Below are 113,290 nucleotides of genomic sequence, written 5' to 3'. Positions count from 1 at the left end.
TCGGGCAGCAGCAGTGCGCCGGCGAGGAGGGTGGCTATGCCGACGGGCACGTTGATCAGGAAGATCCACCGCCAGTCGAGGGTGACGAGCAGACCACCGACGGGCGGGCCCGCCGAGGCCGCGATCGCGCCCACGCCCGCCCACAGGCCGACCACCAGAGTGTGCTGCCGCTTGGGGAAGCTCGGGTAGAGCAGGCCGAGCGAGGTCGGCACGATCATCGCCGCGCCGACGGCCTGCAGAGCCCGGGCGGCGACCAGTACGCCAAGACTCGGTGCGGCGGCCGCGACGGCGGAGGTGAGGGTGAACAGCGCCACTCCGGACAGCAGCGTCTTCTTGCGCCCCCACTGGTCCGCGATGCGGCCTGCGGGCACGAGCACGGCGGCGAAGACGATCGCGTAGGCCGACAGCACCCACGACACGCTCGCGACGCCGGTGCCCGGGAACGACCGGCCGATCCCGTCGAGGGCGACGTTGACGACGAAGAAGTCGAGCTGCGCCATGAAGGCGACGGCACCCAGCACCGCCATGATGCTCCAGCGGCGCGGGTGACCCGACTCGGTTACGGCCACAGCGGCCGACGCCGGGTCGAGGCGCCGTGTCGTCGCGACGGTCTGCGGTGCCGCCTGTGTGGACATCCCGTCCACCTCCCAGAAAAAGTGGGCTTGCAGGCCCTTTTTGGCTTGCCTCCAGAGAACACCTCTCAAAATGGGTTGTCAAGCCCTTTTTTGCGGTATGATGGTGAGCATGACCACCACCAGCCAAGCGCCGGCCCGGAAGCTGACCGCCAAGGGCCTGGCCACACGCGAACGCATCGTCAAGGCGGCCGCCGAGCTGATCTACGAACACGGCGCGCAGAACACCAACAACGAGCAGATCCGCGCGGCCGCAGGGGTCAGCGGCTCGCAGCTGACGCGCCACTTCCCCACCAAGGAGTCGCTGGTGGGCGCGGTGCTCGCCTGGCAGGCCGACAGCATCGTCGCCCGCCACCAGGCACCCGAGCTGGGCGAGCTGGACAGTTTCGCCGCCCTGCGCCGGTGGGCCGACAGGTACGTCGCCTCGCAGGACATGGTGCACGGCGGCTGCATCTTCGGCTCCCTGGCTGCCGAGGTCGTCAAGAGCGAGCCCGCCCACCGCGCCGCCGTCGCCGACGGCTTCGAGCGATGGCAGGAGCTGTTCGAGCGCGGCCTGGGGAAGATGCGCGAGCGCGGCGAACTGCGGCCGGAGGCCGACCCGGCCGCGCTCGCCCACCTGCTCACCGCCGCCTTCCAAGGCGGAGCACTGCTGGACCAGGCGGCCGGCGAGTCGACCCCCCTGCGTGACGCGCTGTACGGGGCCCTGGCCTACATCGAATCGTTCGCCGTGCAGCGCGGACCGGACACGGTCTTGGCCACTGGCCGATGACTCCTGGCAGGTCCGGGCCGGTCCGCGATGACGCCGTCTCGGGCGGTGCACATCCGCGATGCCTGCTCGTCCCAGGATCCTGAGCGGCCAGACCTGCCCCCGAGAATCGTGTGTCGAGATGGCGGGGCCTGGGTGCCGCAGTCAGTCACAACGACCGGCGAAGAGGCGCGAGTTCGGTGCCGCGCCTGGTCAGTACGGGTACGTTTCCAGCGTGGCGGTCGAAAGGTCGACGCAATGCCTTTCATTCTGAACACCGATGACGTCGAAGAGCGTGATCGTGCCGAGTTCGTCCACGAGGCGCTCGGCGCGACGATGGTGCCGATCGAACTGCACTGGCCCGGGCATCGCCGGTCGGTGGCCGCGCATGGCGTCGTCACGGACCTGGGCGACCTGACCATCTGCTCGGGACGGACCACCGCCCTGCGGGTGGAACGCACCGCCGCCCTGGCCCGTGACTCGATGGAACCGAGCATTTTCATCAACGTGCAGCTCTCCGGGTCGAGCATGGTTGTCCAACACGACCGGGAAGCGGTGCTCGGGCCCGGCGAACTGGTCATGTACGACTCCACATCCCCCTACACACTGCTGAACGACAGCGGCATGACCGGCAACTTCTTCCGTGTGCCGCATTCGGCGCTGGCGATGCCGCACGACATGATCCGCGCGGCGTGCGCGGTCAAGCTGGGTCCGGGGCACCCGGTGGTCTCACTGACCCACGACTATTTGCGCCGACTGGCCGCCGATCCCGCCCTGACTACTGCGGTGAACGCCGACCTCGTCGGTCAGCCGAGCATCGAACTCATCCGCGCCGTGATCGCGATCCATCTGCGGGCCGACGAGTTGGCCGCCGACCCGATGGCCGCCACCTTGCAGATGCGCATCCTTGAATACGCCCGCCGGCACCTCCACGACCCCAGCCTGTCTGCTGAGCAGATCGCAGCCGCGCACCACATCTCGGTGCGCTACCTGTACAAGGTGCTTGCCGGAAGCGGCATCAGTCTCGCCGGCTGGATCCGCACCCGCCGCCTCGAAGCGTGCAGGCAGGCCCTCGCTGACGACGACGCCATAGCCATCGGTGCTGTTGCACGACGTCACGGTTTCTCCGATCTGTCCAGTTTCAGCCGGGCTTTCCGAGCCGCATACGGCATGTCCCCCAGCGAATGGCAAAAGCGCTGAACGGACCGTCAGTGGACCAACGGGCCGTCGTGGGCGACACCTCAAAGGCAGAGCCAGGGCGTCAGATCAGGTTCAGCTTGTCGAGGAAAGCGGCGGCGGCGGAGGTATCGCCGATCACCTCGGTCCCCTCACGCCAGGGGATACGGGTGGTCGACCAGGCGAGGAAATCGAGCGTGGACGACGTCACCTGAGCCGCCGGGGCCGGTGCGGTGGCGGGGTCCTCGACGAGGATCGTGTCCCCGACGCGGTGAAGGACGACATGGGTCGACGCCGGGCCTGTCAGAACCAGTGCCAACGGCGCGAGGAGCGAGCGGTGCAGGTCGGGCTGCATCTTCGGAATGCCGCCCAGCAGCCAGTGGACGGAGGGCTCCATCCGGTCCTCATCCATGGGCGGCACATCGGCGTCCAGCGGCCCGCGGGGACCGAGCAGGTCGAAGCGCAGATGGGTCGCGAAATCGAAACAGAACATGTCCGCAATGGCGTGCAGCTCATATACGCCGAGGTCGAGCAACTGCGCGGTGGACGATGCCAGCGGCTCGTCCTGGAGACTGTCGAACACGGGGAAGGCAAGCTCCGACTGGACTCGAAGGAAGTCGACGGTCGCAGCGGGCGTCTGCTCCCTGGCGGCTCCGACCAGCACCTCGTTGAGCCGCTCGATCCCGAGCGGCGGATCCGGATACCGCAACGTCCCCTGCACGGCAGACACCAGCAGCGAGATGAGCTGTCCAGCGTGCGAGAACACGTCCTTGACTCGCCAGCCCGCGGCACCGCTGGGCTGGTTCCAGCCGACGTCGTCGAGAGTGCCGGCCACGAGAAGCAGATCTTGCGTCGCCAGGCGAAAGCCCTTCATACCCGCAACAGTCATGAGGGTCATCACTCCTTGGTGAGGCCAGAGCGCAGCGCGCACCAGCAGGGAATGTCGATCTGCGGCGGTTCATCGACCTATGGGCTGCCGTCTCGCCTACTCCGCGCGCCTTGCGTGGGCGGCTGCGAGGTCGGCACATCCGGGTGACGGCACAACACCGTGTGCCCGGCCGGGTATTCGAGGCCGACGGTCGCTGTGGTGTCTCATGCAGATCACATGCTAGGTGTCGGCCCGCGCAGCGCACTGTGCGAGAAGTGAACCCTGCTGTGCGTGCCGTGCACAGCAGAGGGCGCCAGCTCCCGCCGCGCCGTACGGGACTGACAAGGTGTTCGAAAGTGCTTGTCACGGTGAACGGCAACGTGGCGAACCGCGCGAGCGCACTCAAAGACCGATCAGATCGACGGCGTCTGTCATGTTGTCATCGCTGCGAACGGACAGGGAGAAGCGAGCATGCCCTCCATCACCACCTCCGACGGCCTCGACATCCACTACAAGGACTGGGGCTCCGGCCGGCCCATCGTGTTCTGCCACGGCTGGCCGCTCTCGTCGGACGACTGGGACCCCCAACTGCTGTTCTTCCTCAACGAGGGCTTTCGGGTGGTCGCCGCCGACCGCCGCGGCCACGGCCGCTCCACCCAGACCGACAGCGGTCACGACATGGACCACTACGCAGACGATCTGGCCGCGGTGGTCGACCATCTCGACCTGCGCGACGCCGTGTTCGTCGGCCACTCCACCGGCGGTGGTGAGGTGGCTCACTACCTCGCCCGACACGGCCAGGACCGGGCTGCCAAGGCCGCGCTGGTCGGAGCAGTTCCTCCGCTGATGGTCCAGACCGACGCCAACCCCGGCGGGTTGCCCAAGTCGGTCTTCGACGACCTGCAAGCGCAGCTCGCGGCGAACCGCTCAGTCTTCTACCGCGCGCTGGCGGCCGGCCCGTTCTACGGGTTCAACCGTCCGGGCCGCGAGCCCGACGAGGCGATCGTCGACAACTGGTGGCGCCAGGGCATGATGGGCAGCGCCAAGGCCCACTACGACGGCATCGTGGCCTTCTCCCAGACGGACTTCACCGACGACCTCACGAAGATCACGGTGCCCGTCCTCGTCATGCACGGCGACGACGACCAGATCGTGCCCATCGATGACTCGGCGCACCTGTCGTCCAAGTTGCTGCCCAACGGGATTCTCAAGGTTTATCCGGGCTTCCCGCACGGCATGCCGACCACCGAGGCACCAACGATCAACGCGGATCTGCTGGAGTTCATCCGCTCCTGACCTCCGCAATGACGTGCCCGCAGTAACGGGAGGGACGGTTCACGGATGCACGCGCTACTGCATGCGCTGTCGATCGCAGGCTCAATGACCTGGGACATCGCCTGGGCCCTGATCCTGGGGTTCGCGCTGTCCGCTGTCGTCCAGGCCGTGGTACGCAAGGGCACCGTCGTCTCCCTGCTCGGCGACGACCAGCCCCGGACTCTCGCCCTCGCCGCGGCCCTGGGCGCGGCGTCCTCGTCCTGTTCGTACGCCGCAGTGGCACTGGCCCGCTCGCTGTTCCGCAAGGGCGCGAACTTCACCGCCGCCATGGCCTTCGAGATCGCATCCACCAACCTCGTCGTCGAACTCGGCGTGATCCTCGCGCTGCTGATGGGCTGGCAGTTCACCGCCGCGGAGTTCATCGGCGGACCCGTCATGATCATCGTTCTGGCCGTCCTCTTCCGGCTGTTCCTCCGCGACCGTCTCCTGCGTCAGGCGCGCGAACAGGCCGAAAGAGGACTCGCCGGATCCATGGAGGGACATGCTGCGATGGACATGTCCATCCAGCGCGAAGGCTCCTTCGCCGGCCGGTTGTTCTCCCGTGAGGGATTCACCTCCACCAGCCACGTCTTCGCCATGGAGTGGGCGGCGATCCTGCGTGACGTGGTCGTCGGCCTGCTCATCGCCGGGGCCATCGCCGCCTGGGTGCCGGACTCCTTCTGGCGCACATTCTTCTTCGACGGGCACCCCCTGGAGGCCAAACTGTGGGGGCCCGTGATCGGGCCCCTCGTGGCAGTCGCCTCGTTCGTGTGCTCCATCGGCAATGTGCCATTGGCAGTGGTGCTGTGGAAGGGAGGCATCAGCTTCGGCGGCGTCGTGGCGTTCATCTTCGCCGACCTGCTGATCCTGCCGATCATCAACATCTACCGTAAGTACTACGGCGCCAGGACGGCCGCATTTATCTTCGCCACCTTCTACTTCGCGATGGTCATCGCCGGTTATGTCGTGGAACTCGTCTTCGGGGGCCTCGGTCTGATCCCCCGTCAGGACGACGCGAAGCTACCCTCGGAAGGCATCAGCTGGAACTACACCACCTGGCTCAACATCGCCTTCCTCCTCCTCGCCGCCGTGCTCCTCGCGCGCTTCTGGCACACCGGTGGACGGACCATGCTCCGTATGATGGGTGGTCCTCCCGAGACCGAAAGTCACAGTGGCGTCCACCATCAGCACGGCACCAAGCCGCGGGGGGCGTCGGAGACCACGACCGAGGCGTAGGTCCGGTACAGGCTGGGACCGCGGCACCCGAAGCGTCGTGGCCTCCAGTCCGTGCCCGCATGGTGCAAGCAGCCATCTTTGATCGGACCAGCATCCGCACTGGCCAAGTCGTCGCGATGGCAGTGCGCTTGCCCGGCGGCGGTGCGCGGACCCCGCGGTCGCCGCGCAGCCACTGCAACCCGTCCGCATTTCGGCGGCCCGGATCATGCTCTGCACCCGCTGCAGGTGTTTGACGAAGCCGGACAAGCAGGCAGCCGGTGCCCGTCCTGACCTCGTTGTCCGCTTGCGTGACCGCCGTTTAAACAGCGAACCAGCAAATCGACCAAGACGTCGCCCTCCGAACTGCCCGATCAAATACACGCTGCAGGAGTTGAACCCATGAGCGCAAAGACCTGGCTGATTACCGGTGCGTCATCCGGATTCGGTCGTCAGCTCGCCGAGACCGTGGCTCATCGCGGCGACCATGTCATTGCCACCGGTCGTCGGAGCGACGCTCTCAACGAGCTGGCTGAACAAAACTCCCGGATCAGCACCGTGACCGCCGACGTGACGACCCCCGAAGGCATCGCAGCAATTGTTACCGCGGTCGAGACCGCTGGAGGCGTCGACGTGCTGGTCAACAATGCCGGCTACGGTGTCTTCGGCGCCGTCGAGCAGATTTCTGAGGACACCGCTCGCGCGGTATTCGAGACGCACGTCTTCGGCCCGCTGGCCATCATCCGCGCTGTCCTGCCCTCCTTGCGATCCCGCCGAGGTCGCATCATCAACCTTTCCTCGGAGCTGGGTGCGTACGCCTGGCCCGGATCGGGACTCTACTCCGCGAGCAAGGGTGCCCTTGAACTTATTTCCGAGGCTCTGTCCCTGGAGCTCGCTCCGACAGGCGTCACGTCTACAGCCATCCAGCCCGGCACCTACGGTACGGGGTTCATCGCCAACGCCGTAGTAGAGACGCCCAGCGAGGTCTACGCTCCCTCCGTCGGCACTCAGTTGGCGAAGATTGGCCAGCTCGGACCGGATGCCGTTGGGGACCCGCAGGATGTCGTGGAGGCCATCCTGTTTGCTGCGGATGCGGCAAATCCGCCCCTACGACTCGCTGTGGGGGTAGAGGCGTTGACGACCATCCGCGAGTCCCTCCAGAAGCAACTGCGGGAGCTCGATGCCGTCACGGGGGCCACGCAACCTTGAAGCCGGTCCTCAGCCAAGAACCTGATCACTCAGGCGCGGCGAGCTCCTCGTGATACGCGGTTCGTGTGGACGCCATGGTCCGTCAGGAGCGGCCGGGCGCCTCAGAGCGCAGGTGGCGAGCCTGTTCCCGCGTTACGCGCGCCAGGCACTGGCCGACGGGCCCGAGCAGCAGTCGGCCAAGAGCTCGGTCCAGCTGCTGCACCGGATCTGCCGGGTCTACTCGGTGGTCGGGATCGCCGTACCGGTCTTCGGTGTGGGCGCCGCCGAGGTGATGGGTGTGATGGGCAGCGCCTGGCTCATCGCCTCCATGGCGCTGACACTCGACCAGGACGCGAAGATGGCCCCGGAGTTGCTGCGGAATTACCGCAACCTGGTCCACTCTCTCGCGGAGAAGCGAGCCCCACAGCGCAAGACTTCGACACGGCCGATCTGTGCTGGTCGACGGTCAAACGCTGTTCTCAACGATCTGGCGGCGAGTAAACCCCAATAGCGACGAGGCGTGAGCGGCACCTCGGCAGACGTACGCCCTGCGTTCGAAAGCCGGTGACATCCGCGGTCAGGACATCGTCCTGACCGCCGAGGTACTCGACCACGTACTGGCGCACGCCGTCCAGGGGCTTGCCGCACGCGGGCCGCCAGGCGCGCGCGGGCTTGGGGGTCCTCGCGGAGCCTGCGGGTCTGCCACGACGTTCGCATCACCGTTCCGGCATCGTGCAGCCGGTTCAGCAGCGTGCCGTAGGGCAGGCCACTGGCGTCCACGAGTTCCTGGACCGTGGCCCCGGCCTCGTATTGCTCACGCAGTGCCTGGACGCTGGGCGGTTCGCCCGCGGGCTCGGTCGGTGGGGGAGGAGGGTTCATGTGGTGGACTCCCATTCGTTGAGGGCTTGGGTGTGGGCTGCGGCCAGTTCGTCGTAGGTGCGCTGGCCGGCGGGGGTGATGAGGATCAGCCGGCCGTCCGTGGCCACCCGCCAGCCGTCAGCCGCCCGGCCGGTCGCCGGATCGAGGACGCGTCCGCCGGCGGTTTGCCAGGCAGCCGGGACCTCGTCCGGCCGCACCGTGGGAACCAGGACCAGGCGGCCGTTACGGACGATCACCACGGCCCGGTTGCGGTGCTCGGAGAGGCGCTCCAACGCCTTCTGGTAGAGGTCCCGTTCGCCTGCGTGCAGCGCCTTGCGTCGAGCGGCGACGCCTCTGGTGCCGTGCCGTTCGGCGACCTTGTCCCAGCCCTGTGCCGGAGCGGCGGTGTGGCCGGTGTCGCCGTCTGGGATTCGGATGCCGAAGCCCTGCAGGGCACGAGGCGTCAGGGCCCAGGTCTCCCCGGTGTGCTGGACGAGGCCGTGGTCGGCGAGGCGTTGCAGGGTGCGGTAGGTGGTGGCGCGGGAGACGGAGGAGCTGGCGATCAGATCAGCGATGGTCTGCGCGGGCCGTGCGTGGAGGGCGCTGAGGATCACGAGGGCGGCGCTGCCGAGGCCATGGTGGGCGAAGGCGTCGTGGCCCATCAGACGGCTGAGGACGGTGGAGTCGATGTCGGCCGCCGTAGCCGTCTCAGGGGTGGTCCACTCCTCAAGCGCCGGGTCGGGGGGGAACTGAGTGGTCCACAAACGAGACGGCAGAGCAGGGACGCGGTGGCTGGGGACGCTGCCTTGGTCGAGGTACCAGGTCGAGCCTTCCCGGCCATGGCCCACCCGCAAGCGGCGCAGCCAGCCGCACGGCTTCAGGACGGTCTCGTAGACCACCCGCAGGGTCGTCCGGGAGATCCCCGCCTCTTCGGCGGTCTGGCGCTCGCTGGCATGGTGCAGAGGGCCGCCCGCGGTCTCTGCGAAGTTCAGGTGTGCTCCCAGTACGCGTAGCGCGGTCCGGCCCCGCTCCCCGCGCCAGGGCGTGGTCTCGATCCGGTCCCGCAGCGCGGCGAGAACCTCGAACGCGTCGTGCCGCGAGCCCAGTGCCAAGGTCATGCTGACGGTGGCCGAGGCGCTGGCCCACACCCGGCGGATGTAGTCCAGGGCGCGTGACTGCCCGGAGCGCAGTGCAATGGTGCGAGCGTGCCGTCCGCCCTCGTGCTCGGGGTGCAGCAGCAGCCGTATCAACTGGTCGAGGCTGCCGCCGGCGCGGGCGACATGGCAGGCGAGGGCCGCGGTGATCCGGTGACCGTGCTCCGCCGCGCCCTGGCGGTATGCGCGGAGGGTCACGGTCCGCCCGTCGGGGGCGAGTCGGCTGTAACTGCCGGTGGCGTAGCGGCCGGTGAGGTCGCCAAGCAGGACCAGGTCGGCGGCGGGCTTAGGGAGGGATGCGAGTCCCTGCAGCGCGGTGTGGCTGCCTGTGACTGCCTCTGGTGGGGAGAAATCCGGACGTGGAGCCGACGGGGAGTAGTGCGGGTGGGCTGTGGGGTGTGGCATTCTGGGGTCGTCCCAAGGACATGGATGCCACCGCGGACCTCTAAATCAGTGGTGGCGTCCGGAACCGACCTCCAATCGGTGCCAGCGAAGCCTCCAGGATTGCCGTCCTGGGGGCTTTCGTGCGCTCTGGCACCGGTCGGAGGCAGGCGTCCCCATCGCGGCTCGACCGGAGACGACCGAGAGGCCTGTCAGAGTCGCCACCCTGGATCCGTACCGGTCAACGCCGGTCGCACAAAAGGCAGTTTGGGAGGCTGATGCCTCTGACTGCCTCCGAGCGACCCGGGTCGAACCGGGGTCGAATCAGAGCGGTTTCCTCTGACTGCCTCCGCTCGCCTCTGCAACCCGTCCTAGCAGGTCACAGCCTCATCGCCCCCACACAAGCGCAGGTCAGAAAGATGCGCTAGCTGTACCACTGGTTCCTGGCGAAGGCGGTGATGTGCGGCATGGCTGCGGCTCCCGTCGTTGGGTGGTGGCGACATCGTCGGGACGGGCCGCGCGGGGGCGCAATACGGCTTCCGTGTCACGGAAGGGTGCTTGGAAACTCCCTGGTGAGGGTGCCGAGGCCAGGCACTGTGCCGCTGCGTGCCGGCATGGGTGACAGCAGCCGTGCCGTCTGCCCGCGGTGACGGGCGTGTTCATCGGCGACTACCTGGTTGAGATATATGTCCGTTTTCTCGCTTCTCCGGCACTTCTTTGGCGGCATACGGCTGGTACAGCAGCAGAATCTGCATAGCTGCAGGTCGGACAGAGCCGGATCAGGCGCCGTCGCAGGCCGTGAGGCCTGCATCGTCCCCGCCGAGCACATGGAGTTCATCCGTCAGGTACTCGATCGCGTCGGCGACAAGTGGAGCCTGCTGATCATCGTCGGCCTGGAGGACGGCCCCCTGCGCTACACCGACCTGCAGCGAAATGTTCCGGGCATCTCACAGCGCATGCTCAGCCTCACCCTGCGCCAGCTCCAGGAGGACGGGCTGGTGACACGTACCGCCTACGCAGAGGTGCCACCGCGCGTGGAGTACGCGCTCACCCCCCTCAGCCGCAGCCTGCACGAGATCGTCAAGCAGCTGTTCGTCTGGGCCGCCGACCACCACGAGGAGATCCGGGCGCACCGCGCCCGTGCCGCCGAGACCGCAGCCGCCTCACGTTGATCCGGGTCCCGTGCGCCCCGGCGAGTCTGCTTTCCTCCGGATGAACACCGCCGTCGGCGTGTGCTCAGGTGTTGCGCGGGTGAGTCCTGGTGGGGCGTCCCGGCTCTTGCTCTCCGGGCCGCCCCACTACGGGTGCGCGTTCCTTCTCGCCCCGCAGGAAGGTGTTCAGGAACTGGCGGACGGCTCGGGTTCGGGGGCCGGGCTGTCCGGCGCGGGAGCCGGGACGGGCTCGTCCGGCGGGTCGACGGAGAGGTGCGGCAGCCTGCGGTCCAGCCAGGCGGGCAGCCACCAGTTGGCGTTGCCGAACAGGTGCATCGCGGCGGGGACCAGGATGGTGCGCAGGATGAACGCGTCCAGGGCGACCGCGGAGGCCAGGCCGATGCCGAACTCGGCGATCGTACGCTGCCCGCCGAAGACGAAGGCGATGAAGACACAGACCATGATGGCAGCGGCGGCCGTGATGACCCGCGCGGTCTCGACCTGGCCGACCCGCACCGCACGGGCGTTGTCCTTGGTGTGCACCCACTCCTCGTGCATCCGGCTGACCAGGAACACCTGGTAGTCCATGGACAGACCGAACAGGATGGCGATCATCATCACGGGAAGGAAGGCCTCCACCGGGCCGGCCCTGCCCAGCCCCAGGGAGTCGGAGCCCCAGCCCCACTGGAACACCGCGACCAGGACGCCGAAGGAGGCTCCGGCAGCCAGCAGGTTCATCACCGCCGCGGTGAGGGGTATCAGCAGGCTGCGGAAGGCGAGCAGGAGCAGCAGCCCGCCGAGGACCACGATCACCGCGATGAACAGCGGCAGTTTGCCGGAGAGCACACTCGCGAAGTCGTCGAAAATCGCGGTCGACCCACCGACGTAGACCTTGAGTGTGGTGCCCTTCTCGGCTGCGGGGACCACGTCGTCACGCAGGTGATGGATCAGGTCGGAGGTCTCCTTGGCCTGGGGCGAGGTGGTGGGGAAGACCTGGACGATGCCCACCGTGGAGCCGGGCTTGATGGGCGCCGCGACGACGCTCGCGACCCCGTGGACGTCCTTCAGCTGGGTGGACAGTTGCGTCAGGGCGGTCTTGTCCGCAGCCGTGGGGGCCTGGGCGACCAGTTGCAGCGGTCCGTTGAAGCCGGGGCCGAAACCGTCGGCCAGCAGGTCGTAGGCCTTGCGGGTGGTGTTGGACGCCGGATCGTTGCCCGAGTCGGAGGAGCCCAGGCGCAGGGAGAGCACGGGAATGGTCAGGACGAGCATCACGGCCAGCGCGATCGCGGACAGCGCGCGGGGGCGTCGTTCCAGCACGGCGGCCCAGCGGGCCCACGGGCCGGACACGGCGTTCTCGGGCAGGGGCTCGCCCGCCGCCAGTCGGCGCCGTGCCCGCCGGCCGAGGACCCGCTTGCCGAACAACGCCAGCAGTGCCGGAAGCAGGGTCACCGCGGCCACCACGGTCACCGCCACCGTCAGCGCCGCGGCGATGGCGACGCCGTTGAGGAACTTGGTCTGCAGCACGAACATGCCGAGCAGGGCGATGCAGACGGTTCCGCCGGCGAACAGCACGGCACGGCCCGAGGTGTTCACGGCCCTGGCCAGGGACTCCTCGACGTCGAGCCCGGCCTGCAGACCCTTGCGGTGCCGGGTGACGATGAACAGGGCGTAGTCGATCCCCACGCCGAGACCGATGAGGGCGGACAGGGTCGGGGCGATCTCACCGATGGTCACCGCATGGCTGAGCAGGCCGGTGGTGAGGATGGCCGTGCCGACGCCGGCGACCGCGGTCAGGATCGGCAGGAGCATGGCGAACAGCGAGCCGAAGGCGAGGAAAAGCACCACGGCGGCGGCCACCACGCCGACGAGTTCACTGGTGGCGGGTGGCGTCTGCTCCGTGCTCTTGATCGCCTGACCGCCCAGTTCGACCTTCAGGCCGTCGGTCCTGGCCGCCTCGGCGGTGTCGATCACCTTCTGGATGTCCGCCTTGTCGAGTTCCTGCTGGACCTTGGCGAAGTTCACCTGGGCGTAGGCGGTGCGGCCGTCCTTGCTGATCTGGGCCGCGCCCTGCGGGCTGTAGGGGCTGGTGACGCCGCTCACCTCGGGCAGCTTGGAGATCTTGTCCAGGGTGCCGGTCATCCGCTCCTTCGTGGCGCTGTCGCGCACGGAACCGGAGTCGACCTGCCACACCACCGTGTCGGTGTCACCGGCCTGTGCCGGGAAGGACGACTTCAGCAGGTTGAGGGCACGGGTGGACTCGGTGTTCGGCAGCGAGAAACTGTTGCTGTAGGCGCTTCCGGCGCTCTGCGACGCGACGACCAGTCCGCCCAGCAGGCCGAGCCAGAGCAGCACGACGACGAGCCGGTGTTGATAGCACCAGCGTGCGAGAGTAGACAATGGGGCTCCACGTTCAGGAGTGGTTCGGTTCGGCAGGTGCCGATACTCGGAAGGGACCGGCTCGTTGTCCGGTGGGGTGCCTTCCCTGCGCAATGCGGGAGGCGGCGGGGGCAGCGGGTGATCTCGGCGACGACGGTGTCGCCGTACCAGGTGATTCGGAACGTCGGCGGCATCTGGCCGACGGGTGTCAGGCGGTCGTTCGCCGTTTTCTCGTGGTACCGCTCCGTGGTCGCTGTGCTTCGATCATGGTCACCCACCGTGTCCGGGGCCCCTGCGGGGCTTCGTGAACAGAAACGCTAGGAGCTCGGGAACCGCGAAACTTGGTACCCAGGGGAGCAATGACGCGGACGCGGTGGTACCGCGGTACTACGGGGAGTGGAACGTCCGCACCGGGCTCGGCTGCCGTCCGATCGCCGCGTGCCGCGGCCGGGGAGCGGCGCAGTGTGCGCGTGTCCGGGTCCCCGTGCGATCCGGACACTGCCGTGCTCGACGGGGAGGGCTGGGCCGGCGACCGGGCGGGGCGCGTGGCGGGCGTTACAGGGTCCCCGTGCCCCGCTCGGGCGGGCGGGGACGGGCGAGCCCCAGGTCGTAGGCGAGGATGACGGCCTGGACGCGGTCGCGGGCTCTCAGTTTGGCCAGGACACGGCCGACGTACGTCTTCACGGTGGACTCCGACAGCACCAGACGTTCGGCGATCTCTCCGTTGGTCCAGCCCTGAGCGATGGCGACGAAGATCTCGCGCTCGCGTTCGGTCAGCGAGCGGACCCTGGGGTCGTCGTCCGGCGGGCGACTGGGGGACGTCTGGGGCAGGTGGTGGGCGTAGGTGTCCAGCAGTCGGCGGGTGAGAGCCGGGGCGATGATGGCGTCGCCCCCGGCCACCGCGCGGATCCCGGCCAGGAGTTCATCGGGTTGGGCGTCCTTGAGAAGGAAGCCGCTGGCGCCCGCACGCAGGGCCGCGTGGGCGTACTCGTCCAGGTCGAAGGTGGTCAGGACAAGGATCCGGGAGCGGCCGCCGGACGCGATGATGCGGCTGGTGGCCTCGATGCCGTCGACGCCGGGCATCCGGACGTCCATGAGGATCACGTCGGGACGGAGTTCGGCGGCCATGCGGACGGCCTCGCCGCCGTGTTCCGCCTCGCCGACGACCTCGGTGCCGGGGGAGCTCTCCAGGAGCATGCGGAAGCCGAAGCGCTGCAGCGGCTGGTCGTCGACGATGAGGACGGTGGTCACTGCGCACCCCCCGCGTGGGCAGGGCGGGGGAGACCGGTGATCGGGGTGAGGTCGAGGACGGCCCGGACCGCCCAGCCTCCGCCGGGAGCGGGTCCGGCGGTGACGGCCCCGTGGTACAGGGCGGCGCGTTCTCTCATACCGGTGAGACCTTGTCCTTGGTCGCGGGGTGGTTCCGCACGCGCGGCTTCCGGACGCGGCCCGGTGTTGTGGACCTCGATGCGCAGTTCCCTGTCCCGGGCGGTCACCGTCAGGTCGATCCGCGTGTCACGACCAGCGTGTTTGAGGGCGTTGGTGAGTGCTTCCTGGACGATGCGGTAGACGGTCAGCTGGACACCACGGTCGAGACCGTCCAGCTCGCCGCCGGTGCGGTAGACGACCTGCGGACCGGCGGCGCGGATACGGGCGCACAGCGTGTTGATGTCCGCGAGGCGGGGCTGCGGGCTGAGCTGGGCGGGGTCGGAGGCGGCGTGGTGGTCGCGCAGGACGCCGAGCACGCGGCGCAGTTCGCCCAGCGCCTGGCGTCCGGTGTCCCCGATCATGAGCAGGGCCTGTTTGCCGCGTTCGGGGGTGATGTCGGCCGCCCGTGAGCCGCCGTCGGCGAGGGTGATGATGACGGAGAGGTTGTGGCCGACGATGTCGTGCATCTCGCGGGCGACGCGGGTGCGTTCGGCGGCGGCGGCCAGTTGGCTGCGCTGGTCGCGTTCGATCTCCAGGCGGGCCGCGCGGTCGTGCAGCGCCGCGAGCTGGGCCCGTCGCACGCGTACGGCGAGACCCAGCGCGACCGCGGCGACGACGGTGGTGCCCAGGAAGAACAGCCCGTCCACGACCGATACGTCGCTCGGCAGCCGCAGGGCGACCAGCCCCAGGTCGACCGCCAACGCGACGCAGGCCACGGGCAGATGGCGCGGCCGCCCGCGCAGCGCAAGATGGTAGAGGGCGATCAGCACGGCCATGCCCGCGCGTAGCCAGACCCCCAGAGCGCACTGGACGAGGAACACGGCTGCGGTCACGGCGAAGGTCGGGGTCGGCTTTCTGCGCCGCCACAGCAGGGGCAGCAGCAGGCCCGCCTGCAGCGCGATCGTCCCGGGCCAGGGCAGGTCGGTGAAGTCGACGTCGAACTCCTCCGGGCGCTGCGGGGATATCAGGTCGGGCACGCACAGCACGGCAGCCAGGACGACGACCAGACCGGCGTCCAGCAGCCACGGACGGCTCCGGTCGAGCTGCCTCAAGCGCTGCCCGACACAGGACGCCCGTCTGACCAGTGGGTGGTCCCACATGCCCTCGATTCCCGCCGGTGACGGCTGGAAGGCCGTTCCCGGCAGGGTCGTGCCGTCGCTGCTCATGGGTGTCCCCTTGTCGATCGTGGCTCACAAAGGCCGGGCGGCGCGGTGACCGGTCAGGTCGGTGCCGCACCGCCCGGGCGGAAGGGCCGCGTCACGCATCGGTGCGCACCAGACGGTACGCGGCGCCCGCCAGTGCGAGCGCGGTCCAGCCGAGCAGGACCAGAAGCCCGGCGCCGGGCGAGAGGCTCGCCGCGTCGTGTGTCAGTGTGTACAGCGATTCGCCCGCGTTGCTGGGCAGGTACCTGCTGACGTCGTCCTCCCACGAGTTGGGCAGCAGCGAGGTCAGACCGGGCACGAGCATCAGTATGCCGACCAGGGCGGAGATGCCGCCCGCGACAGAGCGCAGCAGCGCGCCGAGCGCGGTGCCGATCACGGCGATCAGACCGAGGTAGAGGCCGGCGCCAAGCAGGCTGCGGACCACGCCGGAGTCGGACAGTGAGAGGTGCGCCGCGGTGCCGGACACCATGTGGTTCGCGATCGGGAAAGTGACGAAGGCGCCGATGGTGGCGAGGACGAAGGTGACCAGGCCGAACACCGCCGACTTCGACCACAGCACCGGCAGCCGGCGCGGGACGGCGGCGAGCGTGGAGCGGATCATGCCGGTGGAGTACTCGCCGGCGGTGACCAGCACACCCAGAATGCCGAACGCCATCTGCGCGAGGAAGACACCGAACAGGGAGAGGCTGAGCGCGGTGCTGTCCTTCAGGTCCGGGCCGCCTCCGTCGGAGTTACCGCCGGACTGGTACTGCCAGGCGGCGATGACACCGAACGCGATCAGGGAGGCCAGGCCCACTGCCAGGGTGATCCAGGTGGAACGCAGGGTCCACAGTTTGGCCCACTCCGAGCGCAGCACCCGAAGCCCGGTGACCCGGTAGCGCGGACGTGTCTGCTGTGTGGCCTCGGGCGAGGGCGACGGCGTGGACGGGCTGTGGGTCTCGGCCATCGTGGTCATGCCGCCCTCCCCGGGGTGTCGTTGGTGGAGGCACCGTGGTACTCGACGGCGTCGTGGGTCAGTTCCATGAACGCCTGCTCCAGGGAGACGGTCCGGGAGCTGAGCTCGAACAGGGCGATGTGGTGCTCGGCGGCCCTGAGGCCGATGGCACGCGCGGACAGGCCGACCACGTGCAGCTGCTCGGAGCCGACCTCGCCGGTGATCTCGACACCGGGCCCGGAGAGGACCTCCCGCAGACGGGCGGGCCGCTCGCAGGCCACGGTCACCGCGTCCCCGCCGTACTGGCGCACCAGCTCCCGCACGGTGGTGTCGGCCAGCAGACGTCCGCGTCCGACGATGATCAGGTGATCGGCGACCAGTGCCATCTCGCTCATGAGGTGGGAGGAGACGAAGACGGTACGGCCGTCTTCGGCAAGCTGGGTGAGCAGGTTGCGGATCCACAGCACGCCGTCCGGGTCGAGCCCGTTGACCGGTTCGTCGAGCATCACGGTGGCCGGATCGCCCAGCAGCGCCGCGGCGATGCCCAGCCGCTGGCCCATGCCGAGAGAGAAGGCACCGGCCCGCTTCCTGGCGACGGCCTGCAGTCCGGTCAGCTCGATGACCTCCTCCACCCGGCGGCGCGGAATACCGTGGGTGTGGGCCTGCACCATCAGGTGGTCGAACGCGGACCGGCCCGGGTGGACCGACCTGGCCTCCAACAGCGCGCCGATCTCCTGCAAGGGCGCCGAGTGGCGGGCATAGCGTTTGCCGTTGACCGTGACGCTGCCGCCGGACGGTGCGTCCAGTCCGACGATCATGCGCATGGTGGTGGACTTGCCGGCCCCGTTCGGGCCGAGGAACCCGGTGACGGTACCGGGCCTGACGACGAAGTCCAGACCGTCGACCGCCGTCTTCTCGCCGTACCGCTTCGTCAGTTGCCGTGCCTCGATCATGGTCACTACCTCGCATTTTGGCTACTCGCCCTGGCCGGGCTTCCTCACCAGAAACGCTAGGAGTCCGAGACCCGCGAATCCTGGTACCCAGGACAGCAATGACGTGGACGCCGTGGTACCGCGGTACTACCTGAAGCGGAACCTCGGTACGAGGCCCCGTCAAGCCAAGTGGTGCAGCGTGAGCGGTGACCTCGCGGACGGCCGCTGACGGTCGTGCCCGCCCCGCGACCGCCTCGTGGTGCAGGCGCCCTTGCTCGACGCGTCCCGGTGAACCGCGCGCCGTTCATGCCGCGGGATGCTGCGCCGGCATGGCGCTCGGCCGGCCTGCCATCAGCGCGTTGGACGGCCCCGAGCCGCGGCGATCCGGAATGACCCGCGTGTTCAGGGCAGTTGGCCGCCTACAGCACCTGGCGGCGAACACCGTGACTTTTCCAGGCGGACGCCATCTCGCGGGCAGACGATCACCGGTCCGAACCGGCGGCGCGTCAAGCGACCTCCGCCGTCGGACGGGAGCGCTGTGCGAACTGCGTCGTCACCGTGTTCGCGGCTACCCCGCTCGCGGGGGACATGACCGATGGCGGCCCTCTGCGTCTGTCGGACGGTGTGGTGCCGCCACGGGTCGACACCGGCCTGCGCGCAGCCCTGTCGTCACTCCAGCCCGCGCTTGCCCGGCGCCCAGAACGGCTTGGTGAGGACCGATCGCCGGTCCCAGCCCGGATTGGACGCGAGAGCACGTGAGTTGCCGCGGCCGTCTACTGGCGCGACACGTACATGCCGTCGACACGCTGGGAGCGGCCTGATCCGAGTGTCGCCAGGCCCGCCCCATATTCGCTGTCGTCGTGTATCGACGGTCACTCGGGGATCTCATCGTTGAGTTCCGGGGTGAGCGCCGATCCTGGTGTCCCGTGACCCGGCTCCGGCGTTCGCCTGCGGCGGCTGCCTGCCTTCGTCCTCCCGGGGAAGAGGTCTCCGCCGGCCACGGCGAGAGCGACGCTGACGGGCTGCGCACCTGACCGTTCGGGGGCGGACGTCGACGGCGGCGAGGGCGGGTCTGGCTCGGCCCGCCCCCGCCATGCAGGGCAGGGGGGTGTTGCCCCGCGCTTGTGGCGCCGGCTAGCCGGCGATCTTCTGCTTCAGCTGCGCGACCCCGTCCTTGATCTTCTGCTCGGTCTCGGTGCGCTTGCGGTCGCGTCGCTCCTTCGCCTCGTCCTTCCTGATCCGGTCGGCGGCCTCCTCCATGGCCTTGAGCTCGGTGCGTACCGAGTCGGACGGGCGGCGTTCGAGGACGGCGTCGTAGCTCATGGCCAACACGTCCAGGGCCTGGGGGTCGGATTCCCGGACCTCGGCGAGGATCGCGGTGCCGCCGGCCGGCATGTGCTGGGTGAAGAGGGTGACGGTGCCGTTGGCTTCCTCGGCCCGCTTGTAGTCGTAGCCGCTGCCGATCACGGCGCCGATGCCCCAGCCGGTCAGTACGCCGAGGGGTCCGCCGAGGATGCCGACCAGCGAGCCGACCAGGCCGCCGACGGCGGTGTTGCGTCCGGCCTCCGTCTCCAGGCCTTCGGGGATGCGGACCGTGCCGTCCTCCAGGCGTTCGATCAGGACGGCCCCGCGGACCTCGAGCGTGGCGGACGCGAGGTGCTTGAGGTCGCTGAGGGCCTGGTAGGCGGTGGCGCGGTCGGCGAAGCGGAGGGCGATGGCGTTCTCGTTCATGGGCATGTGCTGCCTCCTTGGGATTCGTGCGCTGCATCTGTGAGACAGTATGTATCAAAGAAATCTTGTGAGTCAAACCGTCTCAGAAATCTATGGGTGGGCTTGCCTCACGGCTGTCGGCGGCGACTGGTGTCGTGTCCCGCACCAGCGCCGACTGCCGCGTCCGGGGGGCGGCCTGAGTGCCCTCGCGCCGGTGCTGTCCGTACGTGCAGGGGTGTTCCTGTCGGTCCGTCATGTGTTCGGCAGCCAGGGAGCCGGCGCGGCGTCCAGATCGCTCGCGACGGCGTCGACGCGGCCGCCGACCTGGTCGGCACCGACGAAGCGGTCGGCTTCTCGTTGGAACTCGTCGCGGACCGGGACCGTACCGCCACCATCGCGGCGTTCCGGCGCGGGGCCCGGGCCGGCATCAAGCTCCTCGGGGGCGGACCAGGCGCGGACCCCGGCACGGACATCCGCGCCGCCGCCCGTCTGCAGCTCACCGAAGCGGCGGGGACCGGGCGACTGAGTGTCCTGGTCGCCGGCAGTCACCCGTTGCGGGAAGCCGCAGCCGCCCATCGCCAGATCATGACGGGCCGCACCACGGGCAGAATCGTCCTCGTGTCGTGAGACAGGTATCGGCAGGTCGGCCAAGGTGCGCGCCTTGGCCGACGTCGTACACCCGCCTGATCCCCTGGGGTTGTGTGCCCATGTCGGCGGTGCCCCTGCCTCCGCTGTTGCTTTCCCCGCCGCGCCTGAGACTCGGCCCACTCCCCTGACGTGGGGACAGTCATGGATGATCCGATGGACCCCGCTGAAGCGGCTCAGTCACTGGGCCAGTTGTAGGGCAGGAACTTTCCGTCGAACGTGATGACGACGTGCTCGGCCCCGTCGTGCGTGGCACGTCCGATGTCCAGCTTGAAGTTGATCGCGCTCATGATTCCGTCGCCGAACTGCTCGTGGATCAGTTCTTTCAGGGCCGGGCCATAGACCTGCAGCGCCTCGTAGAGGCGGTAGATCGTCGGATCGGTCGGTACCGCGGTGGGCAGCCCGCCACGGTAGGGGACGGTGGCGAGCACCGGCACGGCTTCCGCGGGCAGGTCGAGGAGTTCGGCGACCTGACGTGCGCTGTCCTCGGGAAGGGGGTGCTGTCCGAGCAATGCCGCGGTGGTCCACACCAGCGGCCGGCCGATCGCGTCAGCCAGTTGCTGCCATGTGAGGCCCTTGGCCAGCCTGCCGGCAGCGATCGCAGCCGTTACCTCGTCGCGGTTCATGCGTAGTCCTTCCCTGAGGGTCCGGTGGGTGTACGGGGCCGCAGCCGGCCGGGCTGCCGGAGGCGCGGCTTCCTGGCCGGCCGCAGCTCGCGGCTGGTGGGTCAGGCGAGCGCCGGGGCGGGCGCGGGCAGGTACGGGGTGATGTTGCGCCAGGCGCGCTCGATGTATTCCTCCTTCTCGCCGACCGGGGCGACGTAGTGCAACGCGCCTTCGGCGGCGTCCTGGCCGTGGAGGCGGGTGATGATCCAGGCGGCGAGGTAGTGCGAGGCCAGGCAGCCGCCGGCGGTGGCGATGCTGTCCTTGGCGTAGAAGGGCTGGTTGAGGACCTCGACGCCGGCGGCGATGACCCACGGCTTGGTGACGAGGTCGGTGCAGGCGGGGATGCCGCCCAGCAGGCCGAGCCTGGCCAGCACGAGCGCGCCGGAGCACTGCGCCGCGATGAGCTGGCGCGAGGGGTCCAGGCCGCGCAGGATGTTCATGATCGCCGGGTCTTCGGTGACCTCGCGGGTGGCGATGCCGCTGCCGACGATGACGGCGTCGGCGGCGCACGCCTCCTCAAGGGTGGACATCTGCTCGATGACCACCCCGTTCATCGACGTCACCTTGGGGCTGGGGGTGGCGATGGTGACGCGCCAGTCGTCGCTCTTGATGCGGTTGAGCACACCGAGTGCGATCAGGGAGTCGAGTTCGTTGTAGCCCTCGAAGGTGAGGATGGCGATGTGCACGGCGGCTGTCCTTTCCGGATGAGTCGGACTCGACGGTAAGAACCCGAGAGCAGGACAGTCAAAGAATTGTCATGGATACAATCCGGAGCATGGCAGCCTCGCGCTACAAGAAGCTGGTCGACACGCTCGCAGCCGACATCCGGACCGGGCGGCTCGCCCCAGGGGTGCGGCTGCCGACCCACCGCGCTCTCGCCGCCCGCGAGGGCATCGCCGTGGTGACCGCGACCCGGGTGTACGCCGAACTGGAAGTGATGGGCCTGGTGAGCCGGGAACAGGGCCGGGGCACGTTCGTCCGCGACATCGCGGTCTCCGCCGGTCACGGCATCGATCAGCAGGCCGTCGCCACAGACGTGGTCGACCTCAACTTCAACTACCCGTCGCTGCCAGGCCAGGCCGACCTCCTGCGCCAGGCCCTGCGGGAGGTGGCCACCTCCGGTGATCTCGACTCGCTGCTGCGCTACCAACCACACCGGGGGCGCCCCCAGGACAGAGCCTCCGTCGCACGACACCTCACGCGCCGGGGGATCACCGCCGACGCGGATCAGATCCTCATCACCAACGGCGCCCAGCACGGCCTGGCCATCACCGTCATGGCCGCGCTGAGCGCCGGAGACGTCGTCGCGGTCGACGCCCTCACCTACCCGGGTTTCAAGGTGCTCGCGCATGCCTTCCATCTCGACCTGGAGCCCGTCCCCACCACCACCGACGGGCCGGACCTCGATGCCCTGGAGAGGCTGTGCGCGACCCGTCCGGTGCGCGCGATCTACACCATGCCCACCCTGCACAACCCTCTGGGCTGGGTCATGCCGGCAACCGACCGCACCCGCCTGATCGGGATCGCCCGACAGCACGGTCCGCTCATCATCGAAGACGCCTCGTACGCCTACCTGGTCGAAGACCCGCCACCGCCTCTGGCCGCCACCGCACCGGACATCACCGTCTACGTCTCGGGACTGTCCAAGAGCATCGCCACCGGCCTGCGGGTCGGCTTCGTCCTCGCCCCGCCGACCATGGTTCCGTCCCTCGAGCGCGCCATCCGGGCAACCACCTGGAACACCCCCGCCCTCACCACAGCCATCGCCTGCCGCTGGCTCGACGACGGCACCGTGAACCAACTGGAAGCACAGAAACGGGACGACGCCAGGACCCGCCAGGCGCTCGTCAGGCAGGAGCTGGCGGGCCTCCCGCTCATCGGCCACTCCTCGTCCTACTTCACGTGGCTGCCACTGCCCGACGACGCACGCGCCGACCGCCTCACCGCCACCCTCGCGCGCCGGCACATCTCGGTCAGCACGGCGGGGCCGTTCACCACCTCGACACACACACCACAGGCGATCCGCCTCGCCCTGGGCTCGACCGACCTGGACAGCCTCCGATCGACGCTACGCACGGTGCGCCGACTCGCCGTCGAGGACGCCTACGCCTGAACTCCGCCCGTACTCGCTCAATCTCCCCCGCCCACCCGCCCCGACGAGTCGTGTCCAGTCGCTGACCCTGCACGGCACATGCGTCAGGCGAACCGGTACCGCAGGTGGGGCGGGGGCGCGGTGCACGCAACGAGCTGGTCGGCGCCGCGGCCCCTCTCAGGCGTCGCGAACCGTCTTGGTCACCCGGTCGAGCAGTGTCCGTAGCTGCGTGGACTCGTCCCCGCCGAGGGCGTCGGTGATGTGCCGCTCGATGTCGGCGATCACTTCGTCGGCTGCGCGCAGCGCCTCCCGGCCGGCGTCGGTCAGGTGCAGTTCCTGCACATGTCGGTGGCGGGGGTGCTCGCGTCGTTCCAGGAGTCCACGGCCTTCCAGGCGTGCCACCAGTGAGGCGACGGCCTGCGGGGTCACGTCGAGGCGGCGGGTCGGCTCGGCGCCGGCCAGTCCTGGTTCGGCGGGCACGGACATCAGGAGTGTGCAGTGCGCAGCCGCCATACCCAGGGGGCGCAGGCGCTGCTCCTTGAGCCCCTGCACCGCAAGCTCCGCACGGCGCAGCGCCCAGCTCACCCGGTCCAGCGCGTCGTGCCCGACGGGATCCTCGTCATGTGCTGTCACGCGCCTGACCACGACCTCGTCCCGGTGGCGCGTCGTGCCGAGCGGCTCGGGGACCTCGCCGAAGACTTGCGCTGCCGAGGCGCAGCCGCCGAGGTGCTGCCCGGCCGCCTACCGGTCCGGCTGTGCCGCCAGCCACTCGCGGTACGCCGTCACCGCCGTCGGCAGGGTCGGGAAGATGCGGTCGTGGCCGACCCTGTCCGCGAGGCCGTACGCCTCCAGGCTGTCCAGCAGGTCCTGCTTCACCCGGGCGAGCGCGAACACGACACCGCGCGCCGTCAGTTCACGTCGCAGGGCGTCGACCGCGTCGAGGGCGGTGATGTCGACCTCCACGTTGGCCTCGGTGTTGAGGACGAACCAGCGGACGGGCTCGGTCTGTTCGTCGACGGCGGCCAGGGCCCGGCGGTGGAAGTTCTCGGCGTTGGCGAAGAACAGGGGTGAGTCGTAGCGGTAGACCAGGAGACCGGGGATCGTGCGGGCGGTGGGGTAGTCGTCGACGTCGTGCATGCCGGCCACGCCGGGCACCAGGCCCTCGACCGCGTCGTGCGGGCGGGCCACCCGGGTCAGCAGTTCGGCCACCGACAGGCCGACGGCGACCAGCACGCCGTACAGGATGTCCAGGGCGAGGACCCCGGCCAGGCAGCCGAGCGCGAGGAGCAGTTCGCGGCGGCGGAAGGCGGCCAGGCGGCGGAAGCCGGCGAGGTCGGTCATGCGGGTCGCCGCGTAGACGACCAGGGCACCGAGCACCGCGGCGGGCGTCCGGGTCAGGAGGGGGCTGAGGAAGAGCAGGACCGCGAGGACGAGGGCTCCGGCGACCAGGGAGTACGCCTGGCTGCGGGCGCCCGCCGAGGTGGCCAGGGCGGTGCGGCTGGCGCTGCTGCTCACCGGGAAGCCGTGCAGGGCGCTCGCGCCGAGGTTGGCCGCGCCGAGGGCGAGGAACTCCTGGTCGGCGTCGAGCCCGGGACCCTCGTCGGGGCCGCGGCCGGCGAACGCGCGAGCGGTGAGGATGAAGTCCGTGTACGCCACCAGGAGGACACCGAGCGCGGGGAGGACCAGGCGGGGCAGCTCGGTCGGGTCGGGCGCGGCGAGGCCGGGCAGACCCGCCGGGACCGTACCGATGACCCTGATGCCGTAACGGTCGTCGAGGTCGAACGCCACCACGGCCGCCGTGCTCAGGACCACGGCCAGCAGCGGGCCGGGGAGCACCCGGAAGTACCGGGTGACGACGAGGAGGAAGAGCAGCGTCGCCGCCGAGAAGATCACGGTCGCCGGCCGAGCCTCGTCCAGGTGGGTGAAGAACGACCAGAGTTGGGGGAAGAACTCGGTTCCCGTCCCCGGTACTCCGGTGAGTTTGGGCAGCTGGTCCACGACCATGATCAGGGCGACGCCGGCCAGGTAGCCGATGAGGACGGGGCGGGAGAGCAGGTCCGCCAGGAATCCCAGGCGCACGGCCCGGGCGATCAGGCAGAGCAGGCCGACCGCGGCGGCGAGGGTGGCCGCCAGGACGGCGTACCTGCCGGGGGCACCGGCCGCGAGCGGGGCGACCACCGTGGCCGTCATCAGGGCGGTCGTCGACTCCGGGCCGACCGACAGCAGCCGCGAGGAGCCGAACACCGTGTACAGGGCCAGGGCGGGCAGGATCGCCCACAGGCCGGCGACCGGGGGCAGTCCGGCCACCCCGGCGTACGCCATCACCTGCGGCACCAGGTACGCGGCGACGGTCACCCCGGCCAGCAGGTCGCCCTTGAGCCAGGTGCGCCGGTAGCCGAGCAGCGAGACGAGTCCGGGCACGAGCCGGTGCCACCCCGGGTGTCCGCCGCTGCCGTGGGTCATGCGTCGCCTTCCGTCCGGTGCTCCCAGAATCCGTCGGTCCTCGGCGCGCCGCGGGGTACACGCGGGGCGCGTGCCCAACCGGTCTCGCGGACAGGGCCGTTCGGCCCGAACGGCGCCGGCCCTCGGGAAGCCGGCGCCCGGGATCCGGGGCCGGGCGTGAGGCGGAGGCCGAGGGCAGCGGGCCGGGCATGGGCCGGGCGGCCCCGGTCCGGGACCAGTGGCCCCTGCCCTCCGTACCTCCCGAACACGACGCTGGAACCGGATCCGCGGGAGGAGTCCCGCGCGGTCCCCGGCCCAGGAGGTGAAGACGATGCTGCGCACCGCCACCGCGGTGACCGGCTGCCGCTCAGAGGCTCGCCGCGTGGTCGGGGACGTAGGTCTGCAGATCCCTCGGCGGGCGCTCGTAGCCGGTCGACGGCGGCCGCTTCGGGAGTTCCAGCACCGGCGGCGGCACGTCGTGGTACGGCACGGTCGACAGCAGGTGGGCCATCATGTTCAGCCGGGCCCGGCGCTTGTCGTCGCTCTCCACGATGTACCAGGGCGCGTCGGTGACGTCGGTGTGGACCAGCATCTCGTCCTTCGCCCGGGAGTAGGCCTCCCAGTGGGTGATCGACTCCAGGTCCATGGGCGAGAGCTTCCAGCGCCGCACCGGATCGTCGAGGCGCTTGCGGAACCGGTCCTGCTGCTCGGTGTCGCTCACCGAGAACCAGTACTTGCGCAGCAGGATCCCGGACTCCACCAGCATCCGCTCGAAGATCGGGCAGTGCCTCAGGAAGAGCTGGTACTCCTCCTTCGTACAGAAGCCCATCACATGCTCGACGCCGGCCCGGTTGTACCAGGACCGGTCGAACAGCACGATCTCCCCGGCCGCCGGGAGATGCTCCGCGTACCGCTGGAAGTACCACTGGGTGCGCTCGCGCTCGGTGGGCTTCGGCAGCGCCGCGATCCGGGCGATGCGGGGATTGAGGTGCTCGGTCACCCGTTTGATCGTCCCGCCTTTGCCGGCCGCGTCCCGTCCCTCGAAGATCACTACAAGACGTGCACCCGTGGCCCGCACCCACTCCTGCAGTTTCACCAACTCGGTCTGCAACCGCAGCAGTTCCGCCTCGTACACCTTACGCGGCAGCTCCGCCGCCTTCTTGCCGGCCATGCCGCCTCCACCGCCCGATGACCTACCCATGGAGCCATCCGATGTCCAAGGTCGAACACCAGGACGCCACCGTACTGTCCGACGAGGAACTGCGCACCCTGGACGCGCACTGGCGTGCCGCCAACTACCTCGCGGCGGGACAGATCTACCTGATGTCCAACCCGCTGCTCACCGAGCCGCTGCGGCCCGAGCACATCAAGCCCCGGCTGCTCGGCCACTGGGGCACCTCGCCCGGCCTGAACCTCGTGTACACCCATCTCAACCGGGTGATCAGGGCCCGTGGACTGGACGCGCTGTGCGTGTGGGGGCCTGGGCACGGCGGCCCGTCGGTGCTGGCCAACTCCTGGCTGGAGGGCAGCTACAGCGAGACCTACCCGGACGTGTCCCGGGACGCGGCGGGGATGGGGCGGCTGTTCAGGCAGTTCTCCTTCCCAGGCGGGGTGCCCAGCCATGTGGCCCCCGAGACCCCCGGCTCGATCCACGAGGGCGGCGAGCTCGGCTACTCGCTCTCGCATGCCTACGGCGCCGCCCTCGACAACCCGGACCTGCTGGTCGCCTGTGTGATCGGCGACGGCGAGGCGGAGACCGGGCCGCTGGCGGCCTCCTGGCACTCCAACAAGTTCCTCGACCCGGTCCACGACGGCGCCGTCCTGCCGATCCTGCACCTCAACGGCTACAAGATCGCCAACCCGACCGTCCTCTCCCGCCTGCCCGAGTCCGAACTGGACGAACTGCTGCGCGGCTACGGCCATGAGCCGATCCATGTCACGGGCGACGACCCGCACGAGGTCCACCGGGCCATGGCGGCGGCGATGGACGACGCGCTGGACCGCATCGCGATCATGCAGCGCTCGGCGCGCGAGGAGGGGATCACCGAGCGCGTGCACTGGCCGGTGATCGTGTTGCGTACGCCGAAGGGGTGGACCGGTCCGGCCGAGGTGGACGGCGTTCCCGTCGAGGGCACCTGGCGGGCCCACCAGGTGCCGCTGGCCGGCGTCCGGGAGAACCCCGAGCACCTGCGGCAGCTGGAGGCGTGGCTGCGGTCGTACCGGCCCGAGGAGCTCTTCGCACCCGACGGCCGCCCCGTCGCCGACGTACTCGCCTGCGTGCCCGACGGTGCCCGCCGGCTGGGCGCGAGCCCGTACGCCAACGGCGGGCTCCTCGTCCGCGACCTGCCCCTGGCCGACCTCGACGAGTTCGCCGTCCCCGTCGACAAGCCGGGTACGGCCCTGCACGAGCCGACCCGCGTCCTCGGCGACCTCCTGGCCCGGGTCATGAAGGACACCGGGGCGCGCCGGGACTTCCGTGTGGTGGGCCCGGACGAGACCGCCTCCAACCGGCTCCAGGCCGTCTACGGCGCCAGCGGCAAGGCCTGGCAGGCCGGGCGGCTGCCGGTGGACGAGCACCTGGACCGGCACGGCCGGGTGATGGAGATCCTCTCCGAACACACCTGCCAGGGGTGGCTGGAGGGCTACCTCCTCACCGGCCGGCACGGGCTGTTCTCCTGCTACGAGGCGTTCGTGCACATCGTCGACTCCATGGTCAACCAGCACATCAAATGGCTGAAGACGTCCAGGGGACTGCCCTGGCGCGCCCCGATCGCCTCCCTCAACTACCTGCTGACCTCACATGTGTGGCGTCAGGACCACAACGGCTTCTCGCACCAGGACCCCGGTTTCGTCGACCACGTCCTCAACAAGAGTCCCGAGGTCGTCCGCGTCTACCTCCCGCCGGACGCCAACACCCTGCTCTCGGTGGCGGACCACGCGCTGCGCAGCCGCGACTACGTCAACGTCATCGTGGCGGGCAAGCAGCCCTGCTTCGACTGGCTCTCCATGGACCAGGCCCGCGTGCACTGCGCGCGCGGCGCCGGGATCTGGGAGTGGGCGGGTACCGAGAACGGCACCCGCGAGCCCGACGTCGTGCTGGCCTGTGCCGGTGACGTGCCCACCCAGGAGGTGCTCGCCGCCGCCCAGCTGCTGCGCCGGCAGCTGCCGCAGCTGGCCGTGCGGGTGGTGAACGTCGTCGACATGACGAGGCTGCTGCCCAAGGAGGAACACCCGCACGGTATGACCGACTTCGAGTACGACGGCCTGTTCACCACCGACAAGCCGGTGATCTTCGCCTACCACGGCTACCCCTGGCTGATCCACCGCCTCGCCTACCGCCGTACCGGGCACCGGCACCTGCACGTGCGCGGCTACAAGGAGTCGGGGACCACGACCACCCCGTTCGACATGGTCGTCCGCAACGACCTGGACCGCTACCGGCTGGTCATGGACGTGATCGACCGTGTCCCCGGTCTCGCGGTGCGCGCCGCCGGCGTGCGTCAGCAGATGGCCGACGCCCGCACCCGCCACCAGGCCTGGATCCGCGAGCACGGCACCGACCTGCCCGAGGTCGCCGACTGGACCTGGAACGGCTGAACGTCCTCCTCCCGGACGGTGAGGATCGCCGAGGCACCCGGCGGCCGGGGCACGGGAGCGGTCAGACGACCGCTCCCGGTGCGTCCCTGCCGGCGAGGGCCTCGGGGAGGCCGGGATACAGCTCGAAGGCGTCGCCCAGGTCCGTGCGGCGCAACAGCCGGCGGAAACCGTCGTCCGGGGTGACCAGTCGCAGTCTGCCGATGCGGTACCGGACCCGGTTGCGGACCCGGCACAGGAGAGTGAGGCCGGAGCAGTCGATGAACGAGACGGGGCTCAGGTCGAGCACCAGATCGGGCTCCGCACCGGACGTCAGGTCGTCGAGGGCGGCGGAGAGGACCGGAACAGCCAGGAGGTCGACGTCGCCGTGCAGGGTGACGACGGTGGTGCCCCCGGCGGTGACGGTCATGCGGTACGTCGCGGACCTCGTGTGGTTGTCGGCCATGGGGAAAGCGAAGTCCAGTCGGCGGGTCGTGCGGAAGGGCCGTTCGGCCCCCTCGATGCCCTGCCGGCAGGGCCCGAACAGCCCGTTTTGCGGTGTTCCGGCACGGAAGGGACCGTCCGGCGGCCGACGGGGGCCGGACGGCCCAAGCGGAGCCCGCCGAGCCGGGACAGGCTGGGTCTGCGGGGCGACACCCGCGAGGTCCCGGGGCCGGTCGGCCGCTGGTCCCGCAGGTGACCATCGAGGAGCCCGCCGACGCCGTCGTACGCTTGGACGCCGTCGTGAGACAGCTGGGAGACGAGACGGCCGATGTATGCCAACGACGGATTCCGTGAACTCGACCGGCGGGAGTGCCTGCGGCTGCTCGCCGGGGTGCCGGTCGGCCGTATCGTCCACACGCGCGGTGCACTGCCGGCCGTGCTGCCCGTCAACTTCTGCCTGGACCGCGACGGAGCCGTGGTCCTGCGCACGTCCGAGGCCTCCGAGCTGGTGCGGGCCGTCGACGGGACGGTCGTCGCGTTCGAGGCCGACGAGGTCGACGCCGTGGCGCAGGCCGGCTGGAGCGTCGTCGTGACCGGCCGTGCGGCCGTGGTCAGCGACCCCGGCGAACACGCGAGGCTCGTCCGGGACGGCCCCAGGTCCTGGGTGCCGTCCCTGCGGGAGGTCTTCGTCCGCATCGAGCCGGAACTGGTCACCGGACGCGAACTGACCGGCGGCCGCACCCTGTACGGCCTGGACCCCATCTCCTGACCCCCGCCGCACTCCCGTGGCGCAGACGGCGCGGAGCGACACCGCGGGGGACCGGTGCCGCTCCTGAGCCCAGTCTCTCCCCGCCCGCGCTACGCCGCAGGTGCCGAGGGGCACCGCTTCGGGGCCGGTCGGCCCTTACGCCCCGGGCGGCGCACCCTTCGCGGACGCCCGGTTCCGGACGGTGTCGGCCGCGCCGCGGCGGCGCCCGCCCGACTTGCCCGATCCGGATGTCCGACGTGGTCGGCGCCCACTACGGTGGGCTTCGACCGGACCTGCCGGTGTACGAGTCGACGGGATCGGGAGGAGTGCGGTGGAGAGCCATGAGGCGGCCAGGGTGCGGCTGCCGCAGCTCAGGCTGGACGAGCTGCTGGAGGAGCTGCAGGCCCGGCTGGACGCGGCGCGCGGTACCCGGGACCGGGTGCACAGCCTGCTGGAGGCGGTGCTCTCGGTGGGCCGGGAGCTGGACCTGGAGCAGGCGCTGCGCAGCATCGTGGAGGCCGCGGCGGTGCTGGTGGACGCCGAGTACGGGGCCCTGGGCGTGATCGGGCCGGACGGCAGGCGGCTGTCGGCCTTCCACACGGTCGGTGTCACGGAGGAGGAGATCGCCCGCATCGGGCCCTTCCCGGAGGGCCACGGGATCCTCGGTGAGCTGATCCGTCATCCGGAGCCGCTGCGCCTGACCAAGCTCTCGGAGCATCCGGCGTCGTACGGCTTCCCGCCGAACCATCCGCCGATGAACACCTTCCTCGGCGTCCCGATCCGGGTGCGCGACCAGGTCTTCGGCAACCTGTACCTCACCGAGAAGCGGGGCGGTGGCCAGTTCGACGAGGAAGACGTGTCGGTGACGTCGACGCTGGCGGTGGCGGCCGGTGTGGCGATCGACAACGCCCGGCTGTACGAGGAGTCGCGGCTGCGCGAGCGCTGGCTGCGGGCGAGCGCGGAGATCAGCCACAGTCTGATGTCCGGCAGCGCGAGTGCCGAGGCCCTCGGGCTGATCGCCGAGCAGGCCAGGGAGATCACCGGCTCGGCGCTGGCCGCCGTCGCGACCCCGATGGCGGACACCGACTCGCTCACCGTGGAGATCGCCGTCGGCATGGACGCGGACGATCACCGGGGGCTGGTGCTCCCTCTGGACAGGACCCTGATGGGCCTCGCCTTCTCCCAGGGCGCGGCGGTCACCAGTGTGGACGTCAACCAGGACGAGCGGGTGTCGCCCGAGCCGCCGCGCTTTCGCGGGCTCGGCCCGGCGGTGGCGATCCCGATCGGGACGGGCGGGGCGGGAGTGCGGGGTGTGGTGCTGCTGGCGCGTGAGACGGGGCAGCCGCCGTTCACCGCGAAGGAGACCCAGCCTCTGCAGGTCTTCGCGGCGCAGGCCGCCATCGCGATGGAGCTGGCGGAGCGGCGGCGGGACGCCGAGGAGATCGCGGTGCTCAAGGACCGGGACCGGATCGCCCGGGATCTGCACGACCTGGCGATCCAGCGGCTGTTCGCCACCGGGATGACCCTGCAGAGCGCCGGGCGTTTCATCGAGCACTCGGAGGCGTCGGAGCGGGTGCTGCGGGCCGTGGACGACCTGGACGAGACCATCAAGATCATCAGGTCGACCATCTTCGGGCTGCGGACCCGGGAGGGCGGTGCCGGTACCGGGTTGCGGGCCCGTGCCGTGGGGGTGGTGAGCGAGGCGGCCCCGGCGCTCGGGTTCGCGCCGAGCGTCCGGATGGAGGGGCTGATCGACACCGACGTGCCCAAGGAGATCGCCGACCATGCGGTGGCGGTCCTCTCCGAGGCCCTGACCAACGTCGCCCGGCACGCCCGCGCGGACCGTGCGGAGGTCGTGCTGGCGACCGACGGCCGGGAGCTGGTCCTCACCGTCCGGGACAACGGCGTCGGCATCCCGCCCGACGGCCGTCGCAGCGGGCTGCGCAACATGGCGGAGCGGGCGGCGGAACTCGGCGGCCGGCTGGACTGGGACTGCCCCGGGGAGCCCGGGGGCGGGGGTACGACGCTGGTGTGGCGGGTGCCGGTGGGGGAGCCGTAGCGTCGCGTCGCCCGCGCCGGCCGGCCGGCTCCCCCTGCCCGGCCCCGGAACTCGGCGTCTCCGCCCGCGCCGGCCTGCGCGACTCCCTCACCGGCCGGGTCCCGGACGGGCGGTGGTGAGCAGCAGGTACGGCGCCCGGACCGGCCCGGCCGCCGGGTCGGGCCCGGGCACGACGGGGGTGTCGGTGGCGGGCGCGGCGAAACCGGCCCCGGTGAGCAGGGCGGTGTAGGCGGACAGCGAGCGGTAGTGGCAGACCGTCGTGACCGAGCCGCCGTCGAGCCGGCACAGTTCGGTGGGCACGGGCGCCCCCTCGGCATAGGTCGCGCCGGGCTCGCCGTACCGCAGCGTGGCGAACTGCTCTCCGACCGCGCCCGGGTCGAGGTCGGCGAGGACATAGGGGGCGCCGGGCCGGAGCACCCGGTGGATCTCGGCGGTCAGCGCGGCCGGCCGCAGGTCGTCGGGGTCGGTGCAGTAGACCAGGCAGCAGACGGCCGCGTCGACGGTGCCGTCCGGGATCCAGGCCGGCGAACGGCCGTCGAAGAGACGGTAGTCGACGCACGGGTGCGGCCGGTCGGCGCGGGCGATGTCCAGCATGGGCGCCGAGGGGTCGACGCCCTGCACCGGCCAGCCGCCGGCCTGGGCCAGCTCCAGGGCGAGCGCGCCGGTGCCGCAGCCGATGTCTAGGACGGTCCCGCCGGGACCGGGGGAGTGCCGACCCGGTCCGGGACCGCGGGGAAGATCAGCTGCCGGGCCGGCCGCATGTCACGGTCGCGGTAGGCGGCCGCGGCCGCGGGGGTGTCCCGGGCGGGCGCCTGCGGCCGGTCGGAGGAAGCGGTCATGGCCCGAGTCTTGTGGGCCGGCGCCCCGGCCTCACCAGTCCCTCGATCGGGCGATGCAGCCCCTTGACCGGGCGGCGCGGGAGCCGGATCCGCCGTGCTCCGCCGGGGTCACTGCGCGGCGGCGGCCTCCTGGGCGATCTGTTCGAACCGGGCGCCCATCGCCTCGGACAGCGCCTGCGCGGCCGACAGCGGGCGCACCATCACGGTGAACTCGTCGATCTTCCCGTCCTCGTCGAAGTGCAGGAAGTCGCAGCCCTGGAGCCGCTTTCCGGCGACCGTCGCCGTGAACACGAAGGCGTGGTCGCGGCCGTCCGGGTTCGCGATCTCCCGGACGTAGGCGAAGTCCTCGAACACCTGCGACACCGCGCGCAGGATCGCGGCCGTGATCGCCTTGCCCGGATACGGCTTGAAGGCGACCGGGCTGGTGAAGACGACATCGTCGGCCAGCAGGGCGGCCACGGCGTCCATGTCGCCGTTCTCGACGGCCTTGCGGAAGGGGTGCACGGGGTGCATCGGGTCCACCTCACCTATTCAAAAAGTTGAGTAGGTGCATGCTAGCGTGCACCCATGGCTCTGCGGAATGCGGTGATGGCCGCCCTGCTGGAGGGCGAGGCCTCCGGGTACGACCTCGCCAAGGGATTCGACGCGACGGTCGCCAACTTCTGGACGGCGACGCCCCAGCAGCTCTACCGCGAACTCGAGCGCATGGAGGCCGAGGGACTGGTCACCGCCCGCGTCGTCGAGCAGGAACGCCGGCCCAACAAACGGCTGTTCTCCCTCACCCCGGCAGGCCGCGAGTCGGTCCGCGCGTACACCGCCGAACCTCCGGCGCGGCCGGCCGTGGTCCGCGACGAACTGCTGGTCAAGGTGCAGTGCGCGGACGCCGGCGACCTCGACGCGGTCCGCACCGCCGTCGCCGGGCGCATGGAGTGGGCCACCGCCAAACTGGCCCGCTACGAACGGCTCCGGCAGCGCCTGCTCGCCGGCCGCTCGGAGGAGGCGTACTTCGCCGAGGCCGAGCGCATCGGCCCGTACCTCACCCTGCTGCGCGGGATGTCCTTCGAGCGCGAGAACCTCCAGTGGGGGGAGCTGGCCCTGCGCAGACTCGAACAGCGGGCGGCAGCGCATAACCAACAAAGTGAGTAGGTGCACGGACGGGGTGCCCGCCTCGGCGGGCACCCCGTGGCCGGGCTCGGGTCAGCAGGTGGCGACCCCCGGCAGCCAGGCCGGGCCCTTGATGTAGATGTTCGTCATCCACGCGCCGTTGGTCAGCTTGGACCAGGCGTCGTTGGTGTAGCCCTCGGCGGTGACCGTCTGGGCGTGCGCCTGGCAGACCACGTTGACCGTCGTCGGCTGCGGGAAGTAGTCCACGACACCGGCGTTCACGTTCGGCTCGCTGTGCGTGCGCACGCCCGTGCCCCAGGTCTGGAACGCCGTGCTGCCCCCGCTCGGCGGCGGCGGGGTGTCGCCGCCGCAGTCCGGGATGCCGGGCAGCTCGGCCGGGCCCTTGATGTAGATGTTGGTCATCCAGGAGCCGTCGGCCAGCTTGGCCCAGATGTCGTTGGTGTAGCCCTCGGCGCTCACCTCCTCCGCGTGCTCCTGGCACTGGACGGAGACCTGCGTGGGACCGGCGAAGGTGTCGACGACCGAGGCGTGCACGCTCGGCGTGGAGTGCGTGTGCACCCCCGTGCCCCAGGTCTCGAACGTCGAACCGCCGTTCGCCGGCGGGGGCACCGGCGTGCCGGACGGGTTGATGCGGATCGCGCCCGCGTAGTCGCCGCCCGTGCGGACCGGCGTCACCCGGATGTGGGTGCCCGACTCGTACGCCTCGACCATCTGCCCCGCGCCCAGGTACATGGCGACGTGGTGGATGTACCCGCTGCCCCAGAACATCAGGTCACCGGGGACCAGCGGAGCCGTGCCCTGGCCCGCCGGGAACCGGGCCGAGGCCTGCGGGCTGTGGAACTGGTCGTCGGCCGTGCCGTTGAGCAGGTCGCTGCCGGTCGCCCGGTAGTACGCGTACCGCATCAGACCCGAACAGTCGAAACCCTTGCGCTCGTTGTCGTGCAGGCTGTCCGGGTCGGAGCCGTCGTAGTAGCCGTACGTGGCACCCGGCGTGGCGCCGTGGCCGCCGCCCCAGCTGTACCAGACACCGATCTGGGAGCAGGCCGCCTGGACGGCGGCCTGCGCGGTGGCCGAGGCGCCCGAGGCCAGCACCCCGCACGAGGTGTCCTGGGCGGCGGCATGCGCGGTGACGGGCAGCAGCGGAGCCATGGCCAGAGCCGCGACCGCCGCGAGCGTCCTGGCAGGCGTGGTGAGGTTCAAGGTGTACATCCTTCGTCGACGTGGAGCCGGGTGCGGGGGTCGGGACAACGCACCGGCTGCCGCGCCCCACCCCCGTGGGGGCACGGCACCCGGAGTTCAGCCGGCCAGCGCCGCGCGCATCTTCGCCAGCGCCCGCATCCGGTTGCGCTGGACGGTGCCGCGATGGGCGCCGAGCCGTTCCGCGGCCGTGTCGTGGGTGAGCCCCTCCAGGTCGACGAGGATCACCGCGGCCGCCTCCTTCGGCGAGAGCACGCTCAGCAGCGCGAGGGCGGTGGCCGAGGCCTCGTACGTGCCGAGTCCGCCGTCCCAGCCGGCCTCGGGCAGCCGGTCGGTGGTGCGCTCCCGGCGGGAGGGATGCAGCCAGGAGTCGCGCAGCAGGTTCAGCGCGACCGTGCAGGCGTAGGCGTACGGATGCTGCTGGGGCGTCAGGTTCCGGGCGCGGGCCCGCCGGGAGAGCCGCAGATACGTCTCCTGAAGGAGGTCGTCGGCGTCGTGCGGATTGCCGGTCAGGGCGAGCAGCCGTCTGCGCAGTCTGGGCATCTCGGCGGTGAAGGTGGCGTCGAACTCTCCAGGGCTCATGAACTCGAGGACGTCGTCCGCACCGTCGCGCGGGTCCTGCGTACACGTGCCGCCGTGGCCTTCCATGGTCGTCCCCCGGTGGTCGTCGGTGGTGAGAGAGGTGTCCGGTCCGTCGGTCAAGCGGGCCGGACGGGTGCGGCGGCGGGCCCGTAGCGGGCGGCCGGTGCCCCGCTCAGCAGGGCCCAGTACCGGTCGCCGTAGGACCAGTGCCACCACTCCGTGGGGTAGTTGACGAAGCCGGCCGCGGTCAGCGCCCGGTCCATCAGCGCCCGGTTGGCGCGCGCCTCGGCGCCGACGTTCGGTGCCCCGGTGCGGCAGGCGCCCGCGCTCTCCTCCGGGGTGGCGTTGACCTCCGTGCCCATCGGGAGCTCGGTGCCGTCGGCGGCGCACAGGGTCAGGTCCACCGCCCCGCCGCTCACGTGCGGGGCCACCTCCGGCGGGGAGATGTAGGCGCTGGCCAGCTCGCGGATCCGGTGCGGAGCGGCGTCGGGGTGGGCCGCGCGCAGGGCTGCCGCGTACTGCTCGAAGTAGCGGCGCTGCAGGTCGGGCGGCCGGTACCCCTCGACCACCAGGAACCGGATCCCGCCGGGCAGCAGCGACTGCGCTCGGAGCAGCCGGCGCAGCGCCCCGAGGCGCAGGTGCGCGAAGCTGCCGTCGGCGTCGGCCTGGCGGAGGTCGATCCGCAGGTCGGGTGTCTCCCGCAGGTCGACCAGCGGTTCACCGCACTCCTGCTCGGTGACCTCGGCGACCCGGGAGTCGGAGAGCGTGATGATGTCCGTCACGCAGAACAGCGTGCCCGGGCCCTCTGCAATTGCTCTGCAGCTTCCCTGCAAGCGCGTCACCAGGCCTTCTGCAGCGCAGATTTGGCGCCCCCGCGCCCCCGCCCCGCGCGGCCGAGGCGGGGGGCCGCGGCCACGCGCCCGCGCGGCCGGGACCCGGCTACGGCGTCGCGTCCCCCGCCCGCTCCCACGCCTCCCGTGCGCCCACCGACCGGAACACCTCCAGCGCCTCCGCCCGCGCCGCCCGCGCCCGTTCCGCCTCGCCGTCGGCGGACCACACCGCGGCCAGGTCCCACACCGTGCGGGCCCGCCACAGCGGCAGCCCCAACTCCGCCCAGAGGGCCGCCGCCAGCTCCAGCGGCTCCCGGGCCGCGTCGGTGTCCCCGGCCGCCAGCCGCAGCTCCCCGAGCGTGCGCAGCACCAGCGCCTCGCCGAACCGGTCCTGGCGCTCCCGGGCCACGGTCAGGCAGCGCATCAGCCGCCGCCCCGCCTCCGCCGGCCGGCCGGTGCGCAACTCCACCTTGGCCAGCGCCTGTTCGGTGTACATCACGCCGAAGGTGTCGTGCAGGCCGGTGAAGATCCGCAGCGCGTCGAGGAAGAGCCGTTCGGCTTCCGCGTACCGGCCCTCGGCCCGGTCGCACAGGGCCAGCGAGCGCAGGGTGAGCCCCTCGCCGTGCAGGTCGGCCGCGGTCCGGTACAGCGCGAGGGCCCCGGACAGCGCCGCCCGGGCCTGCGGGCCGCGTCCCTGTTCGCGATGCACGTAGCCGATGCCGTACAGCACGCCCGCCCGGGCACCGGCGTCGCCCGTGTCGCCGTACCGCTCCAGTGCGGCCTCCAGCAGCTCCAACGCCTCGGCGTAGCGGGCCTGTTCGCGGCGGGCGGTGCCCATTCCGGCGAGCGCCACGGCGGCCCCGTCCGGCAGCCGCTCCCCGAACAGCCGCAACGCGTCCGCGAAATAGGCGTAGGAGTCCTCGAACCGGTCCTGCTCGTAACGGAGCTGGCCGAGCCCGGCGAGGAGCCAGGCCTCGCCCTCCACGTCCCCGCCGCGCCGCACCGCCGCCATGGCCGCCGTGTGCGCACGGGACCAGGCGTCGAACTGGTTGTACAGCGCGGCGGAGCTCGCGATCAGCGCCCCGGCGAGATCACGGGCGGTGCGGGCCATGCCGTGGTCGGCGCAGTGGGTCACGGCGGCCAGCAGCCCGGCCTGCTCGGCGGCGAACCAGGCCGCGGGCCGGGCGAGGACCGCCTCCTCGATCTGCGGGCCGAGCGGGCGGACGGCGGCCGGTTCGGGGAAGTGGCGGGTCGCGCCGCCGGGGCCCCGGGCGGCGGCCTTCCGGGCGAGGTCCAGCCAGCTCGCCGCCAGCCGCAGCACCGCGGCCGTGCGGTCCTCGGCGCTCTCCTCGACGAGACAGCGCTCGCGGGCGTGTTCGCGGGCGAGGTCGTGGATGCGGTAGCGGGCGAGGCCGGTGCCGTCCACGCCGACCACGTCGATGAAGTGGCAGTCCACCAGCCGCTCGACGGCCTCCTCGGCCTCCTCCGTCGCTATGTCGAGCAGGGGAGCGGCGATCCACGCCGCGAAGTCGGGCAGGTCCAGCAGGGCGAGGCGGCGCAGGGCCCGGCGTTCCTGCGGGTCGAGATCCGAGTAGCCCAGCTCCAGGCTGGCACGCAACTCCAGGTCCCCGGCGCTGAGTTCGTTGAGGCGGCGGCGCTCGTCGCGCAGCCGGCCGACGAGCCGGCCGGGTGCCCAGTGCGGGCGGGCGGCCAGGCGGGCACCGGCGATCCGCACCGCGAGCGGCAGCCGCCCGCACAGCGCGACGATCTCGGCGGCCTGCTCCGGCTCCGCCCAGGTCCGCCCCGCACCGGCCACCCGGCGGAGCAGGTCGAGGGCCTCGGCCTCGTCCGGGACGGCGAGGTCCAGATGGGCGGCGCCCTCCAGCGCCACCAGCCGGCGGCGGCTGGTGATCAGCACCGCGGCACCGGGGCCCGGCGGGAGCAGCGGCCGCAGATGCGCCTCACCGGCCGCGTTGTCCAGGACGATCAGGGTCCGCCGATGCCCGATGTGGGTGCGGTACAGGCCGGTCAGCTCCTCGACGCCGGAGGGCAGCGTCTCGGGGTCGACGCCCATCGCCCGCAGCAGCCGGGCCAGTGCGTCGGCGGGTTCCAGCGGGGTGGTGTCGGCGGCCCGCAGGTCCACGAAGAGACGGCCGTCCGGGAAGAGGTCGGCGGTGCGGTGGCCGACATGCACGGCGAGGGCGGTCTTGCCGATGCCGGAGCGCCCGGAGATCACCCCGATCGGCGGTGCGGTCCGGCCGGGGTCGCCGACGCCGCGCACCAGCTCCGTCGCCCACTTGACCTGCTCCGCCCGGCCCACGAAGTCCGCGATGTCGGGCGGGAGATGGGCGGGCGCGGGGCGGGGCCGCCCGCTTCTGGGAGCGGGCACCGGCCGGGTGGCCCGCCCGGACCCCAGCACGCCGGCGTCATGCGTGAGGACGGCCTGGTGCACCGCCCGCAGCTCCGGTCCCGGGTCGATGCCCAGTTCGTCGCGGAGCACCGACCGGCCCTCCTGGTAGACGCGCAGGGCGTCGGAGACCCGGCCGGTGCGGAACAGGGCGGTCATCAGCTGGCCGCGCGGCCGCTCCCGCAGCGGATGCGCGGCCACATGGGCGAGCAGCGGCGCGATGGCGCCGTCCGCGCGGTCCAGGTCCAGGGCCAGCCCGAAGGACTCCTCCTGGGCCACCAGCCGCAGCTCCGCGAGCCGGGCCGCCTCGATGCGGGCGAACGACTGGCCGAGCCCCTCCAGCGCCTCCCGGCCCCGCCACAGGCCCAGCGCCTCGGCGAGGACGTCCGCGGCCTCCTCCGTGCGCCCCAGGGACCGCCCGGCCGCGAGGAGTTCCTCGAAGCGGCGGGCGTCGACCCGCTCCGGGGCGAGGTCGGCGACATAGCCCGGGGGACGGGTGCGGATCACCTCGGCCGTGCCGACCCTGGCCAGGGCCCGGCGTACGGCGGAGACATGGGTGGCGACCAGGGCGGCCGCGGTGGCCGGCGCCTCCTCGTCCCAGACGAAGTCCACCAGACGCTCGGTGGAGATCACCTCGCCCAGGTGGACGACGAGAGCGGCGAGGACGGCCAGCGGCCGGGAGCCACCGAGCGGGGCCCGCCTGCTCCCCTCCCAGACCTCGACCGGGCCGAGCAGACGTACTTCGAACATCGGTCCCCGATCGCCGCCCAGCGAATGCCGACAACGATATCGGCGGCCTCCGTCGGGGCAGGCCGACAACCGGGCCGTCGTGTCCGGAACCGTTCCGTCCCACCGGCCGGACGGAACCGCCACGACGCCCGGTATGCCGAACGGGGACGGGGCCCGTCGGCGCTGCGGGAGCCGTTCTCCCTCCTGTCGCAGTTGGCTGGTTTCTGTGGGTGGCCATAGCGGCCCCTGTGCGGGAGACGGTTCGCGGCCGGCCCCCGTATGACCGCGTACCCGGATCCGCCGCGAAATCCGTGGCGCCGGAAATCCTCCGCGGCCGCATGTCATACGAACGCCCTGCCGGCGGCGTCAACGGCCCGTAAGCACCGAGCCGTTCGCCGTACGCCCAGGCACTCGCCCGATGAAGCGCACCGCCTTCCGCCGAAGGACCGCGCGGCCGAGCGCCGTCGCCGCCGTGGCCGCGCTCGCCCTCACCGGCTGCTCCCGGGCGTCCGGCGACGGCTCGGCCCCTGCCGCCGCGCACCGGGTCCGCGACCTCACCTACGCGGAGGACCTGCGGGTCTAGGACGCCGAACAGCCGTCTGCTCGCAGGGTGCATGGCCCGCCACGGCTTCCGCTACCGGACGGACCGCCCGCTGAGCCCGGCCGAGAGCAGGCCGCTCGGCTACGTGTCCAGGACGACGTGCGCTGGGCCCGTACCTACGGATACGGCAGCCGGATCACGGCGAAGGAGGACCGAGCCCGGCTGCGCAACCCACGGTCCAGGCCCCGCCGGTCACGGTCGCCCCTCGGCCGTGAGCGCCCAAACCGCTCGCTTACCGATTACCTACCTCACGTACCGCCGAGTTTCACATCCGCGCCACCAGACCCTTCCCTGACGTTCGATGCCCTTGGAACACTCGCACCCGCGCACAATCCGCCCTGTTCCGGCCAACCCGTGCGTCAGGATGAGAGGTCGCTCACCCATGCCCGAAGTCAACCGGCGCCGATTCCTCCAACTCGCAGGCGCTACCACGGCGTTCACCGCGCTGTCCAGCAGCATCCAGCGTGCCGCGGCGCTGCCCGCGAACCACCGCACCGGGTCGATCGAGGACGTCGAGCACATCGTCGTCCTGATGCAGGAGAACCGGTCGTTCGACCACTACTTCGGCACCCTCAGCGGCGTCCGCGGCTTCGGTGACCCCCGTCCGGTCACCCAGAACAACAAGTCCGTGTGGAAGCAGTCGAACGGCACGAAGGACATCCTTCCCTTCCACCCGGACGCCGACGACCTGGGCCTCGCCTTCATCCAGGACCTCCCGCACGGCTGGAACGACACGCACACCGCCGTCGACGCCGGCAAGTACGACAAGTGGGTGCCGGCCAAGGGCACCACGACCATGGCGTACCTGAACCGCGACGACATACCGTTCCACTACGCGCTCGCCGACGCCTTCACGATCTGCGACGCCTACCACTGCTCGTTCATGGGCTCGACCGACCCGAACCGCTACTACATGTGGACGGGGTACACGGGCAACGACGGCCAGGGCGGCGGCCCGGTCCTCGGCAACGACGAGGCCGGCTACAGCTGGACGACGTACCCGGAGCGCCTCGAGAAGGCCGGCGTCTCCTGGAAGATCTACCAGGACGTCGGCGACGGCCTGGACGCGGCCGGTGGCTGGGGCTGGATCCAGGACGCCTACCGCGGCAACTACGGCGACAACTCGCTGCTCTACTTCAAGCAGTACCAGAACGCCCAGCCCGGCGACCCGCTGTACGACAAGGCCCGCACCGGCACCGACGCGACCAAGGGCGAGGGCTTCTTCGACCAGCTGAAGGCCGACGTCAAGGCGGGCAAGCTGCCGCAGATCTCCTGGGTCGTCGCCCCCGAGGCCTTCACCGAGCACCCCAACTGGCCCGCCAACTACGGCGCCTGGTACGTCTCCCAGGTCCTCGACGCGCTCACCGCCGACCCGAAGGTGTGGGCGAAGACGGCCGTGTTCATCACGTACGACGAGAACGACGGCTTCTTCGACCACCTGATCCCCCCGTTCCCGCCGTCCTCCGCGGCGCAGGGCAAGTCCACGGTCGATCCGGCGCTGGACCTCTTCGCGGGCAACGCGAGCCACCCCGCCGGCGCCTACGGCCTCGGCCAGCGGGTCCCGATGCTGGTCGTCTCCCCGTGGAGCAAGGGCGGTTTCGTCTGCTCCGAGACGCTCGACCACACCTCGATCATCCGCTTCATGGAGGCCCGGTTCGGCGTCCACGAGCCCAACATCTCGCCCTGGCGGCGCGCCGTCACCGGCGACCTGACCGCGGCGTTCGACTTCTCCCGCAAGGACACCAAGCCGGTCGCGCTGCCGTCCACGGACGGTTACCGGCCGCCGGACGGCAACCGCCACCCCGACTACGTGCCCACCCCGCCGGCCAACCCGGCGCTGCCGAAGCAGGAGCGCGGCTCGCGCCCCACCCGGCCGCTCAGGTACGCCCCGCTGGTGGACGGTGCGCTGGACGCGGCGGCCGGGAAGTTCACGCTCGCCTTCGCGTCGGGCGCGCAGGCCGGTGCCGCCTTCCTGGTCACCTCCAACAACCGCGCCGACGGTCCCTGGAGCTACACCACCGAGGCCGGCAAGTCCGTCTCCGACACCTGGAACACGGTGTACTCGGGCGGCTCGTACGACCTGACCGTGCACGGCCCGAACGGCTTCCTGCGCGCCTTCCAGGGCCCCGGAAAGGTGGCGGGACCCGAGGTCACCGCCCGGCCGCACGGCGACGACATCGAGCTGACCTTCACCAACAAGGGCAGCGGCACGGTGAAGCTGGCGGTGGCCGACGGGTACGGCGGCCGGGGCCGCACGTTCACGGTGCGCGCCGGAGCGGTCGTGACGCACATCGTGCACCTCAACCACAGCGAGCGGTGGTACGACCTGACGGTCACCTCGGAGGCGGACGCGAGCTATGTGCGGCGGTTCGCCGGGCACGTGGAGAACGGGGAGCCCGGGGTCAGCGACCCGGCGATCATCACGGTGTGAGTGGCGCCCAAGGGGCGCGGGGGACTGTTGTGGGGCGGCTGCGGGTGGTTCGTGGCTGGTCGCGCCCACGCGGCGGCAGCCGCACATCCGATACAGCCCCGCGCCCCTTCGGGGTGCGCTACAGGGCCGTCAGTTTTTTCGGTTCCGTCGGCTGGTGGGGGAGCAGGGTCGGGTCCAGGGCCAGGACTGCTGCCACGGGGTGTTCCTCGTCCAGCTCGACGACCGGCGTGGGCGGTGTCACCCGGGTGAGCAGGACGACACCCCAGGAGGCCAGGCCTGCGCCGGTCAGGGCGAGGAGGATGCCCCAGACTCCGTACTGGAGGCCCTGGCCCAGCAGGGTCAGGCCGATGACCGCCGCGGCCACCGGGTTGGACAGGGTGACGACCGCGAGCGGGGCGCCGAGGCCGCCGCGGTAGGCCGTCTGGGAGAGCAGCAGGCCGCCCACCGCGAACGCGGCGACCAGCAGGGCGACCACGATCACCTCGACGCTCAGGGCCGGGCCCGAGCGGTCGGTCGCCGCCACCGTCACCGTCTGGGTGAGGGCCGAGGCGACGCCCGAGGCGAAGCCGGACGCGGTCGCGTGGCGGAGGCCCGGGCGGGCGCCGGGGCGGGACAGGGCACCGATCAGGGCGGCCGTCGTACCGGCCACCGCGAGGGCCTCGGTGAGGCTCAGCACCTGGTGGGGGGCGGGGCCGGAGGCCGTGATCAGGAGCGCGCCGAGGCCGAGCAGGGTCAGGGCGGTGCCCCGCCACTCGGTGGCGGTGACCCGGCGGCCGGCCACCCGGGCGCCCATCGGCACGGCGGCGACGAGGGTCAGGGCGCCCAGCGGCTGTACGAGGGTGAGCGGGCCGTACTTCAGGGCGACGACGTGCAGCAGTGCGGCGCCGGCGTTCAGGCCCACCGACGCCCACCAGGCACCGGAGCCGAGCAGCCGCAGCAGGCCCGCGCCGGCGGTTTTCGAGGCGAGGCGCTCCTGGGCGACGGCGGCGGCCGCGTAGGCGACGGCCGAGACCAGGGAGAGGACGACGGCGATCAGGGCCGCGGCGCTCATCGGCCCGCCCCCACCAGTGCGGGCTCCTCGGCGACGAGGTGCCGGGTGCCACGCCCGGCCGTGGTGGCCGTGCGGTGCGGCGGGTGGATGAGGGCGAGGGCGGCGCCGAGCATCGCGGTGGCGACGACCGCGTCCAGCCAGTAGTGGTTGGCGGTGCCGACGATCACGAGCAGGGTGATCGCGGGGTGCAGCAGCCACAGCCAGCGCCAGCGGGAGCGGGTGGCGACGATCAGGCCGATGGCGACCATCAGGGCCCAGCCGAAGTGCAGCGAGGGCATCGCCGCGAACTGGTTGGAGAGGTGGTCGCTGCTCGGCGGGCCGTAGACGGAGGGACCGTAGATCCGGGCGGTGTCGATCAGGCCGGTCGCGGCCAGCATGCGGGGCGGGGCCAGCGGGAAGGTGAACGGCAGCACCAGGGCGGCCGCGGTCACCAGGGCGAGGACCCGGCGGGCCCAGACGTAGTGCGCGGGGCGCTTCAGGTAGAGCCAGACCAGAAAGGCCAGCGTGGCCGGGAAATGAACCGTGGCGTAGTAGGTGTTGGCCAGGTGGACGAGGGTGTCGCCGTGCAGCAGTGCGGACTGCACGTCGACCTCCGAGGGCAGGTGCAGCGTCCGTTCCAGGTCCCAGATCCGGTGGGCGTTGTGCAGGGCCTCGGCGGTATGGCCGGTGGCCAGCTGCCGCCCGAATTTGTAGACGAGGAAGAGCCCTGCGACGAGCAGGAACTCACGGACGAGCGGCGGCCGGGCTATTGCGCCCGGCTCCGCTGAAGCAGGCTCGGACTGGGATCTCATCCCAGGCCCCCCTCACTGACGGACGGTGGTGCTGTGCGAGTCCCGGACGGTGGCCCGGACTCTTCGATACGAAAGCGTACCGATACGCCACTGTACCGATACGGTCGAGTACCGGTACAGTGGCGTATCGATAGACGTAGGCCACACTGGTTGTAGGTTTCCGCGTCGGCCGAACGGCGGGCGGGGCGGAAGTGATCCGCACGTGATGAACGAGTGAGGAGCAGGGCACATGACGTCGCAGGCCGCGGACGGACCGGACATGGTCGCCGCCTCGCGCCGCTCCAAGATCACGCCGGAGCGTGAGCGGGAGTTCTTCGACGCCGTGCTCGAGCAGATCCGCGAGTGCGGCTACGACTCCGTCTCCATGGAGGGGGTCGCCGCCAGCACCCGGTGCAGCAAGTCCACGCTCTACCGGCAGTGGAAGACGAAGCCGCAGTTCGTCGCGGCCGCGCTGCGGGCCAACCGCGAGGTGCGCTTCGCCGGCGTCGACACCGGGTCACTCGCCCAGGACCTGCGCGAGGTCGCACGGGCCGCGGGCGACTGGTCCCGCAAGGACACCAAGCTGCTCTCGGCGCTGGGCCACGCGGTCCACTCGGACGCGGAACTGGCGACGGCGCTGCGCGAGGCGCTCGTCGAACCCGAGATCGCCGCGCTCCAGGAGATCCTGCGCCGCGGTGTCGAGCGCGGCGAGGTGCCCGACGGGCATCCCGCGCTGGACTACGTGCCCGCCATGATGTTCGGCGTGCTGCGGGTGCGGCCCGTGCTCACCGGCGAGTACGCCGACGCCGACTATCTCGTCCGCTTCGTGGAGGCCGTCGCGCTGCCCGCACTCGGACTGACCTGAGACCCAGGCCGCCGTCCACGGGATGACTGGACGGCGACCTGCTCGCGCCGCACCGTGGGGACGGGGGCGGCGCGCACCCCCCGGCCGGGTGGGGTGCCCCTTTGAGCGGAGGGGCGCTCCACCCGGCCGACTGCTGTTCCGGGACCCGGAGGGTCAGACGTTCGAACCGCTGCCGCCGCCCGAGGACACCTTGATGCCGCTGGTGATGGTGTCGATGATCGACTCCTTCTGGCCGACGTCGACGCCGAATCGCACCACCACGATCTGCTGGGCGTTCGCGGGCGACGGGAAGGCCAGCGACTCGACGTAGCCGTCGGCGCCCTTGCTGGTGATCGCCTTCCAGCGGACCAGGTACCCCTTCTGGCCGGCCACGGTGATCGCCTTGGAGGCGAGCACCTGGTGCGAGGTGATCGAGCCGTAGGTCTTGCCGCCGTACGACTCCGTGGCGTTGGCCGAGATGTCCGCCTTGGCGACCTCCTCGGCCGTGTCCCCCTTGGTGCCCAGCACCACCGCGGGCGCCGAGTAGGCACCGCCGGCGGTGCAGGTCTGCGAGGTGTCGCCCGGGCACTTGTAGGAGTCGTCGGAGCTGACGTTGGCGCCGTAGTTGATCGCCTGCCCGGTCCAGCCGTCCGGCACCGGGAGGCTGATGGCGTTGATCGAGTCCGACACCGTGCCGCCGCCCTTGACCTTCGGCGCCTCGGACTGGCCCGGCGACGGCGACGCGCCCCCGTCGCTGCCACCGGAACCCGAGCCGCCGCCCGACCCGCCGAACGGGAAGCCCTGGCCGCCGTTCTGCCCGCCGCCCTGACCGCCGTTCTGTCCCTCGGGGCCGCCCTGGCCGAACCCGCCCTGGCCGCCCGAGCCCTGCTGGGAGGCCTGCTGGTCGCCACTGCCGTCGCCGGTGAGCGCCCACGCGGCCACCCCGATCGCGGCGAGGACCGCCACGGCGACGCCGACGGCGATGCCGGTACGCAGCCCGCGCTTGGCGGGGGCCGGCGGCTGCGCCGGGTACCCCGGGTAGGCGGGGTAGGGCCCCTCGGCCGGGTACGCGGGGAAGGCCCCCGCGGCCGGCTCGGACCCGTCGGCCGGCGGCTGCGGCGGGGGACCCCAGTCCGCGGCCGACCCGGCGGGCCGGGTCTGCTCCGTCCAGGCCTTGCCGTCCCACCAGCGTTCGGTGGCCGGACCGTCACTTGTCTGCCCGGGATCGGGATACCACCCGGGGGGAGTCACCTGCGTCATGCTCCTACCGTATGAGGCATCGGTGAAAGTCGGATGAGAGGATCCGGCGATGTTCGGAGGAGGCGGTCCGGCACGCGTGGGATGCCTGAGCCGGCACGGCTCGGACGAGGTGATCCGGCGCGTCCGGACGGCCGGACGCGGTGAGCCGGGTGAGCCCGCACGGCTCATTCGATCCGCAGCCGCACCGGCGGCCCCGGCGCCGGAGGCGGCAGGCGCAGTCCGTTCCGACCCGGGGTCAGTGAGCCCAGGATGCTCGGGTGGCGGGCCCCGGTGGCGGTCGGGGCCGTGCCCGCGAGGCCGTGTGCCGTGAGGAATCCGAGGACCGCGAACGCGTACGCCTCCTTCGCCGCCGCGGGCAGACCGAGCTCGTCGGAGACGCGCACCGGGATCTCCGGGAGCAGGCCGCGCAGCATCCGCATCAGCACCGGGTTGCGGGTTCCGCCGCCCGAAGCGACCACCTCCGTCGCCGCCACGCCCCGCACCGCGTCCGCCACCGTCCGGGCGGTCAGCTGGCTGAGGGTCGCCAGCGCGTCCTCGGCACGGATTCCGGCGGGCGCCCGCCAGTACCCGGCGTGGAACAGCTCCTTGCCGGTCGTCTTCGGCGCGGGCAGCGCGTAGTAAGGCTCCGTCAGCAGCTCTTCGAGCAGCGGTCCGTGCGGTCGGCCGCGCGCCGCCAGTGCCCCGTCCACGTCGTACGTCAGCCGGCCGCCGGTGAACTCCCGGACCGCCGCGTCCAGCAGCGCGCACCCGGGCCCGGTGTCGAAGGCCGTGCCGTCGGGTGCGGTGAGGTTGGCGATCCCGCCGAGGTTCAGCGCCACCGGTGTCCCCGGCCGTCCGCGCAGCCACAGCAGGTCGACCAGGCTGACCAGCGGCGCGCCCTGGCCCCCGGCGGCCACGTCCCGCGGCCGGAAGTCGGCGACCACCGGCAGCCCCGTCGCCTCCGCGATCCAGGCCGGCTGCCCGAGCTGGAGCGTGCCGTGCACCCGGCCGCCGTCCACCCAGTGGTAGACCGTCTGCCCGTGCGAGGCCACCAACCCCGCCCGCCCGCCGCACAGTTCACGGTTGGCCCGGACCGCGGCCGCCGCGAACGCCTGCCCGATCCGGGTGTCCAGCAGACACACCCGCGCCAGCGGCACGGCGGCCGGTGGCAGGGCCCCCGCGAGCGCCTCCCGCAGCTCCTCGTCGTAGGGGGTGCTCACCATTCCCAGCGGCTTCAGCAGCAGCGTGCCGTCCAGCAGCCGCAGCTCGGCCGCCGCCGCGTCCACCGCGTCGTACGACGTCCCGGACATCAGGCCGATCACCAGCACCGTCCCCACCTGCCTCTCAACCCGCCTTCGTCCTCGGCGACCCGAGCAGCGCGAGCACGCTGACCGCGCAGGCCGCCGCCGCGTAGTAGCCGGGAACGTCGAGGTTCCCGGTGCGGTGCACCGCCTCCGTGATGATGAGGCCCGCACAGCCCGAGAACACGGCATTGGACAGGGCGTAGGCGAGTCCGAGGCCCGTGCAGCGGGCCCGCGCCGGGAACATCTCGGCCAGCAGCGCGGGTCCCGGCCCGGCCATCAGCCCCACCACCGCGCCCGCACCGCACAGGGCCGCGCCCTGCACGGCGGCCGGGGTCCCCGGGTCCTGGAGGAGATGGAGCAGCGGCAGCGCCAGCAGCACCACGAGCCCGGCGCCCGCAAGCATCACCGGCCGCCGCCCCACCCGGTCGCTGAGCAGTCCCGCCGGCAGGATCGCCGCCGCGAACCCCAGGTTCGCCACCAGGGTCGCCAGCAGCGCCTCGCGGAAGCCGGTGTGCAGCGCGGCCTGGAGGTACGACGGCAGCACCACCAGGAAGGTGTACCCGGCCGCCGACCAGCCCATCACCCGGGCGGCGGCCCAGGCGATCGCCCGGACCGGCACGCGCACGGCGGGCACGGCGCCCGCGGCCGGCTCCCGGAACTCCGGGGTCTCGTCCAGCCCGATCCGCAGCCACAGCGCGAGCGCACCCAGCGGCAACGCCAGCAGGAACGGCAACCGCCACCCCCAGGACCCGAACTGATCGGCCGTCAGCAACCCGGACAGCCCCACCGCCGCACCCGCCCCGCCGAGCAGCCCCAACGCCACGGTGAACGACTGCCACGCCCCGTACAGCCCCCGCCGCCCCGACGGCGCGAACTCGGTCAGCATCGCCACCGCACCCCCGAACTCCCCGCCCGCCGACAGGCCCTGGACCACCCTCAGAAAGGTCAGCAGCCAGGGCGCGAGCGCACCGGCCTGCGCATACGTCGGGAGCACGCCGATCAGCGCCGTCGCGCCGGTCATCAGCGTCACCACCAGGATCAGCACCGGCCGCCGGCCGAGCCGGTCCGCCAGCCGGCCGAACAGGGCCGCGCCCAGCGGACGGAAGAAGAACGCCAGCCCGAACGAGGCGTAGGTGCGCACCAGCCCCTCGGCCGCGCTCCCGCCCGCCGGGGTGAAGAACCGCTCCGCGACGACGGTCGCGACATAGCCGTAGACACCGAACTCGTACCACTCGATGAAGTTCCCGACCGAGCCCGCCGCCAGCGCCCGAAGGGGCCGGTTCCGCTCCCGTACTGCCCGATCTTCGAAAGTCAGCCTCATGTTCCTGCCCGTTGACGGTCCGTTCGGTGCACAGCGCCAGGTCGGGGCCGCCCCGCGTCGCCCGGGCACACCCACCTTCACCCGTCACGGCAACAGCTGCCCGGACCCGCCTCCGGACAGCCAACAGGACGGCTACGCTCGTGGTCTGTACGTCGTTCGGGCGACTTGGGGAGGTAGCGGAATGACGGAGGAGCAGTCCCCAGGAGGCGCCTCGGCTCCCCTCTGGGAACGCGAGGAGGAGATCGCCGCCGTCACCGAGGCGCTCGACGTCCTGTGCGCCGACCGCTCCACCTCCGGGAACCTGCTGGTGCTGCGCGGCGAGGCCGGGCTCGGCAAGACCGCGCTGCTGGCCGAGACCCGGCGCCTCGCCGAACGCCGGGGCTGCACCGTCTGGTCCACCCGCGGCGTCGAGACCCTGCGCAGCGTGCCCTTCCACGTGGTACGGCAGCTGCTCCAGCCCGCCCTGGTCTCCCTGCTGCCCGAGGAGGCCCGGGAGTACTTCGGCGACTGGTACGAGATCGCCGGCCCCGCCCTCGGCATCACGGACCCCGGAGACCGCCAGGCCGATCCGCAGGGCGTCTGCGACGGCCTGGTCGCCGCCGTCCGCCGGCTCGCCAAACGCGACTGGCCGCTGGTCCTGCTGATCGACGACGCGCACTGGGCCGACCAGGAGACCCTGGCCTGGCTCGCCGCCTTCGTCGAGCGCCTCGACGACCTGTCCGTCCTGGTCCTGGTGGCGCGCCGCCCCGGCGAGGTCAACGGCGACAGCGCCCGCTACCTCGACGCCGTGGCCGCCGCGGCCGGCCGCCCCGTCCGCACCATCAGCGCCCTCACCCCGGACGCCACGGCCGGCCTCACCCGCGCCACCCTCGGCGAGCACGCCGACGCCCCGTTCTGCCGCGAGGTCTGGGCCGTCACCGGGGGCAACCCCTACGAGACCGTCGAACTCCTCGCCAAGGTCCAGGACAGCGAGGTCGAACCCGTCGAGGCCCGGGCAGGCGAACTGCGCGCCCTCAACCGGTCGGCCAGGGGCGGCGGACTCGTCACCCGCCTCGAAGGCCTCGGCGTCGACGCCACCCGGTTCGCCTGGGCCGCCGCCATCCTCGGTACCGGCATCACCGTCGATCTCGTCGCCCAGCTCGCCAGCATGGCCCTGGACGACGCCGAGCGCTGCGCCGAACTCCTGCGCACCGCCCGTATCCTCACCGCGCCCGACCCGGCCGGCTCCCGGACCCACACCGGTGACCTGGAGTTCGTCCACCCGCTGATCGCCACCGCCGTCTACAACTCCATCCCGCCCGCGATGTGCACCGCCATGCACGGCATCGCCGCCCAGATCGTCCTGGACGACGGCCGCGGCATCGCCGAGGCCTCCCGCCATCTGCTGAAGGTGCACCCGGACGACGACGAGGAACTCGTCGAACAGCTGCGGGACGCGGCCAAGGAACACCTCGCCGTCGGCGCCCCGGACGCGGCCCGCCGCTGCCTCGAACGCGCCCTCCGGGAACCGCCCCTCCCCGAGGTCCACGCGCGCGTGCTCTACGAGCTGGGTTGCGCGACCCTCCTCACCAAGCCCGCCGTCACCATCGGCCACCTGCAGAGCGCGCTCGGCATGCCCGGCCTCGCCGGTCCCGAACGCGTCGACGCCGTCTTCCGGCTCTCCCAGGCCCTCCTCCACAACGACCAGCTGGAGGAAGCCGTCCGCACGGTCGAGGCGGAGGCCGCCCGGCACGAGGAGGGACCCGCCCGACTCCGGCTCCAGGCCGTCCAGTTCATGTGGGAGGGCATCGCCGGCGAGGCCGTCTCCCCGCACCGCTCCGAGCGGCTCGCCGCACTCGCCGCCACCTGTACCGGCCGCGACAACTCCGAGCGTGCCCTGCTGATGCTGCGCGGCTTCGACCTGCTGATCCAGGGCGAGAGTGCCGAGGAGGTCGTCGAGCTGTGCGACCGCGCCCTCGTCAACGGGCGGCTCGCGCCCGGCCTCGGCTGGACGGACAGCGAGTGGGGCATCGAACTCCTGCTGATGCTCGCCAACTCCTACGTCTACACCGACCGCCTCGACCGCGCGGAGAGCCTGTACAACGAGGCCCTGCGCGCCTACGAGACCTCCGGCTGGAGCGGCGGCCACCTCGCCCTCGCCCATGCCTACGTCGGCCTCGGCCACCGCAGGCGCGGCCGGCTGCGGGACGCCGAGATCTCCCTGCGGGAGTCCCTGCGGATCGCCGAGCGGGTCGGCCGCCGGCTGCCGCTGTACTGGACCGCCACCTGCAACCTCGTCGACACGCTGCTCGCCCGCGGCCATGTCCAGCAGGCCTGGGAGACCGCCGAACAGTACGGCTTCGCACCGCCGTACCCCTCCACCATCGTCATGCCGGACCCGCGGTCGGTGCGCGGCCGGCTGCTGCTCGCCGTCGGCCGCACGGACGAGGCCGTGAACGAACTGGAGGCGGCGGAGAAGGCGGCCGCCGCGCGCGGCCACTTCAACCCGGTGGTCGTGCCCTGGGCGCTCGACCTCGCCCGGGCCCTCGCGAGCGAGGACCCGGCGCGGGCGGCCCAGCTGGCCGGCGACGCACGGCGGCAGGCCGAGCGGTTCGGCACCGACACGGCGATCGGCGAGGCGCTGAGGTGCGCCGCCGCGCTGGAGACCGGGCAGCGCCAGGTGCGGCTGGCCTCGCAGGCCGTTGCCTACCTGGAAGCGTCGCCCTGCCAGTACGAGCATGCGGCGGCTCGGGTGGAGTACGGGATCGCCGCGCGGTCGGTGGCCGAGCTCAACAGGGGGCTGGCGTTGGCCCGGTCCTGTGGGGCCGACGGGTTGGTTGCGCAGGCTCGGGAGGTGCTGGATACCGGGAGGGGGCTGCGTTGACCGGTGCGTTGCGGGTGTGGGGGCGTCGGGGTTGATCGGGTGTTCCTCCCCCAGCCGAAGGCTGGGGGTACCCCCAGCGCCCCTTACGGGGCCGCTAAAGCGCCAGGAGTTGATCAGTCACCGCTGAGAGGCGTTTCTGTACCTCTTGGGCGTACGTCGCTTCGTGTGCCCTTGCCGGGCGGGTGCCGTCGAAGTAGCCGCCCGTCCCCATGTCCCGTGTCGCCAGGGCCAGTACGCCCGGCGCCCCGTCCGCCACCGTGCTCCAGGGCGCCACTCCGCCCTCTCGCACCATCGCCGTGTCCATGAAGGTCGCGGGGTGCAGGACGTTCACCGCGACGCCTGTGCCCGCCAGCTCCTCCGCCAGGGTGAAGGTGTGGGCCGCCAGCGCGAACTTGGCCCTGCAGTACGCGGCGAAGCCCTGGTAGCGGCGGGTGAATTCGGGGTCGTCGAAGTCCAGGGGCTCCTGGCCGGCCGAGCCGACGTTGACGATGCGGGCCGGGGTGTTCGCGCGCAGCACGGGGAGAAGGGCTCGGGTGAGGGCCACCGGGGCCAGGTAGTTGACGGCCAGGCGCAGTTCGTGGCCGTCCGCGCTCAGCTCGCGGACCGAGCCGGGCGTACCGGCGCCGACGCCCGCGTTGTTGATCAGTACGTCCAGGTCGGGATGCGCCTCGGCGACGTGCGCGCCCAGCTCGCGGACCTGCGCCAGCGAGGCCAGGTCCGCGACGAACGCCTCGGCGTCGCCCTCGGTGCGCAGCTCCTCCACCAGCCGCTCGGTACGGCCGGGGTCGCGGCCGTGCGCGAGGACGACATGTCCCGAGCGGACCAGTTCGAAGGCGACGTATCGGCCGAGCCCGGAGGTGGCACCCGTGATCAGGATGGTCGACATGCCCCCACCGTAGGCACAGCGCCCCCTTCTGTGCCTGTCCCCGGCAGGGTCACCCTTCTTCTTCCGCCAGCACCCGCTGGGCCGTCGCGAACGCCGAGTTCGCCGCGGGGACCCCGCAGTACACGGCGGTCTGCAGCAGCACCGCGCCGATCTCCTCCGGCGTGAGCCCGTTGCGCCGGGCCGCCCGCACATGCATGGCCAGCTCGTCGTGATGGCCGTGGGCGACCAGCGCGGTGAGGGTGATCATGCTGCGTTCGCGGCGGGAGAGCGTGGGGTCGGTCCAGATCTCGCCCCACGCGTAGCGCGAGATGAAGTCCTGGAAGCGGGCCGTGAAAGGAGTCTGCCGGTTCTGGGCACGGTCCACGTGCGCGTCGCCGAGCACCTCGCGGCGTACCGCCATCCCGCGCCTGGCACCCCCGTCCAGATGGGCGCGGAGCGCGGTCAGGACGGCCTCGGGGCACTGCGCGGGCGCCAGATGCGCGGCGCCCGGCAGCTCGACCAGCGTGGACGCGGCCACCGCGTCCGCGATCTCCCGCAGATGCGGCGGCGGAGTCGCGGGATCCCGCCGGCCGGCGATCAGCAGGGTGCGGACGGCGATCTCGCCGAGCCGGTCCCGCAGGTCGAAGGCGGCCAGCGCGTCGCAGCAGGCGGCGTACGCCTCCGGGTCGGCCGTCCGCTGGTCCTCGACCAGCCGCGGCACGGTGAACCCGGGGGTGAACCAGCGGCTGGGGGCGTTCTCCGCCAGCCACTCCACGCCCTCCCGGCGCACCCGCTCGGCCCGCTCCTCCCACGGCTTGGACCCGCCGAAGTGGGCCGAGGAGCAGATCACCGCCAGGTTCTCCAGCCGGTCCGGGTGGTGGACGGCCAGGTGCAGCCCCACGGCACCGCCCAGGGACACCCCCGCGTACGCGAACCGCCCGATGCCGAGCGAGTCGGCGAGCGCGAGCACCAGGTCGGCGAGGTCACCCACGGTCGCCCCCGCCTTGATCAGGTCGGGCGCCGAACCGCCGTGGCCCGGCAGGTTCCAGCGCACCACCCGGTGTGCGATCGACAGTTCGGGTGCCACGGCGTCCCACAGGGCGTACGAGGTGCCGAGCGACGGCCCGAGGAGCAGCGGGGGAGCCGAAGCGGGGCCCTCGACGCGGTGGTTGAGGAGGTTCTCGGTCAACGTCGCTCCAGAGCACGGTCGGTGAGCACACCGGCGGACCCGGTGTAGCGGGCGGGATCGGTCAGGCTGTCGAGATCGACGTCCTTCAGGTCGGGTTCCCCGGCGAGGAGTTCGCGCAGCGTCCGGTGCTCGCTGTGGGTGCGGCGGGCCAGTTCGGTGAGCAGTTCCTTGGCGCGGGCCCGGCCGAGCACGGGGGCCAGCTCGGCGGAGAGCCGTTCCGAGACGATCAGCCCGTTGGTGAGGCCGAGGTTCCGGCGCATCGCCTCCGGGTGCACCCGCAGCCCCTCGGCCACTTCCGCCGCGTCCCGCGCGGCACCCCCCACCGTCCGGAGCAGATCCCGCAACGGCTCCCACTCCGCGTGCCAGGCACCGGCCGGCCGCTCGTCCTCCGCGGCCATCGAGCCGAACAGGACGGCCGCGAGCTGCGGGGCCCGCCGGGCGGCCGCCGCGATCAGCGTCGATCGCACGGGGTTGGCCTTGTGCGGCATCGCCGAGGAACCGCCGCCGCTGCCCTCGGAGATCTCGCCGATCTCGGTACGCGAAAGGGTCAGCACGTCGGCGGCGATCTTCCCCAGCGACCCGGCCGTGAAGGCGAGACATCCCGCCAGGTCGGCGATCGGCGTCCGCAGCGTGTGCCAGGGCAGCAGAGGGGCGGTCAGACCGAGTTCACGGGCGTACGCCGCCGGCAGCGCCTCGGGGTGCGCCGCGCCGTACGCCCCGAAGGCGGCCAGTGTGCCTGCCGCGCCGCCCAGTTGGGCGGGCAGCGACTCCCGGACCAGGGCCGCGCGGTCCCGGGCGTCTAGGACCAGCGAACGCCAGCCGGCCGCCTTCAGCCCGAACGTCGTCGGTACGGCGTGCTGGGTGAGCGTGCGGCCCGGCATCGGCGTGTCGCGGTGCTCGGCGGCGAGCCGGGCCAGGGCCCGTGCGGTGCGGCCGAGGTCGGCGAGCACGAGGTCCAGGGCGCGGGCGGCGACCAGCATGGTCGCCGTGTCCATGATGTCCTGGCTGGTCGCACCCCGGTGGACGTACGGCCCGTACTCCGCGCCGACCGCCTTCGTCAGGTCGGCGACCAGCGGGATGACCGGGTTGCCGCCGCCGCGGGCGCGCTCCGCGAGGGCGCCGGCGTCGTAACGGCCGGGGTCGGCCGCCTCGGTCACGGCCGCCGCGGCCCCGGCCGGGGCCTGCCCCAGGACGGCCAGGGCGCGGGTGAGGGCCGCCTCCGCGTCGAGCAGCGCCCGCAGAAAGGCGCCGTCGCTCGTCGCGGCCGCGGCGGCGGAACCGGACCACCCCGGACCGAGCAGCCCGGCGTCACCGCCGCTGTGATCCACTGTTGTCACTGGAACTCCAGGAAGACCGTCTCGCCCTCGCCCTGAAGGCGGATGTCGAAACGGTAGGTCCCCCGGCCCTCGTCGGCGGCGATCAGTGTGCCGCGTCGCTCGCCCACCCGGGTGAGCAGCGGGTCGGCGGCGAGCGCCGCGTCGTCGCCCGGCAGGTAGATCCGGGTGAAGAGGTGCACCAGCAGCCCGCGCGCGAACACGCACACGCTGAGGTAGGGGGCGCTGTCGCCGCGGGCGCCGGGGCGCAGCGTCCGCGCGTACCAGTGGCCGTTGGTGTCCGTCTGGATCCGGCCCCAGCCGGTGAACTCCACGCCGTTGCGGCCGAGGTAGTCACCGGTCGCCGGGTCGCGGCGGATCGAACCGTCGGTCGTGGACACGTTCCCGTCCGGGTCGGCGCCCCACACCTCCACGAGCGCGTCGGGCAGCGGGGCGCCCGCGCCGTCGAAGACGTACCCGTGGACCGTGATCGTGTCCGGGTGCCCGACGGGCGCGATGTCCTCGCCGCCACGGAACGGCAGCGCGTAGCCGTAGAACGGGCCGACCGTGTGCGACGGGGTGGGCAGCACGTTCTCCGGGCTGCTCGTGTCGATCTTCGTCATGGCAGGTCAGCGTCCTTCTTCGAGCCAGGTGGCGTGCGGTCCGTCCAGCACGATGTCCCAGTGGTAGCCCATCGAGAACTCCGGCACGGACAGGCTGTGGTCGTAGGTCGCGACCAGGCGCTGGCGGGCCGCGTCGTCCGTCACCGACTGGATGATCGGGTCGTACGGGAACAGCGGGTCGCTGGGGAAGTACATCTGCGTCACGAGCCGCTGCGTGAACGCCGTACCGAACATCGAGAAGTGGATGTGGGCCGGGCGCCACGCGTTGAGGTGGTTGCGCCAGGGGTAGGGGCCCGGCTGGATGGTGGTGAAGCGGTAGCCGCCGTCGGCGTCGGTGATCGTACGGCCGACCCCCGTGAAGTTCGGGTCCAGCGGGGCGTCGTGCTGCTCACGCTGGTGCGCGTAGCGGCCCGCCGAGTTGGCCTGCCAGATCTCGATCAGCTGGCCCCGCACCGGCCGCCCGTCCCGGTCCAGGAGCCGCCCGGAGACGGTGATCCGCTCCCCGATGGGCTCACCGTTGTGCTGCCGGGTCAGGTCATTGTCTATCCCGGTGATGTCCCGCTCCCCGAACGCGGGGGAGTGCAGCTCCACCAGCTCCGGGTCCTTGGCCGTGTCGATGGCGACCAGGGGTTGTTTCGGATGCCGGAGGACAGAGGACCGGTAGGGGGCGTAGTCCCGCCGGGGGTGGTGCTCTACGGGGGCGCCTTCCGCGACGCCCTTCTCGTAGGCGGCGTGCTCGGCGGCGATTTCGAGGTCGATGTCGGCCTGGGTGAGTGTCATAAGGGAGTCCTAGGTGGTGAGCGCCCCTTCAGGGGCGCTGGGGGTAGAACTGCGCGACCAGCCACAACGCAACCCGCAGGTGCGCACGGCAGGTCTACCGCTCAAGAACAAGCGCGAGCCCTTCACGCCCGGCACCGACGTGGGCAGGCCGGCGAGCAGGGCGGCCATCCGGCCGACGTCGCGGGCCGGCGCCGTTGGCGTTGCCGATGTAGACGTCCTCGATCCGGGCCGGATCCAGGTCCGGGGTGCGGGCGAGCAGTTCACGGACGGCGTGGGCGGCCAGGTCGTCCGGGCGCACGCCCGCCAGGCCGCCGTTGTAGCGGCCGATCGGCGTGCGGACGGCGTCGACGATGTACACCGTGTTCACAGCGGACCCTCCAGGACGGCGAGCTTCGCGTCGGTCTCGGTCACCCGCGCGATCCGCCCCGCGGCGAGCAGCACGGCCAGCCCGTTGTCCATCGCCCCGCAGTTGTTCGAGACCACCGACAGGCCGCGCACCCCCCGCTCGTACACCGTCCCGATCAACACGTTCGGCACGCCGCTCAGACCGAACCCGCCCACCGCCGAAGAGGCACCCTCGGGCACATCGGCCACCGCCTCCGCGGCCGTGGCGACCACCTTGTCCATCCGTGAAGCCTCATCTCTCAGCGAATTAATCAGGGCACTGAGTATTTCAGCGAGATGTCTGCCACGCTGCCACCGACGCCGCCACCCGTCAAGGCCTCGGATGATGGCAGACGGGTGTACAGACAGGAAGGATGCCTGCGGGTATCGTTCAGTGCACCAACGAATTCGGACCATGGGAGCGCATATGGCCGCGGTGGACCTCACCACCCACCCCGGGCACCTGGCCCGGCGGCTTCAGCAGGCCCACTACCTGCTGTGGAACACGATGGTCTCGGAGGAGATCACCTCGCCGCAGTTCGCCGTACTGAACGCCCTCGTCGCCGAGCCGGGCCTGGACCAGCGCACCGTGGGGGAGCGGGTGGGCCTGGACCGGTCGACCATCGCCGAGGTCATCAGCCGGCTGGGCCGGCGCGGGCTCCTCGACAAGGTGCGCGACCCGCAGGACGGCCGCCGCTTCCTGCTGCGCCTGACCGACGACGGCCTGCGTACCCACCGCAAGCTCACCGTGCGCACCGCCCGGATGAACCAGGTCTTCCTGGCCCCGCTCTCGGCGGAGGAGCAGACCCAGTTCTTCGATCTGATCCGCCGGGTCTCGGACGCTGCGGAGGACCTGCGCAATCCCACGGAGTCGCTCGCCTCCCGGGCTTGAGCGCCACGGTTCGCCAGCGCCCCGGCCGAAGGCTGGGGGAGGAACTGCGCGACCGGCCCCCACCGGCCCGCGGCGGAGGAACGGCCTGACCGGCGAAGCGCTCAGGCCTTCACGAGCAGCACCCACACCGGTCCGTCGGCGAAGTTCACCGGAGCGCCGTCGGCCCCCGTGAACGTCGTGCCGTCCGTGGCCGCAGGCCGGGACCAGGTGGCCTTGAACGATCGTCCGTCCCGCAGCACGTCGGCCTTTCCCGACCCGACCGTCTCCGTGTACGGCGTGTAGTTGCCGAGCACATCGTGAAACCGGGACGTGGTCACCTTGACGTACTGCACCACGACCGTCGGGGCCGCCAGCCGGGTCCCCGCCGTCGTCCGGGCCGGTGTGCCGTCCATCGACACCAGCCAGCGGTTCCGGTCGGCGGACCAGGTGAAGGTGAAGCGGGCCGCCGGGTACCGCACGGTGCGTGCGGCGGTGACCGTGCCGCCGGCCGGGGCCGGGCCGTAGCGGAAGCCGGTGGTGAGCGCCCCCCTGCCGGGTGCCCCGTCCGGCATGACCCTGGCCGGGCGCAGGTACAGGTTGTGCGGGGCCGGTCTGCTGCTGCTCCGGTAGTAGGCGCCGGACGCCTCCGCGGGCGATTCCGGCCGCAGGGGCGCCCGGCCGATCAGGGGGAGCAGTTTCTTCTGGGCGCCGGAGAAGGCGAGCGTCGGCCGGTCGAACTGGCGCAGCAGCTCCAGGTCGGACTCGCGCGCGCTGCGGACCGGGCCGATGGCCTCGGGGAGCTTGGTGGCGTACACCGCCATCAGCCGGCTGAGCCCGCCCTCCACCTGCTCGGCGTACACCACGTCCGCCGAGTCCAGCCCGGTCTGCGGGCGGGCCGCGGCCACGTTGTCGATCTTCACGGCCAGGACGGGTCCGGTGGCCTGCTGCTCGCTCGGTGCCGGGGTGCCGTGCGGTGCCCGGCCGTCGTCCGTCGTGCCGTGCCGGGTGCAGCCCGCCGTGAGGGAGGCCGTCGTCGCTACCGCCGCCAGCGCTGCCGTCAGTACGGTCCGGCGTGTCGGCCCCTCGTGCCGCATGTCCACCGCTGCCCCCCCGTTCGTCCCACCCCTTGCACGCTCTTGCTTGATTGTGTGCTCAACGGGTCATCGGGGGCCATACCTGGTCGAAACCGATCGGGGACGGTCAGGACCCCAGGATCTCCGTGAGGTCGTAGCGCACCGGCTCCTCCAGCTGGGCGTAGGTGCAGCTCTCCGGCGTGCGGTCGGGGCGCCAGCGGCGGAACCGGGCCGTGTGCCGGAAGCGGGCTCCGTTCTCCATGTGGTCGTACGCCACCTCGGCCACCCGCTCCGGTCGCACCGGCACCCAGGACAGGTCCTTCTTGCCCGACCAGCGGCTCGGCGCGCCGGGCAGCCGGGCCGACTCGTGCGCGGCCTCCTCCGCCCAGGCCGCCCACGGGTGCCCGGACACGTCGGCCATGCGCAGCGGCTCCAGCTCCTCGACCAGCTCGGCCCGCCGCTTCATCGGGAACGCGGCCGACACGCCCACGTGCTGGAGGGCGCCCCGTTCGTCGTACAGGCCCAGCAGCAGCGAGCCCACCACCGGGCCGCTCTTGTGGAAGCGGTAGCCCGCCACCACGACGTCGGCCGTCCGCTCGTGCTTGACCTTGAACATGGCACGCTCGTCCTGGCGGTAGCGCAGGGTGAGCGGTTTGGCGATGACCCCGTCGAGGCCGGCCCCCTCGTACTGCTCGAACCACTGCCGGGCCACCTCGACATCGGTCGTGGCCGGCGCCAGGTGCACCGGCGGGGTCACGTCGGCCAGGGCTCTGGTGAGCAGGGCGCGGCGGTCGGTGAGCGGGACGTCGAGGAGGGACTCGTCGTTCAGCGCCAGCAGGTCGAAGGCGACGAACGAGGCGGGCGTCCGCTCCGCCAGCGTGCGCACCCTGGAGTCCGCCGGATGGATCCGCTCGGTCAGCGCGTCGAAGTCCAGCCGGCCCTCCCGCGCGATCACGATCTCCCCGTCCAGCACGCACCGCTCGGGCACCCGCTCCTTCAGGGCCGCCACCAGCTCGGGGAAGTACCTGGTCAACGGCTTCCCGGTCCGGCTGCCCAACTCCACCTCGGCGCCGTCCCGGAACACGATCGTGCGGAAGCCGTCCCACTTCGCCTCGTACTGCATGTCCGGCGGGATCGTCGCCACCGACTTGGCGAGCATGGGCTTCACGGGCGGCATCACCGGCAGATCCATGCCACGACTGTACGAGCGCTCCCCGGTGTCCGCTCGTCACGCGGCACGCTTCGGTACGGACCTGGGAACCGCGTCGAGCCGATATGCGCGGTGGGGGTGGTACGCCTACGGTGGCCGCATGGGCGATGCGGTGCAACTGGAGGTGGCCGGCCGGACCGTACGGCTGTCCAGCCCGGACAAGGTGTTCTTTCCGGAGCGCGGTTTCACCAAGCTGGACGTCGCCCGCTACTACGCGGCCGTCGCCCCCGGCATCCTGCGCGCCCTGCGCGACCGCCCCACCACCCTCCAGCGCTACCCGGACGGCGTCGAGGGCGAGTGGTTCTACCAGAAGCGCGCCCCCAAGGGCATGCCCGACTGGATCCCCACCGCCCACATCACCTTCCCCAGCGGCCGTACCGCCGACGAGATGTGCCCCACGGAGGAGGCGGCCGTGGTGTGGGCCGCGCAGTACGGCACGCTCACCTTCCACCCCTGGCCGGTGCGCCGCGGGGACGTCGACCGCCCCGACGAGCTCCGTATCGACCTCGACCCGCAGCCCGGCACCGACTTCGCCGACGCGGTCCGCGCCGCCCACGAACTGCGCGCGGTCCTGGACGAGTTCGGCGGACTGCGGGGCTGGCCCAAGACCTCCGGCGGCCGCGGGCTGCACGTCTTCGTGCCCATCGAACCCCGCTGGACCTTCACGCAGGTCCGCCGCGCGGCGATCGCAGTGGGCCGTGAGCTGGAACGCCGGATGCCGGACCGGGTGACCATCAAGTGGTGGAAGGAGGAGCGCGGCGAGCGCATCTTCGTCGACTACAACCAGACCGCCCGTGACCGCACCATCGCCTCCGCCTACTCCCTGCGGCCCCGCCCGAACGCCCCCGTCTCGGCGCCGCTGCGCTGGGAGGAGGTGGACGACGTGCAGCCTGCGGACTTCGACCTGGCCACGATGCCGGCCCGGTTCGCCGAAGTCGGCGACGTGCACGCGGACATGGACGACCACGCCTACTCCCTCGACGCCCTCCTGGAACTCGCCCGCCGCGACGAGGACGAGCACGGCCTCGGCGACCTGCCCTATCCGCCGGAGTACCCGAAGATGCCGGGCGAGCCCAAGCGCGTCCAGCCGAGCCGGGCCCGGCCCGAACAGTCCTCCTGACCAAGGGACTTGGGAGCGCTTCGCCGGCGGTCGGCGGGCGGGGGCCGGTCCCGGGAGCGCTCACAGCGCCTCCGGGCGCCCGGGACTATGCTGATCGCCAGCCGCCGAGGAGGAGGGCCCAGGTGTCCGAGGCAGTGTCGCGCCCCACGCTGGAGGCCGTGGCCGCGCGGGCCGGGGTGTCCCGGGCCACCGTGTCACGGGTCGTCAACGGCGGGGACGGCGTGCGCGAGCCCCTCGTCGAGCGGGTGCGGCGGGCGGTGGAGGAACTCGGCTACGTCCCCAACCAGGCGGCCCGCAGCCTCGTCACCAAACGGCACGACGCCGTCGCCGTGGTCATCGCCGAGCCGGAGACCCGGATCTTCACCGACCCCTTCTTCGCCCTCCAGCTGCGCGGCATCAGCAAGGAACTGACCGCCCACGACAACCAGCTCGTGCTGCTGCTCACCGAGGGACGGGACGACCACGCGCGGGTGGCCCGCTATCTCGCCGGCGGCCATGTCGACGGCGCGCTGGTCTTCTCGCTCCACCTCGACGACCCGCTGCCCGGGCTGATCGAGGGCGCCGGCGTCCCCACCGTCTTCGGCGGCCGGCCCGGCTGGAGCGACGGCACGAACAGCGCCGTGTACGTCGACTGCGACAACCGGGGCGGTGCCGAGGACGCGGTGCGCCACCTCGTCGGCCTCGGCCGGACCCGGATCGCGCACATCACCGGGCCGCTGGACCAGACGTCGGCGGCCGACCGGCTGCAGGGATACCGGGACGTGATGGGGGAGACCGATCCCCGCCTGGTCGTCGCCAGCGACTTCACCCCCTCCGGCGGAGAGCGCGCCATGGGCGAACTCCTCGACCGCTGCCCGGACCTGGACGCCGTGTTCGCCGCCAACGACCTCACCGCCCTCGGTGCCCTGCGGGTCCTGCGCGAGCGCGGCCGCCGGGTGCCCGAGGACGTCGCCGTGATCGGCTTCGACGACGTGCTGCCGGTCGCCGAACAGACCGCGCCGCCGCTGACGACGGTCCGTCAGGACATCGAGGAGATGGGCCGGTTGATGGCCCGGCTCCTGCTGTCCACGCTGACCCGCGACGAGTCGGCGACCGGCGCGCCGTCCAGCGTCGTCCTGCCCACGACGCTGATACGACGCGCGACCGCCTAGCCGGGCCCGGCCTTCGCCTCAGGTCTGCCCTCAGGTCTGCTGCGGTTCGCCCTTGATCACCGCGAAGCGGGCGCCGTACGGGTCGGCCAGCTTGGCCATCCGGCCCACGCCCTCCAGCGTGGTCGCCGGCATCCGCACCCGGCCGCCTGTCTGCTGGGCCTTCTCGACCACCGCGTCCGGGTCCTCGACCTCGAAGTACGGCAGCCAGTACGCGCCGGCCTGCGCCTCGGCCGGGTCCTCGGCCAGCGGCACCATCCCGCCGAACATCGACGCGTCGTCGCCGCCCGCCGGGTTGACACAGGTGTAGGTGCCGCCGGGGAAGGGCACGCCGGAGGTCTCCAGACCGAGCGTCTTGTGGTAGAAGGCCGCGGCGGCCGCGATGTCCGGGGTGTACAGCTCCACCCAGCACAGCGAACCCGGATCGCCCGCCACCTCGACGCCCTTGGTCAGCGCCGGCTGCCAGATGCCGAAGGGCACCCCCGCCTGGTCGGCGAGGATCGCCAGGTGGCCCTGGCCCATCACGTCCATCGGCTGGGCGAGGACACTGCCGTGCGCCTGCTCGGCCGCCTTCGCGGTGGCCTGCGCGTCCTCGCTCTGGAAGTACACCGTCCAGGACGGCGGGCCCTGCTCCGGGGTGGTCTGCATACCGCCGGCGACGGTCCTGCCGTCCAACTGGAAGAAGCCGTAACCGCCGGCGTCGGGACCCGCCGACTGGAACTGCCAGCCGAAGAGACCGTTGTAGAAGGAGACGGCGCCGCCGATCTCGGGCGTGCCGAGGTCGATCCAATTGGGAGCGCCGTTGACGAAACGGGTGGTGAGCATCATCGCCCTCCTCGGAAGGGTCCTGTTCTCTGCTGCGCCGAGTCTTCCACCGCCCACTGACAATCGCCGCCCGACCACGCCCACCGCAGCCCGGTTACCCTGGGTCACCCGACACAGTCGCCGAGTTTCGGATCCGTTCCGCGCGCCGCCGTGCGCGGGCGTGGCGCGCCGGAGCATGATCGAGGCTGAAGTGCTCTGCCGCCGGGACGTTGAGCGGGCGTTGATCGAACGTTTTTCGCCGCCCGGCACGATCCTGGCCATGCACTTCGACACCATCACCCCGCCCCGCACGCCCGTCCCGGCCTGGCAGGCGCAGGCGTTGTGCGCGCAGACCGGGGCGGACTTCTTCTTTCCCGAGCCCGGCAGCTCGGTGCGCGAGGCCAAGCGCATCTGCGGTATGTGCGAGATGCGTTCGGCCTGTCTGGAGTACGCGCTGGACAACGACGAACGCTTCGGCGTCTGGGGCGGCCTGTCCGAGAAGGAACGCCTGGAACTGCGCCGCGGGTCCCGCTGACCCGAGCCCGCCGGAAAATGCGGTACGGCCGTACGCCCTCACCCGTCGCCCGAGAACTCCTGGTCGGCCCGGCTCGGCGCGCTCGACCCGGCCGAGATCCTGGAGACCCAGCTCGTCAACGCCCTGGCCCCGGCCCTGCTGTGCGACCGGCTGCTGCCGCTGCTGCTGGCCTCGCCCCGACACGCGCGCGTACCCGGTCGGCGTCCGCGGGGTCGATCAGGTCCGGCAGGAAGCCGACCGCCGGGCCGGAGATGGTGGTGTCAGCAGGCCTGCGCGCATGATGGCGCAGGCCACCGACAGGGCGCACCGGAAAATCCGGGCGTCCGTCCGCGGGGGCGTCACGCGCCGGCGCGCGCCGCCATCCGGGCCTTGCGCGCGGCCAGCTTCTCGTCGAACTTCGTGGCCTCCGCGTTCAGTCCGCCCATGAACAGGCCGAGTTCCTCCTGCGCCTTGAGGCCCTCCGGGCCGAGGCCGTCGATCTCCAGGACCTTCAGGTGGCGCAGCACCGGCTGGAGCACGTCGTCGTGGTGGATGCGCAGGTTGTAAACCTCGCCGATCGCCATCTGGGCGGCGGCCCGCTCGAAGCCGGGGATGCCGTGGCCGGGCATGCGGAAGTCGACGACGACGTCCCGTACCGCCTGCATGGTGAGGTCGGGGGCCAGCTCGAAGGCCGCCTTGAGCAGGTTCCGGTAGAAGACCATGTGCAGGTTCTCGTCGGTCGCGATGCGGGCCAGCATGCGGTCGCAGACCGGGTCGCCGGACTGGTGGCCGGTGTTGCGGTGCGAGATGCGGGTCGCGAGCTCCTGGAAGGCGACGTAGGCGATCGAGTGCAGCATCGAGTGCCGGTTGTCCGACTCGAAGCCCTCGCTCATGTGCGACATCCGGAACTGCTCCAGCTTGTCCGGGTCCACCGCGCGCGAGGCGAGCAGGTAGTCGCGCATCACGATGCCGTGCCGGCCCTCCTCGGCGGTCCAGCGGTGCACCCAGGTGCCCCAGGCGCCGTCCCGGCCGAACAGCGAGGCGATCTCGTGGTGGTAGCTGGGCAGGTTGTCCTCGGTGAGCAGGTTCACCACCAGCGCGGTCCGGCCGATCTCGGTGACCTTGGACTGCTCCTTGCCCCAGGCCTGGCCGTCCTCGAAGAAGCCGGGGAAGTTACGGGCGTCCGTCCACGGCACGTACTCGTGCGGCATCCAGTCCTTGGCGACCTTCAGATGGCGGTTCAGCTCCTTCTCGACCACTTCCTCCAGGGCGTACAGCAGCCGCGCGTCGGTCCAGGCGGACGAGCTGCCGAGATGGGGAGAAGTGATCGTCACGAGAACTCCAGGGGGACGCCGAACAAGAGCGGATGAACGGGAGGAGACCGGCGAGCGGGGCCGGGAACCTACGTGATCGTAGGCTACGAAACCGTAGGTTACGAAGCCGTAGGTTAAGTGTGCTGTAAAGACCGCTGATCAGGCCCGGTGCACAAGGCGATTCGGGACACGCCAAGCAGCGCCGGGACGCGCAGGTCCCGGGGCTGAAGAGGTGAAACGATCACTCGTCAGGCGTACAGCTCCCGCAGCCGCACCGAGAGGCACGTCACACAGCCCTCGAGTTTCTCGAACTCGGAGATGTCCACCGTGACCACCTCGTGGCCGAGATCGGTCAACAGCTCCGCGGTCTTCGGGGCGCTCGCCGACATCAGCAGCTTGCCGCCGCCGAGCAGCACCACATGGGCACCCGCGTCCTCCGGCACAGCGAGGAAACCCGGGAACAGCGACGGCCGGTCCACGTTCGGGATGTGCCCCAGAATCGTTCCGTCGGGCAGTGCGGTCACCGCCGACTTGAGATGCAGCACCTTGCTGACGGGGACGGCGACCACCCGCGCGCCCAGCGGCTCGAACGCGGCCCGCAGCTGCTGCACCCCGGCCGCGTTGGTCCGCCCGCCACGGCCGACGTAGACGGTGTCGCCGACCTTGAGGACGTCACCGCCGTCCAGGGTGCCCGGCTCCCAGATCCAGTTCACCGAGCAGCCGAGGCGGGCCACCGCCTCCTCCACGCCGGCCGTCTCCGCGCGCCGGGAGTCGGCGCCGGGCCGGGTGATCAGCGCGACGTTCTTGTACATGACGACCGTGTCCTCGACGAACACCGAGTCGGGGCAGTCGTCCTCCGGGTCCACCTCGATGGTCTCCCAGCCGTGCGCGCGCAGTGTCTCGGCGTACGCCTCCCACTGCTCCTGGGCGAGCTCGACGTCGACCTTCTCCCGCTCGATGTGCGTCACCAGGCCTTCGGCGAGGCGCGGGCTGGGGCGGCGGATGAGGGCCTTCTTGCTGGGCACGACGGGTCTCCGGGGTCGGTGATCGGGTCCGGCGCCCATTGCGGGGGCGCCGGACCGCCATCATGCAGGGCGGATCGGTGTCGACAAAACCCCTGCCGTCAGGCTGTGCCCTCACCGAGACGCGCCACCTCGTCCGGAGTTGTGCCGATCAGCTCCCCGTCGGCCATCAGCAGCCACCGCGTGATCCCGATCGACTCCAGGAACGGCAGGTCGTGGCTGGCCACGATCAGGGCGCCCGCGTACGACTCCAGGGCCGTGGTGAGCTGCCGGACGCTCGCCATGTCGAGGTTGTTCGTCGGCTCGTCCAGCATCAGCAGCTGCGGCGCGGGCTCGGCCAGCAGCAGCGCGGCCAGCGCCGCCCGGAAGCGCTCGCCGCCGGAGAGCGTCCCCGCCTTCTGGTCGGCCCGGGCGCCCCGGAACAGGAAGCGGGCCAGCCGCGCCCGGATCCGGTTGTTGCCGGCGTCCGGTGCGAACCGGGCCACGTTCTCGGCGACGGTCAGCTCGTCGGCGAGGACGTCCAAGCGCTGCGGCAGGAAACGGATCGGCACGTGCGCGTGCGCCTCGCCCGCGACCGGCGCCAGTTCCCCGGCGATCGTCCGCAGCAGCGTCGTCTTGCCCGCGCCGTTGCGCCCGATCAGCGCGATCCGCTCGGGCCCGCGCAGATCGAGGATCCCCCTCACCCGCGAGCCGTGCGCGAGCTCCAGGTTCTCCAGCGTCAGCACGTTCCGGCCCGGCGGCACGGCCGTGTACGGCAGTTCGACGCGGATCTCGTCGTCGTCCCGTACCGCCTCCACCGCCTCGTCCAGCCGCTCCTTCGCCTCGCTGAGCCGCTCCTCGTGCATGATGCGGTGCTTGCCCGCGGACTCCTGGGCCGCACGTCTGCGCGCCCCCATGACGATCTTCGGCTCGCGCTTCTGCTCGAACATCTTCTGCCCGTACCGCTTGCGGCGGGCCAGTTTGACCTGGGCGTCGGACAGTTCGCGCTTCTGCTTGCGGACGTCGGCCTCGGCGACCCGCACCATGCGCTCGGCCGCCTCCTGCTCGACGGCAAGGGCCTCCTCGTACGCCGAGAAGTTGCCGCCGTACCAGGTGACCTCCCCGGTGCGCAGGTCGGCGATCTGGTCGACCATGTCGAGGAGTTCGCGGTCGTGGCTGACCACGATCAGCACGCCGGGCCAGGACGCGACGGCCGCGTACAGCCGCTTGCGGGCGTACAGGTCGAGGTTGTTGGTGGGTTCGTCGAGGAGCAGCACGTCCGGCCGCCGAAGGAGCAGCGCGGCGAGCCGCAGCAGCACCGACTCGCCGCCGGACACCTCGCCGACGGTGCGGTCCAGGCCGATGTGGCCGAGCCCGAGTTCGCCGAGGGTGACCAGGGCGCGCTCCTCGACGTCCCAGTCGTCGCCGAGCGTCTCGAAGTGCCGCTCGGACGCGTCACCCGCCTCGATGGCGTGCAGCGCGGCCCGCCGGGCGGCGATCCCGAGCGCCTCCTCGACGCGCAGCGCGGTGTCGAGCGTGACGTTCTGCGGGAGGTGGCCGACCTCCCCGGCCACCTTCACGGAGCCGTCGGCCGGGGTGAGATCTCCGGCGATGAGCTTCAGCAGTGTCGATTTCCCCGATCCGTTGACACCGACCAGGCCGGTGCGGCCGGGGCCGAAGGAGATGTCCAGGCCCTCGAAGACGGGGGAGCCGTCGGGCCAGGCGAAGGACAGGGACGTGACGGTGACGGATGCAGACATGGGCGCCTCGCGGTTGCTTGCGGTGTCGGGGGACAGACGCGTGTCGAGACACCGCGAGGCAGAAGCCGAGGGGGCCAGGGAGAGATCCTGCGCCGGGAGGACGGCTCACACGCCGAGGTCGAACGCCACAGACACACCTCACGGGTGTGACGCGGTGTCTCAGGACCTCAGACGAGCAACGTCCTTCTCCAATCGACGGCAACAGAAGCGTCGTCCACGTTAGAAGCGGCCTCATGGGGTGTCAAAGCAATTAATCACGAGCCTGCGTCCCACGCTGACGACGGATTCCTGCCAGCCCTCGTCCCGTCCCGGCTGGTTGGTCGTCCGCATGACGAAACCGAACACCCTTCGAGAGCGCGCCCTCGCCTGCCACGCCCTGCACGTCCCGGGGCGGCCGCTCGTCCTGCCGAACGCCCGGATCGACAGGTTCCTGCGCGCCGCCGGGGGGTGGACGCCACTCTGGAACGGGCCGCTCACCGTGCTGGTGGGCCCGGGGGCACCGCCCGTCGCCGAACTGGCCGCCCTCGCGGTGGCCAGGGTGAGCGCCGGCTCCGGCCTGGCCGAGGCCGCGCACGCCGCCGTCCGTCGCGCCGCACGGGAGCTGCTGGACGCGGGAACGTACAGGGCACGCGCGAGCGGACTCGACCACGGCGAGCTCAACACGCTGCCGGCGCGGGAGCGCTGGGGTCAGCAGGCGTCCCGCATCAGCTCGGCCAGGTCGTGGTCCAGGTCCAGCTGGAGGTGTTCGAGACCGGTGGGAACCAGGTCGCCGGTCGCCTCCAGGAACCGGCGTATCTCGCCCGTGCGCACATGGATGACGGCGGTGCCCTCGGGGGCGTGGAACTCCAGCACGGTCCGGTCGTAGCCGTACGGCCGCACCCGGACGTCGCCGTCACCCTCCGGCGCGTGCAGCCCGGCCTCCAGCAGCTCGCGGGAGAACGTCCAGCAGACGTCGACCCCCTCCAGGGTGGCCGGGGCCGGGAAGGTCATGCGTACGGCGAAGGGGTCCTCGCGGTCGTAGCGCAGGGTGGCGGGAATGCTCGGCATGCGCGGTGACGCGGCGACCAAGCGGGCCTCTACGGGCTGCTCGATGACGGTGGACAACGCCTTGCTCCCTCGTGACGGCTGTACGAATTTCCGGGCGTGTGAGACCTGGCACTGGAAGAGACGACGGAAGTGGCCGATCCGTGCACGCGAAGTGCGAGTGACCTCTGTCACCGGCCTTATTCACACCTGCGGCTTACCGGTCGCGAGGGGCTGCCGGGCCCTCTGGACGGCGCCGTGACGGTCGGCTAGCTTCGCGCGCCATGAGGCGCTTGGGGAACACGCGACGCACAGGACGAGCCCGACGTACCGGCCGGGTGATCGCGGTGGGGGTGGCGTGCACGGCAGCGCTGGCCGCGCTGACCACCGGTTCCGCGCAGGCCGGGGCACGGGCACCGCACTGGGCGCTCAAGGACACCGGCACCCCGGACGTGCGGTTCCGGGGCTTGGCCGCCGTCGACCGGGACACCGCCTGGCTGGCCGGTACCGGCGGCACCGTGCTGCGCACCACGGACGGCGGGGCGAGCTGGCGGAACGTCTCCCCGCCGGGTGCGGGCGACCTCCAGTTCCGGGACGTCGAGGCGTTCGACGCGCGCCGCGCGGTGGTGCTGGCCATCGGCGAGGGCGAGGCGTCCCGGGTCTACCGGACCGACGACGGCGGCCGCACCTGGACGGAGTCCTTCCGCAACACCGACCCCGCCGCCTTCTACGACTGCATGGCCTTCTTCGACCGCCGCCACGGACTCGCCATGAGCGACCCGGTCGACGGGAAGTTCCGCATCTTGTCGACGAGCGACGGCGGCCGTTCGTGGCGCGTGCTGCCGGCCGACGGCATGCCGGCCGCCCTGGACGGCGAGGCGGGCTTCGCCGCGAGCGGCCAGTGTCTGGTCACCTCCGGGCCTGAGGACGCCTGGCTGGCCACCGGCGGCGGCGCCCACGCGCGCGTGCTGCACTCCGCCGACCGCGGCCTGACCTGGACCGCCGCCGACACCACGATCCCGGCCGGCGACCCGGCCAAGGGCGTCTTCGCCCTCGCCTTCCGCGACCGCGGCCACGGCCTCGCGGTCGGCGGCGACTACCGCGCCGACCAGGCCTCACCGCAGGCGGCCGCGGTCACCCCCGACGGCGGCCGCAGCTGGCGGCCCGCCGCCACCCCGCCGCCCGCCTACCGCTCCGGCGTCGCCTGGCTTCCGCACAGCCGCGCCACGGCCCTCGCCGTCGGCCCCACCGGCACCGACCTGACCACCGACGGCGGCCGCAACTGGCGGACCGTCGACACCGGCTCGTACGACACCGTGGCCTGCACACCGGACCTGAGCTGCTGGGCGGCCGGCGAGCAGGGGCGGGCGGCACGCCTGGAGAACTGACCCCGGGGTACCCGTTGACGGCACACCCACGAAGGGAGCGGTGGTCATGCCACGTGGATCCAGCCCGAAGCGGGAACGCCAGTACGAGCACATCAAGGAGAGCGCGCTCGACCGGGGCGAGAGCCAGGAGCGCGCCGAGGAGATCGCCGCCCGGACCGTCAACAAGGAACGGGCCCGGTCCGGCGAGTCCAAGACCGCCAGCCGCACGTCCACCCAGGACATGTCGTCCGGCCGGCGCGGCGGGAAGCGGTCCCACAGCGGCTCCGGCGGCCCGACCTACGACCAGCTCTACGAGGAGGCCAAGCAGCGCGGCATCGAGGGCCGTTCGGACATGAACAAGGCGCAGCTGCAACGCGCTCTGAACGCCAAGAAGGGCTGACCGGCCGGCAGGAGGGCCGTAGGCCGGGTTCCGTCATGCCCGTCCACCGCACGCGCGCGTGGCACGCCGTACGCTCGTGCCCACCATGACGACGACCGCACGCGTACCCGCGGGCTGGCCCGCGACCGAGGAACAGGCCCTGGCCGTACAGGACGAACTGCGCGGGCGGGTGGTCCTCGACGAAACGGGCCCGGCGCCCGGCACCGGGCAGGTCACCGGCGTCGACGTGGCCTACGACGACGAGCGCGACCTGGTCGCCGCGGCGGCCGTCGTGCTGGACGCGGCCACCCTGGAGGTCGTCGCCGAGGCCACCGCCGTCGGCAGGGTGTCCTTCCCGTACGTGCCGGGACTGCTCGCCTTCCGCGAGATCCCGACCGTACGGGCCGCCCTCGACGCCCTGCCCTGCCCGCCCGGCCTGGTCGTCTGCGACGGTTACGGCCTCGCCCACCCGCGCCGCTTCGGCCTCGCCAGCCACCTGGGCGTCCTCACCGGCCTGCCCACCATCGGCGTCGCCAAGAACCCCTTCACCTTCGCGTACGACGACCCGGACGCCCCGCGCGGCAGCCACGCGCCGCTCCTCGCCGGTGCCGAGGAGGTCGGCCGCGCCCTGCGCACCCGGGACGCCGTCAAGCCGGTGTTCGTCTCCGTCGGTCACCGGGTGAGCCTCGACAACGCCTGCGCCCACACGCTCGCGCTCACCCCGGAGTACCGCCTGCCGGAGACCACCCGCCGCGCGGACGCGCTGTGCCGCAGCGCGCTGCGTGAAGCTCAGGCCTGAGTAGCAATTCTGAGTACCAGTACGGATGCCGCTGTTACCGTCCGGCGGCAGGCTGGCCCGCATGACGACACACCGTGCCCCCAAGCCCGTGACCCAGCCCGCCCAGTCCGCCGAGCGCGCCGTGAACGCGGCGCTGGTCCTCGCCGTGGTGGCGGGGTTCGCCTGGATAGCCGGGATGCTCTACACCGTGCTGGAGTGGCAGGCCTGACGGCATTCCCGAGCCGGGTCCCGTCGGGTCCCGTCAGGTCCTGCCGGCTCCTACCGGGTGGCCGCCACCCGGAAGCCGATCCCGGCCGCGCGCAGCCGCTCGGTCAGCGCGTCGCCCATCGCGTGCGCGGTGGTGACCTGGCCGGCCGTCGGCGGCAGCTCGTCGAAGGCGAGGGAGAGGGCGGCCTCGGCGAACATCTTCGCCGTCTCGCCGTAGCCGGGATCCCCGCCCGAGACCTCCGTGAACACGCGCCGTCCGCCGCCCTCGCCGACGAACCGGACCGTGAACCAGCTGCGGGCCCGCTTCTCGGCGTCCGGCCCCTCACCGGGCCTGAGCCGGTCCGACAGCCAGCGGCGGGCGGGCGGCAACTGGGCGGCCGCGGCGACTGCGCCGACGGCCGCGATCCCGCCGAGGGCCACCGGCAGGTGCCTGACGGCCGCGTAGTGCCGGTAGCGGAAGTCGGGGCCGTAGCGGTCCAGGGCCTTCGCCGAACGGCGCACGATCTGGGCGTCGATGGTGGGCAGCGGCAGCGCCCAGGCGCCGACCTCGGGAGCGAACCGCGGGGCACCCGCCGGCGCGGTCGTCCGGCGGTTCATCAGGCGGGGCTCGTGGCGGGCGCGGTCCCGCGCGGCGGCGAGCATCTGCCGGGGGCGCGCGAACTGGTCCAGCGCGGAGGCGAAGGTGCCGCCGGAGAAGGTCGCGTCCGCGGTCACGAACCCGTCCACGGTCAGCGGCACGCCCTCCGGCAGCTGCCGGACCGTGAAGTACGCGCCCAGGTCGTGCGGGACCGAGTCGAAACCGCACGCGTGCACCAGGCGGGCGCCCGTCTCACGCGCGCGTGCGTCGTGCCGGACGTACATCAGGTCCACGAACTCCGGCTCGCCGCACAGGTCCAGATAGTCCGCGCCGGTGTCCGCGCAGGCCGCGACCAGGCCCTCGCCGTAACGGCCGTAGGGGCCCACCGTCGTGGCCACCACGCGCGCGTGCTCGGCGAGGGCGCGGATCGTGGTGGGCTCCGTGACGTCGGCGCGCAGCACCCCGACCGCCGCGCCGCCCGGCAGCCGCTCGCGCAGGGCCTCCAGCTTGCGCTCGTCCCGGGCCGCGAGCGCCCAGCGCAGGCCCTCGCGCGCGTGCGCGGCGAGGTACGCGGCGGTGAGCTCGCCGACGAAGCCGGTGGCTCCGAAGAGCACGAGGTCGTAGGGACGGTCCGTCGTCTTTAGCCTGCTCATGACACCTCTCGGTCGTGCAACCCGTGCCGTTGTCGGTGGCTGAGGCTAGCGTGAGGAGTGCGGACGCACCCCCACCGGGTATCTTGACTAAGCGCTTGCTCGTCCACTCTTGTGCCCAGTGGAACGTGTTCTTAGCATCGTCGGTGTTACATCAGTTGTGTCACATGACTGGGGGCGGCATGACCACGGCAGGGACGCCAGGACACGGCCCGCTCTCCGGCGTGCGCGTGCTCGAGCTGGCCGGCATCGGGCCGGGCCCGTTCGCCGCCATGCTCCTCGCGGACCTGGGCGCCGACGTGGTCCGCGTCGACCGGCCCGGCGGCCCGGGGCTCGCGATCGACCCGGCGCACGACGTCACCAACCGCAACAAGCGCTCGGTGCTGGTCGACCTGAAGTCCCCGGACGGCCCCGCCCGCGTCCTCGATCTGGCCGAGCGCGCCGACATCCTCATCGAGGGCTACCGCCCCGGCGTCGCCGAGCGGCTCGGCGTCGGCCCGGCGGACTGCCACGCCCGCAACCCCCGCCTGGTCTACGGCCGGATGACCGGCTGGGGCCAGGAGGGACCCCTCGCGCACCGCGCGGGCCACGACATCGCCTACATCGCCCTCACCGGCACCCTCGGCATGATCGGCCGCCCCGACGAACCCCCGGCCGTCCCCGCCAACCTGCTCGGCGACTACGCGGGCGGCTCCCTCTACCTCGTCGTCGGCGTCCTGGCCGCACTGCACCACGCGCGGGCGGGCGGCACCGGCCAGGTCGTGGACGCCGCCATCGTGGACGGCACCGCGCACCTCGCCGCGATGATCCACGGCATGGTGGCCGCGGGCGGCTGGCAGGACCGGCGCGCTGCCAACCTGCTGGACGGCGGCTGCCCGTACTACGGCACCTACGAGACCGCCGACGGCGGCCACATGGCGGTCGGCGCCCTGGAGCCCCAGTTCTACGCCGAGTTCCTCCGGCTGCTCGGCGGCCTGGACGACCTGGCCGACGCCCGCAAGGACTGGACCCGGTGGGGCGAGCTGCGCGAGCGCGTCGCCGCCCGCTTCAAGGCCCGTACCCGCGACGAGTGGACGGCCCTCTTCGAGGGCTCCGACGCCTGCGTGGCCCCCGTCCTCTCCCTCCGCGAGGCCCCGCACCACCCCCATCTGGCCGCCCGCGGCACCTTCACCGACCACGGCGGCATCACCCAGCCGGCCCCCGCCCCGCGCTTCTCCGCGACCCCCACGACCGTGCGCACCCCACCCGCCCGGCCCGGCGCCGACACCGCCGCGGTGGCCGGCGACTGGGACGTACCGGGACTCCTCGACGACCACGACGACCACCACGACAAGGACGCCAGCTGATGGAGCTCTCGACCTTCCTCGACTACGCGGGCGACCCGCGCACGGCGGCGGACCGGGCGGCCGCGCTGGAGTCGGCGGGCCTCGACGCGGTCTGGGTCGCGGAGGCCTACGGCTTCGACTCGCCCACGATCATGGGCTACCTGGCCGCCCGCACCGAACGGATGAAGATCGGCTCCGCGATCCTCAACGTCTACTCCCGCACCCCCGCCCTGATCGCCCAGACGGCCGCAGGCCTCGACGCGGTCTCCGGCGGCCGCGCGATCATCGGGCTCGGCGCCTCCGGCCCGCAGGTGGTCGAGGGCTGGCACGGGAAGGCCTACGACAAGCCCCTCGGCCGTACCCGCGAGACGATCGAGCTGACCCGGCGGATCCTGCGCCGCGAGACCATCGACCACCACGGCATCACCGACATGCCCCGCCCCGGCGGCCTCGGCAAGCCCCTGAAGATCCTCACCAGGCCGGTCCGCCCCGACGTCCCGCTCTACGTGGCCTCGCTGGGCCCCGCCAACGTCCGGATGACCGCCGAGATCGCCGACGGCTGGCTGCCCACCCTGTTCATCCCCGAGAAGGCCCACCAGGTCTGGGGCACCCCGCTGGCGGAGGGCGCCGCCCGCCGCGACCCGGCCCTCGGCCCGCTGCAGATCGTCGCCGGCGGCCTGCTCGCCATCGGTGAGGACGCGGCCGCCGCCCGCGACCTGGTCCGCCCCCGCATCGCCCTGTACGTCGGCGGGATGGGCGCCCCCGGCAAGAACTTCTACAACGACCTCGCCGTCGCCTACGGCTACGAGAAGGAGGCCCGGCTCATCCAGGAGCTGTACCTCGACGGCCGGCAGCGGGACGCCGCGGCGGCCGTACCCGACGAGTTCTGCGAGCTCATATCCCTGTGCGGCCCGGAGGGGTACGTCCGGGACCGCATCGCCGCCTTCCGCGAGGCGGGCGTGACCATGCTGGACATCACCCCGGTCGGCCCCGACCCGGCCCGTCTGATCGAGACCGTCAAGAACTGGCTCTGAGCCCCCGCTGACCCCACCGCGCAAAAACCCTCGTTGAAAGGCTTGTCAGTGAGCACCGAAGCGTACGTGTACGACGCGATCCGCACCCCGCGCGGCCGCGGCAAGGCGAACGGCGCCCTGCACGGCACGAAGCCCATCGACCTCGTCGTCGGACTCATCCACGAGATCCGCGACCGCTTCCCGGACCTGGACCCGGCCGCCATCGACGACGTCGTGCTCGGTGTCGTCGGCCCGGTCGGCGACCAGGGCTCCGACATCGCGCGGATCGCCGCGATCGCCGCCGGACTGCCGGACACGGTGGCCGGCGTGCAGGAGAACCGCTTCTGTGCGTCCGGTCTCGAGGCCGTCAACATGGCGGCCGCCAAGGTCCGTTCGGGCTTCGAGGACCTGGTCCTCGCGGGCGGTGTCGAGTCGATGTCCCGGGTGCCGATGGCCTCGGACGGCGGCGCCTGGTTCAACGACCCGATGACCAACCTGGCCGTCAACTTCGTGCCGCAGGGCATCGGCGCCGACCTGATCGCCACCATCGAGGGCTTCTCCCGCCGGGACGTCGACGAGTACGCGGCGCTCTCCCAGGAGCGGGCGGCGACGGCCGTGAAGGAGGGCCGCTTCGACCGTTCCGTGATCCCCGTGAAGGACCGCGCCGGTCTTGTCGTCCTCGACCACGACGAGCACCTGCGCCCCGGCACCACCGCCGACTCCCTCGCCAAGCTCAAGCCCTCCTTCGCCGACATCGGCGAGCTGGGCGGTTTCGACGCCGTCGCCCTGCAGAAGTACCACTGGGTCGAGAAGATCGACCACGTCCACCACGCGGGCAACTCCTCCGGCATCGTCGACGGCGCCTCCCTGGTCGCCATCGGCACCAAGGAGATCGGCGAGCGCTACGGCCTCACCCCCCGCGCGCGGATCGTCTCGGCCGCCGTCTCCGGCTCCGAGCCGACCATCATGCTCACCGGCCCCGCCCCCGCCACCCGCAAGGCCCTCGCCAAGGCCGGCCTCACCATCGACGACATCGACCTGGTCGAGATCAACGAGGCGTTCGCGGCCGTCGTGCTGCGCTTCGTGAAGGACATGGGCCTGTCCCTGGACAAGGTCAACGTCAACGGCGGCGCGATCGCGCTCGGCCACCCCCTCGGCGCCACCGGCGCGATGATCCTCGGCTCGCTCGTCGACGAACTGGAGCGCCAGGACAAGCGCTACGGCCTCGCCACCCTGTGCGTGGGCGGCGGCATGGGCATCGCCACCATCGTCGAGCGCGTCTGAACCCCAGCGGAACAAGAGACTTCACGGAGACCCTCACATGACCGAGAGCACCACCATCCGCTGGGAACAGGACGACACCGGCGTCGTCACCCTCGTCCTGGACGACCCCAACCAGTCCGCCAACACCATGAACGCCGCCTTCGCCGAGTCCCTCGCCGCGGTCACCGACCGCCTGGAGGCCGAGCAGGACTCCGTCCGGGGCGTCATCTTCACCTCCGCCAAGAAGACCTTCTTCGCCGGCGGCGACCTGCGCGACCTCATCCGGGTCACCCCCGAGACCGCCCAGGACCTCTTCGACGGCGGCCTCGCCGTCAAGCGCAACCTGCGCCGCATCGAGACCCTCGGCAAGCCGGTCGTGGCCGCCATCAACGGCGCGGCCCTCGGCGGCGGTTTCGAACTCACCCTCGCCTGCCACCACCGCGTCGCCCTCGACACCCCCGGCACCAAGATCGGCTGCCCCGAGGTCACCCTCGGCCTGCTCCCGGGCGGCGGCGGAGTCGTCCGCACCGTCCGCCTCCTCGGCATCGCCGACGCCCTGCTCAAGGTCCTGCTCCAGGGCGCCCAGTACAACGCCACGCGCGCGCTGCAGAACGGGCTCATCCACGAAGTGGCCCAGTCGCCGGAGGAGCTGCTGGCCAAGGCGCGCGCGTTCATCGACGCCAACCCCGAGTCCCAGCAGCCCTGGGACAAGCCGGGCTACCGCATCCCCGGCGGCACGCCCGCCAACCCCAAGTTCGCCGCCAACCTGCCCGCCTTCCCGGCGACCCTGCGCAAGCAGACCAACAACGCCCCCTACCCGGCACCGCGCCGCATTCTCGCCGCCGCCGTCGAGGGCAGCCAGGTCGACTTCGAGACCGCCCAGGTCATCGAGGCCCGCTACTTCGTGGAGCTGGCCGCCGGGCAGACCTCGAAGAACATGATCCAGGCGTTCTTCTTCGACCTCCAGGCCGTCAACTCCGGCGCCAACCGCCCCAAGGGCGTCGAGCCGCGCAAGGTCACCAAGGTCGCCGTCCTCGGCGCGGGCATGATGGGCGCCGGCATCGCCTACTCGTGCGCCCGCGCGGGCATCGACGTCGTCCTCAAGGACGTCTCCGCCGAGGCCGCCCACAAGGGCAAGGGCTACTCCGAGAAGCTCTGCGCCAAGGCCGTCGCCAAGGGCCGCACCAGCCAGGAGAAGGCGGACGCGCTGCTCGCGCGGATCACGCCCACCGCCGACCCGCAGGACCTGGCCGGCTGCGACGCGGTCATCGAGGCCGTCTTCGAGGACACCGCCCTCAAGCACAAGGTCTTCCAGGAGATCGAGTCCGTCGTCGCCCCCGACGCCCTGCTCTGCTCCAACACCTCCACGCTCCCCATCACGGCCCTCGCCGAGGGCGTCGAGCGCCAGACCGACTTCATCGGCCTGCACTTCTTCTCGCCCGTCGACAAGATGCCGCTCGTCGAGATCATCAAGGGCGAGCGGACCGGCGACGAGGCCCTGGCCCGCGCCTTCGACCTGGTCCGGCAGATCAACAAGACGCCGATCGTCGTCAACGACTCGCGCGGCTTCTTCACCTCCCGCGTCATCGGCCACTTCATCAACGAGGGCGTCGCCATGGTCGGCGAGGGCATCGAGCCCGCGTCGGTCGAGCAGGCGGCGGCCCAGGCCGGCTACCCGGCCAAGGTGCTCTCCCTGATGGACGAGCTGACCCTCACCCTGCCGCAGAAGATCCGCCGCGAGTCCCGGCTGGCCGTCGAGGAGGCCGGCGGCACCTGGACCGCGCACCCCGCCGAGGCGGTCATCGACCGCATGGTCGACGAGTTCGGCCGCCCCGGCCGCAGCGGGGGAGCGGGCTTCTACGACTACGCCGAGGACGGCAGCCGCGCCGCCCTGTGGCCCGGCCTGCGCGAGCACTTCACCAAGCCCGGCCACCAGATCCCGTTCCGGGACATGCAGGAGCGCATGCTCTTCTCCGAGGCGCTGGACACCGTCCGCCTCGTGGAGGAGGGCGTCCTGACCTCGGTCGCCGACGCCAACATCGGCTCGCTCTTCGGTATCGGCTTCCCCGGCTGGACGGGCGGCGTCCTGCAGTACATCAACGGATACGAGGGCGGCCTGGCCGGCTTCGTGGCACGCGCGCGTGAACTCGCCGAGACCTACGGCGAGCGGTTCACCCCGCCCGCGCTGCTGGTCGACAAGGCGGAGAAGGGGGAGACCTTCACGGACGGCCGCTGAGCCGACGCCGAGCCGGGTGCGCGGAGCGGATCCTCCTCAGGAGCCGTCGAGCCACTGGTGCACCTCCGCACTGAGCGACCGCTGGAAGGCGGTCAGCAGTGCCTGGACCACCAGCGGCTGCATGTGCGCGGACAGGGACTTCACGTCCGCCTCGGTCCGCTCCGCCACCTCGGCCCGGAACAGCAGGGACAGCTCGTGCGCGGCCGCCCGTGCGTGCTCGGTCAGGACCGTGCGCGCGGCCAGGATCGCCTTCTCCGACAGCGGTACGTCGAGGAGCTGCACGGCGAGCCGGAGCAGACCGGGATCGATGCGGTAGCCGTCCCCGTCGGGCCGTACGACGTCCATGGCGACGAGCCGTTCGACGTCCTCCTCGTCCAGCGGCCGCCCGGCCCGCCGCCGCAGCTCCGCCGCCGTCACGGTCTCCTCGGTGTCCGGAGCCCAGGAGGCCACCACGGCCCGGTGGATGGCCAGGTCGTGGTGGCTGAGACCGGGCGGCAGCTGCCGCACGTAGCGCTCGATCGCCGCCAGCGTCATGCCCTGGTGCTGCAACTCCTCGATCAGCGCCAGCCTGGCCAGGTGCTGCCGCCCGTAGTGGCCCACCCGGCGCGGACCGATCACCGGCGGCGGCAGCAGTCCCTTGGTGCCGTAGAAGCGGACCGTGCGGACCGTGGTGCCGGCCCGCGCGGCCAGCTCGTCGATGGTGAGCGCCGGCTCCCCGGAGTCGCCGTCGGTGTCGGTCGTCATGTGCATCAGTATCGCTGTCACACCGGCACTGTGACATCGGGCGGTGACGCAGACGCGTTCAGCCGATGTTCATCTTCTCGTCAAGATCTTGACCTTGTGAGAAGTTCCGCTCTGTGATCCACATCATCGCATTCGCCCTGGTGTCCGGGGGAAGGTGGCGCCTTGGTCTGTGCCCACCACCAAGCGCGCCGACCGACTACGTCCGGACACCCGAGCGCGACCCGCTCGGGCGCACCAGAGAGTGGAACCACCTGTGAGCAAGGACGCCGTGGACACGGCACAGGCTGCCGCCACCCGGACCGACGCGGCCCAGGCGCCCGCGGACGCGGGCGACGCCGGTTACAGCAAGGACCTCAAGGCCCGCCACGTCAACATGATCGCCATCGGCGGCGCGATCGGCACCGGCCTCTTCCTGGGCGCAGGCGGCCGCCTCCACAACGCGGGCCCGGCCCTCGCCCTCGCCTACCTGGTCTGCGGAATCTTCGCCTTCTTCGTGGTCCGCGCCCTCGGCGAGCTGGTCCTCTACCGCCCCTCTTCCGGTTCCTTCGTGTCGTACGCGCGCGAGTTCCTCGGCGAGAAGGGCGCCTACGTCGCCGGCTGGATGTACTTCCTGAACTGGTCGACCACCGGCATCGCCGACATCACCGCGATCGCGCTCTACACCCACTACTGGAGCATGTTCACGAGCATCCCCCAGTGGACGCTCGCGCTGATCGCCCTCGCCGTGGTCCTGGCGGTCAACCTGATCTCGGTCAAGATCTTCGGCGAGATGGAGTTCTGGTTCGCGATCATCAAGGTCGCCACCCTCGTCGGCTTCATGCTGATCGGCATCTTCCTGCTCGCCACCCAGCACAAGGTCGACGGACAGACCCCGGGCGTGAGCGTCATCAGCGACCACGGCGGCGTCCTCCCGCACGGCCTGATGCCGGTCGTCCTGGTCATGCAGGGCGTGATCTTCGCGTACGCGGCTCTGGAACTGGTCGGCGTCGCGGCGGGCGAGACCGCCGAGCCCGGGAAGGTCGTCCCGCGCGCGGTGAACTCGATCATGTGGCGCGTCGGCCTCTTCTACGTCGGCTCCGTCGTCCTGCTCGCCCTGCTCCTCCCCGGCTCGGTGTACTCGGCCGACGAGAGCCCCTTCGTCACCGTCCTCTCCAAGATCGGCGTCTCGGGCGCCGGTGACGTGATGAACCTGGTGGTCCTCACGGCGGCGATGTCCTCCCTCAACTCCGGCCTCTACTCCACGGGCCGCATCCTGCGCTCCATGGCGGTGGCCGGCTCGGCCCCGAAGTTCACCGCCCGCATGAACCGCAGCCAGGTGCCCTACGGCGGCATCCTGCTGACCTGCGCGGTCTGCGTGCTCGGCGTCGGCCTGAACTACCTGGTGCCCAGCCAGGCCTTCGAGATCGTCCTGAACGTCGCCTCGCTCGGGATCATCAGCACCTGGGTGATCATCATGCTCTGCCACCTGGTCTTCGTCCGCCGCGCGAAGGCCGGCCTGGTCGAGCGCCCCGCGTTCCGCCTGCGCTTCAGCCCGGCGACCGAGATCACCACGATCGCCTTCCTGCTGGTCTGCCTCGGCATGATGGGGAACGACCCCGAGGTCGGCCGCAAGACCCTCCTGCTGATCCCGGTGATCGCCGCCCTGCTGGTGGCCGGCTGGTTCGGCGTCCGCCGCCGCGTCTCCCAGACGGCCGACAAGGAGCTCTCACAGCTCACGAAGTAGCAGGCCGGCGCCGTTGTCAGGGGCATAGCCTACGGTGGGCGCCATGTCGGAGATCACGTACATCCGGGGTGACGCCACCACGCCGACGGGCAAGGGCGTCAAGGTGATCGCCCACGTCTGCAACGACCTGGGGGGCTGGGGGAAGGGCTTCGTGCTGGCCCTCTCCCGCCGCTGGCCGGAGCCGGAAAGGGCGTACCGCGCCTGGCACCGCGACCGTGCGAACAACGACTTCGCGCTGGGCGCGGTCCAGCTGGTCCGTGTCGACCGCTACATCTGGGTGGCCAACATGATCGGCCAACGCGGGACCAGAACAGGCAGCAAGGGCGTCCCGGTCCGCTACGAGGCGATCGACACGGCGCTGGCCAGGCTCGCCGACGAGGTGACCGAACTCGGCGCCTCCGTGCACATGCCCCGCATCGGCTGCGGCCTGGCGGGCGGCAAGTGGTCCCGGATCGAGCCGTTGATAACGGAGCGGCTGGTGGGGCGAGGAGTAGCGGTCACGGTCTATGACCACGGCGAGGCAGCGCCCCTTTAGGGGCGCTGGGGGTACCCCCGGCCGAAGGCTGGGGGAGGAACTGCGCGACCAGCCACAACGGACCCGCAGCCCCCCACCCACCGAACCCGGCACCCCCTCAGTGCACGTCGTTCGTAGCCTCGATCCGCTTCCAGGACTTCGGCTGCGCAACGGCCCCCACGGCCTTCGCCGCCGGCACCGCCGGCTTCGCCGGCTCGAACAGCCACGCGTCGAACAACGAACCCAGCGACTTCCCCGACACCTTCTCCGCATACGCCTCGAAGTCGGCCACGGACGCGTTCCCGTACGCGTGCTCCTTCGGCCACCCCTTCAGAATCGCGAAGAACGCGTCGTCCCCTACCGCGTTCCGCAGCGCCTGGACCGCCAGCGCCCCCCGGTCGTAGACAGCGATGTCGAACTGGTCGTCGGGACCGGGATCCCCCGGCTTCACCGTCCAGAACGCGTCATCGGCCGGATGCGACGCGTACACGTAGTCGGCGAGCTCCTGCGTCGTGCCCTCGCCCTCGTGCTCCGACCACAGCCACTGCGCGTACCGGGCGAACCCCTCGTTGAGCCAGATGTCCTTCCAGCCCTTGAGGGAGACGTCGTCGCCGTACCACTGGTGGGCCAGCTCGTGCACGACCACGGAGGTGTTGGCGCCGTTCGCGAACTGCTTCGGGCTGTAGTACACGCGGGTCTGCGTCTCCAGCGCGTACCCGGTGGTGGTGTTCGGCACGTACCCGCCGGCCGAGCTGAAGGGATACGGCCCGAAGTAGCCGGAGAGCCAGTCGACGAGCTCCCCGGTGCGCTCCACGCTCGCCCGGGCCGCCCCGTCGTTGTCGCCGAGGTCCTTGCTGTAGGCGTTGACGACCGGCACCCCGCCCTCGGAGGTGCCCGTCGTGATGTCGAACTTCCCGACCGCCAGGGTGGTCAGGTAGGTCGCCTGCGGCTTGTTCTGCCGCCAGTTGTACCGGGTCCAGCCGAGCTTCGAACTGGTCGACTGGAGCAGGCCGTTGGAGATGACCTGGGTGCCGTCGGGGACGGCCACCGACACGTCGTAGGTCGCCTTGTCCAGCGGGTGGTCGTTGCTCGGGTACCACCACCAGGCGGCCTCGGGCTCGTCCGCCGCGACCGCCCCGTCCGGCGTCCGGTGCCACGTGTTGAAGCCGTACGCGCTCTTCGTCGACGGCACCCCGCTGTAGCGGACGACGACGGTGACCTGCGTGCCCTTCGCCAGCGGCGACTTGGGGGTGACGACCAGTTCGTGCTGACCGGACGTGGCGAAGTCCGCCTTCACCCCGTTGACCCGTACCTCGCTGACGTCCAGCAGGAAGTCCAGGTCGAAGCTGGACAGGTCCTCCGTGGTGCGCGCCAGGATCGTCGCCGTACCGGCCAGCTCGTCGGTGGCCGGCTGGTACTGCAACCGGAGGTCGTAGTGGGAGACGTCGTAACCGCCGTTGCCGTAGTACGGGTAGTAGGGGTCGCCGATGCCCGGTGCGCCGGGGCTGTAGCTCGCGGCCGATGCCGGGATCGCCAGCAGCAGGGAGGCCGCCGCGAGGGCGCCCGGCGCGAGGATTCTGCGGTGCAAGAGAACTCCAAGTCGGTAGGGGGCCGAGGCGCACCCGCCACACCGCGGCGGGCAGCGCCAAGTCGATGGAGCACGAAACTGTTCGGAGCCTATTCAGTCCCTGTGCCCCCTCGCCTGTCCATGGCACCTGCTGTCACACGATCGCCATTCGGCCGCAATTCTCCCTGACGGTCCCCCAGATGCCCCCTCCTGCACGGGAGTTGACCCGGGTAGCGTCCGCCCCATGCCGAAACGCACGCGCTTCACGATCTGGAGACCGCTCGCCGTCGCGGCCGTCGCAGCCCTGATCGCCGCCTTCCTCACCCCGGCCGCGGCCCAGGCCGCCGGCGCCCCGCGCGAGAGCCGACCCGTCTACTCGTACGCGAACGCCATCCGCGAGTCCGTCTGGGTGGACACCGGCCTCGACTCCGACGGCGACGGGAAGACCGACCGGGTCGCCGCCGACATCGTCCGCCCGTCCGAACCCGCCGCGCAGGGCCGCAAGGTGCCGGTCATCATGGACGCAAGCCCCTACTACTCCTGCTGCGGACGCGGCAACGAGAGCCAGCTGAAGACGTACGACGCGGGCGGGAACGTCGTCCAGATGCCGCTCTTCTACGACAACTACTTCGTCCCCCGCGGCTACGCCTTCGTAGGCGTCGACCTGGCCGGCACCAACCGTTCCGACGGCTGCGTCGACGTCGGCGGCCGCTCCGACATCCAGTCCGCGAAGGCCGTCGTCGACTGGCTGAACGGCCGCGCCAAGGCGTACCGCAGCCGCACCGGAACCACCACCGTCAAGGCGAGCTGGACCAACGGGAAGACCGGCATGATCGGCAAGAGCTGGGACGGCACCATCGCCAACGGTGTGGCCGCCACCGGCGTCAAGGGCCTCAAGACGATCGTCCCGATCAGCGCCATCTCCTCCTGGTACGACTACTACTTCGCCCAGGGCGCCCCGCTCTACGACTCGGGACCCGACTGGCTGGCCGGCGCCGTCGAGAGCGACGCGGCCTACGCCAAGTGCGGTGCCGTCCAGCAGAAGCTGGTCGACGGCGCCCCGCGCACCGGCGACTGGACCGGCCTGTGGACCGAGCGCGACTACGTCAAGGACGCGTCCAAGGTGAAGGCCAGCGTCTTCCTCGTGCACGGCATGCAGGACCTCAACGTCCGCACCAAGCACTTCGGCCAGTGGTGGGACGCCCTCGCCAGGAATGGCGTCGAGCGCAAGATCTGGCTCTCCCAGACCGGGCACGTCGACCCCTTCGACTACCGGCGCGGCGCCTGGGTGGACACCCTGCACCGCTGGTTCGACCACGAGTTGCTCGGCTACGACAACGGCATCGACCGTGAGCCGATGGCCGACATCGAGCGCCACCCCGACCAGTGGGTGACCTCGTCCGTGTGGCCGCCGCGCGGCACGCGGACCACCACCCTGCGCCCCGCCACCGGCACCCAGGCGGGCGTCGGCACCCTCGGCCTGCACAAGGGATCCGGCACCGAGACGTTCACCGACGACCCGCAGCAGAGCGAGACCGACTGGGCCGCCCAGCTCGCCACCCCCACCTCGGACAAGGCCGGTTTCCTCACCGCGCCGCTCGGCCACGACCTGCGGCTGTCCGGCTCGTCGAAGGTGACCGTCACCGCCACCCCGACCACCTCGACGGCCCACCTGACCGCCGTCCTGGTCGACCTCGGCCCCGACACCGTCCGGGACTACGCCGACGGCGCCGAGGGCATCACCACCCTCACCGACCGCACCTGCTGGGGCGAGAGCACGGCCGGCGACAGTGCCTGCTTCCTGAAGACGGCGGCGAAGACCAAGGCCGTCGACTACACGGTCTTCAGCCGCGGCTGGGCCGACCTCGGCACCTACGCCGACCCCGGCAAGGGCGTCCCGCTCACCCCCGGAAAGGCCTACACGATCACCCTCGACCTGGCGGCCACCGACCACGTCGTACCCAAGGGCCACCGTCTGGCGCTGATCGTCGCGGGCACGGACAAGGACCTCATCGATCCGCCGTCCACCACCCCGACGCTCACCGTGGACCTGTCCCGTACGACGGCCAGGGTTCCGCTGGTCGGCGGCGCGGCCGCGTTCACCCGCGCGACCGCCACCCGGTGGACCGCCCCCGAGGCGAGGGCCCTGCACGGGGTCCGCGCCCCGCGCACCGTCCAGCGCGTCCCCGCGGGCTGACCGCTCAGGCGGCCGGGCCGGCATCCACCAGCCCGGCCGCCTCTCGCGCACATCCCCAGGCGACCGTGACCCCGGCCCCGCCGTGCCCGTAGTTGTGGATCAATGCCCGCCCGTCCGGCAGGAGTTCGTGCTTCAGCCGGACCGCCGTCCGGTACGGCCGCAGCCCCACCCGGTGCGCCAGCACCCGAGCCCCGGCGATCTCCGGCCGGACCGCCGCGCAGCGCGCCACGATCCCGGCCGCGACGTCCGGATCCGGCTCCAGCGACCAGGCGTCCTCCTCCGCCGTACCCCCGAGCAGCAGCCCGCCGGGCTGCGGGAAGAAGTAGGCGGAGGCGCCCCCCGCCACCTCCTCGGAGGTGTACCAGGTGTCGATCCCGGGGTTCTCCACCACGACCAGCTGCCCGCGCACCGGCCGCACGGCCGGATCGGGGACCAGCGAACGGGCCCCGAGTCCCGTGCAGTTGACCACGACCGGCGCGGGCACCTCGCCCAGCGCGCCCACCACCCGCTCCTCGATCGTCCCGCCCGCCCGCTCCAACCGGCGGCGCAGCCACGCCAGATGGACCGGCATGTCGATCAACGGCAGGCGGGCCGCCAGACCCGCACTCGTCTCGGCCAGTCCCGGCACCTCCGCCGCCCACGCACCCAGCCCGTCCAGCCGCAGGCCGTCGTGTACGCCCTCGACCAGGCGTACGCCCGTCTCCTGCGGCCGTGCCGCCAACGCCTCGTACACGACAAGGGAGGCGAGCGCCCACTCCCCGACCAGCTCCTCGGGCTCGATGCGGTACGGCCACCACAGCGCGCCGGCGACCGCCGAGGTCGTACGCCCGCCGGTCTCCCGGGCCCACACCCGCACCCGGCGCCCGCCCTCGGCCAGCACCACCGCCGTGGTCAGTCCGACGACCCCGCCGCCGACCACGATCACCTCGTCACTCAGCTCAGGCTGCACACGGTGACGTTAGCGGAATATGTCATGCCGCGCTCAGATCGTCCCGCTCTGGGGATACTCACAGCATGTCTGCCGCATACGCGACCTTCGGCCTGGCCCCGGCGATGCGCGCCGGCGGTGTCCGCGCCGACGGCGGCTACCAGCTCCACCGGGACTTCGTGGACTTCGTCGTCGACGGGCACCCGCTGCTGCTCCAGCTCTCCGACCTCGACGCCGTCTCCCCGCTCGCCTCCGACATCCCGCCCGCGATCTTCACCGCCCAGGTCCGCAGCCTCTTACTGGAGTCCGAGGCCCCGCTGCCCGACGGCCGGTACGTCGTCTACGGCTGCCCCGAGTGCGAGGACCTGGCCTGCGGCGCGGTCACCGCGGTCATCGAGCACGACGGCGACGACTACATCTGGCGGGACTTCGCCTGGCAGACCTCCGAACACGCCGACCTGGAGCTCAACGGCTACCACGGCATCGGCCCGTTCCGCTTCCACGGCCCCGAGTACCGTGAGGCCCTCGGCGCGCTCCTGGCGGACTCCGGCCGACCGCCCGGCCGCCGGGTGCTGCTGATCGGCGCCCGCGTCGCCCTCCTCGCCAAGCTGGCCGCCGCCCTGCGCACCATCGGCATCGGCGCCGACATCACCCGCGACGCCGACGGCGTCCCCGCCGAGGAACTCCGCGGCTACGCAGCCGTCGTCTTCGGCCCCGCGGTCGGCGAGGCCGAGCGGACCGCCGTACGCCAGGCGTTCGAGCGGGCGGGCGTGGAGGTGGCCCACGTCGACGGACTCGCCCCGATCGTCCCGCTCCTCGTCGCCCAGATCGAACACGCCCTCGACCGCAGCCCGCTCCCGCAACGCCGGCTGGCCGGCCTGGCCGCCGCCGACGGCACCGCCGGCATCGAGGTCGCCTCGCCCTGCCGGGTACGGCTCACGTCGTACCGCCTCGACCGCCTCTCCCGCCCCCGCACCCACGAACTCTTCGACGGCGTCCTGGAACCCGGCCGCCACCGCATCCCCCTGGACGACAGGGCGGCCAAGGGCGGCTCCTACGTCGTGGCCCGCACCTCCGGGAGCGTGCTGGTGGCGGCGCTGGAGCGCTGACCGGGGGGAAACAGGGCGGAGGGCGGGCTGCCCGGCGCATTAGGATCGGCGTTCTGATGACTGCCACCCTCGTCGCCAAGAACCTCGCCGCCGGGCACGGCGACCGCTCGCTCTTCTCCGGGCTCGACCTCGTCGTGGCACCCGGTGACGTGATCGGTCTGGTCGGTGCCAACGGCGCGGGCAAGTCCACCCTGCTCCGGCTGCTCGCCGGGCTCACCGCCCCCGAGCAGGGCGACCTGCGCCTCTCGCCGCCGACCGCGACCGTCGGCCACCTGCCCCAGGAGCCGGAGCGGCGGCCGGGCGAGACCGTCCGCGCCTTCCTGGCCCGGCGCACCGGGGTCGCCGAGGCGCAGCGCGTGATGGACGAGGCGACCCAGGCCCTGGTCGACGGCGCACCGGGCGCCGACGACGCCTACGCCACCGCCCTGGAGCGCTGGCTCGACCTCGGCGGCGCCGACCTGGAGGAGCGGGCCGACGAGGTCGCCGACTCCCTCGGCCTGGCCGTCGACCTCGACCAGCCGATGACCGCCCTCTCCGGCGGCCAGGCCGCCCGCGCCGGCCTCGCCTCCCTCCTCCTCTCCCGCTACGACGTCTTCCTCCTCGACGAGCCCACCAACGACCTCGACCTGGACGGCCTGGAACGCCTCGAACGGTTCGTGACCGGCCTGCGCGCCGGCACGGTCGTCGTCAGCCACGACCGCGAGTTCCTCACCCGCACGGTCACCAAGGTCCTCGAACTCGACCTCGCCCAGCAGCAGATCCACCTCTACGGCGGCGGCTACCAGGCCTACCTGGAGGAACGCGACGTGGCCCGCCGGCACGCCCGCGAGGACTACGAGGAGTACGCCGACAAGAGGGCCGCCCTCCAGGACCGGGCACAGATGCAGCGCTCCTGGATGGACAAGGGCGTCAAGAACGCCCGGCGCAAGGCGTCCAACGACAACGACAAGATCGGCCGCAAGTTCCGCAGCGAGGCCAGCGAGAAGCAGGCCGCCAAGGCCCGGCAGACCCAGCGCATGATCGAACGCCTGGAGGCCGTCGAGGAGCCCCGCAAGGAGTGGGAGCTCCGCATGGAGATCGCGGCGGCCCCGCGCTCCGGCGCCGTCGTCGCCACCCTGCGGGACGCCGAGGTACGGCGCGGCGACTTCACCTTCGGCCCGGTCTCCCTCCAGATCGACTGGGCGGACCGGGTCGCGGTGACCGGCGCGAACGGCGCGGGCAAGTCGACGCTGCTCGCCGCGCTGCTGGGCCGGGTGCCGCTGGACTCGGGACACGCCGCCCTGGGCCCCGGCGTCGTGGTCGGCGAGGTCGACCAGGCCCGCAAGCTCTTCCACGGCACCGAGTCCCTGCTGGACGCCTTCTGCGCGGCCGTCCCGGACACCGAACCGGTGGAAGTCCGCACCCTGCTGGCCAAGTTCGGCCTCAAACAGGACCACGTACTCCGGTCGGCGGCCACGCTCTCCCCGGGCGAACGCACCCGCGCCGCCCTGGCCCTCCTCCAGGGCCGGGGCGTCAACCTCCTCGTCCTGGACGAGCCGACGAACCACCTCGACCTGCCCGCGATCGAGCAGCTGGAGTCCGCCCTCGACACCTACGAGGGCACCCTCCTCCTGGTCACCCACGACCGCCGCATGCTGGACGGGGTCCGAGTCACCCGCCGCCTGGAGGTTGCGGCGGGCAAGGTGACCGAACGCTGACAACCCTCTGCTGGGAAGCGCCCCTGCGGGGGCGCTGGGGGTACCCCCGGCCGGAGGCCGGGGGATGAACTGCGCGAGCAACCGCACCCGCAGCCGCCCGACGACCCGAACCGGCACCCTCTTCGGCGCTGTCGGCCCCCCACCGTACGCTGCGATCATCGTCGGACACCTGGCAGGAGATTGGCCATGAGCACATCGCCGAAGCGGCCGGCCCTTCGGATCGCGAACGAACAGGACGTCCTCGCCCAGCTGCGCGGCACCCAGGACCGCATCGCGGACGCGATCACGGCCTTCGCCGGCACCATGACGTTCGTCTACCTGCACGCCCTGTGGTTCGCGGTCTGGATCGTCTGCAACGAGGGCGTGTTCGGCGAGGGCGCGATCTGGGACCCGTTCCCCTTCGGCCTGCTCACCATGATCGTCAGCCTGGAGGCGATCTTCCTGTCCACCTTCGTGATGGTGAGCCAGAACCGCCAGGCCGCCCGCGAGAACGTCCGCGCCGACCTGGACTTCGAGACCAACGTGCGCTCGGAGGTGTGGTCCATCCACATGGGCCGGGCCCTCGGCATCGACCCCGTGGAGGTCGAGAAGCGCGTCCAGGAACTGCTCGCGGAGAACCGCGCCCGGATGAACGGCACCGCCCAGCCTCCGAAGGAGACATGATCCGTCGGCGGGTTGCGGCTGCCCCCAGTCATTCGACTCAGGCGCGGAACTCCGGCCGCATGGAACCATGGGCCGACGTCCGGGCGAGCCGGACCTGTGCCCGAAGGAGCGCGCGCATGGGCCGTCCTCGCAGCCTCGCCGGGAGTGGGACATGACCGACCGGCACGGCATGCTGCTCTCCTCCGACCTCGTCGGGGACGCCGGGGCAGGCGGGGCGGCGCCCACCGTCGAGGCCCCGCCGCCCCAGGACGTGCGGCGCGCGGCCGACCTGCTGCGACTGCTGGTCTCCCTGGCCGCCCTCGCGCTGACGGTGCTGGTGGCGGTCGCCACCCGGGACTTCGCCCGCAGGGCGCAGCAGGGCCTGCTCACCGCGGCCACCGCCCTGCCGCCGGCCCTGCGGGACGCACTGGTCGGCACGGTGCAGGCGGTCGCCATGCTCGCACCGCCGGCCGCCCTGGTGGTCCTCTTCGTGCGGCGCCGGTTCGACGCGGTGTCGAGGGTGCTGCCCGCCGCGGCCCTGGGCGCGGCCGTCGGCTGGACGCTCACCCGTCTCGCGCTGGCCGAGAGCCGACCCGAGCTGTGGCCGGAGGTGCTCGTCGGCCGTGGCGGACTGGTGCACGCCGGCTGGCCGTCGGCGGTGTACCTGGCGGCCTGCGCGTCCGCGGTCGTCGCCGCGGGCCCCTGGCTGGCCCGGCCGTGGCGGCGGACGTTGTGGGCACTGACCGCCGGCTGCGCCACGCTCGGCGCGCTGGGCGCCTCGCTCGTCCCGCTGGACGCGTTCGGCGCCCTCGTCGTCGGCGGCGCCGCGGGATCGGCCGTCCTCCTCATGGCCGGCGGCCCGCCCGACCGCCCGCCGGCCCAGGCCGTCGCCGACGCCCTCGTCGCCTGCGGGATCCCCCTCGCAACCCTCCGCGAGCTGCCGGCGGCCCGCCAACTCCCCGGCGAGGGCGTCCTCTACGACGCCGAGACCGCCGAGGGCGCGCAGCTGACCGTACGGGCCCTCGCCGCCGAGGAACGGGGCCGTGACCTGTTCCACCGGCTCGCCCGGCGCGTCCTGCTGCGCCACCCGGCCGACCCCGGCGAGCGGACCCCCCTCGGAGCCGCCGAGCACGAACTGCTCATGCTGGTCTTCGCCGCCCGTACCGGCGCCCGGGTCGCCGACCCCGTCATCGCCTACCCGGTGACCGGGGGCGGCGCGGTCCTGGTGACGGTCGGGCACGGCGCCCGCCCGCTGTCCGCGCTCCCCGACGAGGAGCTGACCGACACGCTGCTGGGCGCGGCATGGGCGGCCGTGGCCCACATCCACGAGCACCGACTCGCACACCGGGCGCTGCGCCCCGAGCACATCCTGGTCGCAGCGGACGGCGGCCCCCGGCTCACCGCGTTCGCGCAGGCCCAGCTCAACGCGCCGCCCGAGGCACTGGGCAGCGACCTCGCCGAGCTGCTCGCCACCACCGCAGTACGCGTCGGACCGGCCCGCGCCACCGCCTGCGCCCTGACCGGCCTCGGCCCCGAACGGCTGGCGAGCGCCCTGCCGTACCTGCAGCCGCTGGCCCTGCTCGGCCCCGCCCGCCGCGAGGTGGCCCGCTACGACCAGGCCCGCGCCCGGGAGGCCACGGCGGGCACCCGGCGCCGCACGCTGCGCCCCGGCGGCCGGCCGAACCTCATGCACGACCTGGCCGCAGAGGTGCGCCGCGCATGTGACGCGCCGGCCGCCAAACCCGCCCCACTCGCCCGGTTCACCTGGAAGAGCGTCCTGGGCCTGGCCGGCGCCTTCCTGGTGGTCCACCTCGTGCTGCCGCAGCTCGCCAACGCCCCGGCCGCACTCCGTGCGCTGCGCGACGCCGACTGGTGGTGGCTGCTCGCGGTCGTGCCCGTCACCTTCGTCTCGCAGGGCTTCTCGACCTGTCTGCAACTGGGCACCATCCCCGGGCGGCTGCCGTTCCGGGCCACCTACCAGGTGCAGTTCGCCAGCTCCTTCCTGAACCGGATCACCCCGGGCAACGTCGGCGGCATGGCGCTGAACCTGCGCTACCTGCAGAAGACGGGGGTCGAGACCGGTGCGGCGACCGCCTCCGTCGGGCTGCAGAGCCTGGCCGGCGCGGTCTCCAACGTGGTGGTCGCCACCGTGTTCTTCGCCGCGGCCGGACAGCACCACGGCGGAGTCCACCTGGACCTGCCCGTCGGCAAGTACACCCTGCCCGCGATCGTCCTCGTCCTGGCCGCCGGAGGGCTGCTCGGCCTGACCCCGCCCGGCCGCCGCTTCCTGCGCGCGAAGGTGTGGCCGTTCCTGCGCGCGGCGGGCACGACCCTCACCGGGATCGCCGCCGACCCCGCCAAGCTGTCCCTGGGGGTCGTCGGCATGCTCGGGCTGCCCCTCGTCCAGATCGTCGGGCTCGCCCTCAGCCTCCACGCGCTCGGCGGCGACCTCCCCTTCGTCCAGCTCGGCGCCGCGTTCATGGCGGCCCGCCTGCTCGCCAACGCGGCCCCGGTCCCGGGCGGGCTCGGCGCGCTGGAAGCGGGCCTCATCGCGGGCCTGACCGCCCTCGGCGTACCGGCGGGCCCGGCCACCTCGGCGGTCCTGGTCTACCGGCTGCTCACGTTCTGGCTGAACGTGCCGCTGGGCGCGCTCGCGCTCGGTTTCGTACAGCGTCGCGGATACGTCTGACAGGCAAGGTCCGGAGCCGGGTTGCGGTTCGGGTCAGGCAGCGGCGCCCAAGGCGGTGACGACCAGCTTTCCGTCGCAAGGGGAGAGGCTCGGACCGACGTGCACGGTCATGGGGCGCGCACAGGTACGACGCCGCGTTGGCATGGCCCTTTCGCCTCTCGTTCACCGACCGCCCCGCCCGGCTTCCTTCGCCGCCCGCTCCACCCGGTCCCGGTGCCCGGCCCAGGCCGCCGCGTCGCCGGGCGCCATGTTGGCACCGTTCGCCCGCTGACCCGTCGCCCCGTCGACGAGCTCGCGGACGATGTCGGCGTGACCGGCGTGCCGTTGGGTCTCGGCGACCATATGGGTGAGGACGCGGTGGAGGGTGATCTCCTTCGGCGGGTCGACGGGAAGGTGCCCGACCGCGTCGAGGGGCAGGGCGGCGATCGTCTCGTCCGAGTGGCTCCAGACTCGCCGGTACACGTCGACTGTCGCCGCACGCGTCTCGTCGGCCCGCGCCCACAGATCTCCGTTGGGTTCCGTGTCTCCGGTGAACCACAGCCTCGGTGCCCCGTCGAAGGGCCGCCCGAACGTCGCCCCGAAATACCAGGCCTCGGCACCGGCGAGATGCTTGACCAGACCCAGCAGATTCGTACCGGTGGGGGTCAGAGGCCGCCGGATGTCGTACTCGGACAGCCCCTCCAGCTTCCACAACAGCACGTCACGGGCGTCCTGGAGATAGGTCTGGAGATCGGCCTTGAAGTCTGGTCCAGTCATGGGACCAGTCTCCGGACCGACGGATCTTCGTCCACCGAATTCGGCGCACTCACCGGAACACACCGGCAGGCGAAACGCGCCCCCAGGGGCGCTGGGGGCACCCCCGGCCGAAGGCTGGGGGAGGAACTGCGCGACCCGCCACGACGGACCGGCAGCTCCCCGCTACCCCCGGAAGGCGCCGTCAGCGCTTGCCGTCCTTCCCGCCCAGCAACCCGGCCCGGCGCAGAGCATCGGCCATCGCACTGTTCGCAGGCGCCGGCGCGGACGCCTGACGGGCGCCGCCACCCTGCCGCTGCTGCTGTCGCTGCTGCGGCGGACGCCCGTTGCCACTCCGCTGCTGCTGTCGGCGCTCACCGCCGGCGGCCGGCGCGGCTTCGTCGTCCAGCCGCAGCGTCAGCGAGATCCGCTTGCGCGGGATGTCCACGTCGAGGACCTTCACCTTGACGATGTCACCGGGCTTCACCACGTCCCGCGGGTCCTTGACGAACGTCTTGGACATCGCGGAGACATGGACCAGGCCGTCCTGGTGGACACCGACGTCGACGAAGGCGCCGAACGCCGCCACGTTCGTCACGACCCCCTCCAGGACCATCCCGGAGGACAGGTCCGAGATCTTCTCGACGCCCTCCTTGAAGGTGGCCGTCTTGAAGGCCGGACGCGGGTCGCGCCCCGGCTTCTCCAGCTCCTTGAGGATGTCGGTGACGGTCGGCAGACCGAACGTCTCGTCCACGAAGTCCGACGGCCGCAGCGAGCGCAGCGCACCCGTGTTGCCGATGAGCGCGGCCACCTCCTGGCCCGACGTCTTCACCATCCGCCGTACGACGGGGTACGCCTCGGGGTGGACACTCGACGCGTCCAGCGGGTCGTCGCCGCCGCGGATGCGCAGGAAGCCCGCGCACTGCTCGTACGCCTTCGGGCCGAGCCGGGCCACGTTCTTCAGCTGGCCGCGGGAGGTGAACGGGCCGTTGGCGTCGCGGTGCGCCACGATGTTCTCGGCGAGTCCGGAAGTGATGCCGGAGACCCGGGCGAGCAGGGGCGCGGAGGCGGTGTTGACGTCGACACCGACGCCGTTCACACAGTCCTCGACCACCGCGTCCAGCGAGCGCGACAGCTTCACCTCGGACAGGTCGTGCTGGTACTGGCCGACGCCGATCGACTTGGGGTCGATCTTCACCAGCTCGGCCAGCGGGTCCTGGAGCCGGCGCGCGATGGAGACCGCGCCGCGCAGCGACACGTCCATGTCGGGCAGCTCCTGGGAGGCGAAGGCGGAGGCCGAGTACACGGACGCGCCGGCCTCGGACACCATCACCTTGGTGAGTTTCAGTTCCGGGTGCTTGGTGATGAGTTCGCCGGCGAGCTTGTCGGTCTCGCGGGACGCCGTGCCGTTGCCGATCGCGATCAGGTCGACCGCGTGCTCCTTGGCGAGCCGGGCCAGCTTGGCGATCGCCTCGTCCCACTTGTTGGCCGGGACGTGCGGGTAGATGACGTCGGTGGCGACCACCTTGCCCGTGGCGTCGACGACGGCGACCTTCACGCCGGTCCGGAAACCGGGGTCCAGGCCCAGCGTCGCGCGCGTGCCGGCGGGCGCGGCGAGGAGCAGGTCGCGCAGGTTCGCCGCGAACACGTTGACCGCCTCGTCCTCGGCTGCCGTCCGCAGCCGCAGCCGCAGGTCGATGCCGAGGTGGACGAGGATGCGGGTGCGCCAGGCCCAGCGGACCGTGTCCGACAGCCACTTGTCGGCCGGCCGGCCCCGGTCGGCGATCCCGAACCTGTGGGCGACGATCCCCTCGAACGAGGACGGGCCCTCGGTCGGCTCCTCCGGCTCCAGGACGAGGTCGAGGACCTCCTCCTTCTCGCCGCGCAGCATCGCCAGGATGCGGTGCGAGGGCAGCTCGGTGAACGGCTCGGCGAACTCGAAGTAGTCGGCGAACTTCGCGCCCGCCTCCTCCTTGCCGTCCCGCACCTTGGCGGCCAGCCGGCCGCGCACCCACATGCGCTCGCGCAGCTCGCCGATCAGGTCGGCGTCCTCCGAGAACCGCTCGGTGAGGATCGCGCGGGCACCGTCCAGGGCGGCCTGCGGATCGGCGACACCCTTGTCGGCGTCGACGAAGGCGGCGGCCGCCGCCAGCGGCTCCACCCCTGGGTCCCCGAGCAGCCCCTCGGCCAGCGGTTCGAGACCTGCCTCCCGCGCGATCTGCGCCTTGGTCCGCCGCTTCGGCTTGTACGGCAGGTAGATGTCCTCGAGCCGCGCCTTGGTCTCGGCGCCCCGGATCTGCGCCTCCAGCTCGTCGGTGAGCTTGCCCTGCTCCCGCACCGACTCCAGGATCGCCGTCCGCCGCTCCTCCAGCTCCCGCAGGTAGCGCAGCCGCTCCTCGAGCGTGCGCAGCTGCGCGTCGTCGAGCATCTCGGTCGCTTCCTTGCGGTAGCGGGCGATGAAGGGCACCGTCGAACCGCCGTCGAGCAGCTCCACGGCAGCCTTGACCTGCCGCTCCCGTACGCCGAGCTCCTCGGCGATCCTGCCTTCGATGGACCCTGGAACCAGGGACCCGGGTGTCGTCACGATCCCGTACCGCCTTCTCCACTGAGGTTGCGCCGCAATTGTGGCAGGTGACACCGACAACCGGGCCCCAGGGCGCCGTTCCGCGACACGGACTCTCGACGAATCCGTCGCACACCCGGGGAATTCGTCGCACACCTGGGTGATTCCGCGCCCGAAGGCCACTCCCCGGGGCCCGCCCGGCCCCCGGCCGCGTCACCCCTTGCCGAGAAGATCCGCGGGAAACGCCCCCGCGGCCACCGCCGCCCTCGCGAAGCCCGCCGCCAGTTCCGTCAGCCGGGCCACCCCGTCGGCCCCCAGGTGCTCGTACGGTGCCCGGTCCAGCCGGTCCGTCTCCGCCTCGATCTCCGCCCGCAGGGCCGTCCCCGCCCCGGTCAGCTCGCCCGCCGCGTCGAGCAGCCCGCGCTCCCGCAGCCGTTCCACCGCCGCGTCCCAGTCGTCCTGGCTCCAGCCGCGCGTGGCGAACACCCACTTCGGGGCCATGCCCTTGCCGGTCGCCGTGTGCGTCACCACCGCCTCCAGCCCGTCGAGACCGGCCGCCAGCAGCACCGCGAGGTGCCCGTCGCCGCGGTGCTCACGCAGCAGCGTGCCCGCGTACCAGTAGGCGAGGTGGGGCTCCTGAGGCACGGGCAGGTCCGCGTGGGCGGCGTACAGCGGGCGGCCGGAGCGCGAGCAGGCCTCGGTGGCGCGCAGCGCGAGCCGCGCGGCCTCGGCCATCCCCGCCGAGACCACCGCGTCCGCGCCGAGCAGCCGCCGCATCGACGCGTCGACGGCACGCGCGCGTGCGGCGAGGACGTCCTTCGGGGACGCGGTCTCCCAGACCGCCGGCACATGCCGGGCCACCAGCTCGTACTTGTAGTTGTAGAACGTCGCCGTCACCGTGCCGGCCCCGACCGGCCCCAACGCGGCCGCCCGCACCGCGAAGTTGACGGCCCGCGGATGGGTGACCCCGAGCGCGGCCAGTTCCTCGGCCAGCTCGGGGCTGAAGAAGTGGGTCGCGTGCAGGGAGTTGAGCAGGGTGTGGCAGCGGCGGCCGGCGCGCGGCTCCAGGGCGGCGGTTGTCATGGGCGGCACGCTACTTACTGGTTGGTACGGACTTCCAGTGTCCGGCGCGATGCCGGCCCCGTACTCCGTCCGCATGGCAGGAAAGGTGGGCTGCTCGTCATTGCGGCCATCACCGGACCGGCCAAGAATCGACGGCATGGCGCAGCGAACCGTTCTCGTCCTCCTCTTCGACGGCGTCCAGAGCCTCGACGTCACCGGTCCCGTGGAGGTCTTCACGGGCGCCGACACCCACACCCCGGGCAGCTACCGGATCCGTACCGCCTCCCTGGACGGCGCTCCCGTGCGCACCTCCAGCGGGCTGACCGTCGTACCGGACCAGGCCCTGGCCGACGCGTCCGACCCGCACACCCTCCTCGTCCCCGGCGGCCGGGGCACCCGGCGGCCCGACCCGGAGCTGGTGGCGTGGCTGCGGGCGCACGGGCCACGCGCCGGGCGGCTGGTCTCCGTCTGCACCGGCGCCGTCCTGCTCGCCGCGGCCGGGCTCCTGGACGGCCACCGGGCGACCACCCACTGGGCGTACTGCGCCAAGCTGGCCCGCGACCATCCCGACGTCGACGTCGACCCCGATCCGATCTACGTCCGGGACGGTCACGTCGCCACCTCGGCGGGTGTCACCTCGGGCATCGACCTGGCGCTGGCGCTCGTCGAGGAGGACCTCGGCCGGGACGTCGCGCTCACCGTCGCCCGGCACCTGGTGGTGTTCCTGCGCAGGCCCGGCAACCAGGCCCAGTTCAGCGCCCAGCTCGCCGCCCAGACCGCACAGCGCGCGCCGCTCCGGGACGTGCAGCAGTGGATCACCGAGCACCCGGACGACGACCTGAGCGTAGCGGCGCTGGCCGCCCGCGCCGCGCTCTCGCCCCGCCACTTCGCCCGCGCTTTCCAGGCCGAGACCGGGACGACACCCGGCCGCTACGTCGACCAGGTCCGGCTGGAACACGCCCGCCGGCTCCTGGAGGACACCGGCGACGGCGTCGAGGAGATCTCCCGCGGCAGCGGCTACGGCACCCCCGAGGCGATGCGCCGCGCCTTCCTCAGGGCCCTCGGCACCACTCCCGCCGAATACCGGCGCAGGTTCAGCCCGGCCCCCGTCCGCCGACCCCGTTAGGAGAGCCATGCAGATCGCGATCGCCCTCTACGACCGCTTCACCGCCCTCGACGCCGTGGGGCCGTACGAGACCCTGGGCCGGATCCCGGACTCCGAGATCGTCTTCGTCGCCGAGGAGGCCGGCCCCGTCCGCACCGACAACGGGAACCTCGCCCTGACCGCCGGGAAGACCCTCGCCGAGGTGCCGCACCCCGATGTCGTGGTCGTCCCGGGCGGCCCGGGCCAGTCGGCGCAGATGACGAACCGGGCCCTCCTCGACTGGATCCGCGCCGCGGACGCCACCAGCACCTGGACGACCTCCGTGTGCACCGGCTCCCTGCTGCTCGCCGCCGCCGGCCTCCTCGAAGGGCGCAGCGCCACCTCGCACTGGCTGGCCCTCGACGAACTGCGCGGGTTCGGCGCCGAGCCGACGGGGGAGCGGGTGGTCACCGACGGCAAGTACGTCACCGCGGCCGGCGTCTCCGCCGGCATCGACATGGGTCTCACCCTGATCGGCCGGATCTCCGGGGACGCCGTCGCCCAGGCCGTACAGCTCGGGATCGAGTACGACCCGCAGCCGCCCTACGACGCGGGCTCCCCGCAGAAGGCGCCCGCCGAGGTCGTCGACCTGCTCCGCTCGATGAGCCGGTTCATCCTCGGGGCGGAACTGCCCACGTGAACCGCGGCTGACGACGCTCCAGGAACGCGGCGACGCCCTCGGCGGTGTCGCCGCTGCCGCGCGCCTGCTCCGCCCAGTGCGCGTCCCGGTCCGTGCGGCCGCTCGCGAACTCCTTCGCGGCGGCCTGCGTCAGCTGCGAGCGGGCGGCCAGGATCCGGGTGAACTCGGCCACCCGCTTGTCCAGTTCGCCCTCCGGCAGCACCTCGTCGACCAGGCCGGTGCGCAGCGCCCGCTCCGCGTCGATCAACTCGCCGGAGAACAGGAGGTACTTGGTGGCGGCCGGGCCGACGAGGGACACCAGGCGGCGGGTGGAGGCGGCCGGGTAGACGATGCCGAGCTTGGCCGGAGTCACCCCGAACAGCGCGCCGTCCTCGGCGAACCGCAGGTCGCAGGCGGCGGCGAGCTGCGAGCCGCCGCCGACACAGTGGCCGCGCACCGCGGCGAGGGTCGGCTTCGGGAACGCGGCGAGCGCCTCCTCGGCGGCGACGGCGAGGGTCTGCGCCTCGGCGGGGGAGCCCCGGAGGGTGGAGATGTCGGCGCCGGCGCAGAAGGTGCCGCCCGCGCCGGTGAGGACCAGGGCCCGCACGGCGGGGTCGGCCGCCAGGCCGTCGAGGAGCGGCGGGAGGGCGCGCCACATCTCCGCGGTCATCGCGTTGCGTTTGGCCGGGTTGGCGATGACCACGGTGGCGACGGCGTCTTTGACCTGGTGGGTGAGGCGGGGCTCCATGGGCGGGATGCTATAGGCGCGCGGCGGCCGTGCCCGCGGGGGCTGCCGCCGTATCCCACGGAAAGTTCTCATACCCGTACAACCCGAATAGTTCGCGAAGTCGGCATTGAGGAGGGCAAGAGTCGTTCCACAACTGACCTTGTCATACGCCAACGGTCAGATCCGCTCGATATTCGCTGACTTGTGTTCAGTCATGCGGAGCGGAGCGGGTCGTTACCAACACTCGACGTGTGGTGACAATCGAGCGTGAGGGTGGCGACCGGACGATGGAGAACCACGGGCGCGGGCACGACCCGCGTCCAGAGGGAGGCGGCGCTCCGCCGCCGGATCCGCTGCCGTACGAAGGAGTCTGGCGGTTCACCGCCGCAGCCGTGGACGCCTCGGTCCCGCAGGCGCGGCGCGCCGTACGGGACCTGCTCCAGCGCCAGGGCGTCCCGGTCTCGGAGGACCTGGTGTACGGGCTGTTGCTGATCGTCTCCGAGCTGGTCACCAACGCGGTCAAGCACGCGGCGCTGCTGTCGCCGGTGCTGGCCGTCGAGGTCGCCGTCGGCGCCGAATGGGTGCGGGTGTCGGTGGAGGACAACCACCCCTACCGCCCGACCGCCCTGGAGGCCGACCACGGGCAGCTCGGCGGCCGGGGGCTGCTGCTGGTGCGGGAGGTGGCGCGGGAGGCGGGCGGGGTCGTGGACGTGGAGCACACGTCGAGCGGCGGCAAGGTGATCTGGGCCGCCCTGCCGCTCAAACCCGCGACGCTGCCGTGAGGCCTCGCGAAGATCCCGTGAGGATTCTCACCAGCCGGCGGACGGGCCCGTCAGCTCCCTGACCGCCGGGCGGGCCGCGTCCAGCACGGTCATGAACCAGGACGAGAAGGTGTCCTGGGCGTGCCGCTCGGTCAGCTCGGCTGCCGTCACGAAGGCGGTCGCCTCGACCTCCTCGGGGTCCGGCGCGAGCGGCGCCTGCACCATGCCGACGAACAGGTGGTTGAACTCCTGCTCGACCAGGCCGGAGGCCGGGTCCGGGTGGTTGTAGCGGACCGTGCCCGCCTCGGCGAGCAGCGACGGGGAGACCCCCAGCTCCTCGAAGGTCCGCCGGGCCGCCGCCGCGAAGGGCGCCTCGCCGGGGTAGGGGTGACCGCAGCAGGTGTTGGACCACACGCCGGGGGAGTGGTACTTGCCCAGGGCCCGCTGCTGCAGCAGCAGCCTGCCGTGTTCGTCGAAGAGGAAGACGGAGAACGCCCGGTGCAGCTGCCCGGGCGGCTGATGCGCGGCCAGCTTCTCCGCGGTGCCGATGGTCACACCCTTCTCGTCGACGAGTTCAAGGAAAATCGCGTCTGCGGTCCCTTCCGACGTGCTGTGCGTCGCGGTGGCAGGTGTGATCGGCATACCCATCCTTCGCCTCGGTCTTCGCACCAAGTCTGCCGTACGAATCCGACACTCCCGGCACTTCCCGGCACGGGCACGCCGGAAGAGGGACCCGGTACTTGATCGTGCCCTACGGGTGCGCGAGGGAACCGTCCGGGGGTCTCGAACACAAGGACGCCGGGGGAGTGCGGAGCGCTGCGTTCCGGGACCCCGGGTGCGGCGGGGTCAGTGGCAGAGCCGGGCCTCGTGCTCCGCGTGCCCGCCCGGCAGCTCGTGCAGCAGCTTCTCGTGCCCGATGGCGCTCAGCACGTCCGAGCGGAACACCACGTGCGTGCCCTGCCCCATGAGATACGCCTCCTGTGTTCGGCCGCGGATCAACAGTGAACTACGGGTGGGAGGGATCCGGCAACGCGGCGCCGAACATCGTTGTCATATGCCCTGACCTGCGGAGACGAACTCCAGGTCAGGGCACCCTCGGTTACCCAGCGTGCGGGGCCGGGTCGCGCGGGTGGCCGACCGGTCCGCCGTGCAACGGTGTCCTCAATGTCCGTTCTGCGAGCGCCATTTGTGGGGCGGGGCCCGGATCACGGATGATGATCTCGGCAAAGGCCGGGGCAGAGCGGGCCGACCGTGCCGTGAACGGCCGGTGAACAAGCAGTCCTCACCATCCGATAACCTCTGCCGAATGCCGTCCGGGGGCCACCAGGCACACCCCGCCCCACCACGCAGGAGAGACCGGCGCCCGTGCGCCGTACCCAGGGAGTGAGTTCGGTTGTCGACCGCCATCGTCACCGGTCCGCCGGTCCCCGGATCGTCACTGGAGAGCGATCTGCGGGCGCTCGGCTTCGAGGTGCGGGCGGCGTCGGACACCGCCGAGGCCGAGGCCCTGCTCACGGCCGTACCCGCCGGTGACCGGGTGGCCCTGGTCGACGCACGCTTCGTCGGCCACGTGCACGCCCTGCGTCTCGGCCTCACCGACCCCCGCTTCCCGCTCGCCGCGATTCCCGGCGCCGTCACCGCCCAGCCGGCCGCCCGGCCGGCCCTGGCCCGGGCGCTGGCCCGGGAGGCAGCCGCGGGCGGCGGCACCGCCCTCGCCGTCGACGGCCTGGTCACCGCCCTGGACGCCGACGTCCGCCATCCCGAGCTGGGCAGCCTGGTCGCCGTCGTCCCCGCCGACCCGCAGGCCCGCAACGAGGCACGGCAGGCCGTCGCCGCCGTCGACGACGAGGCCGTACGCCTCAAGTCGGCCGTGAAGTCCCGGGACGGTTTCTTCACCACCTTCTTCATCAGCCCGTACTCCAGGTACATCGCCCGCTGGTGCGCCCGGCGCGGACTGACCCCCAACCAGGTCACCACCGCCTCGCTGCTCACCGCCCTGATCGCGGCGGCCTGCGCGGCCACGGGCACGCGGATCGGGTTCGTCGCCGCCGGCGCCCTGCTGATCTGCTCGTTCGTCCTGGACTGCACCGACGGGCAGCTCGCCCGCTACTCCCTGCAGTACTCCACGCTCGGCGCCTGGCTGGACGCCACCTTCGACCGGGCCAAGGAGTACGCCTACTACGCCGGCCTCGCCCTGGGTGCCGCACGGGGCGGCGACGACGTGTGGGCGCTCGCCCTGGGCGCGATGATCCTGCAGACCTGCCGGCACGTGGTCGACTTCTCCTTCAACGAGGCCAACCACGACGCCACCGCCAACACCAGCCCCACCGCCGCGCTCTCCGGCAGGCTCGACAGCGTCGGCTGGACGGTCTGGGTGCGCCGGATGATAGTCCTGCCCATCGGCGAACGATGGGCACTGATAGCCGTCCTCACGGCCGCCACCACTCCGCGGATCACCTTCTACGTGCTGCTGATCGGCTGTGCCTTCGCGGCCACCTACACCACGGCCGGCCGGGTCCTGCGGTCGCTGACCCGCAGGGCGAAGCGAACCGACCGGGCGGCGAAGGCGCTGGCGGACCTGGCGGACAACGGTCCGCTCGCAGGGTTCGTGTCCCGCACCCTGCGCACCCCGCTCGGCTCCCCGTTCCCGGTGGCCCTCGCCGGCGTGGCGGTTCTCACCGTCTCCCTCTTCTCCGGTGTGACCTGGGCCCCGGTCGCGGGTGCCGTCGTCTACGCCCTCGCCTCCGGCCAGGCCCTGGCCCGGCCCCTCAAGGGCGCCCTCGACTGGCTGGTCCCGCCCCTCTTCCGGGCCGCCGAATACGGGACCGTACTCGTCCTCGCAAGCAAATCCGGGGTGAACGGAGCCCTCCCTGCGGCTTTCGGACTGGTGGCCGCCGTCGCCTACCATCACTACGACACGGTGTACCGCATCCGCGGCGACGCCGGGGCGCCGCCGGCCTGGCTGGTACGTGCCATCGGGGGGCAGGAGGGGCGGACGCTGCTCGTCACCGTCCTGGCCGCGGTGCTCACCGCCGCACAGTTCAAGGCCGCGCTCACGGTTCTCGCCGTGGTCGTGGCCGGGCTGGTGCTCGTCGAGAGCATCCGCTTCTGGGTGTCCGCAGGGGCGCCCGCCGTACACGACGAAGGAGAACCCGCATGATCGGCCTCGTGCTGGCGGCCGGCGCCGGCCGGCGTCTGCGCCCCTACACCGACAGCCTGCCCAAGGCGCTGGTGCCGGTGGGGCCTGCCGGGATAGAGGACTCGATCACGGTGCTCGACCTGACCCTCGGCAACTTCGCCGAGATCGGCCTGACCGAGGTCGCGATCATCGTCGGCTACCGCAAGGAGGCCGTCTACGAGCGCAAGGCGGCCCTGGAGGCCAAGTACGGCCTCACGCTCACCCTCATCGACAACGACAAGGCCGAGGAGTGGAACAACGCCTACTCCCTGTGGTGCGGCCGTGACGCCCTCAAGGACGGCGTGATCCTCGCCAACGGCGACACCGTGCACCCGGTCTCCGTCGAGAAGACGCTGCTCGCCGCGCGCGGCGACGGCAAGAAGATCATCCTCGCGCTCGACACGGTCAAGTCCCTCGCGGACGAGGAGATGAAGGTCGTCGTCGGCGCCGACGAGGGCATGACGAAGATCACCAAGCTGATGGACCCGGCCGAGGCCACCGGCGAGTACATCGGCGTCACCCTCATCGAGGGCGACGCCGCCCCCGAGCTCGCCGACGCGCTGAAGGCGGTCTGGGAGACCGACCCGCAGCAGTTCTACGAGCACGGCTACCAGGAACTGGTCGACCGAGGCTTCCGCATCGACGTCGCGCCCATCGGCGACGTCCCGTGGGTCGAGATCGACAACCACGACGACCTCGCCCGGGGACGGGAGATCGCGTGCCAGTACTGACCCGGCTGATCCCCTCGCCGGTCGTCGTCGACATCCGCCCGGGTGCCCTCGACGACCTCGCAGGGGTGCTCGCCGACGAACGCATCTCGCACTCCGGCCGGCTCGCCGTCGCCGTCAGCGGCGGCTCCGGCTCGAAACTGCGGGAGCGCGTCGCGCCGAGCCTGCCGGGCGCCACCTGGTACGAGGTCGGCGGCGGCACCCTCGACGACGCGATCCGGCTGGCCGGCGACATCAAGGCCGGTCACTACGACGCGGTCGTCGGCCTCGGCGGCGGCAAGATCATCGACTGCGCCAAGTTCGCGGCGGCCCGGGTGGGCCTGCCGCTGGTCGCCGTGCCGACGAACCTCGCGCACGACGGCCTGTGCTCGCCCGTCGCCACCCTCGACAACGACGCGGGCCGCGGTTCCTACGGCGTACCGAACCCGATCGCGGTCGTCATCGACCTCGACGTCATCCGCGAGGCCCCGGCGCGCTTCGTGCGCTCGGGCATCGGCGACGCCGTCTCCAACATCTCCGCGATCGCGGACTGGGAGCTGTCCCACCGCGTCACCGGAGAGAAGATCGACGGCCTGGCGGCCGCCATGGCCCGGCAGGCCGGCGAGGCGGTGCTGCGCCACCCCGGCGGCATCGGCGGGAACGACTTCCTCCAGGTCCTCGCCGAGGCGCTGGTGCTCAGCGGTATCGCCATGTCGGTGTCGGGCGACTCCCGCCCGTCCTCCGGCGCCTGCCACGAGATCAACCACGCCTTCGACCTGCTCTTCCCGAGGCGTGCCGCCAGCCACGGCGAGCAGTGCGGACTCGGCGCGGCCTTCGCGATGTACCTGCGCGGAGCCCACGAGGAGTCCATGTACATGGCCGATGTGCTGCGCCGGCACGGACTGCCGGTGCTGCCGGAGGAGATCGGCTTCACCGTGGACGAGTTCGTCCGGGTCGTGGAGTTCGCTCCGGAGACCCGGCCCGGCCGCTACACCATCCTCGAACACCTCGACCTCAAGACCCACCAGATCAAGGACTTCTACGTCGACTATGTCAAGGCCATCGGTAGCTGAACTCCGTCCGGTCGTCCACCCCGTGGGGGTCAAGGACCGGCGCAGCGGTGAGCACTGGATGGGGCGCCTCTACATGCGTGAGGTGTCCCTGCGGGTCGACCGCTACCTGGTGAACACCAGGGTCACGCCCAACCAGCTCACGTACCTGATGACCGTCTTCGGCGTGCTCGCCTGCCCGGCCCTGCTGGTGCCGGGCATCACGGGCGCGGTGCTCGGCGTCGTCTGCGTCCAGATGTACCTGCTGCTCGACTGCGTCGACGGCGAGGTCGCCCGCTGGAAGCAGCAGTACTCGCTGGGCGGCGTCTACCTGGACCGGGTCGGTGCCTACCTCACCGACGCCGCCGTCCTGGTGGGCCTCGGACTGCGCGCCGCGGACCTGTTCGGCAGCGGCCGTATCGACTGGCTGTGGGCCTTCCTCGGCACCCTGGCCGCGCTCGGCGCCATCCTGATCAAGGCCGAGACCGACCTGGTCGGCGTGGCCCGCCACCAGGCCGGGCTTCCGGTGGTCAAGGAGGCCGCCGCCGAGATGCGGTCCTCCGGGATGGCGCTGGCCCGCCGGGCCGCCGCCCTGTTCCGGTTCCACCGGCTGATCCTCGGTATCGAGGCCTCCCTGCTGATCCTGCTGCTCGCGGTAGCCGACCACTTCCACGGCGACCTCTTCTGGACCCGGCTCGGCACCGCCGTGCTGGCCGGCATCGCGCTGCTCCAGACCCTGCTGCACCTGGTCTCGGTCCTCGCGTCGAGCAGGCTGCGGTGAGCGCCGGGCTGAAGGTCGGCGCGGTCGTCATCACCATGGGCAACCGCCCCGACGAACTGCGCGCCCTCCTCGACTCGGTCGCCAAGCAGGACGGCGACCGGGTCGAGGTGGTCGTCGTCGGCAACGGCTCGCCCGTCCCGGACGTCCCGGACGGCGTCCGCACCCTGGAGCTGCCCGAGAACCTCGGGATTCCCGGCGGCCGCAACGTCGGCATAGAGGCCTTCGGCCCGAGCGGCCGCGACGTCGACATACTGCTCTTCCTCGACGACGACGGCCTGCTCGCCGAGCACGACACCGCCGAGCTGTGCCGCCAGGCCTTCGCCACCGACCCGCGGCTCGGCATCATCAGCTTCCGCATCGCCGACCCGGACACCGGGCAGACCCAGCGCCGGCACGTGCCGAGGCTCCGGGCCTCCGACCCGATGCGCTCCTCCCGGGTCACCACCTTCCTCGGCGGCGCCAACGCCGTCCGCACCCAGGTCCTCGCCGAGGTCGGCGGCCTGCCGGACGAGTTCTTCTACGCCCATGAGGAGACCGACCTGGCCTGGCGGGCCCTGGACGCCGGCTGGATGATCGACTACCGCTCCGACATGGTCCTCAACCACCCCACCACCGCCCCCTCCCGGCACGCGGTCTACCACCGGATGGTGGCCCGCAACCGGGTCTGGCTGGCCCGCCGGAACCTGCCCGCCCTCCTGGTCCCGGTCTACCTCGGGGTGTGGATGCTGCTGACCCTGGTGCGCCGCCCCTCCCGTCCGGCCCTGCACGCCTGGTTCGCCGGCTTCCGGGAGGGCTGGACCACCCCGTGCGGACCCCGCCGGCCGATGCGCTGGCGGACCGTGTGGAAACTCACGCGACTGGGCCGTCCCCCGGTGATCTGACAAGCTCGAAGGTGCGTGTCCGCGTGTACGGCGTGCGGACACGCCACGGGAACGGCCGCGCATGGCGCGCGGACGCCCCCGGGAATGTGTCTGATGGCGGAGACGTGTCGCGCCTAATAGCACAATTCCGTAAGGCGAACGTAAGACGCATCCGAAGGCGGATCCGAAGGCGGATCCGAGGACGGGTGCGATGACGGATCCGAAGACGAAGGCTTCCACCCTTGAGTGAGACAACGCATGACGGCGGGATCGCGGTGACCGCGGTGCCGTCCCCCGACGAGGGCCTCACGGCGGCGCAGCTCGCCGCCAGGTACGGGCTCACGGTGAGCGGCGCACGCCCCTCGCTCGTCGAGTACGTACGCCGGCTCTGGGGGCGGCGCCACTTCATCCTGGCCTTCTCGCAGGCGAAGCTCACGGCCCAGTACAGCCAGGCCAAGCTCGGCCAGCTCTGGCAGGTGGCCACGCCGCTGCTGAACGCGGCCGTGTACTACTTCATCTTCGGCGTCATCCTGCACGCCAGCCGGGGCATGTCGCAGGACATCTACATCCCGTTCCTGGTCACCGGCGTGTTCACCTTCACGTTCACCCAGAGCTCGATCATGACGGGCGTGCGGGCGATCTCGGGCAACCTCGGTCTGGTGCGCGCGCTGCACTTCCCGCGCGCCTCGCTGCCGATCTCCTTCGCGCTCCAGCAGCTCCAGCAGCTGCTGTTCTCGATGATCGTCATGGTCGCCGTGGTGGTCGGGTTCGGCAGCCGCCCGGGCCTGTCCTGGGTACTGGTCGTCCCGATCCTGTTCCTGCTCTTCCTCTTCAACACCGGCCTGGCCCTGATCGTGGCCCGGCTGGGCGCCAAGACGCCGGACCTCGCCCAGCTGCTGCCGTTCATGCTGCGCACCTGGATGTACATGTCCGGTGTGATGTTCTCGATCACCAAGATGATGGAGGGCCGGCCGGAGTGGGCGCGCACGCTCCTCCAGGTCAACCCCGCCACCGTCTTCATGGACCTGATGCGCTTCGCCCTCATCGACGGCTACGGCGCCTCGAACCTCCCGCCGCACGTCTGGGCCGTCGCCCTGTCCTGGGCCGTGGTCGTGTTCGCCGGCGGTTTCGTGTACTTCTGGAAGGCTGAGGAGCGGTACGGCCGTGGCTGAGCAGACCATAGGGGAGCGGATCCCCACCGTCATCGCGGAGGACGTGCACATCGTCTACCGCGTCAACGGCGCCAAGACCGGCAAGGGCAGCGCGACGGCCGCCCTCAGCCGGATCTTCAAGCGCGGCGACGAGCGGGGCGTCCGCAAGGTGCACGCCGTCCGCGGTGTCTCCTTCGTCGCCTACCGCGGCGAGGCCATCGGCCTGATCGGCTCCAACGGCTCCGGCAAGTCCACCCTGCTGCGCGCCATCGCCGGCCTGCTGCCCGCCGAGAAGGGCAGGGTCTACACCAACGGCCAGCCCTCGCTGCTCGGCGTCAACGCGGCCCTGATGAACGACCTCACGGGTGAGCGCAACGTCATCCTGGGCGGGCTCGCCATGGGCATGTCCCGCGAGGAGATCAAGGCCCGCTACCAGGAGATCGTCGAGTTCTCCGGCATCAACGACAAGGGCGACTTCATCACCCTCCCGATGCGCACCTACTCCTCGGGCATGGCGGCCCGGCTCCGCTTCTCCATCGCCGCCGCCAAGGACCACGACGTCCTCATGATCGACGAGGCGCTGGCCACCGGTGACGCGGCCTTCCGCAAGCGCTCCGAGGACCGGATCCGCGAACTGCGCGAGCACGCCGGCACGGTGTTTCTGGTCAGTCACAACAACAAGTCGATCCGCGACACCTGCGACCGGGTCCTGTGGCTGGAGCGCGGTGAGCTGCGCATGGACGGCCCGACCGAAGAGGTGCTCAAGGAGTACGAGAAGTTCACGGGCAAGTAGCCCCGGCCGGCCCAGGCCCCGCCGGAACCTTTCCGGCGGGGCCCGCGTCTGCAAAGGAAACGTCAACTCGGGCTCGCCTTAGGAATCTTGACGCCAATCGGTGTGTTGTTGTGATCTGCGGGACACCCCGACGAACCTCGATGCGTTGTACAACGTAAGCTGTACCGGTCCCGGAAAGCGGCAAGTGGGGCGATAATGCGCGACACCCTCTGCCGGGCCGCCCCGCGGACTTCTGGGCGGCGTGTCCGAAATAGTGTGTATTGGGTCGGCAGTGTAGAACGGGAGATGTGACGGCAATGGCTACGGAAACTCCCCAGCTCAACGCAGGCCGCGCCGTCCCCGCCCCGGGCAGCGAACGGTGACGGCAACCGGCCCGGCGCGCACCGGAGACCCGGAGCGCGGCACCCTGGACAAGGCCGCGGACGAGAACTTCCCCGTGGCCCCCTTCTTCCTGCCGAAAGCCTGGCGCGACGACCTGATGGCGGTGTACGGCTTCGCCCGCCTCGTCGACGACATCGGCGACGGCGACCTGGCCCCCGGCGGCGCCGACGCCCGCCTTCTCGGGGTCTCCCCGGAGCAGGCCGAGGACCGCCTGGTCCTGCTCGACGCCTTCGAGGCCGACCTGCGCCGCGTCTTCGACGCCGTCCCGCACCACCCCCTGCTGCGCCGCCTCCAGCCCACGGTCCGCCGGCACTCCCTCACCCCCGAGCCGTTCCTCGGGCTGATCGCCGCCAACCGCCAGGACCAGCTCGTCAAGCGGTACGAGACCTACGACGACCTCCTCGCCTACTGCGAGCTGTCCGCCAACCCCGTCGGCCGCCTGGTCCTCGCCGTCACCGGCACCTCGACCCCCGAGCGGATCCGGCTCTCCGACTCGATCTGCACCGCACTCCAGATCGTCGAACACCTCCAGGACGTGGCCGAGGACCTCGGCCGCGACCGGATCTATCTGCCCGCCGAGGACATGAAGAGCTTTCACGTCCAGGAGGCGGACCTCGCCAGGAAAACCACGGGCGCATCGGTGCGTGCACTGGTTGCATACGAAGCGCAACGCGCCCGCGATCTCCTGAATGAAGGCGCCCCCCTTGTGGGTAGCGTCCACGGCAGGTTGAAGCTGCTGCTTGCGGGGTTCGTGGCGGGGGGAAGGGCGGCGGTCCATGCGATCGCCGCCGCCGAATACGACGTACTTCCCGGCCCGCCCAAGCCCGGCAAGGGCCGGTTGCTGCGTGAGGTGGGCGTGACTCTGCGAGGAGAGGGGTGATCCGGACCGTGGACTCTCCCACACACGTGTCCGCACCGGTACTCGCCGCCTACAGCTACTGCGAGACGGTCACCGGACAGCAGGCACGGAACTTCGCCTACGGCATCCGGCTGCTCCCGGCGCCCAAGCGGCGCGCCATGTCGGCGCTCTACGCCTTCTCCCGGCGTGTCGACGACATCGGCGACGGCGAGCTGGCGGACGACGTGAAGACGGCCCGCCTGGAGGACACCCGGGCGCTGCTCGCCCGGGTCCAGGACGGCACGGTCGCCGAGGACGACACCGACCCCGTCGCGGTCGCCCTCGCCCACGCCGCCCAGGCCTTCCCGATCCCGCTGGGCGGCCTGGACGAGCTGATCGACGGCGTCCTGATGGACGTCCGCGGCGAGACCTACGAGACCTGGGACGACCTCAAGGTCTACTGCCGCTGTGTGGCCGGTGCCATCGGCCGGCTCTCGCTCGGTGTGTTCGGTACGGAACCGGGGGCGCGCGGCGCCGAGCGCGCGCCGGAGTATGCCGACACGCTCGGGCTCGCACTCCAGCTCACCAACATCCTCAGAGACGTCCGCGAGGACGCCGGCAACGGCCGTACCTACCTGCCCTCCGACGACCTCGCCAAGTTCGGCTGCTCGGCCGGGTTCCACGGGCCGACCCCGCCGGAGGGCTCCGACTTCGCGGGGCTCGTGCACTTCGAAGTGCGGCGCGCCCGTGCCCTGTTCACCGAGGGCTACCGGCTGCTGCCCATGCTCGACCGGCGCAGCGGCGCCTGTGTGGCCGCCATGGCGGGCATCTACCGCCGGCTGCTCGACCGCATCGAGCGCGAACCGGAGGCGGTGCTGCGCGGCCGGGTCTCGCTGCCCGGACGCGAGAAGGCGTACGTCGCCGTGCGCGGCCTGTCCGGGCTCGACACCCGGCGCCACACCTCCCGCCTGACCGTCAGGAGGCGCGCCTGATGGACAAGGTGGGCCAAGGTGACTCCACCGGAGAAAAACGGCAGGCAACCCTCCGGCACGGCGTGGCGTCCCTGACTGCGACGGCCCGACCTGCCCCGTTCCACCGGCACGGCGGGCAGGCAGGGGAGGAAGCACGATGACCGACGGCACGCGATCCGAGCGGGCGCAGGACGACATCCCGTCCGGGCGCACCGCCGTCGTGATCGGCGGCGGCCTCGCGGGCATCACGGCCGCGCTCGCGCTCGCCGACGCGGGCGTCCGCGTCACCCTTCTCGAAGGCAGGCCGAGGCTCGGCGGGCTCGCCTTCTCCTTCCAGCGCGGCGACCTGACCGTGGACAACGGCCAGCACGTGTACCTGCGTTGCTGCACCGCCTACCGCTGGTTCCTCGACCGCATCGAGGGCACGGCGCTGGCACCGCTGCAGGACCGCCTCGACGTACCCGTCCTCGACCTCGCCAAGCCGGAGGGGCGGCGCCTGGGCAGGCTGCGGCGCGATGCGCTGCCCGTCCCCCTTCACCTGGGGCGCAGCCTGGCCGCCTATCCGCACCTCTCGCTCGCCGAGCGGGCCAGGGTGGGGCGTGCCGCGCTCGCGCTCAAGGGGCTCGACCTCGCCGATCCGAGCCTGGACGCACAGGACTTCGGCAGCTGGCTGGCCGCTCACGGCCAGTCGGCGCGTGCCGTCGAGGCCCTGTGGGACCTGGTCGGGGTCGCCACCCTCAACGCGGTCGCGGGCGACGCCTCGCTGGGGCTCGCCGCGATGGTGTTCAAGACCGGTCTGCTGTCCGACCCGGGCGCGGCCGACATCGGCTGGGCCCATGTGCCGCTGGGCGAACTGCACGACCGGCTCGCCCGCAAGGCGCTCGACTCCGCGGGCGTGCGTACCGAGGTCCGTACACGCGTCACCTCCGTCTCCACCAACGAGAACGGAACCTGGAGCGTTCAGGTTCCCGGCGAGACGCTCACCGCCGACGCCGTCGTGCTCGCCGTCGCCCAGCGCGAGGCGTACGACCTGCTGCCTTCCGATGCCCTGGACGCCCCGGAAAACCTGCTGGAGATCGGCACCGCGCCGATCCTCAACGTCCATGTGGTCTACGACCGTACGGTCCTCACCAAGCCGTTCTTCGCGGCCCTCGGCACCCCGGTCCAGTGGGTGTTCGACCGCACCCACGCCTCCGGCCTGCGGGCGGGACAGTACCTCGCGCTGTCCCAGTCGGCCGCCCAGGACGAGATCGACATGCCGGTGGCCGACCTGCGCGAGCGCTATCTGCCCGAGCTGGAACGGCTGTTGCCCGGTGCGCGCGGCGCCGGGGTGCAGGACTTCTTCGTGACCCGGGAGCGCGCCGCGACGTTCGCCCCCACCCCCGGCGTCGGGCGGCTGCGGCCCGGCGCCCGCACCAAGGCACCCGGCCTCTACCTGGCCGGAGCGTGGACCGCCACCGGGTGGCCCGCGACCATGGAGAGTGCGGTCCGCAGCGGTGTCAGCGCGGCCGATGCCGCGTTGAGCACTCTGGGCCGGCCCCGCCCCCGTCACCTCTTCGAGTTCGAGGAGGCGGCGTGACGCTCGATCAGCAGGCGGCAGGCCTCCGCACCCCCGGTACCGCAAATAGAGGAGAAACTGTGCCCACTGTGCCCCCGGCCTCGAAGGCCGCTCGAGAGACCGCAGTGGACGTGACCGCGCTCCTGGAGCGCGGCCGGACCCTTGCCACACCGGTACTGCGGGCGGCCGTCGACCGCCTGGCCTCCCCCATGGACACCGTGGCCGCCTACCACTTCGGCTGGATCGACGCCGAGGGCAACCCCGCCGACGGCGACGGCGGCAAGGCCGTACGCCCCGCGCTCGCCGTGCTCTCCGCCGAGGTCACCGGCGCCGCCCCCGAGGTCGGCATCCCCGGTGCCGTCGCCGTGGAACTCGTCCACAACTTCTCCCTGCTGCACGACGACCTGATGGACGGCGACGAACAGCGCCGGCACCGCGACACCGTCTGGAAGGTGCACGGCCCCGCCCAGGCCATCCTGGTCGGCGACGCCCTGTTCGCCCTCGCCAACGAGATCCTGCTCGAACTCGGCACCGTCGAGGCCGGCCGCGCCACCCGCCGGATCACCACCGCCACCCGCGCCCTGATCGACGGCCAGGCCCAGGACATCTCCTACGAGCACCGCGACCGGGTCAGCGTCGAGGAGTGCCTGGAGATGGAGGGCAACAAGACCGGCGCGCTCCTCGCCGCCTCCAGCTCCATCGGCGCGGTGCTCGGCGGCGCCGACGACCGCACCGCCGACACCCTGGAGAAGTACGGCTACCACCTGGGCCTCGC

General features: G+C 71.9%; 97 protein-coding genes and 7 pseudogenes (2 of these 104 cut by a window edge). 53 read left to right on the top strand and 51 right to left on the bottom strand.

Features of this window, described 5'->3' with window-relative positions; genetic code table 11:
- Positions 1-635 carry the start of an MFS transporter gene (locus ACFY0P_RS33040; RefSeq protein ID WP_388921364.1) on the bottom strand. It extends 796 nt beyond the left edge of the window, so 635 of the gene's 1,431 nt are visible here — the first part of the coding sequence; its start codon is at positions 633-635; its stop codon lies off the left edge, out of view.
- A gap of 109 nt (positions 636-744) precedes the next feature.
- Here ACFY0P_RS33040 and ACFY0P_RS33035 point away from each other — a divergent pair, with 109 nt between their 5' ends.
- A complete protein-coding gene (locus ACFY0P_RS33035) occupies positions 745-1,401 on the top strand; it encodes a TetR/AcrR family transcriptional regulator (protein ID WP_388921361.1) in 657 nt (218 codons plus the stop codon).
- Positions 1,402-1,635: 234 nt separating this feature from the next.
- On the top strand, positions 1,636-2,577 hold the full coding sequence (locus ACFY0P_RS33030) for a helix-turn-helix domain-containing protein (RefSeq protein ID WP_388921358.1): 942 nt from the start codon (positions 1,636-1,638) through the stop codon (positions 2,575-2,577).
- Positions 2,578-2,638: 61 nt separating this feature from the next.
- Here the strand turns inward: ACFY0P_RS33030 and ACFY0P_RS33025 are convergent, their stop codons facing one another.
- Positions 2,639-3,451 (bottom strand): maleylpyruvate isomerase N-terminal domain-containing protein, encoded by an 813-nt coding sequence (locus ACFY0P_RS33025; RefSeq protein WP_388921355.1) that lies wholly within the window; start codon positions 3,449-3,451, stop codon positions 2,639-2,641.
- 441 nt (positions 3,452-3,892) lie between these two features.
- On the opposite strand from ACFY0P_RS33025, the gene ACFY0P_RS33020 reads away from it, so the two are divergent.
- From ACFY0P_RS33020 to ACFY0P_RS33005, 4 genes are all read left to right on the top strand, one after another.
- Positions 3,893-4,717 carry an alpha/beta fold hydrolase gene (locus ACFY0P_RS33020; protein WP_266692960.1) on the top strand — a complete coding sequence of 275 codons (825 nt, stop codon included), beginning with the start codon at positions 3,893-3,895 and terminating at the stop codon, positions 4,715-4,717.
- Positions 4,718-4,762: 45 nt separating this feature from the next.
- Positions 4,763-5,971, top strand: a complete 1,209-nt coding sequence (locus tag ACFY0P_RS33015) for a permease (RefSeq protein ID WP_388921350.1) — start codon at positions 4,763-4,765, stop codon at positions 5,969-5,971.
- Positions 5,972-6,349: 378 nt separating this feature from the next.
- Complete coding sequence (locus tag ACFY0P_RS33010; protein ID WP_388921348.1) at positions 6,350-7,156, top strand: SDR family oxidoreductase; 807 nt, start codon at positions 6,350-6,352, stop codon at positions 7,154-7,156.
- Positions 7,157-7,268: 112 nt separating this feature from the next.
- Complete coding sequence (locus tag ACFY0P_RS33005; RefSeq protein WP_388921345.1) at positions 7,269-7,646, top strand: hypothetical protein; 378 nt, start codon at positions 7,269-7,271, stop codon at positions 7,644-7,646.
- A gap of 364 nt (positions 7,647-8,010) precedes the next feature.
- Here ACFY0P_RS33005 and ACFY0P_RS33000 read toward each other — a convergent pair whose 3' ends face one another.
- Positions 8,011-9,552, bottom strand: a complete 1,542-nt coding sequence (locus tag ACFY0P_RS33000; RefSeq protein ID WP_388921342.1) for a helix-turn-helix domain-containing protein — start codon at positions 9,550-9,552, stop codon at positions 8,011-8,013.
- Between the two features lie 803 nt (positions 9,553-10,355).
- Here ACFY0P_RS33000 and ACFY0P_RS32995 point away from each other — a divergent pair.
- Positions 10,356-10,700 (top strand): winged helix-turn-helix transcriptional regulator, encoded by a 345-nt coding sequence (locus ACFY0P_RS32995; RefSeq protein ID WP_388921339.1) that lies wholly within the window; start codon positions 10,356-10,358, stop codon positions 10,698-10,700.
- A gap of 165 nt (positions 10,701-10,865) precedes the next feature.
- On the opposite strand, the gene ACFY0P_RS32990 is transcribed toward ACFY0P_RS32995, so the two are convergent.
- From ACFY0P_RS32990 to ACFY0P_RS32965, 6 genes are all read right to left on the bottom strand, one after another.
- Positions 10,866-13,076: an MMPL family transporter gene (locus ACFY0P_RS32990; protein WP_388921336.1), complete on the bottom strand. Its 2,211-nt coding sequence runs from the start codon at positions 13,074-13,076 to the stop codon at positions 10,866-10,868.
- Between the two features lie 534 nt (positions 13,077-13,610).
- Positions 13,611-14,306 carry a response regulator gene (locus tag ACFY0P_RS32985; protein WP_388921333.1) on the bottom strand — a complete coding sequence of 232 codons (696 nt, stop codon included), beginning with the start codon at positions 14,304-14,306 and terminating at the stop codon, positions 13,611-13,613.
- Positions 14,303-15,583, bottom strand: a complete 1,281-nt coding sequence (locus ACFY0P_RS32980) for a sensor histidine kinase (protein ID WP_388921670.1) — start codon at positions 15,581-15,583, stop codon at positions 14,303-14,305. The genes ACFY0P_RS32985 and ACFY0P_RS32980 overlap by 4 nt, the downstream gene beginning before the upstream one ends.
- A 157-nt stretch (positions 15,584-15,740) precedes the next feature.
- Positions 15,741-16,592 (bottom strand): ABC transporter permease, encoded by an 852-nt coding sequence (locus ACFY0P_RS32975; protein ID WP_388921667.1) that lies wholly within the window; start codon positions 16,590-16,592, stop codon positions 15,741-15,743.
- A 5-nt stretch (positions 16,593-16,597) separates the two neighbouring features.
- Positions 16,598-17,533, bottom strand: coding sequence for an ABC transporter ATP-binding protein (locus ACFY0P_RS32970; protein ID WP_388921330.1), 936 nt, complete (start codon positions 17,531-17,533; stop codon positions 16,598-16,600).
- A gap of 1,113 nt (positions 17,534-18,646) precedes the next feature.
- Positions 18,647-19,249: a hypothetical protein gene (locus tag ACFY0P_RS32965; protein WP_388921700.1), complete on the bottom strand. Its 603-nt coding sequence runs from the start codon at positions 19,247-19,249 to the stop codon at positions 18,647-18,649.
- Between ACFY0P_RS32965 and ACFY0P_RS32960 the strand changes: the two genes are divergently transcribed.
- On the top strand, positions 19,169-19,849 hold the full coding sequence (locus tag ACFY0P_RS32960) for a zinc-binding dehydrogenase (protein ID WP_388921327.1): 681 nt from the start codon (positions 19,169-19,171) through the stop codon (positions 19,847-19,849). The genes ACFY0P_RS32965 and ACFY0P_RS32960 overlap by 81 nt on opposite strands.
- 194 nt (positions 19,850-20,043) lie before the next feature.
- Here the strand turns inward: ACFY0P_RS32960 and cynS are convergent, their stop codons facing one another.
- Together cynS and ACFY0P_RS32950 are read right to left on the bottom strand one after the other, a co-directional pair.
- Positions 20,044-20,493, bottom strand: a complete 450-nt coding sequence (gene cynS, locus ACFY0P_RS32955; RefSeq protein ID WP_388921324.1) for a cyanase — start codon at positions 20,491-20,493, stop codon at positions 20,044-20,046.
- 101 nt (positions 20,494-20,594) lie between these two features.
- Positions 20,595-21,218, bottom strand: a complete 624-nt coding sequence (locus ACFY0P_RS32950; RefSeq protein WP_388921321.1) for a DJ-1/PfpI family protein — start codon at positions 21,216-21,218, stop codon at positions 20,595-20,597.
- A gap of 89 nt (positions 21,219-21,307) precedes the next feature.
- Between ACFY0P_RS32950 and ACFY0P_RS32945 the strand changes: the two genes are divergently transcribed.
- On the top strand, positions 21,308-22,645 hold the full coding sequence (locus ACFY0P_RS32945) for a PLP-dependent aminotransferase family protein (RefSeq protein ID WP_388921318.1): 1,338 nt from the start codon (positions 21,308-21,310) through the stop codon (positions 22,643-22,645).
- A 156-nt stretch (positions 22,646-22,801) separates the two neighbouring features.
- Here the strand turns inward: ACFY0P_RS32945 and ACFY0P_RS32940 are convergent, their stop codons facing one another.
- The 3 genes from ACFY0P_RS32940 to ppk2 form a co-directional block, all read right to left on the bottom strand.
- Positions 22,802-23,257, bottom strand: a complete 456-nt coding sequence (locus ACFY0P_RS32940) for a MarR family winged helix-turn-helix transcriptional regulator (protein ID WP_388921315.1) — start codon at positions 23,255-23,257, stop codon at positions 22,802-22,804.
- Between the two features lie 108 nt (positions 23,258-23,365).
- On the bottom strand, positions 23,366-25,087 hold the full coding sequence (locus ACFY0P_RS32935; protein ID WP_388921312.1) for a SulP family inorganic anion transporter: 1,722 nt from the start codon (positions 25,085-25,087) through the stop codon (positions 23,366-23,368).
- A 346-nt stretch (positions 25,088-25,433) separates the two neighbouring features.
- Complete coding sequence (ppk2, locus tag ACFY0P_RS32930) at positions 25,434-26,237, bottom strand: polyphosphate kinase 2 (protein WP_388921309.1); 804 nt, start codon at positions 26,235-26,237, stop codon at positions 25,434-25,436.
- Positions 26,238-26,278: 41 nt separating this feature from the next.
- Here ppk2 and ACFY0P_RS32925 point away from each other — a divergent pair, with 41 nt between their 5' ends.
- Complete coding sequence (locus ACFY0P_RS32925) at positions 26,279-28,663, top strand: phosphoketolase (RefSeq protein WP_388921306.1); 2,385 nt, start codon at positions 26,279-26,281, stop codon at positions 28,661-28,663.
- 61 nt (positions 28,664-28,724) lie between these two features.
- On the opposite strand, the gene ACFY0P_RS32920 is transcribed toward ACFY0P_RS32925, so the two are convergent.
- A complete protein-coding gene (locus ACFY0P_RS32920; RefSeq protein WP_388921303.1) occupies positions 28,725-29,105 on the bottom strand; it encodes an STAS domain-containing protein in 381 nt (126 codons plus the stop codon).
- A 306-nt stretch (positions 29,106-29,411) separates the two neighbouring features.
- Between ACFY0P_RS32920 and ACFY0P_RS32915 the strand changes: the two genes are divergently transcribed.
- A complete protein-coding gene (locus tag ACFY0P_RS32915; protein ID WP_388921300.1) occupies positions 29,412-29,852 on the top strand; it encodes a pyridoxamine 5'-phosphate oxidase family protein in 441 nt (146 codons plus the stop codon).
- A 310-nt stretch (positions 29,853-30,162) separates the two neighbouring features.
- Entirely contained in the window at positions 30,163-31,890 is a 1,728-nt protein-coding gene (locus ACFY0P_RS32910; RefSeq protein ID WP_388921297.1) for a GAF domain-containing protein, read from the top strand.
- An 87-nt stretch (positions 31,891-31,977) separates the two neighbouring features.
- Here the strand turns inward: ACFY0P_RS32910 and ACFY0P_RS32905 are convergent, their stop codons facing one another.
- The 3 genes from ACFY0P_RS32905 to ACFY0P_RS32895 form a co-directional block, all read right to left on the bottom strand.
- Positions 31,978-32,535: a class I SAM-dependent methyltransferase gene (locus ACFY0P_RS32905; RefSeq protein ID WP_388921664.1), complete on the bottom strand. Its 558-nt coding sequence runs from the start codon at positions 32,533-32,535 to the stop codon at positions 31,978-31,980.
- Between the two features lie 35 nt (positions 32,536-32,570).
- Positions 32,571-32,729 carry a hypothetical protein gene (locus ACFY0P_RS32900; protein ID WP_388921294.1) on the bottom strand — a complete coding sequence of 53 codons (159 nt, stop codon included), beginning with the start codon at positions 32,727-32,729 and terminating at the stop codon, positions 32,571-32,573.
- A 108-nt stretch (positions 32,730-32,837) separates the two neighbouring features.
- Positions 32,838-33,233: a nuclear transport factor 2 family protein gene (locus ACFY0P_RS32895; RefSeq protein ID WP_388921661.1), complete on the bottom strand. Its 396-nt coding sequence runs from the start codon at positions 33,231-33,233 to the stop codon at positions 32,838-32,840.
- Positions 33,234-33,296: 63 nt separating this feature from the next.
- On the opposite strand from ACFY0P_RS32895, the gene ACFY0P_RS32890 reads away from it, so the two are divergent.
- Entirely contained in the window at positions 33,297-33,875 is a 579-nt protein-coding gene (locus tag ACFY0P_RS32890) for a PadR family transcriptional regulator (RefSeq protein WP_388921291.1), read from the top strand.
- 51 nt (positions 33,876-33,926) lie between these two features.
- Here ACFY0P_RS32890 and ACFY0P_RS32885 read toward each other — a convergent pair whose 3' ends face one another.
- The 4 genes from ACFY0P_RS32885 to ACFY0P_RS32870 all read right to left on the bottom strand — a co-directional run bounded on the left by ACFY0P_RS32885 (position 33,927) and on the right by ACFY0P_RS32870 (position 39,620).
- Complete coding sequence (locus tag ACFY0P_RS32885; protein ID WP_388921658.1) at positions 33,927-35,003, bottom strand: C40 family peptidase; 1,077 nt, start codon at positions 35,001-35,003, stop codon at positions 33,927-33,929.
- A gap of 147 nt (positions 35,004-35,150) precedes the next feature.
- Positions 35,151-35,633, bottom strand: coding sequence for an RNA polymerase sigma factor (locus ACFY0P_RS32880; protein ID WP_388921655.1), 483 nt, complete (start codon positions 35,631-35,633; stop codon positions 35,151-35,153).
- Positions 35,634-35,749: 116 nt separating this feature from the next.
- The gene (locus ACFY0P_RS32875; RefSeq protein WP_388921288.1) at positions 35,750-36,415 is read right to left on the bottom strand and encodes a M15 family metallopeptidase; all 666 of its coding nucleotides are present in this window, start codon (positions 36,413-36,415) and stop codon (positions 35,750-35,752) included.
- A gap of 157 nt (positions 36,416-36,572) precedes the next feature.
- The gene (locus ACFY0P_RS32870; RefSeq protein ID WP_388921285.1) at positions 36,573-39,620 is read right to left on the bottom strand and encodes a BTAD domain-containing putative transcriptional regulator; all 3,048 of its coding nucleotides are present in this window, start codon (positions 39,618-39,620) and stop codon (positions 36,573-36,575) included.
- Positions 39,621-40,017: 397 nt separating this feature from the next.
- On the opposite strand from ACFY0P_RS32870, the gene ACFY0P_RS32865 reads away from it, so the two are divergent.
- Positions 40,018-40,182 carry a hypothetical protein gene (locus tag ACFY0P_RS32865; RefSeq protein WP_388921282.1) on the top strand — a complete coding sequence of 55 codons (165 nt, stop codon included), beginning with the start codon at positions 40,018-40,020 and terminating at the stop codon, positions 40,180-40,182.
- Between the two features lie 400 nt (positions 40,183-40,582).
- Positions 40,583-42,631 (top strand): phosphocholine-specific phospholipase C, encoded by a 2,049-nt coding sequence (locus ACFY0P_RS32860; RefSeq protein ID WP_388921279.1) that lies wholly within the window; start codon positions 40,583-40,585, stop codon positions 42,629-42,631.
- 118 nt (positions 42,632-42,749) lie between these two features.
- Here ACFY0P_RS32860 and ACFY0P_RS32855 read toward each other — a convergent pair whose 3' ends face one another.
- Both ACFY0P_RS32855 and ACFY0P_RS32850 read right to left on the bottom strand, forming a co-directional pair.
- Positions 42,750-43,682, bottom strand: coding sequence for a hypothetical protein (locus ACFY0P_RS32855; RefSeq protein ID WP_388921276.1), 933 nt, complete (start codon positions 43,680-43,682; stop codon positions 42,750-42,752).
- Positions 43,679-44,473 (bottom strand): phosphatase PAP2 family protein, encoded by a 795-nt coding sequence (locus ACFY0P_RS32850; protein WP_388921273.1) that lies wholly within the window; start codon positions 44,471-44,473, stop codon positions 43,679-43,681. Before ACFY0P_RS32850 ends, ACFY0P_RS32855 begins: the two co-directional genes overlap by 4 nt.
- 229 nt (positions 44,474-44,702) lie before the next feature.
- Between ACFY0P_RS32850 and ACFY0P_RS32845 the strand changes: the two genes are divergently transcribed.
- The gene (locus ACFY0P_RS32845; protein ID WP_388921270.1) at positions 44,703-45,317 is read left to right on the top strand and encodes a TetR/AcrR family transcriptional regulator C-terminal ligand-binding domain-containing protein; all 615 of its coding nucleotides are present in this window, start codon (positions 44,703-44,705) and stop codon (positions 45,315-45,317) included.
- Between the two features lie 153 nt (positions 45,318-45,470).
- Here ACFY0P_RS32845 and ACFY0P_RS32840 read toward each other — a convergent pair whose 3' ends face one another.
- The 3 genes from ACFY0P_RS32840 to ACFY0P_RS32830 form a co-directional block, all read right to left on the bottom strand.
- Positions 45,471-46,556 (bottom strand): DUF2510 domain-containing protein, encoded by a 1,086-nt coding sequence (locus tag ACFY0P_RS32840; protein WP_388921267.1) that lies wholly within the window; start codon positions 46,554-46,556, stop codon positions 45,471-45,473.
- Positions 46,557-46,720: 164 nt separating this feature from the next.
- Complete coding sequence (locus ACFY0P_RS32835) at positions 46,721-47,863, bottom strand: anhydro-N-acetylmuramic acid kinase (RefSeq protein ID WP_388921652.1); 1,143 nt, start codon at positions 47,861-47,863, stop codon at positions 46,721-46,723.
- A gap of 16 nt (positions 47,864-47,879) precedes the next feature.
- A complete protein-coding gene (locus tag ACFY0P_RS32830) occupies positions 47,880-49,160 on the bottom strand; it encodes an MFS transporter (protein ID WP_388921263.1) in 1,281 nt (426 codons plus the stop codon).
- Positions 49,161-49,341: 181 nt separating this feature from the next.
- On the opposite strand from ACFY0P_RS32830, the gene ACFY0P_RS32825 reads away from it, so the two are divergent.
- A complete protein-coding gene (locus ACFY0P_RS32825; RefSeq protein ID WP_388921260.1) occupies positions 49,342-52,023 on the top strand; it encodes an ATP-binding protein in 2,682 nt (893 codons plus the stop codon).
- A gap of 94 nt (positions 52,024-52,117) precedes the next feature.
- Here ACFY0P_RS32825 and ACFY0P_RS32820 read toward each other — a convergent pair whose 3' ends face one another.
- The 7 genes and pseudogenes from ACFY0P_RS32820 to ACFY0P_RS32790 all read right to left on the bottom strand — a co-directional run.
- Positions 52,118-52,909, bottom strand: a complete 792-nt coding sequence (locus ACFY0P_RS32820) for an SDR family NAD(P)-dependent oxidoreductase (RefSeq protein ID WP_388921257.1) — start codon at positions 52,907-52,909, stop codon at positions 52,118-52,120.
- A 49-nt stretch (positions 52,910-52,958) separates the two neighbouring features.
- Entirely contained in the window at positions 52,959-54,077 is a 1,119-nt protein-coding gene (gene pcaD / locus ACFY0P_RS32815; RefSeq protein ID WP_388921254.1) for a 3-oxoadipate enol-lactonase, read from the bottom strand.
- On the bottom strand, positions 54,074-55,405 hold the full coding sequence (pcaB, locus tag ACFY0P_RS32810; RefSeq protein ID WP_388921649.1) for a 3-carboxy-cis,cis-muconate cycloisomerase: 1,332 nt from the start codon (positions 55,403-55,405) through the stop codon (positions 54,074-54,076). Before pcaB ends, pcaD begins: the two co-directional genes overlap by 4 nt.
- Before the next feature lie 5 nt (positions 55,406-55,410).
- A complete protein-coding gene (gene pcaG / locus ACFY0P_RS32805; protein ID WP_388921251.1) occupies positions 55,411-56,013 on the bottom strand; it encodes a protocatechuate 3,4-dioxygenase subunit alpha in 603 nt (200 codons plus the stop codon).
- A 6-nt stretch (positions 56,014-56,019) separates the two neighbouring features.
- Complete coding sequence (gene pcaH / locus ACFY0P_RS32800; RefSeq protein WP_388921248.1) at positions 56,020-56,793, bottom strand: protocatechuate 3,4-dioxygenase subunit beta; 774 nt, start codon at positions 56,791-56,793, stop codon at positions 56,020-56,022.
- Positions 56,794-56,877: 84 nt separating this feature from the next.
- A pseudogene (locus tag ACFY0P_RS32795) lies at positions 56,878-57,160 on the bottom strand (3-oxoadipyl-CoA thiolase); the annotation flags it as partial.
- 38 nt (positions 57,161-57,198) lie between these two features.
- Positions 57,199-57,420: pseudogene (locus ACFY0P_RS32790) on the bottom strand (CoA-transferase); the annotation flags it as partial.
- Between the two features lie 184 nt (positions 57,421-57,604).
- Between ACFY0P_RS32790 and ACFY0P_RS32785 the strand changes: the two are divergent.
- On the top strand, positions 57,605-58,069 hold the full coding sequence (locus ACFY0P_RS32785) for a MarR family winged helix-turn-helix transcriptional regulator (RefSeq protein ID WP_388921245.1): 465 nt from the start codon (positions 57,605-57,607) through the stop codon (positions 58,067-58,069).
- 101 nt (positions 58,070-58,170) lie between these two features.
- Here ACFY0P_RS32785 and ACFY0P_RS32780 read toward each other — a convergent pair whose 3' ends face one another.
- Both ACFY0P_RS32780 and ACFY0P_RS32775 read right to left on the bottom strand, forming a co-directional pair.
- Positions 58,171-59,142 carry a DUF3048 domain-containing protein gene (locus ACFY0P_RS32780; protein ID WP_388921646.1) on the bottom strand — a complete coding sequence of 324 codons (972 nt, stop codon included), beginning with the start codon at positions 59,140-59,142 and terminating at the stop codon, positions 58,171-58,173.
- Between the two features lie 106 nt (positions 59,143-59,248).
- Complete coding sequence (locus tag ACFY0P_RS32775; protein WP_388921242.1) at positions 59,249-60,313, bottom strand: ATP-dependent DNA ligase; 1,065 nt, start codon at positions 60,311-60,313, stop codon at positions 59,249-59,251.
- A gap of 118 nt (positions 60,314-60,431) precedes the next feature.
- Here ACFY0P_RS32775 and ligD point away from each other — a divergent pair, with 118 nt between their 5' ends.
- Both ligD and ACFY0P_RS32765 read left to right on the top strand, forming a co-directional pair.
- Positions 60,432-61,451 (top strand): non-homologous end-joining DNA ligase, encoded by a 1,020-nt coding sequence (ligD, locus tag ACFY0P_RS32770; RefSeq protein WP_388921240.1) that lies wholly within the window; start codon positions 60,432-60,434, stop codon positions 61,449-61,451.
- Positions 61,452-61,573: 122 nt separating this feature from the next.
- Entirely contained in the window at positions 61,574-62,602 is a 1,029-nt protein-coding gene (locus ACFY0P_RS32765) for a LacI family DNA-binding transcriptional regulator (protein ID WP_388921238.1), read from the top strand.
- A 30-nt stretch (positions 62,603-62,632) separates the two neighbouring features.
- Here ACFY0P_RS32765 and ACFY0P_RS32760 read toward each other — a convergent pair whose 3' ends face one another.
- Positions 62,633-63,424: a VOC family protein gene (locus ACFY0P_RS32760; RefSeq protein WP_388921643.1), complete on the bottom strand. Its 792-nt coding sequence runs from the start codon at positions 63,422-63,424 to the stop codon at positions 62,633-62,635.
- Positions 63,425-63,683: 259 nt separating this feature from the next.
- Between ACFY0P_RS32760 and ACFY0P_RS32755 the strand changes: the two genes are divergently transcribed.
- The gene (locus ACFY0P_RS32755) at positions 63,684-63,938 is read left to right on the top strand and encodes a WhiB family transcriptional regulator (RefSeq protein WP_388921640.1); all 255 of its coding nucleotides are present in this window, start codon (positions 63,684-63,686) and stop codon (positions 63,936-63,938) included.
- A gap of 36 nt (positions 63,939-63,974) precedes the next feature.
- Positions 63,975-64,127 (top strand): annotated as a pseudogene (locus ACFY0P_RS32750) (short-chain dehydrogenase); the annotation flags it as partial.
- Positions 64,128-64,276: 149 nt separating this feature from the next.
- Here ACFY0P_RS32750 and ACFY0P_RS32745 read toward each other — a convergent pair.
- The 3 genes from ACFY0P_RS32745 to ACFY0P_RS32735 all read right to left on the bottom strand — a co-directional run bounded on the left by ACFY0P_RS32745 (position 64,277) and on the right by ACFY0P_RS32735 (position 67,991).
- Positions 64,277-65,251, bottom strand: a complete 975-nt coding sequence (locus ACFY0P_RS32745) for an acyl-ACP desaturase (protein ID WP_388921236.1) — start codon at positions 65,249-65,251, stop codon at positions 64,277-64,279.
- A 227-nt stretch (positions 65,252-65,478) separates the two neighbouring features.
- The gene (ddaH, locus tag ACFY0P_RS32740; RefSeq protein WP_388921234.1) at positions 65,479-66,255 is read right to left on the bottom strand and encodes a dimethylargininase; all 777 of its coding nucleotides are present in this window, start codon (positions 66,253-66,255) and stop codon (positions 65,479-65,481) included.
- Positions 66,256-66,353: 98 nt separating this feature from the next.
- Positions 66,354-67,991, bottom strand: coding sequence for an ABC-F family ATP-binding cassette domain-containing protein (locus tag ACFY0P_RS32735; RefSeq protein WP_388921232.1), 1,638 nt, complete (start codon positions 67,989-67,991; stop codon positions 66,354-66,356).
- A 328-nt stretch (positions 67,992-68,319) separates the two neighbouring features.
- Between ACFY0P_RS32735 and ACFY0P_RS32730 the strand changes: the two are divergent.
- Positions 68,320-68,586: pseudogene (locus ACFY0P_RS32730) on the top strand (hypothetical protein); the annotation flags it as partial.
- A 92-nt stretch (positions 68,587-68,678) separates the two neighbouring features.
- On the opposite strand, the gene ACFY0P_RS32725 reads toward ACFY0P_RS32730, so the two are convergent.
- Entirely contained in the window at positions 68,679-69,095 is a 417-nt protein-coding gene (locus ACFY0P_RS32725; RefSeq protein ID WP_388921230.1) for an SsgA family sporulation/cell division regulator, read from the bottom strand.
- A gap of 203 nt (positions 69,096-69,298) precedes the next feature.
- Here ACFY0P_RS32725 and ACFY0P_RS32720 point away from each other — a divergent pair, with 203 nt between their 5' ends.
- The 4 genes from ACFY0P_RS32720 (at position 69,299) to mmpA (ending at position 71,767) form a co-directional block, all read left to right on the top strand.
- Positions 69,299-70,402 (top strand): WD40/YVTN/BNR-like repeat-containing protein, encoded by a 1,104-nt coding sequence (locus ACFY0P_RS32720; protein WP_388921227.1) that lies wholly within the window; start codon positions 69,299-69,301, stop codon positions 70,400-70,402.
- A gap of 46 nt (positions 70,403-70,448) precedes the next feature.
- On the top strand, positions 70,449-70,781 hold the full coding sequence (locus tag ACFY0P_RS32715; protein ID WP_388921224.1) for a plasmid stabilization protein: 333 nt from the start codon (positions 70,449-70,451) through the stop codon (positions 70,779-70,781).
- A gap of 85 nt (positions 70,782-70,866) precedes the next feature.
- Positions 70,867-71,559: an endonuclease V gene (locus ACFY0P_RS32710; protein WP_388921221.1), complete on the top strand. Its 693-nt coding sequence runs from the start codon at positions 70,867-70,869 to the stop codon at positions 71,557-71,559.
- A gap of 61 nt (positions 71,560-71,620) precedes the next feature.
- Positions 71,621-71,767, top strand: coding sequence for a morphogenic membrane protein MmpA (mmpA, locus tag ACFY0P_RS32705; RefSeq protein ID WP_388921218.1), 147 nt, complete (start codon positions 71,621-71,623; stop codon positions 71,765-71,767).
- 50 nt (positions 71,768-71,817) lie between these two features.
- On the opposite strand, the gene ACFY0P_RS32700 is transcribed toward mmpA, so the two are convergent.
- A complete protein-coding gene (locus ACFY0P_RS32700; protein WP_388921215.1) occupies positions 71,818-72,996 on the bottom strand; it encodes a saccharopine dehydrogenase family protein in 1,179 nt (392 codons plus the stop codon).
- Positions 72,997-73,175: 179 nt separating this feature from the next.
- Here ACFY0P_RS32700 and ACFY0P_RS32695 point away from each other — a divergent pair, with 179 nt between their 5' ends.
- From ACFY0P_RS32695 to ACFY0P_RS32680, 4 genes are read left to right on the top strand one after another with little or no spacing between them, the layout of a single operon-like run.
- Positions 73,176-74,339 carry a CaiB/BaiF CoA transferase family protein gene (locus tag ACFY0P_RS32695; RefSeq protein ID WP_388921212.1) on the top strand — a complete coding sequence of 388 codons (1,164 nt, stop codon included), beginning with the start codon at positions 73,176-73,178 and terminating at the stop codon, positions 74,337-74,339.
- The gene (locus tag ACFY0P_RS32690) at positions 74,339-75,352 is read left to right on the top strand and encodes an LLM class F420-dependent oxidoreductase (RefSeq protein WP_388921209.1); all 1,014 of its coding nucleotides are present in this window, start codon (positions 74,339-74,341) and stop codon (positions 75,350-75,352) included. Before ACFY0P_RS32695 ends, ACFY0P_RS32690 begins: the two co-directional genes overlap by 1 nt.
- 48 nt (positions 75,353-75,400) lie before the next feature.
- Positions 75,401-76,615 carry an acetyl-CoA C-acetyltransferase gene (locus tag ACFY0P_RS32685; RefSeq protein ID WP_388921206.1) on the top strand — a complete coding sequence of 405 codons (1,215 nt, stop codon included), beginning with the start codon at positions 75,401-75,403 and terminating at the stop codon, positions 76,613-76,615.
- Between the two features lie 37 nt (positions 76,616-76,652).
- Entirely contained in the window at positions 76,653-78,830 is a 2,178-nt protein-coding gene (locus tag ACFY0P_RS32680) for a 3-hydroxyacyl-CoA dehydrogenase NAD-binding domain-containing protein (RefSeq protein ID WP_388921203.1), read from the top strand.
- A gap of 36 nt (positions 78,831-78,866) precedes the next feature.
- Here the strand turns inward: ACFY0P_RS32680 and ACFY0P_RS32675 are convergent, their stop codons facing one another.
- Positions 78,867-79,574, bottom strand: a complete 708-nt coding sequence (locus ACFY0P_RS32675; RefSeq protein WP_388921200.1) for a MerR family transcriptional regulator — start codon at positions 79,572-79,574, stop codon at positions 78,867-78,869.
- A gap of 253 nt (positions 79,575-79,827) precedes the next feature.
- Between ACFY0P_RS32675 and ACFY0P_RS32670 the strand changes: the two genes are divergently transcribed.
- Positions 79,828-81,297 carry an amino acid permease gene (locus ACFY0P_RS32670; RefSeq protein WP_388921197.1) on the top strand — a complete coding sequence of 490 codons (1,470 nt, stop codon included), beginning with the start codon at positions 79,828-79,830 and terminating at the stop codon, positions 81,295-81,297.
- Between the two features lie 43 nt (positions 81,298-81,340).
- Positions 81,341-81,832, top strand: a complete 492-nt coding sequence (locus tag ACFY0P_RS32665; RefSeq protein ID WP_388921194.1) for a macro domain-containing protein — start codon at positions 81,341-81,343, stop codon at positions 81,830-81,832.
- A gap of 97 nt (positions 81,833-81,929) precedes the next feature.
- On the opposite strand, the gene ACFY0P_RS32660 is transcribed toward ACFY0P_RS32665, so the two are convergent.
- Positions 81,930-83,399 (bottom strand): M1 family metallopeptidase, encoded by a 1,470-nt coding sequence (locus ACFY0P_RS32660; protein WP_388921191.1) that lies wholly within the window; start codon positions 83,397-83,399, stop codon positions 81,930-81,932.
- Between the two features lie 223 nt (positions 83,400-83,622).
- On the opposite strand from ACFY0P_RS32660, the gene ACFY0P_RS32655 reads away from it, so the two are divergent.
- Positions 83,623-85,575 (top strand): Xaa-Pro dipeptidyl-peptidase, encoded by a 1,953-nt coding sequence (locus ACFY0P_RS32655; protein ID WP_388921188.1) that lies wholly within the window; start codon positions 83,623-83,625, stop codon positions 85,573-85,575.
- Between the two features lie 4 nt (positions 85,576-85,579).
- Here ACFY0P_RS32655 and ACFY0P_RS32650 read toward each other — a convergent pair whose 3' ends face one another.
- Complete coding sequence (locus tag ACFY0P_RS32650) at positions 85,580-86,524, bottom strand: FAD-dependent oxidoreductase (RefSeq protein WP_388921185.1); 945 nt, start codon at positions 86,522-86,524, stop codon at positions 85,580-85,582.
- A gap of 65 nt (positions 86,525-86,589) precedes the next feature.
- Here ACFY0P_RS32650 and ACFY0P_RS32645 point away from each other — a divergent pair, with 65 nt between their 5' ends.
- From ACFY0P_RS32645 to ACFY0P_RS32630, 4 genes are all read left to right on the top strand, one after another.
- Positions 86,590-87,612: an oxidoreductase gene (locus ACFY0P_RS32645; protein WP_388921182.1), complete on the top strand. Its 1,023-nt coding sequence runs from the start codon at positions 86,590-86,592 to the stop codon at positions 87,610-87,612.
- 56 nt (positions 87,613-87,668) lie between these two features.
- On the top strand, positions 87,669-89,309 hold the full coding sequence (locus ACFY0P_RS32640) for an ABC-F family ATP-binding cassette domain-containing protein (protein WP_388921179.1): 1,641 nt from the start codon (positions 87,669-87,671) through the stop codon (positions 89,307-89,309).
- A gap of 186 nt (positions 89,310-89,495) precedes the next feature.
- A complete protein-coding gene (locus tag ACFY0P_RS32635; protein WP_388921176.1) occupies positions 89,496-89,972 on the top strand; it encodes a DUF1003 domain-containing protein in 477 nt (158 codons plus the stop codon).
- Positions 89,973-90,123: 151 nt separating this feature from the next.
- Complete coding sequence (locus tag ACFY0P_RS32630) at positions 90,124-92,640, top strand: flippase-like domain-containing protein (protein ID WP_388921173.1); 2,517 nt, start codon at positions 90,124-90,126, stop codon at positions 92,638-92,640.
- A 162-nt stretch (positions 92,641-92,802) separates the two neighbouring features.
- On the opposite strand, the gene ACFY0P_RS32625 is transcribed toward ACFY0P_RS32630, so the two are convergent.
- From ACFY0P_RS32625 to ACFY0P_RS32615, 3 genes are all read right to left on the bottom strand, one after another.
- The gene (locus ACFY0P_RS32625; protein ID WP_388921170.1) at positions 92,803-93,396 is read right to left on the bottom strand and encodes a DinB family protein; all 594 of its coding nucleotides are present in this window, start codon (positions 93,394-93,396) and stop codon (positions 92,803-92,805) included.
- A 181-nt stretch (positions 93,397-93,577) separates the two neighbouring features.
- Positions 93,578-95,956, bottom strand: a complete 2,379-nt coding sequence (locus ACFY0P_RS32620) for a Tex family protein (protein WP_388921166.1) — start codon at positions 95,954-95,956, stop codon at positions 93,578-93,580.
- Between the two features lie 192 nt (positions 95,957-96,148).
- The gene (locus tag ACFY0P_RS32615; RefSeq protein WP_388921163.1) at positions 96,149-97,018 is read right to left on the bottom strand and encodes a hypothetical protein; all 870 of its coding nucleotides are present in this window, start codon (positions 97,016-97,018) and stop codon (positions 96,149-96,151) included.
- A 136-nt stretch (positions 97,019-97,154) separates the two neighbouring features.
- Between ACFY0P_RS32615 and ACFY0P_RS32610 the strand changes: the two genes are divergently transcribed.
- Together ACFY0P_RS32610 and ACFY0P_RS32605 are read left to right on the top strand one after the other, a co-directional pair.
- The gene (locus ACFY0P_RS32610) at positions 97,155-98,123 is read left to right on the top strand and encodes a GlxA family transcriptional regulator (RefSeq protein ID WP_388921160.1); all 969 of its coding nucleotides are present in this window, start codon (positions 97,155-97,157) and stop codon (positions 98,121-98,123) included.
- A 7-nt stretch (positions 98,124-98,130) separates the two neighbouring features.
- Entirely contained in the window at positions 98,131-98,781 is a 651-nt protein-coding gene (locus ACFY0P_RS32605) for a DJ-1/PfpI family protein (RefSeq protein ID WP_388921157.1), read from the top strand.
- Here ACFY0P_RS32605 and ACFY0P_RS32600 read toward each other — a convergent pair.
- A complete protein-coding gene (locus ACFY0P_RS32600) occupies positions 98,753-99,508 on the bottom strand; it encodes an enoyl-CoA hydratase/isomerase family protein (RefSeq protein ID WP_388921154.1) in 756 nt (251 codons plus the stop codon). The two genes, ACFY0P_RS32605 and ACFY0P_RS32600, sit on opposite strands and share 29 nt — an antisense overlap.
- Before the next feature lie 266 nt (positions 99,509-99,774).
- Here ACFY0P_RS32600 and ACFY0P_RS32595 point away from each other — a divergent pair, with 266 nt between their 5' ends.
- Complete coding sequence (locus ACFY0P_RS32595) at positions 99,775-100,269, top strand: ATP-binding protein (RefSeq protein WP_388921637.1); 495 nt, start codon at positions 99,775-99,777, stop codon at positions 100,267-100,269.
- Between the two features lie 27 nt (positions 100,270-100,296).
- On the opposite strand, the gene idi is transcribed toward ACFY0P_RS32595, so the two are convergent.
- Positions 100,297-100,890, bottom strand: coding sequence for an isopentenyl-diphosphate Delta-isomerase (gene idi / locus ACFY0P_RS32590; protein WP_388921151.1), 594 nt, complete (start codon positions 100,888-100,890; stop codon positions 100,297-100,299).
- A 204-nt stretch (positions 100,891-101,094) separates the two neighbouring features.
- Positions 101,095-101,199: pseudogene (locus ACFY0P_RS32585) on the bottom strand (cation transporter); the annotation flags it as partial.
- A gap of 442 nt (positions 101,200-101,641) precedes the next feature.
- Between ACFY0P_RS32585 and ACFY0P_RS32580 the strand changes: the two are divergent.
- The 12 genes and pseudogenes from ACFY0P_RS32580 to ACFY0P_RS32525 all read left to right on the top strand — a co-directional run.
- Positions 101,642-103,408, top strand: coding sequence for a DUF5941 domain-containing protein (locus tag ACFY0P_RS32580; RefSeq protein WP_388921148.1), 1,767 nt, complete (start codon positions 101,642-101,644; stop codon positions 103,406-103,408).
- Complete coding sequence (locus ACFY0P_RS32575; RefSeq protein ID WP_388921145.1) at positions 103,405-104,157, top strand: sugar phosphate nucleotidyltransferase; 753 nt, start codon at positions 103,405-103,407, stop codon at positions 104,155-104,157. Before ACFY0P_RS32580 ends, ACFY0P_RS32575 begins: the two co-directional genes overlap by 4 nt.
- Positions 104,145-105,206, top strand: coding sequence for an iron-containing alcohol dehydrogenase family protein (locus ACFY0P_RS32570; RefSeq protein WP_388921142.1), 1,062 nt, complete (start codon positions 104,145-104,147; stop codon positions 105,204-105,206). Before ACFY0P_RS32575 ends, ACFY0P_RS32570 begins: the two co-directional genes overlap by 13 nt.
- Positions 105,184-105,963, top strand: a complete 780-nt coding sequence (locus ACFY0P_RS32565; protein WP_388921139.1) for a CDP-alcohol phosphatidyltransferase family protein — start codon at positions 105,184-105,186, stop codon at positions 105,961-105,963. Before ACFY0P_RS32570 ends, ACFY0P_RS32565 begins: the two co-directional genes overlap by 23 nt.
- 8 nt (positions 105,964-105,971) lie before the next feature.
- Entirely contained in the window at positions 105,972-106,844 is an 873-nt protein-coding gene (locus tag ACFY0P_RS32560; protein ID WP_388921634.1) for a glycosyltransferase family 2 protein, read from the top strand.
- Positions 106,845-107,065: 221 nt separating this feature from the next.
- Positions 107,066-107,995: an ABC transporter permease gene (locus tag ACFY0P_RS32555; RefSeq protein ID WP_388921136.1), complete on the top strand. Its 930-nt coding sequence runs from the start codon at positions 107,066-107,068 to the stop codon at positions 107,993-107,995.
- Positions 107,988-108,767, top strand: a complete 780-nt coding sequence (locus tag ACFY0P_RS32550; RefSeq protein ID WP_388921133.1) for an ABC transporter ATP-binding protein — start codon at positions 107,988-107,990, stop codon at positions 108,765-108,767. The genes ACFY0P_RS32555 and ACFY0P_RS32550 overlap by 8 nt, the downstream gene beginning before the upstream one ends.
- A 358-nt stretch (positions 108,768-109,125) precedes the next feature.
- Positions 109,126-110,028 carry a squalene synthase HpnC gene (gene hpnC / locus ACFY0P_RS32545; protein WP_388921130.1) on the top strand — a complete coding sequence of 301 codons (903 nt, stop codon included), beginning with the start codon at positions 109,126-109,128 and terminating at the stop codon, positions 110,026-110,028.
- Positions 110,025-110,978 carry a presqualene diphosphate synthase HpnD gene (gene hpnD / locus ACFY0P_RS32540; protein ID WP_388921127.1) on the top strand — a complete coding sequence of 318 codons (954 nt, stop codon included), beginning with the start codon at positions 110,025-110,027 and terminating at the stop codon, positions 110,976-110,978. The genes hpnC and hpnD overlap by 4 nt, the downstream gene beginning before the upstream one ends.
- A pseudogene (locus tag ACFY0P_RS32535) lies at positions 110,978-111,055 on the top strand (DUF6380 family protein); the annotation flags it as partial. The gene hpnD and the pseudogene ACFY0P_RS32535, both read left to right, overlap by 1 nt.
- Positions 111,046-112,536: pseudogene (gene hpnE / locus ACFY0P_RS32530) on the top strand (hydroxysqualene dehydroxylase HpnE); the annotation flags it as partial. The pseudogenes ACFY0P_RS32535 and hpnE, both read left to right, overlap by 10 nt.
- Positions 112,537-112,595: 59 nt before the next feature.
- On the top strand, positions 112,596-113,290 hold the 5' portion of the coding sequence (locus ACFY0P_RS32525; RefSeq protein WP_388921124.1) for a polyprenyl synthetase family protein. Its footprint extends 379 nt past the window's final position; the window shows 695 of its 1,074 coding nt (coding positions 1-695); the start codon lies at positions 112,596-112,598; its stop codon lies off the right edge, out of view.

This window comes from Streptomyces sp. NPDC001714 (genome assembly GCF_042892755.1).
Taxonomy (GTDB): domain Bacteria; phylum Actinomycetota; class Actinomycetes; order Streptomycetales; family Streptomycetaceae; genus Streptomyces.
The sequence above is the reverse complement of the archived record's forward strand: the minus strand, read 5'-3'. Positions and strand labels throughout refer to the sequence as shown.

What these genes read in the sequence shown, in the direction of transcription:
- ACFY0P_RS33035 (WP_388921361.1), top strand. Translation starts at nt 745, where the DNA reads ATGACCACCACCAGCCAAGCGCCGGCCCGGAAGCTGACCGCCAAGGGC.
- ACFY0P_RS33030 (WP_388921358.1), top strand. Translation starts at nt 1,636, where the DNA reads ATGCCTTTCATTCTGAACACCGATGACGTCGAAGAGCGTGATCGTGCC.
- ACFY0P_RS33025 (WP_388921355.1), bottom strand. Translation starts at nt 3,451, where the DNA reads ATGACCCTCATGACTGTTGCGGGTATGAAGGGCTTTCGCCTGGCGACG.
- ACFY0P_RS33020 (WP_266692960.1), top strand. Translation starts at nt 3,893, where the DNA reads ATGCCCTCCATCACCACCTCCGACGGCCTCGACATCCACTACAAGGAC.
- ACFY0P_RS33015 (WP_388921350.1), top strand. Translation starts at nt 4,763, where the DNA reads ATGCACGCGCTACTGCATGCGCTGTCGATCGCAGGCTCAATGACCTGG.
- ACFY0P_RS33010 (WP_388921348.1), top strand. Translation starts at nt 6,350, where the DNA reads ATGAGCGCAAAGACCTGGCTGATTACCGGTGCGTCATCCGGATTCGGT.
- ACFY0P_RS33000 (WP_388921342.1), bottom strand. Translation starts at nt 9,552, where the DNA reads ATGCCACACCCCACAGCCCACCCGCACTACTCCCCGTCGGCTCCACGT.
- ACFY0P_RS32995 (WP_388921339.1), top strand. Translation starts at nt 10,356, where the DNA reads ATGGAGTTCATCCGTCAGGTACTCGATCGCGTCGGCGACAAGTGGAGC.
- ACFY0P_RS32980 (WP_388921670.1), bottom strand. Translation starts at nt 15,583, where the DNA reads ATGTGGGACCACCCACTGGTCAGACGGGCGTCCTGTGTCGGGCAGCGC.
- ACFY0P_RS32975 (WP_388921667.1), bottom strand. Translation starts at nt 16,592, where the DNA reads ATGGCCGAGACCCACAGCCCGTCCACGCCGTCGCCCTCGCCCGAGGCC.
- ACFY0P_RS32970 (WP_388921330.1), bottom strand. Translation starts at nt 17,533, where the DNA reads ATGATCGAGGCACGGCAACTGACGAAGCGGTACGGCGAGAAGACGGCG.
- ACFY0P_RS32965 (WP_388921700.1), bottom strand. Translation starts at nt 19,249, where the DNA reads ATGCCCATGAACGAGAACGCCATCGCCCTCCGCTTCGCCGACCGCGCC.
- cynS (WP_388921324.1), bottom strand. Translation starts at nt 20,493, where the DNA reads ATGAACCGCGACGAGGTAACGGCTGCGATCGCTGCCGGCAGGCTGGCC.
- ACFY0P_RS32945 (WP_388921318.1), top strand. Translation starts at nt 21,308, where the DNA reads ATGGCAGCCTCGCGCTACAAGAAGCTGGTCGACACGCTCGCAGCCGAC.
- ACFY0P_RS32935 (WP_388921312.1), bottom strand. Translation starts at nt 25,087, where the DNA reads ATGACCCACGGCAGCGGCGGACACCCGGGGTGGCACCGGCTCGTGCCC.
- ppk2 (WP_388921309.1), bottom strand. Translation starts at nt 26,237, where the DNA reads ATGGCCGGCAAGAAGGCGGCGGAGCTGCCGCGTAAGGTGTACGAGGCG.
- ACFY0P_RS32925 (WP_388921306.1), top strand. Translation starts at nt 26,279, where the DNA reads ATGTCCAAGGTCGAACACCAGGACGCCACCGTACTGTCCGACGAGGAA.
- ACFY0P_RS32920 (WP_388921303.1), bottom strand. Translation starts at nt 29,105, where the DNA reads ATGGCCGACAACCACACGAGGTCCGCGACGTACCGCATGACCGTCACC.
- ACFY0P_RS32915 (WP_388921300.1), top strand. Translation starts at nt 29,412, where the DNA reads ATGTATGCCAACGACGGATTCCGTGAACTCGACCGGCGGGAGTGCCTG.
- ACFY0P_RS32900 (WP_388921294.1), bottom strand. Translation starts at nt 32,729, where the DNA reads ATGACCGCTTCCTCCGACCGGCCGCAGGCGCCCGCCCGGGACACCCCC.
- ACFY0P_RS32890 (WP_388921291.1), top strand. Translation starts at nt 33,297, where the DNA reads ATGGCTCTGCGGAATGCGGTGATGGCCGCCCTGCTGGAGGGCGAGGCC.
- ACFY0P_RS32885 (WP_388921658.1), bottom strand. Translation starts at nt 35,003, where the DNA reads ATGGCTCCGCTGCTGCCCGTCACCGCGCATGCCGCCGCCCAGGACACC.
- ACFY0P_RS32880 (WP_388921655.1), bottom strand. Translation starts at nt 35,633, where the DNA reads ATGAGCCCTGGAGAGTTCGACGCCACCTTCACCGCCGAGATGCCCAGA.
- ACFY0P_RS32870 (WP_388921285.1), bottom strand. Translation starts at nt 39,620, where the DNA reads ATGTTCGAAGTACGTCTGCTCGGCCCGGTCGAGGTCTGGGAGGGGAGC.
- ACFY0P_RS32865 (WP_388921282.1), top strand. Translation starts at nt 40,018, where the DNA reads ATGAAGCGCACCGCCTTCCGCCGAAGGACCGCGCGGCCGAGCGCCGTC.
- ACFY0P_RS32860 (WP_388921279.1), top strand. Translation starts at nt 40,583, where the DNA reads ATGCCCGAAGTCAACCGGCGCCGATTCCTCCAACTCGCAGGCGCTACC.
- ACFY0P_RS32855 (WP_388921276.1), bottom strand. Translation starts at nt 43,682, where the DNA reads ATGAGCGCCGCGGCCCTGATCGCCGTCGTCCTCTCCCTGGTCTCGGCC.
- ACFY0P_RS32850 (WP_388921273.1), bottom strand. Translation starts at nt 44,473, where the DNA reads ATGAGATCCCAGTCCGAGCCTGCTTCAGCGGAGCCGGGCGCAATAGCC.
- ACFY0P_RS32845 (WP_388921270.1), top strand. Translation starts at nt 44,703, where the DNA reads ATGACGTCGCAGGCCGCGGACGGACCGGACATGGTCGCCGCCTCGCGC.
- ACFY0P_RS32840 (WP_388921267.1), bottom strand. Translation starts at nt 46,556, where the DNA reads ATGACGCAGGTGACTCCCCCCGGGTGGTATCCCGATCCCGGGCAGACA.
- ACFY0P_RS32830 (WP_388921263.1), bottom strand. Translation starts at nt 49,160, where the DNA reads ATGAGGCTGACTTTCGAAGATCGGGCAGTACGGGAGCGGAACCGGCCC.
- ACFY0P_RS32825 (WP_388921260.1), top strand. Translation starts at nt 49,342, where the DNA reads ATGACGGAGGAGCAGTCCCCAGGAGGCGCCTCGGCTCCCCTCTGGGAA.
- ACFY0P_RS32820 (WP_388921257.1), bottom strand. Translation starts at nt 52,909, where the DNA reads ATGTCGACCATCCTGATCACGGGTGCCACCTCCGGGCTCGGCCGATAC.
- pcaG (WP_388921251.1), bottom strand. Translation starts at nt 56,013, where the DNA reads ATGACGAAGATCGACACGAGCAGCCCGGAGAACGTGCTGCCCACCCCG.
- pcaH (WP_388921248.1), bottom strand. Translation starts at nt 56,793, where the DNA reads ATGACACTCACCCAGGCCGACATCGACCTCGAAATCGCCGCCGAGCAC.
- ACFY0P_RS32785 (WP_388921245.1), top strand. Translation starts at nt 57,605, where the DNA reads ATGGCCGCGGTGGACCTCACCACCCACCCCGGGCACCTGGCCCGGCGG.
- ACFY0P_RS32780 (WP_388921646.1), bottom strand. Translation starts at nt 59,142, where the DNA reads ATGCGGCACGAGGGGCCGACACGCCGGACCGTACTGACGGCAGCGCTG.
- ACFY0P_RS32775 (WP_388921242.1), bottom strand. Translation starts at nt 60,313, where the DNA reads ATGGATCTGCCGGTGATGCCGCCCGTGAAGCCCATGCTCGCCAAGTCG.
- ligD (WP_388921240.1), top strand. Translation starts at nt 60,432, where the DNA reads ATGGGCGATGCGGTGCAACTGGAGGTGGCCGGCCGGACCGTACGGCTG.
- ACFY0P_RS32760 (WP_388921643.1), bottom strand. Translation starts at nt 63,424, where the DNA reads ATGCTCACCACCCGTTTCGTCAACGGCGCTCCCAATTGGATCGACCTC.
- ACFY0P_RS32755 (WP_388921640.1), top strand. Translation starts at nt 63,684, where the DNA reads ATGCACTTCGACACCATCACCCCGCCCCGCACGCCCGTCCCGGCCTGG.
- ACFY0P_RS32735 (WP_388921232.1), bottom strand. Translation starts at nt 67,991, where the DNA reads ATGTCTGCATCCGTCACCGTCACGTCCCTGTCCTTCGCCTGGCCCGAC.
- ACFY0P_RS32720 (WP_388921227.1), top strand. Translation starts at nt 69,299, where the DNA reads ATGAGGCGCTTGGGGAACACGCGACGCACAGGACGAGCCCGACGTACC.
- ACFY0P_RS32715 (WP_388921224.1), top strand. Translation starts at nt 70,449, where the DNA reads ATGCCACGTGGATCCAGCCCGAAGCGGGAACGCCAGTACGAGCACATC.
- ACFY0P_RS32710 (WP_388921221.1), top strand. Translation starts at nt 70,867, where the DNA reads ATGACGACGACCGCACGCGTACCCGCGGGCTGGCCCGCGACCGAGGAA.
- mmpA (WP_388921218.1), top strand. Translation starts at nt 71,621, where the DNA reads ATGACGACACACCGTGCCCCCAAGCCCGTGACCCAGCCCGCCCAGTCC.
- ACFY0P_RS32700 (WP_388921215.1), bottom strand. Translation starts at nt 72,996, where the DNA reads ATGAGCAGGCTAAAGACGACGGACCGTCCCTACGACCTCGTGCTCTTC.
- ACFY0P_RS32695 (WP_388921212.1), top strand. Translation starts at nt 73,176, where the DNA reads ATGACCACGGCAGGGACGCCAGGACACGGCCCGCTCTCCGGCGTGCGC.
- ACFY0P_RS32690 (WP_388921209.1), top strand. Translation starts at nt 74,339, where the DNA reads ATGGAGCTCTCGACCTTCCTCGACTACGCGGGCGACCCGCGCACGGCG.
- ACFY0P_RS32680 (WP_388921203.1), top strand. Translation starts at nt 76,653, where the DNA reads ATGACCGAGAGCACCACCATCCGCTGGGAACAGGACGACACCGGCGTC.
- ACFY0P_RS32675 (WP_388921200.1), bottom strand. Translation starts at nt 79,574, where the DNA reads ATGACGACCGACACCGACGGCGACTCCGGGGAGCCGGCGCTCACCATC.
- ACFY0P_RS32665 (WP_388921194.1), top strand. Translation starts at nt 81,341, where the DNA reads ATGTCGGAGATCACGTACATCCGGGGTGACGCCACCACGCCGACGGGC.
- ACFY0P_RS32655 (WP_388921188.1), top strand. Translation starts at nt 83,623, where the DNA reads ATGCCGAAACGCACGCGCTTCACGATCTGGAGACCGCTCGCCGTCGCG.
- ACFY0P_RS32645 (WP_388921182.1), top strand. Translation starts at nt 86,590, where the DNA reads ATGTCTGCCGCATACGCGACCTTCGGCCTGGCCCCGGCGATGCGCGCC.
- ACFY0P_RS32640 (WP_388921179.1), top strand. Translation starts at nt 87,669, where the DNA reads ATGACTGCCACCCTCGTCGCCAAGAACCTCGCCGCCGGGCACGGCGAC.
- ACFY0P_RS32635 (WP_388921176.1), top strand. Translation starts at nt 89,496, where the DNA reads ATGAGCACATCGCCGAAGCGGCCGGCCCTTCGGATCGCGAACGAACAG.
- ACFY0P_RS32630 (WP_388921173.1), top strand. Translation starts at nt 90,124, where the DNA reads ATGACCGACCGGCACGGCATGCTGCTCTCCTCCGACCTCGTCGGGGAC.
- ACFY0P_RS32625 (WP_388921170.1), bottom strand. Translation starts at nt 93,396, where the DNA reads ATGACTGGACCAGACTTCAAGGCCGATCTCCAGACCTATCTCCAGGAC.
- ACFY0P_RS32615 (WP_388921163.1), bottom strand. Translation starts at nt 97,018, where the DNA reads ATGACAACCGCCGCCCTGGAGCCGCGCGCCGGCCGCCGCTGCCACACC.
- ACFY0P_RS32610 (WP_388921160.1), top strand. Translation starts at nt 97,155, where the DNA reads ATGGCGCAGCGAACCGTTCTCGTCCTCCTCTTCGACGGCGTCCAGAGC.
- ACFY0P_RS32605 (WP_388921157.1), top strand. Translation starts at nt 98,131, where the DNA reads ATGCAGATCGCGATCGCCCTCTACGACCGCTTCACCGCCCTCGACGCC.
- ACFY0P_RS32600 (WP_388921154.1), bottom strand. Translation starts at nt 99,508, where the DNA reads ATGGAGCCCCGCCTCACCCACCAGGTCAAAGACGCCGTCGCCACCGTG.
- ACFY0P_RS32595 (WP_388921637.1), top strand. Translation starts at nt 99,775, where the DNA reads ATGGAGAACCACGGGCGCGGGCACGACCCGCGTCCAGAGGGAGGCGGC.
- idi (WP_388921151.1), bottom strand. Translation starts at nt 100,890, where the DNA reads ATGCCGATCACACCTGCCACCGCGACGCACAGCACGTCGGAAGGGACC.
- ACFY0P_RS32575 (WP_388921145.1), top strand. Translation starts at nt 103,405, where the DNA reads ATGATCGGCCTCGTGCTGGCGGCCGGCGCCGGCCGGCGTCTGCGCCCC.
- ACFY0P_RS32565 (WP_388921139.1), top strand. Translation starts at nt 105,184, where the DNA reads ATGTCAAGGCCATCGGTAGCTGAACTCCGTCCGGTCGTCCACCCCGTG.